Raw genomic sequence first — 115,343 nt, forward strand, 5'->3', positions numbered from 1 at the left:
TGCCTCTGGCTAACACTTCCCCTTGCCGGGTGTGTAGAGGACTTTCACCTCCAAGTCGTTCGGCTCACCACCACAGTGAGCTGAACAGCGCCAGTCACGGCGCTACGCGCCATGCCTGGCGCACCACAAAAAATGCCCCGATCTCTCAACCGGGGCATTCAGCACAACCTATACAACCATCAAGCGATCAGTGCGAAACCGCCCCACTCGCCCCCAACCCCGTCTGCGAACGCACAAACTGCGGGAAGAACAGCGCCCGCTCGTTATCCGCCGCCGCCGACTTGTCGGTGATCGAGAAGAACCAGATACCGACGAAAGCAATGACCATCGAGAACAGCGCCGGGTACTCGTACGGGAAGATCGCCTTCTCGTGATGCAGGATTTGCACCCAAATGGTCGGACCAAGCACCATCAGGCCTACCGCACTCAACAGCCCCAGCCAGCCGCCGATCATCGCGCCGCGAGTGGTCAGCTTCTTCCAGTACATCGAAAGCAGCAGGACCGGAAAGTTGCAGCTCGCCGCGATGGAGAACGCCAAGCCAACCATGAACGCGATGTTCTGGCTTTCGAACAAGATGCCCAGGCCGATGGCCAGAATACCCAGTGCGATGGTGGTGATCTTCGAAACGCGGATCTCGTCCTTGTCGTTAGCCTTGCCCTTCTTGATCACGCTGGCATACAGGTCATGCGACACCGCCGAAGCGCCGGCCAGGGTCAGACCCGCCACAACCGCCAGAATGGTCGCAAACGCTACTGCCGAGATGAAGCCAAGGAAAACACTGCCGCCCACCGCGTTAGCCAGGTGCACCGCCGCCATGTTGTTGCCGCCGAGCAAAGCGCCCGCCGCATCTTTGAAAGCAGGGTTGGTGCTGACCAGCAGAATCGCGCCGAAGCCGATGATGAAGGTCAGGATGTAGAAGTAACCAATGAAACCGGTCGCATACAGCACGCTCTTACGCGCTTCCTTGGCGTCACTCACGGTGAAGAAACGCATCAGAATGTGCGGCAGGCCTGCGGTACCAAACATCAGCGCCAAAGCGAGAGAGAACGCCGAGACCGGATCTTTCACCAGGCCGCCAGGGCTCATGATCGCTTCACCTTTGGGGTGAACCTTGATTGCCTCGGAGAACAGCATGTTGAAGTCGAAGTTGACGTGCTTCATGACCATCAGCGCCATGAAAGTAGCACCGGACAGCAACAGCACAGCCTTGATGATCTGCACCCAAGTGGTCGCCAGCATGCCGCCGAACAGCACATACATGCACATCAGGATACCGACCAGAATCACCGCAACGTAGTAATCGAGACCGAACAGCAGCTGGATCAGCTTGCCGGCACCGACCATTTGCGCGATCAGGTAGAACGCCACCACCACCAGCGAACCACAGGCAGACAGGGTGCGAATCTGGGTTTGCCCGAGGCGATAGGACGCCACATCGGCAAAGGTGTACTTACCCAGGTTACGCAGACGCTCGGCGATCAGGAACAGAATGATCGGCCAGCCCACCAGAAAGCCGATCGAGTAGATCAACCCGTCGTAGCCGGACGAGAACACCAGCGCGGAAATCCCCAGGAAGGACGCGGCCGACATGTAGTCACCGGCAATTGCCAGACCGTTCTGGAAACCAGTGATCTTGCCGCCCGCCGCGTAGTAGTCAGCCGCCGAATTATTGCGCTTGGACGCCCAGTAAGTGATGCACAAAGTCGCGCCGACGAACACCACGAACATGGCGATTGCAGAAACGTTGAGCGGTTGTTTGTGGACTTCGCCGGTCAGGGCTTCAGCGGCCCAGACTGCCGGAGCGAACGCTGCGATGCTCAGAAGAGCCAGTAAACGCCGGATCATTGCTGAGCCTCCTTGAGAATCGCATTGTTCAGGTCGTCAAACTCGCCATTGGCGCGGCGCACGTAGATAGCGGTCAGGATGAAGGCCGAGACAATCAGGCCGACACCAATCGGGATGCCCCAGGTAATCGAAGATTCAGGACTGAGTTTCGCCCCGAGCACTTGCGGCGCATAGGCGATCAGAAGAATGAATCCGGAGTAGAGCCCGAGCATGATCGCCGAGAGTATCCAGGCGAACTTTTCCCTTTTCTGCACCAGCTCCTTGAATCGGGGACTGTTTTGAATCGAGAGGTAAATGCTGTCGTTCATTGTTTTTATCCTCGCAGCACAGATTATTGTTGGAACAATACTCACTGTATGCGGCTGCGAGCCAGGTTCCAGACGACCTTAGTAGTAGAACGCCATGACGTATTTGCCAATTTCCGGTACACACAAAACAACTGTGGGAGCGGGCTTGCTCGCGAAAGCGTCGTGTCAATCAACACATCAGTCGACTGACAGACCGTTTTCGCAAGCAAGCCCGCTCCCACAGGGTTAGACGGTGAAGTATTTATTTAGTCCATTCAGCAACGCGATCCGGGTGTTTGGCCACCCAATCCTTGGCGGCAGCTTCAGGCTTGGCGCCATCCTGAATCGCCAGCATGACCTCGCCGATTTCGTCTTTCGACGCCCACTGGAAGTTCTTCAGGAACTTGACCACTTCCGGCGCCTTGGCATCCAGCTCTTTGCTGCCGATGCTGTTCACGGTTTCAGCTGCGCCATATACGCCTTTCGGGTCATCGAGGAAGCGCAGTTTCCACTTGGCGAACATCCAGTGCGGGACCCAACCGGTGACGGCGATGGATTCTTTTTTCTTCTCGGCACGGGTCAGCTCGGCGATCATGCCGGCGCCGGAACTGGCTTTGAGACTGTATTGGTCCAGGCCGTAATCCTTGATGGCCTGATCGGTCTTGAGCATCACGCCTGAACCGGCGTCGATGCCGACGATACGATTTTTGAAGCTGTCATCGGTTTTCAAATCTTCGATCGACTTGGCTTTCACATACTCCGGCACGATCAGGCCGATTTTCGCATCCTTGAAGTTCGGGCCGTAATCGACGACCAGATCCTTGTTTTTTGCCCAGTATTCGCCGTGGGTCACCGGCAGCCAAGCCGAGAGCATGGCGTCGAGTTTGCCGGTGGCAACGCCCTGCCACATGATCCCGGTGGCGACGGCTTGCAGTTTTACGTCGTAGCCGAGTTTCTGCTTGATCACTTCGGCGGCTACATGAGTGGTCGCGACGCTGTCGGACCAGCCGTCAACGTAACCGATGTTCAGGGTCTGTTTTTCAGCACTGGCAAATGTGGAACTCATCGCAAGCACCAGAGCGGCACCTGCGCCTAAAAGTCGTCGCATCTTCATCGTTACTTCCCCGAAATGCTGCGCCCGACGGATGCCGGGCATCGTCAACGTATTGTTATGGTGCACAGCGCCCCCATCACGCCTGACCGCAAACTCGTTCGAACATCAGCGGAGCACTGACGCTTTTGATCATCAACCCCACGCCTTCGACGACCTGCTCTGTCAGCGACCTCAAGGCAACGAGAAACGACATCAGAAGGCCATCAACCTTCTCTCTATAAATGACACCAGACAATCCGCCCGAACTTTGCTTGTCAAAACCAAGGGCGCCACCACCCCCCTATAAATGCAGGTAACATGCGTCGCTTTGCAGCCACACGGCCCGACCATGTCCGCGACGTCCCGTTTTCCTTTTCTCCCCTATCTTTTCGCCTGCCTGCTGGGGCTGTTTGCACTGTGCGGCTTCTGGTACGGCCTCGGTAAACCGGTGATCCTGCCGGATGCCGCCACCCCGACGCACAAGCTGCAATGCGCGTCCTACACCCCGTTCGACAAAGACCAGTCGCCGTTCGACGTGCCGTTCAAGCTGCGCCCGGAGCGCATGGACGCCGACCTTGCGCTGCTGGCGACGCGGTTTCAATGCATCCGCACCTATTCCATGACAGGGCTCGAGGCACTCCCGGACCTGGCGCGCAAACATGGCCTGAAATTGATGATCGGCGCCTGGGTCAACAGCAATCCGGTGGACACCGAGAAGGAAGTCGACCTGCTGATTGCTTCCGCCAACGCCAACACGGACGTGGTCAGCGCGGTGATCGTCGGCAACGAAGCGTTGCTGCGTAAAGAAGTCACTGGTGCGCAACTGGCCAAGTTGATCAAAAAAGTCAAACGTCAGGTCAAACAACCGGTCACTTATGCCGATGTCTGGGAGTTCTGGCTCAAGCATCCGGAAATCGCGCCAGAGGTGGATTTCCTGACCATTCACCTGCTGCCGTACTGGGAGGACGAACCCTCGAGCATCGACGTTGCACTGCGACATGTGGCGGATGTACGTCAGGTGTTCGGCAATAAATTCGCCCCCAAAGATGTGATGATTGGCGAAACCGGCTGGCCGAGTGAGGGCCGCCAGCGCGAGACCGCCCTGCCCAGCCGTGTTAATGAAGCCAAGTTCATCCGCGGGTTTGTCGCGATGGCCGAGAAGGAAGGCTGGCATTACAACCTGATCGAAGCGTTTGACCAGCCATGGAAACGTGGCAGCGAAGGCGCAGTGGGCGGGTACTGGGGATTGTTCGATGCCGATCGTCAGGACAAGGGTGTACTCGCCGGGCCGGTGACGAATGTGCCGTACTGGTCGCAGTGGCTGGCGGTCGGTGGTTTGATTTTCCTGGGGACGCTGATGCTTGGTGGTCGCGTCCGCACGACACGCTCGGCACTGGTGCTGCCGTTATTGGGCGCCCTCGCCGCTTGCTCGATTGGTGCTTGGGGCGATCTGGCAAGGGTGACCACACGATTTGCCAGTGAATGGCTGTGGGTCGGGTTGCTGACAGCGTTGAATCTGTTGGTGCTGGCGCATGCGGCGCTGACCTTGAGCGCTCGCACGGGTTGGCGTGAACGCGCCTTCAATCTGCTGGAGCGTCGTGCCGGCTGGCTGGTGGCCGCGGCGGGGTTTGCAGCCGCGGTGATGATGCTGGAAATGGTGTTCGATGCGCGCTATCGCAGCTTTGCCAGTGCGGCGTTCATTCTGCCCGCGCTGGTGTACCTGTGCCGACCGGTGAGCGTGCCGCGTCGGGAGATTGCTTTGCTGACCTTTATCATCGGGGCCGGAATCGCACCGCAGTTGTTCGAGGAAGGATTGCAGAACCAACAGGCCTTGGGCTGGGCACTGGTCAGCGGGTTGATGGTGGCGGCATTGTGGCGATGCTTGCGGGTTCGCACCCGCTGATCTTCAGCGTCTGCGCCGCCCCCCTTCGCGAGCAAGCCCGCTCCCACATTTGGACTTGAATGCACACAATTCCCTGTGGAAGCGAGCTTGCCCGCGATGACTGATTGTCAGATTCCGCGAGATTGCCGGACCAGGCGCAACCCGGCAATCACCAGTGCAAACACCGCCAACGTTGTGTTGTACAGCGCCAGCGCCGGCAGCCCGAACACCAACGCCAGCACCGCCAGCCACCAGCCTGCCCGACCCGGCAACACGAACCCGATCAATGCCGCACCCAACGCCGCCCAGCCCAACACCTTGAAGTGAATCATCAGCCCCAGACTGGAGCGCATCTGGCACTCCCAGCGACTGGCCTCATCAACGCAGATGCCCACCCACTTGCCATCCTCCATGAAGCCGTATCGCGCGCCATAGCTGGCGGCGAGCCATAACGGCAGCAGAACGAGCAACAGCATCACGGGCAAGCGGCGGGACATGAATTACTCCAATCGACAGAAATCGGCCGCCAGCTTAATCCGCCGCCCGGCATACGCAAGCGCTAACAACAGTTAACTATTCATCCGGGCGGTGCAAAGTGTATCGTCCGGCTACTATTACTCCGAATTATGCCTGTTTGGTGCCGCGGCATGGCACTTTGGCGCAACCCCGGTGGTCATAGCCTGCGAACCTCATTCGGCACCTTCCTCTAAGGGATCCAGTCATGCTCCGTTCCTTGCGCTTCGCCGCGCTGTTCAGCGGCCTTATCTTGAGTGCGTCCGCACTGGCGGCGGATATCGACGCCGCCAGTTATGGCTACCCCCTGACCAACCCGTTCGAGGCGACCATCGCCACCACGCCGCCGGACTTGCGCCCGGAACTGCCACTGGACGACGACATCAATCAGTCCGACCGCAGCGTCACCTTGCGCCCGGAGCGGGCATTCATCCTGCCGGACAATTTCTGGGCGGTAAAAAAACTTACTTACCGTATCGCCACCCAGGACAAGCCAGCACCGCTGATCTTCCTGATTGCCGGCACCGGTGCGCGTTATGACAGCACGCTCAACGAATACCTGAAAAAACTCTATTACAAGGCCGGCTATCACGTCGTGCAGCTGTCCTCACCGACCAGTTTCGACTTCATCAGCGCCGCGTCGCGCTTCGCCACACCGGGCGTGACCAAGGAAGACGCCGAGGACATGTACCGTGTGATGCAGGCCGTGCGGGCGCAAAACCCGAAACTGCCAGTCACCGATTACTACCTCACCGGCTACAGCCTCGGTGCGCTTGATGCGGCGTTCGTCGCGCATCTGGACGAAACCCGCCGCAGCTTCAATTTCAAGAAAGTCCTGCTGCTCAATCCGCCGGTCAACCTTTACACCTCGATCACCAACCTCGACAGGCTGGTACAGACCGAAGTCAAAGGCATCAACAACAGCACAACGTTCTATGAGTTGGTGCTGAGCAAGTTGACCCGCTACTTCCAGCAAAAAGGCTATATCGACCTCAACGACGCCCTGCTCTACGACTTCCAGCAATCCAAACAGCATCTGTCCAACGAACAGATGGCGATGCTGATCGGTACCTCGTTCCGCTTCTCGGCCGCCGATATTGCCTTCACTTCGGACCTGATCAACCGTCGCGGCCTGATCACCCCGCCGAAATTCCCGATCACCGAAGGCACCAGCCTCACACCGTTCCTCAAGCGTGCGCTGCAATGCGACTTCGACTGTTACCTGACCGAACAGGTGATCCCGATGTGGCGCGCCCGCACCGACGGCGGCAGTCTGCTGCAACTGATTGATCAGGTCAGCCTGTATGCGCTCAAGGATTACCTGCACGACAGCCCGAAAATCGCCGTGATGCACAACGCCGACGATGTGATCCTCGGCCCGGGCGACTTGGGCTTCCTGCGCAAAACCTTTGGTGATCGCCTGACCGTTTATCCACTGGGCGGCCATTGCGGCAACATTAACTACCGCGTCAACAGCGACGCCATGCTGGAGTTCTTCCGTGGCTAAATATCTCCTGCTGATAGCAGCGTTCCTCTGTGCAGGCGTGGCCCAGGCCGATAACAGCAAAGCCAATGCACCGGTGGTGGTCGACAGTGACGGCTTCAAGGAGCCGCTGTCCAAACTCAAATTCAACCCGGGGCTGGACCAGCGCGAATTTGAGCGTTCCACGCTCAACGCGCTGAGCGTGTATGACCCGTTGGAGGAGTGGAACCGCCGCGTTTACCACTTCAACTACCGTTTCGATCAATGGGTATTTTTGCCGGTGGTCGACGGTTATCGCTACGTCACGCCGAGCTTCGTGCGCACCGGTGTGAGCAACTTTTTCAACAACCTCGGCGACGTACCGAACCTGATCAACAGCCTGTTGCAGTTCAAGGGCGAGCGCTCGATGAAAACGACTGCGCGCCTGTTGTTCAACACCACCATCGGCGTCGCCGGTCTATGGGACCCGGCGACCGCCATGGGCCTGCCACGCCAGAGCGAAGACTTCGGTCAGACGCTGGGTTTCTATGGTGTACCGGGAGGCGCCTATTTTGTGTTGCCGATCCTCGGCCCATCGAACCTGCGTGACACCGCAGGTCTCGCCGTGGACTACAGCGCCGAATCGGCGGTCAACTTCTTAAACGTTTCAGAGGTCAGCTCCAACCATCCGGAGATCTGGGCCCTGCGCGCCGTCGACAAGCGCTACCAGACCAGTTTCCGCTACGGCCAACTGAACTCACCGTTCGAGTACGAAAAGGTGCGTTACGTGTACACCGAGTCGCGCAAGCTGCAGATTGCCGAGTAACGTTTTTACTGGAGCCACATCCGGCAAATGTGGCAGCGGGCTTGCTCGCGAAGGCGGCGTCTCAGTCAATGGACAGGTGACTGGCACTCCCTCTTCGCGAGCAAGCCCGCTCCCACAGGGGTAATGTGCTCAGCTTTTAATGGCTTTCCAGAGCTTGCCGACGACGGATACGACGGTCAACACCACCGCCCCGGCAATAATCCCCGCCACGCCGTTGAGCAACATCGGCACCACAAACCCGACACCACTTGCCGCCGCGCCAACGCCTTCAATCCAGTGATGCACCACCGGCACGCCATGAGTCAGGATGCCGCCGCCGACCAGGAACATCGCCGCCGTGCCAACCACCGACAGCGTTTTCATCATGTAAGGCGCTGCGCTCAGAATGCCACTGCCGACTTTCCTGGCAACCTGCCCAGGCTTCTGGGTCAGCCAGAGACCAAGATCATCAAGCTTGACGATCCCCGCCACCAGACCGTAAACGCCCGCGGTCATCACAATCGCAATGCCGGACATCACGATCACTTGCTGAGTCAGCGAGGCGCCAGCCACGGTGCCCAGGGTGATGGCGATGATTTCCGCCGACAAAATGAAGTCGGTGCGGATCGCGCCTTTGATCTTGTCCTTTTCGTAGGCCACCAGATCGGTCGCCGTGTCCGCCACAGCCTCAGTCAGTTGCGCATGCCCTGCTTCGTCTTCCACCTTGCTGTGCACAAACGTGTGCGCGAGTTTCTCGAAACCCTCGAAACACAGATACGCACCACCGACCATCAACAGTGGCGTCACCAGCCACGGCACGAAAGCGCTGATCGCCAGCGCCGACGGCACCAGAATCAGTTTGTTGAGAAACGAGCCCTTGGCCACCGCCCAAACCACGGGAATTTCCCGCTCGGCGCGCACGCCGCAGACTTGCTGGGCATTCAGCGCCAGGTCGTCGCCGAGCACACCGGCGGTCTTCTTGGCGGCCACTTTGCTCATCAACGCCACGTCATCCAGAACGGTGGCGATATCGTCGACCAGCACCAGCAAACTGCTTCCTGCCATGAATCCTGTTTCCTTTTATGTACCAATGGCGCGAAGCATAACGCGACCACAGACCACACGGGGCATTCTTGAGCGCTGCGCGAGGCCGGTGCTACCATGCGCAACCGCCAGAACAGGCAAGGAACCACCGGGTTTATGAGCACAATCCGCGAGCGCAACAAAGAACTGATCCTGCGTGCCGCCAGCGAGGAGTTTGCCGACAAAGGCTTCGCCGCGACCAAAACCAGCGACATCGCCGCCAAGGCGGGATTGCCCAAGCCCAACGTTTACTACTACTTCAAGTCCAAGGAAAACCTCTACCGCGAGGTATTGGAAAGCATCATCGTGCCGATCCTGCAGGCGTCGACGCCGTTCAACGCGGACGGCGTGCCGAGTGAAGTGTTGAGCGGCTACATCCGCTCCAAGATCCGTATCTCCCGCGACCTGCCCTTTGCCTCAAAAGTCTTCGCCAGCGAAATCATGCACGGCGCCCCACATTTGAGCGCCGACCTGGTCGAGCAACTAAACGGCCAGGCCAAGCACAACATCAACTGCATCCAGACCTGGATCGACCGCGGCCAGATCGCCCCGATCGACCCCAACCATCTGATGTTCAGCATCTGGGCTGCCACCCAGACCTACGCCGACTTCGACTGGCAGATTTCTGCGGTCACCGGCAAGGACAAGCTGGACGAGGCGGATTATGAAGCGGCGGCGCAGACGATTATTCGGTTGGTGCTCAAAGGGTGTGAGCCGGACTGAAACACCGCGGCGCGGCGCGGCTATCGCTGGCAAGCCAGCTCCCACAAAGTTCTACGTCGTTCGTCATATCTGTGTTCAACACAGAATCCTGTGGGAGCTGGCTTGCCAGCGATGGCGGCAACTCGGTCTTAGATCAAACCCAGATAGCATCCCACAACGGATAGTCGCCAAGTTTTTCCACCAAGCCCGCTCGCAATGGGTTGGCTACTACATAGCGCGCCATTTTCACCAAATCATCTTCCTTTCGAAGTGCCCGGTCGTGAAGCCCCTGCTGCCAAAGCGGCCCGTTTTTACCACTGGAAAGATTCACTTCGCGCGCAATCAGGGACTTGGTCTCTCGCATCAATTTGCGAAGTGAACAGTTTCCCAGTTCAACGAGCCAATGAAAGTGGTCAGGCATGACAACCCATGCCAATGATTTTGCCAACCCAAGATCCTGTGCCCGGCGAAACTGATGAACAACCAATCTGCCCAATGCGAAATCGGTAAAGATCGGTTCTCGATCAAGTGTATTGGTTGTCAGTAGATAGATTCTATTTGGCTCGGCATAGCGGCCGGCTCGCAGACGATGTGAAGCAGGAAGATCAGGCAATCCGTTGCCCCTTCATGATGAGTTCATCAAAAGGCTAGACCGCAGTGCCCCATCAAGTCAGGCAGTCTTTTATCTTGATGTGTCAGTCCCGCCGCCATCGCTGGCAAGCCAGCTCCCACAGTTTTTAATGTTGAATACAAAACTTGTGAACGACACAAAATCCTGTAGGAGTGAGCCTCCTCGCGATAGCGGTTAATCAGACGCTAAAGATCAAGAAACCACCCCCGCATCCGCCCGCAGATCCAGCGCCTCCACCGCTTTGATCGCCACCTGCTCATCAATATCCGACAGATCGCCGCTGATCCCGATCGCGCCCAGCACGTTACCCGCCTGATCACGAATCAACACACCACCCGGTGCCGGCACCACGCTGCCCTGGCCCATGCTGTTTAGCGCCGCAATGAAAGCCGGGCGTTGTTGCGCGTCCAGCGCCAGCAGGCGTGAGCCTTTACCTAGTGCGATGGCGCCCCAGGCTTTGCCGATGGCGATTTGTGGGCGAAGCAGGCTGGCGCCGTCTTCGCGTTGCACGGCGACCAGATGGCCGCCGGTATCGAGTACCGCGATGGTCAGCGGCGCGGCATTGATGCCTCGCCCTGCGCTGATGGCTTCATTGACCAGGTTGACTGCGACTTTCAAGGTTAAAGCGCTCATGGTGCCGTCCTCATTTTGTTATAGGGAAAGTCGTGGGGCTGCGGTTTTGTGCCGCAGTCCGATACGACAAATAGAACACAATGAGTTATTTTTTTGTATACAATAATTCTCGAAAAGCGCCACATGCGACGAAAAGCCACAGCAGAACCGGCTTCCGACGAATGAAACAGTCGCTTGAGAAAATGGATTGACCTGCGCCGTCCGCCGTGAATACACTCTGCGCAAAGCCACTTGTATACAATTACAAAACGTAAAGAGGCACAAAACCATGAGCAAAATGAGAGCAATCGAAGCCGCCGTTCTGGTGATGCGCCGTGAAGGGGTTGATACCGCTTTTGGCATCCCGGGCGCTGCGATCAACCCGCTGTACTCCGCCCTGCAGAAAGTCGGTGGCATCGATCACGTCCTCGCTCGCCACGTTGAAGGCGCCTCGCACATGGCCGAGGGCTACACCCGCACCAAGGCCGGCAACATCGGCGTGTGCATAGGCACTTCCGGCCCGGCCGGTACCGACATGGTCACCGGGCTCTACAGCGCCTCGGCCGACTCGATTCCCATCCTCTGCATCACAGGCCAGGCACCCCGCGCCCGTATGCACAAGGAAGACTTCCAGGCTGTCGACATCACCAGCATCGTCAAGCCCGTCACCAAGTGGGCGACCACGGTGCTGGAACCTGGCCAGGTGCCTTACGCGTTCCAGAAAGCTTTCTTTGAGATGCGTTCCGGCCGTCCAGGCCCGGTGCTGATCGACCTGCCGTTCGACGTGCAGATGGCTGAAATCGAATTTGACATCGACGCTTACCAGCCACTGCCGCTGGCCAAGCCGACCGCGACCCGCATCCAGGTCGAGAAAGCGCTGGCTTTGCTCGATCAGGCCGAGCGTCCATTGCTGGTGGCCGGTGGTGGCATCATCAACGCCGACGCCAGCGAACTGCTGGTGGAGTTCGCCGAACTGACCGGTATCCCGGTGATCCCGACCCTGATGGGCTGGGGCACCATCCCGGACGATCACCCGTTGATGGTCGGCATGGTTGGTCTGCAGACTTCGCACCGTTACGGCAACGCAACGATGCTGAAATCCGACGTGGTACTGGGCATCGGTAACCGTTGGGCCAACCGTCACACCGGTTCGGTCGATGTCTACACCGAAGGCCGCAAGTTCATTCACGTCGACATCGAAGGCACGCAGATCGGTCGTGTGTTCACGCCGGACCTGGGCATCGTATCCGACGCCGCTGCCGCGCTGACCGTGTTCATTGAAGTGGCGCGTGAATGGCAAGCCGCCGGCAAGCTGAAAAACCGCAGTGCGTGGCTGCAAGACTGCCAGCAGCGCAAGGCCAGCCTGCATCGAAAAACCCACTTCGACAACGTGCCGGTCAAGCCACAGCGCGTTTACGAAGAAATGAACCAGGTGTTCGGCAAGGACACCTGCTATGTCAGCACCATTGGTCTGTCGCAAATTGCCGGCGCGCAGTTCCTGCACGTCTACAAGCCGCGTCACTGGATCAACTGCGGTCAGGCAGGCCCGTTGGGCTGGACCATTCCGGCAGCGCTGGGCGTGGTCAAGGCCGATCCGAACCGTAAAGTCGTGGCCCTGTCGGGGGACTATGACTTCCAGTTCATGATCGAGGAGCTGGCGGTCGGCGCTCAGTTCAAACTGCCTTACATCCACGTCGTGGTGAACAACTCGTACCTGGGTCTGATCCGTCAGGCACAGCGCGGGTTCGAAATGGACTACTGCGTGCAGTTGTCCTTCGATAACCTCAACGCGCCGGAACTCAACGGTTACGGGGTTGACCATGTCGCGGTTGCCGAAGGCCTGGGCTGCAAGGCACTGCGTGTGTTCGAACCATCGGAAATCGCCCCTGCCCTGCGCAAGGCCGAACAGATGATCGAAGAGTTCAAGGTGCCGGTGATCGTCGAGATCATTCTGGAGCGTGTGACCAACATCTCCATGGGTACCGAGATCAACGCCGTCAACGAATTCGAAGACCTGGCGCTGGTCGGCAACGATGCGCCTACGGCGATTTCGCTGCTTGATTAACTGTTGACCGCTCTCCCTGTGGGAGCGGGCTTGCCCGCGAAAGCATTTCCACATCCGACAATGATGTTGGCTGATCCACCGCTTTCGCGAGCAAGCCCGCTCCCACGAGGGGAACTTCACAAGATTTACGGGAGACCACCATGCCGCGTTTCGCAGCCAACCTGTCCATGCTGTTCACCGAACAGGATTTCCTTGCCCGTTTCGACGCCGCCGCCAAGGCCGGTTTCAGTGGTGTGGAATATCTGTTTCCGTACGACTTCAGCTCCGCCGAAATCAAGGCAACACTGGAGGCCAACGGTCTGACCCAAGTGCTGTTCAACCTGCCGGCCGGTGATTGGGCCAAGGGCGAGCGCGGTATCGCGTGCCTGCCGGATCGGATCGAAGAATTCCGCGCCGGTGTCGACCTGGCGATTGCCTACGCGCAAGTGCTGGGCAACACCCAGGTCAACTGCCTGGCCGGTATCCGTCCGCAAGGCGTGGACGATGCCACCGTGGAAAAAACCTTCGTCGCCAACCTCAAGTACGCGGCCGACAAGCTGCAAGCGGCGGGTATCAAACTGGTGATGGAAGCGATCAACACCCGCGACATCCCAGGCTTCTACTTGAACAACACGGCGCAAGCCCTGTCGATTCGCGAGCAGGTCGGCAGCGCCAATCTGTTCCTGCAATACGACATCTATCACATGCAAATCATGGAAGGCGATCTGGCCCGCACCCTGCAATCGCACCTGGGCGAGATCAACCATGTGCAGCTCGCGGACAACCCGGGGCGCAACGAGCCAGGTACCGGTGAGATCAACTACCGCTTCCTGTTCGAGCACCTCGACCGCATCGGTTATCAGGGTTGGGTAGGTTGCGAGTACAAGCCGCTGACCAGCACTGAAGCAGGGCTCGGCTGGCTGAAAACCCACAACGCAATTTAAGAACAACGCAAAACCTGTGGCAGCGGGCTTGCTCGCGAATGCGGTGGTTCAGTCAACACGGATATTGAATGTTCCACCGCATTCGCGAGCAAGCCCGCTCCCACCCAATGCAACACCCCCAATTTGCTTGAGCAAGACAAAAACAAGAGGATTTTCTCATGGCTAAAATCGGATTTATCGGCACCGGCATCATGGGCCACCCAATGGCGGCGAACCTGCAGAAAGCCGGTCACAGCCTGTTCCTGTCGGCGCACCACGACCCCGCGCCTGCCGACCTGGTTGCCGCTGGCGCGGTCGCGCTGGCCAATCCGCGCGAAGTGGCTCAGGAAGCTGAGTTCATCATCGTCATGGTCCCGGATACCCCGCAGGTCGATGACGTGCTGTTCCGTGCTGACGGCGTTGCTGCCGGTATCGGCAAAGGCAAAGTCGTGATCGACATGAGCTCGATCTCGCCAACCGCTACCAAAGCGTTCGCGGCGAAGATCAATGAAAAAGGCGCGCAGTACCTCGACGCGCCTGTTTCCGGTGGTGAAGTCGGCGCCAAAGCCGCGACCCTGAGCATCATGATCGGTGGCGACGCCGATGCTTTCGAACGCGCACTGCCTCTGTTCCAGGCCATGGGCAAGAACATCACGCTGGTCGGCGGCAATGGCGACGGTCAGACCGCGAAAGTGGCGAACCAGATCATCGTGGCCCTGAACATCCAGGCCGTGGCAGAAGCCCTGCTGTTCGCTTCGAAAAACGGTGCCGATCCAGCCAAGGTGCGTGAAGCGCTGATGGGTGGTTTCGCCTCGTCCAAGATTCTCGAAGTACACGGCGAGCGCATGATCAAAGGCACCTTCGATCCAGGCTTCCGCATCAGCCTGCACCAGAAGGACCTGAACCTGGCCCTGCAAGGCGCCAAGGAGCTGAACATCAACCTGCCGAACACCGCCAACGCCCAGCAAGTGTTCAGCACCTGCGCGGCCATCGGTGGCAGCAACTGGGATCACTCGGCGCTGATCAAGGGCCTGGAACACATGGCCAACTTCTCGATCCGCGACAAAAAATAATCTGCGCCTCTGGCTCGCTCCCTGTGGGAGCGGGCTTGCCCGCGATGGCATCGACTCGGTTTTTCTGAAGGACCGCAGCGCCTGAATCGCTGGCAAGCCAGCTCCCACAGGGACCGGGTCGCTGCACCGTTGTCGCTCCACTCCAATAACAAGAATTCCGGGAGCCCGCCATGTCGGTCGATCCGCAACAACTGTTGCGCGAGCTGTTTGCCACAGCCATTGACGCGGCCCATCCGCAGCAAGTCCTCGAAGCCCATCTGCCTGCCGATCGCACCGGTCGGGTCATCGTCATCGGCGCCGGCAAAGCCGCCGCCGCCATGGCGCAAGTGGTCGAACGCTGCTGGCAGGGTGAAGTCTCTGGCCTGGTAGTGACTCGCTACGGTCACGGCGCCCCGTGCGAAAAAATCGAAGTGGTCGAAGCTGCGCATCCGGTGCCGGACGCCGCTGGCCTGGCCGTGGCCAAGCGTGTGCTGGATCTGGTCAGTAACCTGAGCGAAGACGACCGCGTGATCTTCCTGCTATCCGGTGGCGGCTCTGCCCTGCTCGCCTTGCCGGCCGAAGGCATCACCCTCGCTGACAAGCAATCCATCAACAAAGCCCTGCTCAAATCCGGCGCGACCATCGGCGAGATGAACTGTGTGCGCAAACACCTCTCGGCGATCAAGGGCGGCCGCCTGGGCAAGGCCTGTTGGCCCGCCACGGTTTATACCTACGCGATTTCCGATGTACCGGGTGACCTCGCCACGGTCATCGCCTCCGGCCCGACCGTGGCCGACCCCAGCACCTCGGCTGAAGCGCTGGCGATCATCAAGCGCTACGGCATCGAGATCCCGGCGTCGGTACGCACCTGGCTGCAAAGCCCTGAATCGGAGACCGTCAAACCCGGTGATCCGAGCCTGGCCCGCAGTCATTTCCAGTTGATCGCCCGTCCTCAGCAATCGCTGGACGCCGCAGCGGTGAAGTGCCGTCAGGCCGGTTTCAGTACGCTGATCCTCGGCGATCTGGAAGGTGAATCGCGCGAAGTGGCGAAAGTCCACGCCGGCATCGCTCGTCAGATCATCAACCACGGCCAGCCACTGGCGGCGCCGTGCGTGATCCTCTCCGGCGGTGAAACCACCGTGACCGTGCGCGGCAATGGCCGTGGCGGGCGCAACGCAGAATTCCTCCTGAGCCTGACCGATAGCCTCAAAGGCCTGCCCGGCGTCTACGCGCTGGCCGGTGACACCGATGGCATCGACGGCTCGGAAGACAACGCTGGCGCAATCATGACCCCGGACAGCTACGCCCGCTCCATCGCCCTGGGCTTGAGCGCCAGTGACGAGCTGGATAACAACAACGGCTACGGCTATTTCGAGGCGCTCGATGCGCTGATCGTCACCGAGCCGACCCGCACCAACGTCAACGACTTCCGCGCCATTCTGATTCTCGAGAACTCTAAATCATGACGCCTGATAAAAAGGTCAAAATCCTCGCCACCCTCGGGCCTGCTGTCGATGGGATCGAAGACATCCGCGAACTGGTCGAGGCCGGGGTGAATATCTTCCGCCTGAACTTCAGCCACGGCGACCACGCCGACCACGCCAAGCGCTATCAGTGGATCCGCGAAGTCGAGCGCCAGCTCAACTATCCGCTGGGCATTCTGATGGACCTGCAAGGGCCAAAACTGCGTGTCGGCAAATTCGCCGAGGGCAAGGTGCAGTTGCATCGCGGTCAGGCGTTGCGCCTCGACCTGGATGCCGCGCCGGGCGATGAGCGCCGGGTCAACCTGCCACATCCGGAAATCATCGAGGCGCTGGAAGCCGGCATGGATCTGCTGCTCGACGACGGCAAACTGCGTCTGCGCATGGTGACTAAATACGACGATGCGATCGACACCACCGTGCTCAATGGCGGCGAGCTGTCAGACCGCAAAGGCGTGAACGTGCCGCAAGCGGTGCTCGACCTCAGCCCGTTGACGGCCAAGGATCGCCGCGATTTGAGTTTTGGTCTGGAGTTGGGTGTGGATTGGGTGGCGCTGTCGTTCGTACAGCGCCCGCAAGACATCCTCGAAGCCCGCGCGCTGATCGGCGACAAAGCCTTCCTGATGGCGAAAATCGAGAAGCCTTCGGCCGTCGAGCAACTGCGCGAAATCGCCGAGTTGAGCGATGCGATCATGGTGGCTCGTGGCGACTTGGGCGTGGAAGTCCCTGCCGAGAGCGTGCCGCAGATCCAGAAAAACATCATCAGCACCTGCCGTGAACTCGGCAAACCGGTGGTGGTGGCAACGCAGATGCTTGAGTCGATGCGCTTCTCTGCGACGCCGACCCGCGCTGAAGTCACCGACGTCGCCAACGCCGTGGCAGAGGGTGCCGATGCGGTGATGCTGTCGGCGGAAACTGCGTCGGGGGAATACCCGCTGGAAGCCGTGCAGATGATGAGCAAGATCATCCGTCAGGTGGAAAACGGCCCGGATTATCAGACGCAACTCGACGTCAGCCGCCCCAAGGCTGAGGCGACTGTTTCCGATGCCATCAGTTGCGCGATCCGACGCATCAGCAACGTGCTGCCGGTGGCCGTGCTGGTCAATTACAGCGAGTCCGGTGCGTCGACGTTGCGTGCGGCGCGGGAACGGCCCAAAGCACCGATCCTCAATCTGACGCCGAACCTGCAAACCGCTCGCCGTTTGAGCGTGGCGTGGGGCATTCACTCGGTGGTCAACGATCGTCTGCGTCAGGTCGACGAAGTGTGCTCGACCGCGCTGGAAATCGCCCAGGCGCAAGGCATGGCCGAGCGAGGTGACACGCTGTTGATCACTGCCGGCGTGCCATTCGGGCAGCCGGGCTCTACCAACTCGCTGCGCATTGAGACGTTGATTTAGCGTCTCTACCGGCCTCATCGCCAGCAGGCTGGCTCCCACAGTTGATTTGTGTGCACCACAAACTCAATGACTGAACAAAGATTCAATGTGGGAGCCAGCCTGCTGGCGATCAGTTGGGGTCGCGCTCGACCGACTCGCTCCCTTTGACTTTTAGAACTGCCATGCCTGCCAACTCTTTCAACACCCACTGCCCCGACTGGGCCGAGGCTTTGCTCAACGGTTTCAGTCAAATATTCCTCCAGCGTCATCCGCTGTGCGGCCTGCTGTGCCTGCTGGCGATCCTGCTCACCGCCCCGGTGCTGTTTGCCGGCGCGCTGCTGGGTGCCATGGCCGGATTGCTCACCGCGCAACGACGCAACTATGCCAAGGCTGATCGCCAGGCCGGGCTGTTCAGCTACAACGGTGTGTTGCTCGGCCTGCTGCTGAGCCTGTATTTCCCGTGGTCGCCGATACTGCCGCCACTGATTCTCGCCGCCGGCGGGTTGAGTGCGATGGTTACGCAGCAGTGGCTCAAATATGTGTACCGCCGCCGATCCATGCCGGCCTACACCTCGCCGTTCGTGGGCATAAGTTGGGGGCTGCTTCTTTTCGCGGCGCCGTCCATGCCGATGCCTTCTGTTGAACTCAATAACGTGAACCTGCTCGCCGCCGAATTCAGAGGGTTGGGCCAGGTGATGTTTCTCGGTCATCCGCTGGCCGGTGCCTTGATCGCCATCGGATTGCTGATGGCTGATCGCCGGGCCTTTGCCTGGGCGCTGCTGGCGAGTGCGATTGGCCTCGGTTCGAGCCTGCTGCACCACGAAACCAATACCGCCCTGCTCGGCCTGGGCAGCTACAACGCCGTACTCGCCGCACTCGCCTTCAGCGCACAACGTCAACAACCGTGGCTGCCGTTGCTCGGCATCGTCCTCGCGCTGCTGGTGACACCCCTGTTTACCGCCGTCGGTCTGGCCACGCTGACCGCGCCATTCATTCTCGCCTGCTGGCTGATCCGCGCTGGCATCCAGATGCTCGGCAACGCGACTGTCAACAGCACGCCTTGCGCTCATGGGGAGAATCAACCTAGGCTGCGCTGATCTTCGATTCAGGCGTTACACATGGACAGCAGCAAGCGTTGGCGTGATCAGCTTTACGTAGTGATTTTTCAGACCGACACCACGGCTGGGCGGCGTTTCGACGGCATTTTGCTGTTGATCATCCTCGCCAGCCTGGTGATCGTGATGCTCGACAGCATCGACAGCGTTCACCGCAACTATGCCGATGCACTGGCGTACATCGAGTGGGGCTTCACCATTATCTTTCTCGGTGAGTACATCCTGCGCCTGTATTGCTCACCGAAGCCGCTGCGCTATGCCTTCAGTTTTTATGGGCTGGTGGACTTGCTGGCAATCGTGCCCGGCATCCTCGCCCTGTATTACAGCGATGCGCAGTATCTGCTGATCATCCGCATCATCAGGATGCTGCGGATTTTTCGCGTGCTCAAACTCAGCCCGTACCTCAAGCAAGCCAACTATCTGATGTCGGCGCTGCGCGGCAGCAAGCAGAAGATCGTGGTGTTTCTGGTCAGCGTCTGCACGCTGGTGACGGTGTTCGGTACGCTGATGTACGTGATCGAAGGCCCGGAACACGGCTTCACCAGCATTCCCAAAGGCATCTATTGGGCAATCGTGACGCTGACCACCGTGGGCTTCGGCGACATCGTGCCAACAACCCCGCTGGGCCAAGTGATTTCGTCGCTGGTGATGATCACCGGTTACTCGATCATCGCCGTGCCAACCGGGATTTTCACCGCCGAATTGGCCAATGCCATGCGCGGCGAACATCTGCAACACGATTGCCCGGTGTGCAAGAAGAACAGCCACGAACCCGACGCAGCTTTCTGCTCGCGCTGTGGCAATCAGTTGTTCAAGAAACTGGAATAAGCAAAGAGCTTTTTAATCTTTAAGCGACTATGCGTGCACCGTTATAGTCGGTGGCAAGTGGCCTCACCTTTGGCACAACACCCCCCACAGAACAAGGAATGCGCAGTGAAAAAACTCTTTGGCGCCTCACTTCTCGCCGCCGGTCTTGCGTTCGGTAGCGCGGCTCAAGCCGCACCGACCCTGCTGAACGTTTCCTACGACGTGATGCGCGATTTCTACAAGGACTACAACACTGCGTTCCAGAAACACTGGCAAGCCGAGCACAACGAAAACATCACCGTGCAGATGTCCTTCGGCGGTTCGAGCAAGCAAGCGCGCTCGGTGATCGATGGCCTGCCGGCCGACGTCATCACCATGAACATGGCCACCGACATCAACGCCCTGGCCGATCACGGCAAACTGGTGCCGGAGAACTGGGTCACCCGTCTGCCGAACAACAGCGCGCCGTTCACTTCCGCCACCGTGTTCATTGTGCGCAAAGGCAACCCGAAAGCCTTGAAAGACTGGCCGGACCTGCTCAAGGAAGGCGTGCAGGTGATCGTGCCAAACCCGAAAACCTCGGGTAACGGCCGCTACACCTATCTCTCGGCCTGGGGCTACGTGCTGAAGAACGGCGGTGACGAGAGCAAGGCCAAAGACTTCGTCGGCAAACTGTTCAAGCAAGCGCCAGTGCTCGATACCGGCGGCCGCGCCGCAACCACCACGTTCATGACCAACCAGATCGGCGACGTGCTGGTGACCTTCGAAAACGAAGCGGAAATGATCGCCCGCGAGTTTGGTCGTGATCAGTTTGAAGTGATTTACCCAAGCGTCTCCGCCGAAGCCGAGCCACCGGTGTCGGTGGTCGACAAAGTCGTCGACAAGAAAGGTTCGCGCGCAGCGGCTGATGAGTACCTGAAATACCTGTGGTCGCCGCAAGGTCAGGAGATCGCTGCGGCCAACTACCTGCGTCCGCGTGATCCGGCGGTGCTGGCCAAATACACCGACCGTTTCCCGAAAGTCGACTTCTTGTCGGTGGAGAAAACCTTTGGTGACTGGCGCACCGTGCAGAAGACCCACTTCAATGATGGTGGGGTGTTTGATCAGATCTACAGCCAGTAATAATTAAGCGGCTCTATGAAAAGGCGATCTCAACAGATCGCCTTTTTCGTGAGATTTTGAAATCACCACAATTGCCCCTATGACGAACAGTAAAACGCAGTGGTAAACGTAAGCACGCTATCGAAGAAGATGTAAGTGAATGTATCATCGACGCTCAACGGTCGGACGCAAGGTTCACCGAGGTGATGATCACCTGACTGCAGTCATTCATTCCTCCAAGGAATAACTGATATCAACCTAAGGCTTCTTTTGCCAATACGGTTTGTCCCATAGCCTCACCGCATTCCCTTTCGCTGGATCGAGAAATCTTATGACCACCGCCACTCACACAATGACCCGAGGCATGGTGCTGCTGTTCGCCTTCTGCTGCGGCGCCATCGTTGCCAACATCTATTACGCCCAGCCGATCATCGGCCTGATTGCGCCGGACATCGGCCTCTCCGACACCATGGCCAGTTTCATCGTCTCGCTGACGCAGATCGGCTATGCGCTGGGCCTGTTCTTTCTGGTGCCGCTGGGCGATCTGCTGGAAAACCGTCGGTTGATGATCATCACAACGGTGGTGGCGATTGCCAGCCTGCTCGGCGCCGCATTTACCGATCAGCCCAACGTGTTTCTGCTGATCTCGCTGCTCGTGGGTTTCAGTTCGGTGTCGGTGCAGATCCTGATTCCGCTGGCCGCGCATCTGGCGCCGGAAGAGTCCCGTGGCCGAGTGGTCGGCGGGATCATGGGCGGGCTGCTGCTGGGTATCCTGCTGGCGCGGCCGGTGTCGAGCGTGGTTGCAGACCATTTCGGCTGGCGGGCGATGTTCATGATTGCCGCCGCATTGATGGCGGCGATCAGCGTGGTGCTGGCACTGACCGTGCCCAAGCGCCAACCGGATCACAGCGCCACTTACGGGCAACTGCTCGGTTCGCTGTGGACGCTGCTGCGCCAACAACCGGTGCTGCGTCAGCGCGCGTTTTATCAGGGGTGCATGTTTGCCACGTTCAGCCTGTTCTGGACAGCGGTGCCACTTGAGCTGGCGCGCAACCACGGCCTGTCGCAAAGCGAGATCGCGATCTTCGCCCTGGTTGGCGCCATCGGTGCCATCGCCGCCCCCATCAGCGGACGCCTGGCCGACGCCGGCCACACCCGCATCGCCTCGCTGCTGGCCATGTTGTTCGCCAGCCTGAGCTTCCTGCCGGCATTCATCCACCCGGCCTACAGCGTGATCGGTTTGGCCGTGACCGGCGTGGTGCTTGATTTCTGCGTACAGATGAACATGGTGCTTGGCCAACGTGCGGTCTACTCGTTGGACGCGAAAAGCCGTGGTCGCCTGAACGCGCTGTACATGACCAGCATCTTCATCGGCGGCGCCTTCGGCTCGTCGGTCGCCAGCGCGGTGTTCGAGCATGGCGGCTGGTTGTGGATCGTGATTGTTGGCAGTGCGTTTCCATTGTTGGCGTTGTTGCGTTTTTTGGGTGCATCGCAACGGCGATCGCTGGCGACTGCGTAACACGTAAAAAGCATCGCAGACCAACTGGCCCGCGATGCTTTTCAATACCTGACCAGCTTCTCCATCGCCGCATCCGCCAGAAAGGAGGAGCGGCTTTTGACGTTGTGTTCGCGCACATAGCGGTCGATTCGCTGAATCACATAACCGGGCAGGGTCACGTTGACCTTCTCGGTCTTGCCCAGGTATGGCGAGATATCCAGCTCCAGCATGCCCCAGCCCATCCCGGCGAACTCCGGATTGTTGCGATGCGCCGCAGCAGAGGTCGGCATCGGAATCGCCTCTCCGTCCGCCGCAATCTCCTGCAACATGATGTGGGCGATTTCAACGGCTGCATTGTAGGCATCTTCAAAGCTATCCCCTGCCGTCACGGCGCCGGGAATATCGGGGATCTGAATACCGATGGCGGTGTTCTCATCGCCCCACTCGATGCAGATTGGATATTGCATTATGGATCTCCTTCGAAACTGGCTGGCGGGTTGTACAACCCGGCACGCCTCCTGATGCTTTTGACCGTCCCCAACGGCAAATCCTTTTTCGGGTGAGGAACGGGAATCGTGTATGGGTTGTAGCGGTGCCTGAAGAGGTGATGACTGCCGGTAATCCTGTCCAGCGTCCAACCCGCCTCCTCCAGCTCCTTGATCAATAACCTGCTCTGCACCAACCGCCTCCTTGCCCTGGCCCATTAAAAGTAACCCTAGAGTTATCTTTACTCAAGCACAGAAATCCAAAGAGCGACGTCCGGTTGTTTTACAGAGTGTGATTGATTGCAGCCACAGACAGCAAAACGGCGATCCGAGGATCGCCGTTTTCGTTACTGCCCGAACTGCTTGCCCAGCCCCGGTGGCACGCCGTGGATGTCGGTGTCTTCCCATGGACCGTTGGGACTGATCGAGCGACTCCAGCCGTTGTTCCAGCGATAGTAGGTGCGCTGGCGGTAGAACGTGTTGGACTGGTCGTCGAGCACATAAACGCCGAGTTTCTGATCCCAATGGCTGTTGCCGCCCGGTGGCGGGGCGAAGCTGGCCGAGGTGCGCGGGACAGGTTTTGCCGGTTTGGCCGGAATACTTTTGCCCGGTATCGGCGAGGTCGAAGGGGTCGGGCTGGGTTGTGACGGCGGAATCGGCGGCAGGTGGGTGGTCCGTTCCGGTCGTTGCACCGCACATGCACTCAAGCCCAGGGCCAATGTGAGAACCGTGATTCGGGCGATGGTGTGCATGGCGGTGCTTTCCTGTGTTGCCCGGTCACTTGTCCGGGCTGTCGATGGTCAGTTTTTGTAGCGCAGTGGTGCTGCTGGCCAGAGGGCCGCTGCGGCCAACCCACTCACCGGCGGTCGGCTGACCGGCACGGGAGATGCGCGCAACCAGTTGGACTTCTGGAAAGTTCGACAGTTTCAACTGCGGCATCATGGCGTCGACATCGCCCAGTTCGACCGTTACCGGCAGATCGGCCACGGTCAGGCGCTTGGCCGCCAGCGGTGCCGGTGGCCCGGACGTGGCGCGGGCGAAAATGAACACGCTGTCGCCCGGTTGCACCTTGTCTTTGAGTTCATTAGCCACATCGACGCGAACCTTAAGCCGTGCGGCGGGCTTGGCAGCCGGTGCCTGGGCGACCTTGCCGCCGCTGGCTTGCAGGCGCTCGGTGGCACGTTCGATCCCGCCTTGCAGCGCTTCGCGGGATTTGTCGCTCGCTGGCAATTGCGCCAGCAAACGGTTCCAGTAGTCGATGGCCTCCTGATAACGCTCGCCTTCGAACGCGGCGATGCCGAGCAGACCAAGGCTGGTGACTTCCTTTGGATCGGCCTTCAGCGCTTCATCGGTCAGGGCCTGGATCTTGCTCGACCATTTTTTGCCATCGGCGAAATACTGCGCCTGCGCCCACTGGCCGAGCAGCTCCGGTTGGCGACCAGCGAGATTGGCGGCACGTTCAAACATCTTCGCCGCGTCCGCCGGACGCTCCTGAGCCATGTAGGTACGACCCAGGAAATACAGGCCTTCAGCAGAATCCGGTTGTGCCGCAACGGCACGTTCCAGACGCAGGGTCATTTCTTCCATCGACTGCGGTGCCTGGGCGAATTCGCGGGTCAGTTCGACCTTGTCGGCGGCGCCGAAGTGCAGGTACAGGGCCAAACCCAACACCGGCACCAACACGGCAGCCAGCAGCGGCAACGGTTTACCCAATTTCGAGACACGCGGGGCGGTAACGCCTTCGGTGTCGGCGAGCAATTCACGCGCGGCTTCGGCGCGGCCGCTGTCCATTTGCGCGGCATCCAGCACACCTTCGGCCTGCTGCGATTGCAACTCGGCGACACGTTCCTGATACAACGCAACGTTGAGGGCAGTACGATCCTCTTCACGCTGGGCGCGGCGTTCACGCAATACGGGGATCAGCAGAAAACTCAGGGCGACCAGAAGCAACAGCCCTGCGGCAAGCCAGAAATCAATCATTCTTGGTTTTTATCCAACAGTTGGTCGAGGCGCTGACGCTCTTCGGTAGACAGCGATTGCGGGGTGTCGGCGCGTTGTGCGCGACGTCGGCGGACGATCACCGCGATCACCACGAAACCACCGAGCAGCAGGCCAGCCGGGCCGAACCACAGCAGCGCGGTCTTGGCGTTGAGTGCGGGTTTATAGCGGACGAAATCGCCGTAGCGATCCACCATGAAATCGATGATCTGCTGGTTGTCCTTGCCCTCGCCGAGCATGCGGAAAATCTCTTTGCGCAGGTCAGCGGCAATCGGTGCATTGGAATCGGCGATGTCCTGGTTCTGGCATTTGGGGCAGCGCAGTTCCTTGGTAAGCTCGCGGAAACGCTCGCGATCACCTTCCTTGGCGAACTCGTAGGTGTCGATCGCGGCATGGGCCACACCGACCAGGCTCAAGCCCAACACAATAGCCGCTAAAAAACGCTTCATGGCTTGGCCTCATCGACCAGCGCCTGATACTTGGCCGCGAGTTTTTCGCGCCAGACCTGTTCGTCGATCACGCCGACGTACTTGTCGCGAATGATGCCCTTGGCGTCGATGAAGAAGGTTTCCGGCGCGCCGTAGACACCGAGGTTCAGCCCCAGCGAACCTTCGTCATCGCGGATATCGAGCACGTACGGGTTATGGAATTCGGCCAGCCACTTCAAGGCATCGGCGTTGACGTCTTTGTAGTTGATGCCGTAGATCACCACACCGCGCTCGGCCAGTTTGTTCAGCACCGGGTGCTCGACCCGGCAGGAAATGCACCAAGTGCCCCAGACGTTTACAAGGGCGGGTTTGCCGAGAATGTCAGCCTTGGTCAGGGTCTTGTCGCCCTGCACGCTCGGCAGGGAAAACTCCGGGAACGGCTTGTTGATCATCGCCGACGGCAGCTCCGCCGGATCGAGGTACAGACCGCGATACAGAAACACCGCCACCAGCAGGAAAATCGCCAGTGGCACCAGCATCAACCAACGTCTCATGCAGCCGCTCCCGTCATGCCCAGTGCTTCACGCACTTTGGATTTCACCTTGACCCGATAACGTCGATCCAGCGCCGCCAGCAACCCGCCGAAACCGGTCAGCAAGCCACCGAACCAGATCCAACGCACGAACGGTTTGACATGCACACGTACAGCCCAGGCGCCGTTTTCCAGAGGTTCACCGAGGGCGACGTAGAGGTCACGGGTGAAGCCGGCGTCGATCCCGGCTTCAGTCATCACCGAGTTCTGCACGGTGTACAGACGTTTTTCCGGGTGCAGCACACTGATTTCCTTGCCATCACGGATCACCCGAATGGTGCCCTTGTCGGAAGTGAAGTTCGGCCCTTCGAAGTGCTTGGCGCCTTCGAACACAAACTGATAACCGGCCAGGGACATCGACTCGCCCGGCGCCAGACGCAGGTCACGTTCGGCACTGTTCTGGCTCGACAACACCACGCCCAGCGCGCAAACGGCGATGCCGAAGTGGGCGATCTGCATGCCCCAATAACTGCGAGTCAGGGTGGGCAGACCTTTGATCAGACCTTTGTGACGAGTCTTGTCGAAAATGTCACGCACACCGGCAAGCAACACCCACGCGGCGAGCAGGAAGGTCGCGATAACGGCCCAGTTGAAATCGCCGTAAGCGACACCGGCGACCACCGCCAGCGCGACGCTGCCCAGCAACACCGGGATCAGCATGCTTGCCAGCCATTTCACCGGGGTGTCTTTCCAACGGACGATCACGCCAACCGCCATCACCATCATCAACAACGCCATCAACGGAATGAACAACGCGTTGAAGTACGGCGGGCCGACTGACAGTTTGGCGCCGCTGATGGCATCAAGAATCAGCGGGTACAACGTGCCGAGCAGAATCATCGACGCCGCCACCACCAACACCAGGTTGTTGCCCAGCAGCAGGGTTTCCCGCGACCACAGGTTGAAGCCGACCTGGCTTTTCACCACTGGAGCGCGCAAGGCGAACAGCGTCAGCGAGCCGCCGACCACAAACAGCAGGAAGATCAGGATGAACACACCGCGCTCGGGATCAGAGGCAAATGCGTGTACCGAGGTCAACACGCCGGAACGTACAAGGAACGTACCGAGCAGGCTTAGCGAAAATGCGGCAATCGCCAGCAACACGGTCCAGCTCTTGAACACACCACGTTTTTCCGTGACCGCCAGCGAGTGAATCAGCGCCGTACCGACCAGCCAGGGCATGAACGAGGCGTTTTCCACCGGATCCCAGAACCACCAGCCGCCCCAGCCGAGTTCGTAGTAAGCCCACCACGAACCGAGCGTGATGCCGATGCCGAGGAAGGCCCAGGCGACGATGGTCCATGGCCGCGACCAACGCGCCCACGCGGCATCGAGACGCCCCCCCAGCAGTGCGGCGATGGCGAAGGCAAAGGCTACCGAGAAACCGACATACCCCATGTACAGCATCGGCGGATGGACGATCAGGCCAATGTCTTGCAGCAATGGATTGAGGTCGCGACCGTCCGCCGGAATTTGCGGCAGGATGCGCGAGAACGGGTTCGACGTCAGGATCAGAAACAGCAGGAAACCGGTGCTGATCATGCCCATCACCGCCAATACGCGGGCGAGCATGACTTGTGGCAACTGGCGGGAAAATACCGACACGGCGAAGGTCCAGCCGCCTAGGATCAGCGCCCACAACAGCAACGAACCTTCGTGGGCGCCCCACACGGCGCTGAATTTGTAGTACCACGGCAAGGCGCTGTTGGAGTTCATCGCGACGTAGGCCACGGAGAAGTCGTCGGTCATGAAGGCGTAGGTCAGGCAGCCGAAGGCAAACACCAGAAACGCGAACTGACCCCACGCCGCCGGTTGGGCCAGGCCCATCCACAAACGGTCGCCGCGCCAGGCACCGAACAGCGGCACCACGGCCTGCACCAGCGCAAAACACAGCGCCAGAATCATCGCCAGATGACCCAACTCAGGAATAAAAATCGCCGAAGTCATCGATCAACCCTCCTTCGCTTGAGTCGGCGCGGATTGACCGCTGTCTTTCAACGCTTTGGTTACTTCCGGCGGCATGTACTTCTCGTCGTGCTTGGCCAGCACTTCATCGGCGACGACCACGCCATCGGCGTTGATCTTGCCCAGGGCCACGATGCCCTGCCCTTCGCGGAACAGATCCGGGAGGATGCCGCGATAGGTGATGGTCACGGCTTTGTTGAAGTCGGTGACGACGAATTTGACGTCCAGCGAGTCCGGCGAACGTTGCAGCGAGCCCTTCTCGACCATGCCGCCGGCACGGATGCGCGTGTCCTGCGGTGCTTCGCCGTTGGCGATCTGGGTCGGGGTGTAAAACAGATTGATGTTCTGCTGCAGGGCGCTCAAGGCCAGGCCGACGGCAGCGCCGACCCCGACCAGAATGGCCAGAATGATGATCAGACGTTTTTTGCGCAGCGGATTCACTTGCCGTTCTCCCGGCGCAGACGACGCGCCTCTTGTTGCAGATAGTGCTTGCGGGCCGCGATGGGCTTCACCACGTTGTAGATCAGCACCGCCAGACAGATGCCATAGGCCGACCAGACATACAGGCCATGATGGCCCATGGCGAGGAAATCGCCGAATGAAGCAAAACTCATCGCGAGGCCTCCAGACTGTTCTGCACTTCTTCTTTGACCCAACTGGCGCGGGCTTCACGTTTGAGCACTTCAAGGCGCATGCGCAGCAACAGCACGGCGCCGAAGAAGCAGTAGAAACCCAGCACCGTCAGCAGCAGCGGCAGCCACATCTCGGCCGGCATCGCCGGTTTTTCGGTGAGGGTGAAGGTCGCGCCCTGGTGCAAGGTGTTCCACCACTCCACCGAGTATTTGATGATCGGGATGTTGATCACGCCGACGATGGCCAGCACCGCGCAGGCCTTGGCGGCGCTGTCGCGGTTGCTGATCGCATTGCCCAATGCGATCACGCCGAAATACAGGAACAGCAGAATCAGCATTGAAGTCAGCCGCGCATCCCAGACCCACCACGAGCCCCAGGTCGGCTTGCCCCAGATCGCCCCGGTCACCAGCGCCACGGCGGTCATCCACGCGCCGATCGGAGCGGCGCATTGCAGGGCGACGTCGGCCAGTTTCATCTTCCACACCAGCCCGACCACACCGCACACCGCCAGCATCACGTAGATCGACTGAGCGAGCATCGCGGCAGGTACGTGGATATAGATGATGCGAAAGCTGTTGCCTTGCTGATAGTCGGGCGGCGCGAAGGCCAAGCCCCAGACCACGCCGACGCCAATCAGCAGCAACGCTGCGATGCTCAGCCACGGCAGCAACTTGCTGCTGATGCCGTAAAACCACTTGGGCGAGCCGAGCTTGTGAAACCAGGTCCAGTTCATACTGTTTCCATCACGGGTGCTCTTCGCTATGAAGCGCTTGGGTCATGCCTTTCTTCAAAAAGAAGTGGTCAAAATTTGACCAGACCCCATTATTATTCGCCGACGCTGATCTTCAGGCCAGCGGCTATTGCAAAGGGTGTCAGGGTGATCGCCAGGGCGGTCAGGCTACCCAACCACAGTAGATACCCGGTCGCCGGCATGCCTTGCAAGGCCGCCTGCAAGGCGCCACTGCCGAGGATCAACACCGGGATGTACAACGGCAGAATCAGCAGCGCCAGCAACAGGCCGCCACGCTTCAAACCGACCGTCAGTGCCGCGCCCACCGCGCCGAGCAAGCTCAGCACCGGTGTACCCAGCAACAACGAAAGCAACAAAACCGGCAGGCACGCAGCAGGCAAACCCAGCATCAACGCCAGCAAGGGCGAGAGCAGAACCAGTGCCAGACCGGAGAAAAGCCAGTGTGCCAGCACCTTGGCCAAGACCAGAAGTGGTAGCGGGTGCGACGAAAGGACCCACTGTTCCAGGGAGCCGTCTTCGAAGTCACTGCGAAACAGCCCGTCCAGCGAGAGCAGGACCGACAAGAGCGCCGCCACCCAGACTAACCCCGGGGACAGGTTTTGCAACACTTGAGTTTCCGGGCCGACGGCCAGCGGGAACAAAGCGATGACGATGGCGAAGAAAATCAGCGGATTGGCCAGTTCCGCCGGGCGGCGAAACAGCAGTCGGGATTCGCGGGCAACCAGCAGGCCAAACACACTCATACAGCCCAGTTCCCCAGATCGATGTCGCGATAACCGGCCGGCATCCGGCTCAGTGTGTGGTGTGTGGTCAGTACAACGAGGCCTCCGCGCTCGCAGTGGCTAGCCAGATGCTCTTCGAGTTGCGCCACGCCCTGTTTGTCGAGGGCGGTGAAGGGTTCGTCGAGAATCCAAAGTGGAGGGCTGTCGAGATACAAACGCGCCAGCGCCACCCGGCGTTGTTGCCCGGCGGAAAGCGTGTGACAGGGAACATCTTCGAATCCGCGCAATCCTACGGCTGCCAGTGCTTGCCAGATCGACTCGCGTTCGGCGGGTTGATGCAGGGCGCAGAGCCAGGACAGATTTTCTTCCGGGGTCAGCAGATCCTTGATTCCGGCGGCGTGGCCGATCCACAACAGGTTGCGCGCCAGTTCGGCCGGCTGTTCGGTCAAGGGCTGGCCGTTGAGCAACACCTGGCCGCTGGTCGGCTGCATCAAACCGGACAACAACCGCAAAAGACTGGTTTTACCGCTGCCGTTGGGACCGCTGATCTGCACCATATCGCCACTGGCCAGCCTCAATTCGAGATTTTCGAAAAGCAGCCGCAGATCACGTTCACACGCGAGGGCAACAGTTTGCAGGACAGGACTGGTCAAGGGATCACGGGCCTTATACGGTTCAAGTCGGCTCTGGCACGGCCGTTAAAGAGATGCAGCATAGATGCATTGACGGCTCGTTCTAGAGAGCTGCGTCAAACAATTGCTATGTTTTTTGAACGAAGCGCAAGACGGGCGGCATTATACATGCCGTGCCTTACTCTCAAGAGTGCAATTTCCTCAGGTTGTGTCCGCGTATGACAGGCGAAATGAACATCCTCCCGCTCCCGCCAACCACCCCGGCGAATGCTCGCCCGCAAGTGGTCAGTGGCGAGCTGCTCAAGCTGATAACGCCGATTGAAGGGTTGATTGCCGCCGGTCAAAGCGCTAAGGCCGAGGTGTTGTCGCTCAAGCAAGCGGATCAGACCTTCCAGTTGTTGCTCAAGGTGACGCTGGACAGCGGCCGTCAGACCACCGTACAGGCCAGCAGCAACCTGCCATTGCCGCAAGGCACCAGTCTGGCGATCACTCAGCCGTCGGCGGGCAATCTGGCGATTACCGTGCAGCAGGCGATTGCCAGCAGCGTCGCCACCCTCACCCGCATCGATACCGCGCAATTGCCGGTCGGCACGTTGCTACAGGGCAAAGTGGTGACTTCGCAGGCGTTGCCGCAGGCACCGGGGCAAGCGACGGTTTTTCGTTCGATGGTCAGCCTGCTCAATACCGCGCTAAGCGGCAGTACGTTGACCGTCGACAGCCCGCAGCCGCTGCGCATCGGCACCTTGCTTTCGGCACGGGTTCAGGATTCACAAACCCTCAAATTCGTACCGCTGAGCAGTCGTCAGGAGCAATTGGCGGTGAGCCAGCAACTGGTCGCTCAGCAAAGCCGCCAAGGTTCGCTGGATGGATTGCTGAAGGTGCTGCAAAACCTGCCGCCAGCCACCGATCAGACGTCGGCGGATTTGCGCGCCGCCGTCAACAAATTGCTCGCGGGCCTGCCGGATGTGCAACAAATGAGCACGGCCAAAGGCGTTGCCTTGGCGCTGGCCAACAGCGGCGCTTTCCTCGAAGCGAAACTGCTGATTGGACAAACCCCGACGCTGGCTCCGGACATGAAAGCCGATCTGCTCAAGCTGATCGCGCAACTGACGCCGGGGCTGCCGAGCAGTACCAGTTTCAACGCTATCCTCGCCGCCAACACACTGGCGCAAGCGCTGCCGAGCTTCGTGCGCAACGCCCTCGGCACCCTCGGCCAAGTCAGCGCCAAACCGGTGCCCAGCGGCTTTCCGCTGCCCGACCGTTTGCTGCAAAGCCTGGAAGGCGAAGGTGATCTGGAGCAACTGCTGCGCCTGGCGGCCGCTGCGGTTTCGCGCCTGCAAAGCCATCAGTTGTCGAGTCTGGAACAGACCGGCGTCACCGACGACGGCCGCCTGCTCAGCACCTGGCAACTGGAAATCCCCATGCGTAACCTGCAGGACATCGTGCCGCTGCAGGTCAAGTTCCAGCGCGAAGAAGCGCCAGAGAAAGAACCGCAACCCAACGAACGCCGCGATGAGCGCGAACCCAGGCAACAACTGTGGCGCGTCGATCTGGCGTTCGACATGGAACCGCTCGGGCCAATGCAGATTCAGGCGCAGTTGATCAGTGGCAGCCTGTCGAGTCAGCTCTGGGCCGAACGCCCTTACACTGCTGACCTGATCGAAAACAATCTGTTCGCGCTACGCCAGCGCCTGCTGGATCGCGGCTTGAATGTCGGCGATCTCGACTGCCACCACGGCACCCCGCCGCAAGGCAACCAAACCCGTCTCGACCACCGCTGGGTTGATGAAACTGCATGAATGACGCCACAGCTCCACGCCAGGCCATCGCCCTCAAATACGACGGCAACCACGCCCCGACCCTCACCGCCAAGGGTGACGAGGAACTGGCCGAAGAGATCCTGCGCATTGCGCGCGATTGCGAAGTGCCGATTTATGAAAACGCTGAACTGGTGCGCTTGCTGGCGCGCATGGAACTGGGCGACAGCATTCCCGAAGAGCTGTATCGCACCATTGCCGAGATCATCGCGTTTGCGTGGCATCTGAAGGGAAAATTCCCCGAGGGGCAGGATCCGGAGGCGCCGATGGTCGAGAAGGATGTCACCGAACGAGGGGATGATTTTTAAGCCCCAAAAAGCAAAAGATCGCAGCTTCGGCAGCGCCTACATTGGAATGAATTTCCCTGTAGGCGCTGCCGAAGCTGCGATCTCTTGATCTTGCTTGCCGCTCGAAACTCGAAGCTTCTAGCTGCTTTTGTGCAACTTACGCATCAACTGCGCCTCAGCCTGGGTCAACCCACAGGACTGAGTCAGCTCATCAACACTCGCGCCCATACCCACCAGTTTCGCCGCCTGGGCGAACGATAGGCTGGAGGGGTCGCGCTGTTCCAACTGAACAATCTTGTCCGGCAAAGGACCGACTACCGCGCGCAACTCGTGCAGGGCTTCACCCATGCGCACGTTGCCGTTCTGGTAATCATCGACACGCTTGGCAAGCTCTTTGATGCGCTGATCACGCAGCGCATCGCCCTGAGCCTGTTGTGCCGCGATAACCTTTTGCGCCTTGATGTACGCCAGAAACATTGCCAGCGTGCCCGCCCAGAAAAGGAACAGGACAATGACCGCTACCTCAAGAATCAATCAGATGCTCTCCAGTTCCGACCATTCTTCTTCGCTCATCATCTTGTCCAGCTCGACCAGGATCAGCAACTCGTTGTTCTTGTTGCACACGCCCTGGATGAACTTGGCCGATTCTTCGTTACCGACGTTCGGTGCAGTTTCGATTTCCGACTGACGCAGGTAAACCACTTCGGCCACGCTGTCGACCATGATGCCAACCACTTGCTTGTCGGCTTCGATGATGACGATACGGGTGTTGTCGCTGATCTCGCCGGTGCTCAGGCCGAAGCGCTGGCGGGTGTCGATCACGGTGACCACGTTACCGCGCAGGTTGATGATGCCCAGTACGTAGCTTGGCGCACCCGGCACCGGAGCGATCTCGGTGTAGCGCAGCACTTCCTGAACGCGCATCACGTTGATACCGTAGGTTTCGTTGTCCAGTTTGAAGGTCACCCATTGCAGGATCGGATCTTCAGAACCTTTTGCATTCGTCGCCTGACTACTCATACCCTGACCCCTCGAAAAAACCGCACTGGGCGGTGTGTGTTCTGTGTGGTGGCATTCAACAATGCCATCGCCTACTTGTTATGTCGGCTGCTATGTCGGTTTATGTAGCGGCTTGTTGCCGCCCAATTGCTTTGCTCCGCCGCTGGCGATCAATTCGGCCAGCGCGGAAACGTCAAGCAATGCACACATGTGCTCAATCACCGTGCCGGCGAGCCATGGCCGCTGACCCCGGTGACTTCTCCATTTGATTTCATTCGGATCCAAACGCAACGAGCGACTGACCTGATGCACCGCCAGGCCCCACTCGTAACCTTGTACCGAAATCACGTACTGCAAGCCCTGACGGAAATCATCGCGATAGCGATCCGGCATGACCCACCGCGCGGTATCGAGAACTTTCAGGTTTCCAGCCTGACTCGGCAGGATCCCGAGAAACCATTCTGGCTGACCGAACAGCGGCGTCAGCTCGTGACCGGCCAGCGAATAGATCGAACCGAGGCACACCAGCGGCACCGCCAGCGTCAATCCGGCAACGTCGAACAGCAAACATTCGAAAGCTTCCGATGCCCACGCTGGACGGCCGTCGGTTTCCACCGGTGGCGGTGTGTTGCTCGGCGGCAGATGCACTTCAACCAGTGGCGGCACCAGCGTCTGTTCGACGGGTGCGGGGACGACCGGTGCAGGCTCGATCACTGCCGGTTCTGGCGCGGTCTTGAGCAATTGGGTTTGCAGCAGCGGTGCCAACGTCGAAACCGATGCGCGAACCGGTTCGGCCTCTTCGATCAACGCCACTGGCGCCTTGGCGACGGGTGCAACGGCACGCACGGCAACAGGCGCAACAGCTTTTTGCGCATCACGCGCCTGTTCTTCCAGTACCGCCGCCTGAAATTCATCCAGCGCTTCAGCGCTTTCAATCACCTCAGGCTGCGCCGCCACCTGCGCCGGCAATTCGTCGGGAATGTCCTCCAACAAACTGTCCAGATAAGACTGCAAAGCCAACTGCGGCTTGGACGTCAACTTCACCGGCCGATTCATGCTCAGGCCACCTGCGGAACAAGTTGTTGCGCCAGCAGATGCTTGAGCAACGCGCGGTAGGCCAGCACGCCACGGCTCTTGCCGTCGAATTGCGAAGGCGTGACACCGGCACGGCTGGCATCGCGCAGACGAGTATCGACCGGGATGTAACCCTGCCAGATCTCGTCCGGAAATTTGTCGCGCAGCACGCGCAAGGTGCCCAGCGACGCCTGGGTGCGGCGGTCAAACAGGGTCGGCACGATGCTGAACGGCAGCGCCTGTTTGCGCGAGCGGTTGATCATCGCCAGGGTGTTGACCATGCGTTCCAGGCCTTTGACCGCCAGATGCTCGGTCTGCACCGGAATCACCAGTTGCTGGCTCGCCGCGAGGGCGTTGACCATCAGCACGCCGAGCAACGGTGGGCTGTCGATCACGGCGTAATCGAAATCCTGCCACAACTGCGCCAGACTCTTGGCGATCACCAGCCCCAGACCACTCTGCCCCGGCGACTGACGCTCAAGGGTCGCGAGTGCGGTGCTGGATGGCAACAGGGAAATACGTTCGTCGCTGGTCGACAGCAGCAACTGCCCCGGCAGGCCTTGCGGCACGGTGCCCTTGTGCAGAAACAGGTCGTAGTTGCTGTGTTCCAGACTGTCGGGGTCATAGCCGAAATAGCTGGTCATCGAGCCGTGCGGGTCGAGATCGACCACAACCACGCGCTTGCCCGCCTCGGCCAGCAATCCGGCTAAAGCGATGGAAGATGTGGTTTTACCAACACCACCCTTTTGATTGGCGACTGCCCAGACTCTCATTCGGTTCGTTCCTCCCGGCCGATATGCTCGGCCGAGACATAGCTCAGCGTGTTAATGCGGGTGACGGAGAATTGACGGCACTCTCGCGTCCCGGCGTCTTGACCGGGGTCGGTGCAGTTTGTGTGCCAGCACGCTTCAGTGCGGCATCGGGCTTGGCGTTGGCCGTTCCGGTACCTGTAAGACTGCGGCGCACATCGAGATTTCGCGACACCACCAGCACCACACGACGGTTTTTCGCTCGGCCTTCGGCCGTGGCGTTGTTGGCTACCGGCTGGAATTCGCCGTAACCCACCGACGCCAGGCGACCGGGATTCACGCCCTGCATCGCCAACATACGCACGATGCTCGCCGAGCGCGCCGAAGACAGCTCCCAGTTGGTTGGGTACTGCGCAGTGCGAATCGGCTGGTCGTCAGTAAAACCTTCGACGTGGATCGGGTTGTCGAACGGTTTGAGGATCGCCGCGACCTTGTCGATGATGTTGAAGGCGATGTCACTCGGCATGGCGTCGCCGCTGCCGAACAACAGGCTGGAATTGAGTTCGATCTCGACCCACAACTCGTTACCGCGCACGGTCATCTGGTTGGAGGCGATCAAGTCGCCGAAAGCGGCGCTGATGTCATCGGCGATGCTTTTCAGCGGATCACTGGCACCGGCGATACCGGCGTCGACCTGATCGGCATCCTTGACCAACGGCTTGGCCGTGGTCACGGTCTTGGGTCGTTCGTCGCCAATCGGAATCGGCTTGAGCGAGCGGTCGGAGTCAGTGAAGACGCCGATCAGCGCTTCGGAAATGACCTTGTACTTGCCTTCATTGATCGACGAGATCGAGTACATCACCACGAAGAACGCGAACAGCAAGGTGATGAAGTCCGCGTAGGACACGAGCCAGCGCTCGTGGTTGACGTGTTCTTCCTGGTGGCGACGACGAGCCATGAGGTCAGTCCCTTAATCCATGAAGCCTTGCAGCTTCAACTCAATGGAGCGAGGGTTTTCACCTTCGGCGATCGACAGGATCCCTTCCAACAACATTTCGCGATAACGCGACTGCCGCAACGCGATTGACTTCAGTTTGGCCGCCACCGGCAGCAGGATCAGGTTGGCGCTGGCCACACCATAAATGGTGGCGACAAAAGCCACGGCGATGCCGCTACCCAATTGCGTCGGATCGGCAAGGTTGCCCATGACGTGAATCAGGCCCATCACCGCGCCGATGATGCCGATGGTCGGCGCGTAGCCGCCCATGCTTTCAAAGACTTTGGCCGCTTCGATATCGCGCGCTTCCTGGGTGTAGAAATCCACTTCAAGAATGCTGCGGATCGCTTCCGGCTCGGCACCGTCGACCAGCAGTTGCAGACCTTTGCGCGAGTAGCTGTCGGGTTCGGCGTCGGCCACGCCCTCCAGCCCCAGCAAGCCTTCCTTGCGGGCGGTGAGGCTCCAGTTGACCACGCGATCAATGCCGCCCGCCAGGTCGACTCGCGGCGGAAAGAAGATCCAGGCGAGGATCTGCATCGCGCGTTTGAACGCGCTCATCGGTGATTGCAGCAGCGCAGCACCGATGGTGCCGCCCAGTACGATCAGTGCCGCCGGGCCGTTGGCCAGCGCACCGAGGTGACCACCTTCAAGGTAGTTACCGCCGATGATGGCGACGAACGCCATGATGATCCCGATAAGGCTTAGAACATCCATCAGATACACGCCTCGACGATGTGCTTGCCGATATCGTCCAGACCGTACACCGCGTCAGCGAGATCGGCTTTGACGATGGCCATCGGCATGCCGTAGATCACGCAACTGGCTTCGTCTTGCGCCCACACCGAACTGCCGCCCTGCTTGAGCAGACGCGCGCCCTCACGGCCGTCGGCGCCCATGCCGGTCAGCACCACCGCCAGAACTTTGTCACCGTAGGATTTCGCGGCAGAACCGAAGGTAATGTCCACGCACGGCTTGTAGTTCAGGCGCTCGTCGCCCGGGAGGATTTTCACCGCGCCACGGCCGTCGATCATCATTTGCTTGCCACCCGGCGCCAGCAGCGCGAGGCCCGGACGCAGGATGTCGCCATCCTCGGCTTCCTTGACGCTGATGCGGCAAAGCTTGTCGAGTCGCTCGGCGAACGCCTTGGTGAACGCCGCCGGCATGTGCTGGATCAAGACGATCGGTGCCGGGAAGTTGGTCGGCAATTGCGTCAAGACGCGTTGCAGGGCAACCGGGCCGCCAGTCGACGTACCGATGGCAACCAGTTTGTAGGCCTTGCGTTTCGGCGCGGACGACGATGCGCTGGCAGCCGAAGTGCGGGTGGGCGCCGGAGCAGGTGCCGGACGAGCCGGAGCGCTGCTGTGGCTGCTGAAGCTCGACGCCGCTGGCGTGGGTGTCGCCGCAGGCGCAGCCACCGGAGCCGGTGCGCTATAGCCACTGAAACGACGATTACTGCGCGAGATGCTGTGCACCTTCTCGCACAGCAGTTGCTTGACCTTCTCCGGATTGCGGGAGATGTCTTCGAAATTCTTCGGCAGGAAATCCACCGCGCCGGCATCCAGCGCATCCAGGGTGACCCGGGCGCCTTCGTGTGTCAGCGAGGAGAACATCAAGACCGGGGTCGGACAGCGCTGCATGATATGCCGCACAGCCGTGATGCCATCCATCATCGGCATCTCGTAGTCCATGGTGATCACGTCTGGCTTGAGGGCCAGGGCCTGATCGATCGCCTCTTTACCGTTGGTTGCCGTGCCGACAACCTGGATGCTCGGATCCGCAGAAAGAATTTCCGAGACGCGGCGGCGGAAAAAACCCGAATCGTCCACCACCAGGACTTTGACTGCCATAAACACTCCATTAGGTGCAGCGGGACGTTATCGCCCCGCTGCCCCGGATTCAAATACGCCGTGCGGCGTAACGCTTGAGCATGCTTGGAACATCGAGAATCAGTGCAATGCGGCCGTCACCGGTGATGGTGGCGCCGGACATGCCCGGAGTGCCCTGCAGCATTTTGCCCAATGGCTTGATGACCACTTCTTCCTGGCCGACCAGTTGATCGACGACGAAGCCGATCCGCTGAGTGCCCACCGAAAGGATCACCACATGGCCTTCGCGCTGCTCTTCGTGAGCGGCGGAGCTGACCAGCCAGCGCTTGAGGTAGAACAATGGCAGCGCCTTGTCCCGCACGATCACCACTTCCTGGCCGTCCACGACGTTGGTGGTCGACAGGTCGAGGTGGAAGATTTCGTTGACGTTGACCAACGGGAAAGCGAACGCCTGATTGCCGAGCATCACCATCAAGGTCGGCATGATCGCAAGCGTCAGCGGTACCTTGATGACAATCTTCGAGCCCTGGCCCTTGGTCGAGTAGATGTTGATCGAACCGTTGAGCTGGGAAATCTTGGTCTTCACCACGTCCATGCCGACACCGCGGCCGGACACGTCGGAGATCTCGGTCTTGGTCGAGAAGCCCGGGGCGAAGATCAGGTTGTAGCACTCGCTATCGCTCAGGCGATCGGCCGCGTCCTTGTCCATCACACCGCGTTTTACCGCGATGGCGCGCAGAACGTTCGGGTCCATGCCTTTGCCGTCATCGGAGATCGACAGAAGAATGTGATCGCCTTCCTGCTCGGCCGCCAGAACGACTTTGCCGCCCCGCGCCTTGCCTGAATCTTCACGCTCTTCCGGCGATTCGATACCGTGGTCGACAGCGTTGCGCACCAAGTGGACCAGCGGGTCGGCCAGGGCCTCGACAAGGTTTTTGTCGAGGTCGGTTTCTTCGCCGACCAGTTCCAGGTTGATCTCTTTCTTGAGCTGACGCGCCAGGTCTCGAACCAGGCGTGGGAAGCGCCCGAAGACCTTCTTGATCGGCTGCATCCGGGTTTTCATCACCGCAGTCTGCAAGTCAGCCGTCACCACGTCGAGGTTCGACACGGCTTTGGACATGGCTTCGTCACCACTGTTCAGACCCAGGCGCACCAGACGGTTACGCACCAGCACCAGTTCGCCGACCATGTTCATGATTTCGTCGAGACGCGCGGTGTCGACCCGCACGGTAGTCTCGGCTTCGCTCGCCGGTTTTTCCGGTGGCGGTGCCGCTGGAGCGCGTGCAGGCGCCGGCGCAGCAGCAGCAGCCGGTTTTGGCGTTTCGGCTTTCGGCTCGGGCTTGGCGGCAGGCTTCGGCGCAGCAGCGGCAGCCGGCGCTTTAGCGGCTGGTGTCGCAACGGCAGAAGTACTGCCCGCCGCGGCGGTGCCGACTTCAGTGAACTTGCCTTTGCCGTGCAATTCGTCGAGCAGCGATTCGAATTCGTGATCGCTGATCAGATCGCTGCCGGCTGCGGCGGCCGCCGGTGCGGCTGGCGCAGCAGGTGCCGAGGCGATCGCCGATTCCAGCGCATCAACGGCGAAATTGCCTTTGCCGTGCAACTGATCGAGCAACGCTTCGAATTCGTCATCGGTGATGTCCGAACTGTCGCCCGCCGCCGGTGCTGCCGGAGCAGCCGCCGCCGGTGCTACAGCGTCAGCCGCGAACTGACCTTTACCGTGCAACTGATCGAGCAATGACTCGAACTCGGCATCAGTAATTTCATCGCCGGCGGCCGCATCGACAGTTGGCGCAGGCGCCGCAGCCGCCGGGGCTTCGGCTTCAGCCTTGACGGCATTCAGCGAGTCCAGCAACTGTTCAAATTCGTTATCGGTGATGTCGCCCGAATCGCCTTCGACGACCAGTTCTTCGATCATCTCGGCCACGGGAGATGCCGGGGCTTCGTCCGCCGTTTGCGGCTCGGCCAGACGTGCCAGGGCGGCCAGCAGTTGCGGAGTGGCCGCCGTGATCGGCGCACGTTCGCGGACTTCGCTGAACATGCTGTTCACCGCGTCCAGTGCTTCGAGGACAACGTCCATCAGTTCTGCATCAACGCGCCGCTCACCCTTACGCAGGATGTCGAACACGTTTTCGGCGATGTGACAGCACTCCACCAGCTCATTGAGCTGAAGGAAGCCGGCGCCCCCTTTTACAGTGTGGAAACCGCGAAAAATTGCATTGAGCAGATCTGCATCATCCGGGCGGCTTTCCAGCTCGACCAGTTGTTCGGACAGTTGCTCAAGAATCTCGCCGGCCTCAACCAGGAAATCCTGAAGGATCTCTTCATCGGCGCCGAAGCTCATTAATGGGGTGCTCCTACAGGTCTAAAAACCCAAAAAACCTAAAATTCCAAAACTCTAGAATCCAAGGCTGGATAACAAATCGTCCACATCGTCCTGACCGGACACAACGTCTTCTCGTTTATCGGCATGAATCTGCGGACCTTCACCCTGCGAGAGATGTTTTTGTGGATCTTTTTCTGCAAGCATCGCCTCACGGTCGTGTTCGATGCCCGCAAAGCGGTCCACCTGACTGGCCATGAGCACGAGTTTGAGCAAATTGCTTTCGACTTCGGTCACCAGTTGCGTCACACGCTTGATCACCTGACCGGTCAGGTCCTGGTAATCCTGAGCCAGCAGGATGTCGTTCAGATTGCCCGACACCGCACGGTTGTCCGTGCTGCTGCGCGACAGAAAACCGTCGACCCGGCGCGCCAGTTCGCGGAACTCTTCAGCGCCGACCTCGCGACGCATGAAGCGACCCCAATCGGCACTCAAGGCCTGGGCTTCGTCAGCCAGGCCATTGACTAGCGGCGTGGCGCTTTCCACCAGATCCATGGTGCGGTTGGCCGCGGCTTCTGTCAGCTTGACCACATAGCCCAGGCGTTCGGTGGCGTCGGTGATTTGCGACACTTCCTCAGCCTGCGGCATGTGCGGATCGATCTGAAAGTTGACAATCGCACTGTGCAGTTCGCGCGTGAGTTTGCCCACTTCCTGATACAGGCCGCGGTCACGGGTCTGATTGAGCTCATGGATCAGTTGCACAGCGTCGCCGAACCTGCCTTTTTCAAGGCTCTCGACCAGTTCGACCGCGTGTTTTTTCAGGGTCGACTCGAAATCGCCCTGTGAAGATTCGTTATGCTCCATAGCTCCCCCGCGCGTTCATCAGCCGATGCGTTCGAAAATCTTCTCGATTTTTTCTTTCAACGCCTGGGCCGTGAAAGGTTTGACCACGTAGCCGTTAACACCGGCCTGGGCCGCTTCGATGATCTGTTCGCGCTTGGCTTCAGCGGTCACCATCAACACCGGCAGGTGCTTGAGTTTTTCATCGGCACGCACGTGGCGCAGCAGGTCGATACCGGTCATGCCCGGCATGTTCCAGTCCGTTACCAGAAAGTCGATGTTTCCGCTGTTGAGCACCGGAATGGCGGTAATGCCATCGTCGGCCTCGACGGTGTTGGTGAACCCCAGATCACGCAGCAGGTTCTTGATGATCCGCCGCATCGTTGAGAAGTCATCAACGATGAGGATTTTCATGTTTTTGTCCAATTCGACCTCCAAGCAGTCTTAAACGCGCCCAGCACCTGGACGCGCCATTTCAATCATTCCGGCGTAGCACTCGAAGACTGTCTGGAACACAACGGAGCAAGACCGGTGCCGCTCATCACCGCACCGGCCTCGTTCGCAGTGTCCCCACACTGCCTTCAGCGCGCTCGCCACTCCCCCAAACGCCCCCGCAAACGGGCCGCGCACTGGCTGTGTAACTGGCTGACCCGCGATTCACTGACGCCAAGGACTTCACCGATCTCCTTGAGGTTCAGCTCTTCGTCGTAGTACAGCGCCAACACCAGTCGCTCACGCTCCGGCAAATTGGCAATCGCGTCCGCCAACGCCGCCTGGAAGCGTTCATCTTCCAGATCGCGTGACGGCTCAAGATGAGCACTGGCGCCATCCTCGTGCAGCCCTTCGTGTTCGCCGTCCTGCAACAGGTCGTCGAAACTGAACAAGCGACTGCCCAGGGTGTCATTCAAAATCCCGTAGTAATCGTCGAGACTCAATTGGAGTTCGGCCGCAACCTCGTGATCTTTAGCATCACGGCCGGTTTTAGCTTCAATTGCGCGAATCGCGTCGCTGACCATACGGGTGTTGCGGTGAACCGAGCGTGGCGCCCAGTCCCCTTTGCGCACTTCGTCGAGCATCGCGCCGCGGATTCGAATGCCCGCGTACGTTTCGAAACTGGCGCCTTTGCTGGCGTCGTATTTGGTCGAGACTTCAAGCAGACCGATCATTCCGGCCTGGATCAGGTCCTCGACCTGCACACTGGCCGGCAGGCGTGCCAGCAAGTGGTAGGCAATGCGTTTGACCAGTGGTGCGTAACGCTCGATCAATTCGTACTGTGCGTCACGTGCCGATTTCTTGTAGTAGTTCATACCGCTGGCTGTCATATCACGGGCCCTGCTGTTTGCTGCACGAGGCGCTCGACGAAAAACTCAAGGTGCCCACGCGGGTTGGCAGGCAGCGGCCAAGTATCGACCTTCTGCGCGATTGCCTTGAACGCCAGTGCGCACTTGGAACGCGGAAAGGCTTCATAGACTGCACGCTGCTTCTGCACGGCCTTGCGCACGCTTTCGTCGTAGGGCACGGCGCCGACGTATTGTAGGGCCACGTCAAGGAAGCGATCCGTGACTTTGGTCAACTTGGCGAACAGGTTACGGCCCTCTTGCGGGCTCTGGGCCATGTTGGCCAGGACGCGGAAGCGGTTCATGCCGTAATCACGGTTCAACAATTTGATCAGTGCGTAGGCGTCGGTGATCGAAGTCGGCTCGTCGCAAACCACCAGCAACACTTCCTGCGCCGCGCGCACGAAACTGACTACCGAGTCACCAATGCCCGCAGCGGTGTCTATCACCAATACGTCGAGATTGTCGCCGATGTCGCTGAAGGCCTGAATCAGACCGGCATGTTGCGCCGGGCTCAGGTGAACCATGCTCTGAGTGCCGGACGCCGCCGGCACAATGCGAATTCCGCCCGGGCCTTGCAACAGCACGTCGCGCAGTTCGCAGCGGCCTTCGATCACATCGGCCAGCGTGCGTTTGGGGGTCAGCCCCAGCAGAACGTCGACGTTCGCCAGTCCCAGATCGGCGTCCAGCAGCATGACCCGACGGCCAAGCTCTGCCAGCGCCAGCGACAAGTTCACTGACACGTTAGTTTTCCCGACGCCACCTTTGCCGCCGGTCACCGCGATCACCTGTACGGGATGCATGCTGCCCATGTTATTTCTTTACCTTGTCTTGCATAGACGGAGGCCACATTACTGGCTGCGCGTTCACAACCTGAACAATGCATGGCAGACCATCGATGTAGGTACAAAAACTGTTCATGAATACCTCAGCCTACCTGCTTGGTCGGGCTGTGATAGATATCAGCGAACATGTCAGCCATGGCTTCTTCGCTGGGTTCTTCCTGCATTTGCACGCTGACGGCGCGGCTGACCAGTTGATGACGGCGCGGCAGATGCAGATCATCCGGAATCCGTGGGCCATCGGTCAGGTACGCGACCGGCAATTCATGACTGATCGCCAGGCTCAACACTTCGCCAAGGCTGGCCGTTTCATCCAGTTTAGTCAGGATGCACCCGGCAAGCCCGCAACGCTTGTAACTATGATAAGCGGCGGTTAGAACCTGTTTCTGGCTGGTGGTTGCCAAGACCAGATAATTTTTTGAACGGATGCCTCGCCCGGCCAGACTTTCGAGCTGCATGCGCAGTGCCGGATCGCTGGCTTGCAGGCCCGCAGTATCGATCAGCACCACGCGCTTGCGCAGCAATGGATCCAGCGCCTGCACCAGCGACTGACCCGGGTCGACGTGCGTCACCGGCACGTTGAGGATCCGGCCCAAGGTCTTCAATTGTTCCTGAGCGCCGATGCGGAAACTGTCCATGCTCACCAGCGCAACGTTTTGCGCGCCGTACTTAAGCACATAACGGGCAGCGAGCTTCGCCAGCGTGGTGGTCTTGCCCATACCTGCCGGACCGACCATGGCGATCACCCCGCCTTCTTCCAGCGGCTCGACTTCCGGTACGGCAATCATCCGTGCCAGGTGCGCCAGCAGCATGCGCCAGGCCTGACGAGGTTCTTCGATATCGGTGATCATCGCCAGCAGGTCGCGCGACAACGGACCGGAAAGACCGATACGTTGCAGGCGACGATACAGGTTGGCTTGCGCCGGACGATTGCCTTGCAACTGATTCCAGGCCAGCGTGCCAAGCTGAACTTCCATCAGTTCGCGCAGGCTGTTCAATTCAAAACGCATCGAATCCAGTGCACGCGGATCGACACCGCCAGACGATTGCGCAGGTGCGGGTGCCGGACGCGCCGGGGCCGCATATGTCGGCTCGCTCAACGGTTCGGCAGCAGTCAGCGGCAAGCCGGCCGTCAATGGCAGCCCGGCGAACAACTGGCGATTGGTGTTGCCATCGGCTTCGCCGCGCATGCTCAACTCGGCCTGGGCAGTGACGATGCGCGACTGGGTCTTGCGCAGCTCATCTTCGAGTTCAATGTTCGGAACCCGCGGCGCCAGCGCCGACAATTTGTAATCCAGCGCCGCCGTCAGCTCGACGCCACCAGCAATGCGGCGGTTGCCAATGATGGCGGCTTCAGCGCCCAGCTCATCACGAACCAGCTTCATGGCCTGACGCATATCGGCGGCGAAAAAACGCTTAACTTGCATAAACCACTACCTCAGCCGTTGGGCCCTACTGTCGCAACGATCGTCACTTGCTTGTTGTCCGGAATTTCCTGGTAGGCCAGCACATGCAGCCCTGGGACGGCGAGGCGACCAAAACGCGAGAGCATCGCGCGGATCGGACCTGCTACCAACAGAATCACCGGTTGACCTTGCATTTCCTGGCGCTGCGCCGCTTCGATGAGCGAACGCTGCAGCTTCTCGGCCATGCTTGGTTCCAGCAGAACGCCCTCTTCCGAGCCTTGTCCTGCCTTCTGCAGACTATTGAGCAATATTTGTTCCAACCTTGGTTCCAAGGTGATCACAGGCAGCTCGGACTCAGTGCCTACAATGCTTTGGACGATGGCGCGCGATACGCCGACCCGCACAGCGGCCACCAACGCGGCGGTATCTTGACTCTTCGCGGCGTTGTTGGCGATAGCTTCGGCAATGCTGCGGATGTCGCGCACCGGTACGTGTTCGGCCAACAGCGCCTGCAATACTTTGAGCAGTTGCGACAGCGAAACCACACCCGGCACCAACTCTTCAGCCAGTTTCGGCGAACTTTTGGCCAGCAACTGCATGAGTTGCTGCACTTCTTCGTGGCCGATCAGCTCGCTGGAATGCTTGTACAGAATCTGGTTCAGGTGAGTGGCGACCACGGTGCTCGCATCGACCACGGTGTAACCCAGCGATTGCGCCTGCGCCCGCTGGCTGATTTCGATCCACACCGCTTCCAGTCCGAAAGCCGGATCTTTGGCGTTGATACCGTTGAGCGCGCCGTAGACCTGCCCCGGATTGATCGCCAACTCGCGATCCGGATAGATCTCCGCTTCGGCGAGGATCACACCCATCAGCGTGAGGCGATAGGCGCTCGGCGCCAGATCGAGGTTGTCGCGGATATGCACGGTCGGCATCAGGAAGCCCAGATCTTGCGAGAGCTTCTTGCGCACACCCTTGATCCGCGCCAGCAATTGTCCACCCTGATTGCGATCCACCAGCGGGATCAGGCGATAGCCCACTTCCAGGCCGATCATGTCGATCGGTGTCACGTCATCCCAACCCAACTCTTTGGTTTCCATGGCGCGGGCCGGCGATGGCAGCAACTCTTGCTGACGCTTGACCTCTTGCAGCGCTTGAACCTTGGCGACATTTTGTTTTTTCCAGAACAGATAGGCGCCACCGGCGGCCAGCGCAGCCATGCTCAGGAACGAGAAGTGCGGCATGCCCGGCACCAGACCCATGACCGCCATCAGGCCCGCTGCAACCGCCAGCGCTTTGGGCGAGGCGAACATCTGACGGCTGATCTGTTTGCCCATGTCTTCCGAACCGGAAGCACGCGTCACCATGATCGCTGCCGCTGTCGATAACAACAGTGATGGCAATTGCGCCACCAAACCGTCACCGATGGTCAACAAGGCGTAAACCTTGCCCGCTTCGGCGAAACTCATGTGGTGCTGGAAGATACCGACGGCCACGCCGCCAATGAGGTTGATGAACAGAATCAGCAGACCGGCGATGGCGTCACCACGCACGAACTTGCTCGCACCGTCCATCGAACCGTAGAACTCGGCCTCCTGGGCGACTTCCGAACGGCGGGCCTTGGCCTGGTTCTGGTCGATCAGACCGGCGTTGAGGTCGGCGTCGATCGCCATTTGCTTGCCAGGCATCGCATCGAGGGTGAAGCGTGCGCTCACCTCGGAAATCCGCCCGGCGCCTTTAGTGACCACGACGAAGTTGATGATCATCAGGATCGCGAACACCACGATACCCACCACATAGTTACCGCCGATCACCACTTCACCGAAGGCCTGGATCACCTTACCGGCAGCCGCGTGGCCGTCCTGACCGTTGAGCATCACCACCCGCGTCGACGCCACGTTCAGCGCCAGCCGCAGCAAGGTCGCGACCAGCAGAATCGTCGGGAACACCGCGAAATCCAGCGGCCGCAGGGCGTAAACGCAAACCAGCAGGACGACGATTGACAGGGCTATGTTGAAGGTGAAAAACACGTCCAGCAGGAACGGCGGCACCGGCAACATCATCATGGCCAGCATGACCAGCAGCAACAGCGGCACGCCCAGATTGCCTCGACTGAGATCGGCAACGTTCGAGCGAGCACTGTTGAGTAACTGAGAGCGATCCACCGGTTTTCCTCGTTCCTTTAAAGCAAACTTTTGACGCCCAGAGCGGGCTCACGGCGGCTACTGCAAGAAGCCTTCCAACTTTCACCAATGATTGAAACAGACGGGTTTTAACCGTGAGTTCTCTGCTGACCGAAGCAGCCCTTGCGCGAGCAAGCCCACAGTTGTTTTGCGTTGCGTCAGTTTTATCGAGACAGGCCGATCCGGCAGACAGATGAAACCTGGTAAAAACGAAGATCCAAAAGTGGGAGCGGGCTTGCTCGCGAAGGCGGCCTCACAGCCAACACATGTCTTCAGGCATAAAAAACCGCTGCCCCGGTCAATCGTGATGGCGGTTTTTTCGTTTCATCACAGCAAAGTCAGGAGTCGCGGTGTAAATCCGGCGGCATCGTACAATCAACCTTGAGCGGATCCGGGCGCCTGCCCATGCCTGCGCGGTCTTGGCGAGTCTGGTAGACGTAGGCAAGTACCTGACGCCTCAGGGACAGACCAGGTTTTCACCCGAACAATCGCCCGATTAGCAGGTAAATCCAAACGTCGCAGCTTTCGGCAGCGCCTACAGGGATCAATGCACTGCGCGTGAGTGACCGTCCGTCGCCACCTGTCAGATCTGACAGGTGCGTAATTAATCGTTTAGGCTCTGATAGCTCCAGCCCGTTCCCACTGCGCAGGAGCTTCGCTCATGACCACCTCAACGCCACCCGATAACACCGTCCTCGCGCTCGACCCACCCAAGGTAAACGGTGAAACCTACCCGGTCGAGGGTGCACAAATTGGTTTGTCGCTGGCGGCTTATGACCTAGTCAACGACGGTGAAGGTGCTGTGGTTCTTGTGGATCCCCCGCTTGTTGGCACCGTGGATCCCGGTGATGTACTGGAGTTGTGGCTCGAAAATGAGTCCGCCGTTCTGGACAGCGAGACCGTTACCGATCCCAATGCTCGAATGACTGTGCGCATCCCCAAAAACCGGCTGCTTCCACATCGTATTAACAACGTGTATTACACCTTCAGGCGCGGCAGCAACAATTTAGGCACCTCCGAGCCAATGCTCACCGTTCTCTACAACAAGATTCGCCCCGGCCTGAAGGATCGTCTGACCGAGCCCGATGGAGGTCACTCCGAACTCAAATTGCTGCTGCCCGACGCCATCAAAAACGGCGTCAGCCCGGACTTTGTCAGCGCCGAGGTGTGCGTGGCTTACCCTTATTGCCGGGCCTACGACGAGATCACCCTCAAATGCAACGGCGAAATCCTGCGTGTCGTTGTGGGCAAGGACCAGGCGCCCCAACCGCCCGATCACGGCTCTGAAACGCCCATCACCATTTGCTTCACCGTGGATCGCACCTACCTGGATAAAGCGAAACGCGAGGATCAGAAACTGCACTTTTCCTACACCGTCACCGACCAGATCGGCAACGGCCCGGACACCGATGCGCCGTGGTCACCACTACAGACCGTCGATGAGGATCTGGACGGCAAACGTTTGCCGATGCCGATTCTGCTGGAGCGCAAAGAGGACTATCCCGGTGATGACGCGAGCATCATCGATCTGGAAAAACTGGCGGGTAATCCGTTGCTGCTGGTTGTGATGACCAAAGACAACCGCTTTATGGCGGGCGACGAAATTATGGCGACCTATACCACTACAGGGCAAACCGACCCCGTGGTAGTCACCGGAAAAGTCGAAGAGGATCCCTTCCTTGGGAAACTGCCCTGCTTCCTTGAAGTGCCCAATGACAAGGTCTTCGCTGGCAGCAAGGTGACTGCGACTTATGTATTGCACAGGCCCAATGTGGGTCTGGTGGGGAGTTCCAACACAGCTACCGCAACAGTGACGGGGACAACACCGGTAGATCTAGAGCCGCCAACACTGCTGGCACCGGCGACCAACCCAGTTGATGTGTTGGCCTACGAAGAAGGCGTCACTGTGCGCGTCGAACACCTCTCGGCCTTTGCGGGTGACCAGGCTCAACTGCTGGAAGTTAACCCCCTACCCGACGCCAAACCCTTTCCGCTACTGACGTTCAACCAGAACAAACGCGCCAACTTTAAACTTGATCCAGCGTTTCTGGTGGCACGGCGCGGAACAACCATCAAATTGCGTTGGGAACTGATTCGTGGTGAAAAACCCGAAGGCGAGTCCCCGGATCTGGTACTGACTATCCAGCCTATCGCCGAGGATGATCCGCGGTTACCGACACCGAACATTGGGGGGGAAACGGGTGAGATGCTGGAAGTTCACACACTGGACGACAGTGCCCGGATTCTCGCGGAAAAATGGCCACTGCAGAAGGCAGGACAACCCATCTGGATAACCTGTAGAGGCTTTGACAAGAACGGGAATCCGATCAGCAAGGATGTTCGGTTGGGAGAACCGAATGAGTCGGCAGACGGGTTGTCGGTAAAAGCGCCGATTGAATGGCTGAAGGAACTCAAGGATGGAACTGAATTGATCACGGAATGGGCCGTTAATCTTGACGGCTCTCTTGATAAAGTCAAAGCGGTTTCCTTTTCCCCGCGGTTTTATACCGTGAAGAGCTTACATCCTTTCACCATACAAACGGGCCTCATGGAGCTTAAGGGACTTAACATCAATGCGGACTTCCTTGCTCTGACCGGAACCCCTGCACCCGAAACTACGCAAACACGGGTACCAATCTCTGGAGATGGCGACTACTCCTATTTCTCCAGCGCTACTGATGTAGCGACAGTGAATGACAACGGGCTGGTCAGTGGTCTCAAAAATGGCAATGCAACTATTACCGTGCGGGAAAACAACTCCCAGCGTGAAATTTCGTTCCCCGTCAAAGTGCAAAATGTTGTTCGTCTGGTCATGACTCCTACACATACCTACAGCATCAGCGCAGCTATTAACTGGATGAATTCAATTGGTGGATCGCCTGTTTCAAATGCAGCTATCGATGTGCTGAAAGTCAAATACAAGCCGCTTGTATCCAGCGCAGGCGGTTGGCTCTGCCGTAATGATGGATGTGGTGCCGGGCAGTACCTTTCAGTTGTAACCAATAATCCGAACGCATGGACCATTTCCTGTTTCACGGGCAACAACTCCCAAGCACATGGTTGGTGCCTTCTGCCTGGCTGAATTTGACGCATAACAAGCGGCACGCCTGCTCGATGCAAGAAAGGAAAATGGGACGTATTTATTTACCGCTGAACAAGCAACTAAATTAAAGATCACAGCCTGCGGCAACTCCAAATAAACTGGTGAGCTGCCGCAGGCTGCGATTTTTTGCTTTAAACGCAAGCGTTTAAATGACACGCAAAGATACGTAATCAGGCTACACGTTCTTGCGGAATTGCCTACAGCTACGCCAGAATCGGCCGGCTTGTGCGCTTTGGGAGTGGGTTCTACTGTTTGCCGGTCACTGACTAACAGTGATCGGGTTTAGCAGCTCGGCAATTTTCAAGGCACGCGAGTCCCGCTATTACAATATGGCGGCTTTGCGTGGGGCACTTCGGTGCGCCGGGATCCTTGAGCCTGGTCTGCTAACCCGCGTACAGCCGCCACCCTATCCGTTTAGCAGCGATGGATGACGGCTCCATTTTTCAAGGAGCTTTGCCATGATCAAACCAACGCCAAACCCGCCCGAAACCGACCCCACCTCCCCCTACGAATCCCTCGATTCAAAAAAGCTCCACGAAGCGGCCGACCGCGCCCTCGATCACTACCTCTGCCCGCCCGGCTCCACCCCGCCGCCACGTAAAACCCGCAGAATGTACGCTGTGACCGCGGACTTCAAAAACGAGGAACTGCTGGCCGATGCTTGCGAAACCCTCGCTTCGGCCAAGACCATCGCCCATGACTTCGCCCATCTCATACCCGCGTCGCAGCGCAGAACGTTATTAGGCATTGCGCAACTGATCATGCTCGGGGAACTGGCGGTGAATCGGGTGCTGGATAATCTGGAGTTTCCGAACCAGTTCGGGCACTGATCGTTCCCACGCTCTGCGTGGGAACGCCTCAACGGACGCTCCGCGTTCGGCTCTAGATCGGACGCGGAGCGCCCCGGCTGCATTCCTGTGCTGCGCGTGGGAACGATCAAGCAACCTTCCAGTTTTTGCAGCGAAATGGAACAAACGAGGTTAACCCGTGGGTCTTCTACTAACGGCGAGCAAACTTTGCAGATACGGCGGAGTCAGCAGGACCTCATCAAGAGATTGCCAACCCCGCTCTACTTAAACTAAAAACGGAGGTGTGTGACTTCCTTCGTCTCTGCACTCACACGATCATATTCGACCGGCTTACCGACTTTGAAGTTCTGTTCGTGTTTGAGCTCTTCAGGGACCTGGAAGTAAAAACATCTGTCGTCAGGGTCACGCGGAACATTCATAGCAGGCGTTAAACGGTCCTCTTTTATTTTGAGGTATTCATCGTACGGTCCCGGATAAATAGTGCCCCTGCCAGTGTTTTCGTCGTAGCTTACGAATACACCCTTCAGCTCTTCACCTTCCATTTCATCTGCCATTTCCCTTCTCCTTTGCCATCGCAAAATAGGATACGCACCGAATGTGCGACACCACCCAGCAATCAAAACGCAAAAGCACGCTTCCCACACCTGTAAAACCTGACAGGTTAGACGCGCTTTCAGACGAAAGGTAAACCTCAGAAATCGCGCCACAAATCCGACGAACTCGAAAAATCGCTGGGATTTTTCAAGGAGAGTTCAAATATCACTCATAGAATCTTTCAGGGATCGATCACGTTGTCATCCAGACAGTCGCCCACTCTTTTGCCTTTTAAACTCTGGTGTTTAAAAGACATCTTCTGACACGCCTCCAAGGCTACAAATCCTTGCGCCACTGCCTACAGCCAAGCCAGAATCCGCCGGCTTGTGCGCTTTGTGCCGGGACTCTATCGTGGTCCGGTCGCTGACGAATCAGCGATCGGGTTTAGCGACTCGAATTCAAGTCAAAGGTGCATCAGCGTTCCAGGCTTCGTTGCGGATCTGTATTTTCGCGATTTCGTCATGGTGGCTGTATGCGGGAGACCTTCGGGTCTGCCGGGTGCCTTTGACCGGTTCGCTAACCTGCGTACAGCCGCCACCCCTCCTGTTTAGCGACAGGTTGTAGCGGCTCCACTTCAAAGGAGCTTCACCATGATCAAACCAACACCCAACCCACCCGAAACCGATCCCACCTCGCCCTACGAATCCCTCGATTCGAAAAAGCTCCACGAAGCGGCCGACCGCGCCCTCGATCACTACCTCTGCCCGCCCGGCTCCACGCCACCTCCACGTAAAACCCGCAGAATGTACGCTGTGACCGCGGACTTCAAAAACGAGGAACTGCTGGCCGATGCTTGCGAAACCCTCGCTTCGGCCAAGACCATCGCCCATGACTTCGCCCATCTCATACCCGCGTCGCAGCGCAGAACGTTATTAGGTATTGCGCAACTGATCATGCTCGGGGAACTGGCGGTGAATCGGGTGCTGGATAATCTGGAGTTGCCGAATTAGCAGGTTGCTGTGACAAGGTTTGATTGATGTGTGTTGGTTGCTGACGCTTTCGGGAGCAAGCCCCCTCCCACAGGTTCAGCGTTGTGAACCCAGACTTGTGATCGACACCACCCCCTGTGGGAGCGGGCTTGCTCGCGAAGGCTGCTTCACAGCCAACACCTGTATTCAGGCATAAAAAAACCGCCGCCCGGCTCAATCCGGACAGCGGTTTTTTGTTTCATGGCTCAACGGGGACAGGGCACCGTTTTGTATGAATGTGGTTCGTCCTTGCTTCACCCAGTAGTGCCCAAGCCCATCGAGTAGAAAGCAGTCAACTGGGGGAGTGCGTCTGTTCACGACTTAGGTGCGTCAGGCGACAAAACCTATAGGAAGACTTTTTCATACCTGAATAAGCCTGGATTACACATAGATCAAAAGATCGCAGCCTTCGGAAGCTACCACTGAGGTTCATTTCAACGGTAGGAGTTGCCGTGGCTGCGATCTTTTGCTTTGAGCGCTGGTTACTGCGCGGTCAGAATCTGCTTGGGCGAAATATTACCGAAGGCGAGTTGTTTGCTATCAATGTACTGCGTACCCCGGAATATTGGCTGCCCGTCGACCTCAACGAAGTCCTCATCCATGTACATGAGCACGACCTTGGTCTCTGGCGCCTTGATCTGTGGAACCGCCGAATGGCCCTGCAGCAGATTGAGGGCCCAATGAAACTGAATAATTGGCAAATCACCTATTTCAATCTGGCTCGTGCCATCCAGTGACCGAAAGTCTTGCCGTGCCGTCATGCGTAGCTTGCGGCCGATCAACTCGAACACCGGCTTGCCATAACGCGCCTCCAAATCACGCCCCGTCGCCCATTGATCCATGTAATAGCCTGGCGAGGTGAACAGCTCGAACAACGCCTGGTTGTCGTGGATTTTCCCCGCAGCGTCAAACAAATAGTTGTAGGAGTAGTGATAAGCCAGACCGTAGAGCTCGGGCCTGATGGCGTTGATCGGATTATCGAGATAATCCGGGACATAAATATTGGCCATCTGCACAAAGTGGGTGAAGTCCAGATCCAGATCGAAGCTGACCGTGTACCGGATAGACCTTTCCTTCGGATTCGCCTCCAACCTCCCTGAAACATATTCCAGCGTCATGCCTTCGAGTTTTTTGTAGATTCGTTCTGTCATGATCGTGCTCTCTGCGCCGAGGGATTATTCCCGAATGCATGGCAGCGCAGCTGGAGGGTGGCGTCTACTGTCAGATCTGACAGGCAGACAGGGTTTTCAGACAGACGGTAACCGTCCGTCGTAAAGCCGCAGACTACTTCAGCGGGCGATCTGGATTAATTCGTAGATTTGTTGCTTCTCCTCCCGCCGTTTTCGGTTCGTCAAACTCGACCGGATCGCCCACTTTGATTTTTTCACGATGTTCGTTCATCAACGCAATACTGAACTTGTAGCCTTTGTCCGCAAGAAAAAAACCTGTTGCGGCAGCAAAAGAACTTCCCGAGCGCGTCGGGGTAATAATGCCTTTACCGGTTTTGGGGTCATAGCTGCTGAACGTACCTTTCATTGTCGTGCTCCCTTGCGTCTGCTCGAAACACCCGTATCGGGTACTGGGTGTTAACAAGCATCAAACTGCAAAAGCTCGACAAGCGCACCTGTCAGAGTTGACAGGTGACGACTGCATTCAGACAGACGGTAATCGTCAGGAATCACGCCGCAGATCCGGCGGAATCGGCAAATCGTCCTTGAGCGGATCCGGGCGTTTGCCCTTGCCGGCGCGGTGTTGGCGGATCTGGTAGACGTAGGCCAGCACTTGGGCGACGGCCAGGTACAACCCGCCGGGGATTTCCTGATCGAGTTCAGTGGAGTAGTAGATCGAACGCGCCAACCCCGGCGATTCGAGGAGCATGACGTTGTTGGCTACGGCGATTTCGCGGATCTTCAGCGCCAGGAAGTCACTGCCCTTGGCCAGCAGCACCGGCGCCCCGCCCTTTTCCGAATCGTATTTGAGCGCCACGGCATAGTGGGTCGGGTTGGTGATGACCACGTCGGCGTCGGGAATCGCCGCCATCATCCGCCGCTGGGACATTTCGCGCTGGGTCTGGCGGATGCGTTGCTTGACCTCCGGCCGCCCCTCTTGATCCTTGTGCTCGTCGCGCACTTCCTGCTTGGTCATCTTGAGCTTTTTCATGCTCTCGAAGATTTGCACCGGAACGTCAACCGCTGCGATCAGGATCAGCCCGCAGGCCATCCACAACGTACTCCAGCCCACCAGCAAGACACTGTGAATGATTGCCTGGTCCAGCGGCTCATGGGCGATGCGCAGCAAGTCGTCGACATCCGATGACAACACCATCAGCGCCACCGCCAGCACGATGAAAAATTTCGCCAGCGCCTTGAGCAACTCAATGATCGCCTTCATCGAAAACATGCGCTTGAGGCCCGCGCCGGGGTTCATCCGGCTGAATTTGGGCGCCATGGTACTGGCGGAAAACAACCAGCCACCAAGGGCAATCGGCCCGATCAGTGCGGCCAGCAACAGGGTGATCATGATCGGCTGAATCGCGACCAGAGCAAGCTTGCCGGAATGCATCAGAAAGGCACCCATGGAGCGCTGATCCATGATCACTTCCCGCGAGAGCGAGAAGTTCATGCGCATCAACTCCATCAAGTCCTGCGCGAGCATGCCGCCGAAGACCAGCAAGGCACCGGCACCGGCCAACATCACCGCCAGGGTGTTGAGCTCCTTGGAACGCGCAACCTCACCCTTCTCGCGGGAGTCCTTTTTGCGCTTCTCCGTGGGGTCTTCTGTTTTGTCCTGACCGCTTTCGCTCTCAGCCATGACTCAGCGCGCCTGTGCCAGTTCGCGTAAAAACTGCAAAGCCTCGGCGGCCAGCGGTTGATACTGATTGAGAATATCCGCCAGCCCCACCCAGACAATGAACAGGCCGAGCACCAGGGTCAGCGGAAAACCAATGGAGAAGATATTGAGCTGCGGCGCAGCCCGGGTCATCACGCCGAAGGCGATGTTGACCACCAGTAACGCGGTGATCGCCGGCAACACCAGCATCAGCGCCGCCCCCAATACCCAGCCGAGTTTGCCGGCCAGCTCCCAGTAATGCGCCGTCATCAGACCGCTGCCGACCGGCAACGTGGTGAAACTTTCAGTGAGGACTTCGAACACCACCAGATGGCCGTTCATCGACAGGAACAGCAAGGTCACCAGCATGGTGAAGAACTGCCCGATCACCGCCACCGAGACGCCGTTGGTAGGGTCGACCATCGAGGCGAAACCCATGCCCATCTGGATCGCGACAATCTGCCCCGCCACCACGAATGCCTGAAAGAACAGTTGCAAGGAAAAACCGAGGATAGCGCCAATCAGGATTTGCTCGGCGATGAGCAACAAGCCGCTCAGATCCAGCGCATGAACAGGGGGCATCGGCGGCAGGCCGGGCGCGATCACCACCGTGATCGCGAGCGCGAAATACAGACGGATACGCTTGGGCACCAGCGTCGTGCCGAACACCGGCATGACCATCAGCACAGCGCCTATGCGAAAGAGCGGCAACATGAACGCCGCCACCCAGGAACTGATCTGGGTGTCGGTCAGCTGAAGCAGCGATTGCATGGCTTAGCCGATAACCAGCGGGATGTTGTGATACAGCTGAATGATGTATTCCATGAAGGTCTGCACCAGCCATGGCCCGGTGACGATCAGCGTGACCAGCATCACCAGCAGGCGCGGGAGGAAGCTGAGGGTCTGTTCGTTGATCTGGGTCGCGGCCTGAAACATCGCCACCATCAAACCGACCAGCAGACTGGGAATCACCAGCACCGCGACCATCATCGTGGTCAGCCACAAGGCTTCGCGAAAGATGTCGACCGCTACTTCCGGCGTCATGGCGAGACACCTCCAAAACTGCTGGCCAGGGTGCCAATGATCAGCGCCCAGCCATCGACCAGTACGAACAGCATGATCTTGAACGGCAGGGAAATGATCAGCGGCGAGAGCATCATCATACCCATCGCCATCAGCACACTGGCCACGACCAGGTCGATGATCAGGAACGGGATGAAGATCATGAAACCGATCTGGAACGCGGTTTTAAGCTCCGAAGTGACAAACGCCGGTACCAGAATCGTCAGCGGCGCCTGATCAGGCGTGGCGATGTCGGTACGTTTGGACAGACGCATGAACAGCTCAAGGTCGCTGGAACGAGTCTGCGCGAGCATGAAGTCCTTGATGGGCACCTGCGCCTTTTCCACCGCTTGCTGAGCGGTGAGTTTTTCCGCCAGATACGGCTGCAAGGCATCGTTGTTCACCCGGTCGAACACTGGCGCCATGATGAACATCGTCAAAAACAGCGCCATGCCGGTGAGGATCTGGTTCGACGGCGTTTGCTGCAGGCCGAGGGCCTGACGCAGGATCGAGAAGACAATGATGATCCGGGTAAAACTGGTCATCAGCATGACGAACGCCGGAATGAAACTCAGCGCGGTCATGATCAGCAGAATCTGCAGGCTGACCGAATACTCCTGCGCGCCGTCGGCATTGGTGCCCAGGGTGATCGCCGGGATCGACAACGGATCGGCGGCCAATGCCAGCGGCGCAGCCAGCAACAGGGCCAGCGTCAAGACGATGCGTAACGCACCCATTACTTCTTATCCTTCTGATCCTTACCCAGCATCTTCAGCAGATGCTGGGCAAACTCCGGGGTCGCTTTCTCGGCAGTGCTCGGGACGTCCACCGGCTCCTTGAGTACATGCAGCGCAGTGATGGTGCCGGGACTCAAACCGAGCAAAATCTGCTCGTTACCGACCTGAACCAACATCAACCGGTCACGCGGACCGAGCGCACGGGAACCGATCAGCTCGATCACCTGCCCCTTGCCTGCCGGCCCCGCCTGTTGCACGCGGCGCAGCAACCAGGCAAGAACGAAGATCAAGCCCAACACCACCAGCAGCCCCAACACCAACTGCGTCAATTGCCCGGCCACGCCGCTGTTGACCATCGGTGCAGTGGCTGCAGGCACGGTGTTGCTGGCCGCCGGCTCGGCGGCCAGCACGCTCAAGGGCAGCGCCAGCAGAGCCCAGAGATACCTTTTCACTCAGCGCAGCTTCTTGATGCGTTCACTTGGGCTGATCACGTCGGTCAGGCGGATGCCGAACTTCTCGTTGACCACAACCACTTCACCGTGAGCGATCAGGGTGCCGTTGACCAGCACATCCAGCGGCTCACCCGCCAGACGATCGAGCTCGATCACCGACCCCTGGTTCAGTTGCAGCAGGTTGCGAATGTTGATGTCGGTACTGCCCACTTCCATCGAGATGGACACCGGGATATCCAGGATCACGTCCAGGTTCGGACCGTCCAATGTGACCGGGTCGTTATTCTTCGGCACGCTGCCAAACTCTTCCATCGTCAGACGGTCGGAGCTCGATGCGCCGGCATCAGCGGCAAGCAAAGCGTCGATGTCAGCCTGGCCGTCGCCAGTCTCTTCCAGGGCTGCTGCCCATTCATCGGCCAGTGCCTGATCGTCCTGGGCGTTCATATCGTCGTTCATCATTTGTCCTCGGCGGGCAAAAATTCAGCTAAATGTGTGGGGGTGAGAGCGCCGCTTCAGCGACGCTCGATGGGCTCGATTACCTGCAACGCGAGGTTGCCTTTGTGCGAACCCATCTTGACCTTGAAGGCTGGCACGCCGTTGGCGCGCATGATCATGTCTTCCGGCATTTCAACCGGGATCACATCACCCGGCTGCATGTGCAGGATGTCGCGCAGCTTCAACTGACGGCGAGCAACGGTGGCGCCGATCGGTACGTCGACATCGAGCACGTCCTGGCGCAGGGCGTTGACCCAGCGTTCGTCCTGATCGTCGAGATCGGACTGGAAACCGGCGTCGAGCATTTCGCGCACCGGCTCGATCATCGAGTACGGCATGGTCACGTGCAGATCGCCGCCACCGCCATCGAGTTCGATGTGGAACGTTGAGACCACAATCGCTTCGCTCGGGCCGACGATGTTGGCCATGGCCGGGTTCACTTCCGAGTTGATGTACTCGAAATTGACTTCCATGATCGCCTGCCAGGCTTCTTTCAGATCGACGAACGCCTGCTCCAGCACCATGCGCACCACGCGCAGTTCGGTCGGGGTGAACTCACGCCCTTCGATCTTGGCGTGACGGCCGTCGCCACCGAAGAAGTTGTCCACCAGTTTGAACACCAGTTTGGCGTCGAGGATGAACAGCGCGGTGCCGCGCAAAGGTTTGATCTTGACCAGGTTGAGACTGGTCGGTACGTACAGCGAGTGCACGTACTCGCCGAACTTCATCACCTGCACGCCACCGACGGCAACGTCCGCCGAGCGGCGCAGCATGTTGAACATGCTGATGCGGGTGTAGCGGGCAAAACGCTCGTTGATCATTTCCAGGGTCGGCATGCGTCCACGGACGATGCGATCCTGACTGGTCAGGTCGTAGCTTTTGACACTGCCGGGTTCGGCAGCGTTATCGGTCTGTACCAGACCATCGTCGACGCCATGCAACAACGCGTCGATTTCATCCTGGGACAGCAGATCCTGCACGGCCATGTCGTGTTCCTACTGCAGTACGAAATTAGTGAAAAGCAACTGTTCGATCACCACTTTGCCCAGCTCTTTCTGCGCCACTTCCTGGACGCTGGCTGTGGCCTTCTGGCGCAACATCTCTTGCCCGACCGGCGTTGCCAGAGTGGCAAAGTCTTGACCGGAGAAGAGCATCACCAGGTTATTGCGGATCACCGGCATGTGCACTTTGAGCGCTTCCAGATCGGCCTGATTACGCGCCAGCATGGTGATACTCACTTGCATGTAGCGCTGACGGCCGTTCTGGTTGTAGTTGGCGACGAATGCCGGCGCCATCGGCTCGAAAATCGCCGGTTGCTTACCGACCGGAACAGTCTCGGCCGCCTCGGCAGATTTGCTCTGGGCACTGTGCATGAAGAACCAGGTCGCCCCCACAGACGCGCCAATGGCCAGCAGCAATGCCAGCACGATCACAATGATCAGCTTGAGTTTGCCTTTGGTTGCAGGGTCTTTTACTGCTGCTGTTTCGCTCTTCGCCATGCCAATAATCCGTCACTATTCGGGTTTTCACAGTCGCACGGCAAGGCAAGAGCAAGTGTTATGCCAGAAGTGTCGGAGCAAATTGGGAGAACACACAAAACCAATGTGGGAGCGGGCTTGCTCGCGAATGCAGTGTGTCAGCCAACATTAATGTTGAATGTCATTGCGCATTCGCGAGCAAGCCCGCTCCCACAGGGGGTACAGGGTTGTGTCAGGCGTAGTAGTCGACGGCGCTGGAGCCAATCACGCTGGTGGTCTGCGCGGCAGCTTCGGCCACGCTGACAGGCGCCAATTCTTCATCCGCCGAGTCCAGTCGACCACCAGCAGCGCTGGCGCGGCCGCTTTGGCCCTGCTGCGCCTGATCCTGACCTTGCTGCCCCTGCCAGCCACGGTTCTGGTCAGACACATTGACGTCGACCTGCCCCATACCCTGCTGGGCGAACATCTCGCGCAGACGATGCATCTGCCCGTCCAGCGCTTCACGCACACTCGGGTGCGCACTCATGAACGTCACCTGAGTCTGCTGGTCCGGGACCATATTGACCCGGATATCCAGACGCCCCAGTTCAGCCGGCTGCAACTGAATATCCGCCGCCTTCAGATTGGCGCTCGACAGATACATGACGCGGTTGACCACTTCTTCAGTCCAGCCGCTCTGATGCATGGCGATTGGCTGGCTTACCGGCACGACGTTGGCGGTCTTAGGCGTGGCTGCCTGGGTCAGTGCCGCCAGACGGTTGGCGAAGTCGTCGACGCGAGTGTCACTGGTGGCGGATTTGAGGTCTTTGAGCCCGTCATCGATCAGGCCGCTGAAAGCCTTCTCCCCACCCTGACTGGTACTGTCCTTGTCGGCCTGCACGTCGAGCATGCTGGCCATGCCCGCAGCGAAGTTCTGCGCCGAGGTCAATTCACCGTCGGCCTGAGCCTGTGCGGGCGCAGCTTTGGGTTGCGCCTGGCTGGCAGAGGAAATGTGTCCGCCCTGCTCCATCGCCATGCGCACCACCGGGAGCGAGTCGAGGGGATCGGCTGCCGGGTCGAAATCACTGTCGGCAGTGGCCGACGGGTCCTTGACCGCACTGGGCTGCAAGGCTACTGCCGGGGTATCTGTTTTGGAAGGTGTCGCTTCGACAACCGGGGCCGGCCCCACAGGAGCCGTGACGACCGGTTGCACGCTTTCTGCCAGTGCCGGATCGAGCGTCGGGTCGACCGGTGTGGCATCCGCCACTGGGGCCTGAGAGGTGTCCGGGCTGTCGTCACTGCTGCCTGTCTTGTCGTCGGCCGCCGGTGTTTTGTCGGCAGGCAAGTCATTGCCGCTATCGGCAACCGTCGGTTGCGTGGCGGCAGCCGGATCCTTGCCAACGTCCGTTTTACCGCTGTTGTCAGCGACCTTGTCACGCGCCGGTTTAATCGCCATGTCGGGGGTTGCGGCAGATTTTCTCGGGCCTTGATCGGCAAACACTTCAGCGAAGCTTGAGGCCTTGCCCCCGGCGTCCAGGGCCATTGCCGACGACTTGGCAGAGGCAGCTTGAGCCTTCGCCTGAGCGGCGCTCTGAAGAAGAATGTTGGGGGTCGCAGGCATAAAACGGTCTCCGCTGCACTGGGATCGTAGGTACAGTTGACCGAGATAACTGCAAGTGCCGGGCCAGTTTTGTCCGGCGCCGAAGAAAAGCGCCGGACGGTGGAAATTAGTGAGTCAGCGCTTGCTGTCGCTCTTTTTCATAGACAGCGCTTACAAACTCAAACTCGCCAATGATATCGGCGATCAGTTGGGCAATTTGCGTCGCACTTTTGTCCTTGGCTTCGGCTTCCAGTTCACGACACAGTTCAGCCAATCGAATGGCTCCCATGTTACTGGCACTGCCCTTGAAACTATGGGCAACGTCCGACAGCGCTTTGGCGTCGATGGTTACTTGAAGGTCGTCCAGACGCAGCCTGGAGTCCGCCAGAAAGGTATCCAGCAGTTCCGGATAACCTTCCTCCATGACTTCGCGCAAGACGCTCAGCGTTTCGCGATCCACATGTTCGTCAGTCACTTGCTCACTCCTTGATCAAGAATTGCGCGGATTATGCACCAACCCCCCAGGAAAATTCCACGCGCGCACTACGCCCCTGGTCCGACCAGCTCGCGTTGCGCCCCAATTGGCGGATCAGGCTGACACCACGCCCCGACAGACGGACATCTTCGATTGGCCGCTCCATCACCCGGGCAACATCAAAGCCCTTACCACTGTCTTCAACCCGAATGACCAGACAGCCACCTGAACCTTGCGGCTGCACCTGTAGATGCACGCGGACATAACCGTCCTGCAATGCTTCCAGACGCGCATTGCGCTGTTCATAGTAGCGGGCGAATCCGGAGGCATCGCGTTTGAGACTGGAATCCAGCCCCAACACTCCGTGCTCCAGTGCATTGGAATACAACTCGGCGAGCACGCTGTACAACGCGCCGCTTTGCGCTCGCAACCCATGTACTTCAAGCAGCAACTGCAACAGGTATGGCAATGGATTGAAACGCTTGAGCGTAGCGCCACGAAACTCGAAGTTAACCGACCAGTCCAGCGGACAGGACTGGCCGCTGTCCGAATACATCGCCTGCGAAGGATTGGCCTGCGCAGGCTCCAGCAGGCTGATCTCGACCATGCTCACATCGTCACGCGCTTCACCACGAAAATCGCACAGCGCCCGCTCGATATCCTCGAACAACCGATCAGGCTCGCGATTGGCAGCAAACACCTGCTGTAAACGCTCGACACCGAACAGTTGATCATTGGCATTGCTGGTGTCGATCACCCCGTCGGACAACAGGAAAACCCGATCACCGACAGCCATCGGATAGACTTGCGTACTGTCATCGAACGCCTGCGGACTCAGGACGCCCAGCGGCAGATGCCGCGCGGTCAACGGCATGCGCTCGCCGCTGGCAATCCGGTGCAGATAGCCGTCAGGCATGCCGCCGTTCCAGACCTCCACCGAACGCCTCTGGAAACTCAGGCACAGCAGCGTTGCGCAGCAAAACATGTCCACCGGCAAAATACGCTTGAGCTTGGCATTCATCTCTCGCAGGGTTTCGGCCAGGCCGTAGCCCTTGGCCGTCATGCCGTAAAACACTTCGGCCAACGGCATGGCACCCACCGCGGCCGGCAAGCCATGGCCGGTAAAGTCGCCTAACAGCAAATACATATCGCCCGAGGGGGTATGCGCCGCCAGCAGCAGGTCACCATTGAACAGCGCATAGGGCGATTGCAAATAGCGGATATTCGGCGCACTCAGACAACCGGAATGCGCGACCTTATCAAACACCGCTTTGGCGACACGTTGCTCGTTGAGCAAATAATGATGATGTTTGGCAATCAGGTCGCGCTGTTGCAGCACAGTGGCCTGCAAACGGCGCAACCGATCCATCGCCTTGATTTTGGCGGCGAGGATGACCTGGTTATAGGGCTTCGCCAGAAAGTCGTCACCTCCTGCCTCAAGGCAACGCGCCAGCGCTTCGCTCTCGGTCAGCGACGTGAGGAAGATGATCGGCACCAGGGTTTCCCCCGCCAGCGCCTTGATCTGTCGCGCGGCCTCGAAACCGTCCATCACCGGCATCATCGCGTCCATCAGGACAAGATCGGGCTGCTCGCGACGGAAGATATCAACGGCTTCTGTACCGTTGGCCGCTGTCACGACTTCATGGCCCTGACGACGAACGATGGTCGACAGCAGCAACCGGTCAGCGGCGCTGTCTTCGGCGATCAGGATCGTCAACGGCTCTTGCTCCTGTATGGCCATCAACTGATATCGAAGAGCTTGTCAAAATTGGAGATGGCGAAGATCTTGCGCACATCGCAACTACTGTTAACCACCCGCACATCCGAGTGATCGCCGCCCGCGTGATCACGCAGCAGGAGCAGCATGCCTAGTGCAGAGCTGTCGAGATAGGTGGCGTCTTTGAGGTCGACCACAATGGACTCAGGCTTAGGGCTGAGCGTCTCATAAGAATCGCGAAAATCCTTATGACGATCGAAATCGAACCGCCCCTTAATCCAGATCGTCAGTTTTTGACCATCAGGAGATACTTCTCTAACGACTGACATTGACTGGCTTCCTTGTCATTGCGAACGTGTACAAGGTTTAGCATCTGGTGAGGGTTGGAGCAAGGAGTGAAGCACGATCAATAAGGGTCATGTCGCGGCAAACGCTGGGACAACTCGTCGAGCAGCTTCTGCTCGCGCTTGTCTTCGGCACGTTGAGCTTCGTCGCGGTAGCGTTGCACCAGTTTGCGCAACCCCTCGACCCGGGCGAACGCCTGCTGCCAAGCCTCCCGCGCCTTATCCAGATTGTTCTGATGCCAGACCAGGCTCTGGCGCTGCTGATCAACAGCGGTGTCGAGTTGCGCCAGAAAGCCCTGAAACCCGAGCAGCCACTGCCCGCTCACGCCGGTGCTGCCGCGCACGATCCATTGCTGTGAGTAATCGAGACGAAAGGCATGCAGGTCGGCGAGTTTGCTTTCGGCCACTTTTACTTGACCCTGAAAGTAACCCAAACGCTGCACGGCGGCTTTCTCGGCCTTCTCGGCCATGTCCACCACTGGCACCAGACGCGCCGCTCGACTCAGGGCCATGATCGATTAGCCGCCGGGCGCCGGGGCGAAGATCGAGGCCAGATGGTTTTCACTGGCACCCATGTTGATGTTGTCGTTCAAGCCCTGACGCAGGTACATCGACATCGCCGGTTGCAGATTGATCGCCGTGTCGGTCTCACGATCCCCCCCCGCCACATAAGCGCCGACGCTGATCAGGTCGCGACTCTGCTGATAGCGCGACCAGTACTGCTTGAACATCTGCGCATGGTTCATGTGCTTGATGCCCACTACCGCCGGCATTACCCGACTGATCGACGCTTCGATATCGATGGCCGGGTAGTGCCCTTCCTCGGCCAGGCGCCGGGACAGCACGATGTGGCCGTCAAGTACGCCTCGGGCCGAGTCGGCAATCGGGTCCTGTTGGTCATCGCCTTCGGACAACACGGTATAGAACGCGGTAATCGACCCCCCGCCCTTCTCCGCATTACCGGCGCGCTCCACCAACTTGGGCAACTTGGCGAACACCGACGGCGGATAACCCTTGGTCGCGGGCGGCTCGCCGATGGCCAAGGCGATTTCCCGCTGGGCCTGGGCGAAACGGGTCAACGAATCCATCAGCAACAGAACGTTCTTGCCCTTGTCGCGAAAATACTCGGCGATCCGCGTGCAGTACATGGCCGCGCGCAGACGCATCAACGGCGCATCGTCTGCTGGCGAGGCGACCACCACCGAACGCTTGAGGCCTTCTTCACCGAGGATGTGCTCGATGAACTCCTTAACTTCACGACCCCGCTCACCGATCAGACCCACGACGATAATGTCGGCCTCAGTGAAGCGAGTCATCATGCCCAGCAATACGGATTTACCGACACCGGTACCGGCGAACAGGCCCAGTCGCTGCCCCCGACCGACCGTCAACAAACCGTTGATGCAACGAATGCCCACATCCAGTGGAACACTGATCGGGTCACGGTTGAGCGGGTTGATCGTCGGGCCGTCCATCGGCACCCAGTCTTCGGCTTTCATGCCGCCCTTGCCGTCCAGCGCGCGACCTGCGCCATCGAGCACACGACCGAGCATGCTCATGCCCATCGGCAAGCGACCGGTATCGGCCAGCGGCACCACACGAGCGCCCGGGGCGATACCGGCGACGCTGCCGACCGGCATCAAAAAGACTTTGCTACCCGAGAAACCCATGACTTCCGCTTCAACCTGCGAGGGGTGATAGCTGTCGTCGTTGATCACCAGGCAGCGCGTGCCCATGGCTGCGCGCAGGCCTTCGGCTTCCAGCGTGAGGCCGACCATCCGCAGCAGGCGACCTTCAAGGATGGGCGCGCCGGCCATTTCGATGGCCTCGGCATAAGTGCTCAGGCGCTTGGCGAAACTGGTGCGTTCAAGGCGCATCGGTGGCGTCCGCGAGCGGCTCGTCTGGGGCCGCCGCCGGTTTGGCGTCCTCAGGGATATCCAGACTCAAGTCCGGCGCGGCCGGGTGCAGGGCCTGTTCGTGCAACTGATCGAACAACTTGTCCATGACCTGAGTGACGCGGGTTTCAATGCTCGCGTCGATTCGGCTTTGCGCGGTTTCAACGCGGCATCCACCCGGCATCAAGGATTCGTCCTCGACGATGCGCCAGGTTTCCTCATGACGCTCGCGCAGGGCTTTGGCCTGCTCGAAGTCCTGAGGGTTGATGTACAAACGCACGTTGTCGACGCCCAGCGGCAATAGCTTGAGGGCGTCGCGCATGACGTGTTCGATCTGGCTCGAGTCGATGGCCAACTCGCGCTTGATCACCTGTTTGGTGATGTGCTGCACGAGGTCGACCAAAGACTTTTCGATCTGTGTGTCTTGCTCGGCGATGGGCTCGAACAGGTGCCCCATCAATTGCTCAAGGCTGACAAGCTTCGCCTCCAAGGCCACTTCGGCCTCTTGACGCACCTTGAGCGTGGCACTGTGAAAACCTTCTTTTTCGCCGATGGCGAAGCCCTCGTTGTAGGCCTCCTGACGGATGCTTTCGAGTTCTTCCAAGGTCAGTGGCTGGACTTCTTCCAGCGGCACTTCTTCCATTTCCGGCGGTTCGGGCTCCGGTTCCGGCTCGGGTTCCGGTTTCGGCGGATCGAAACTGGGCAGTGCCCAGGACTCGAAACTGCGAACATCCCGGGCACGGATCAGATCCGTCACATCGTCATGCTTGTCCATGGGCTTAGATCATTTCCTCGCCGCCCTTGCCACCGAGCACAATCTCGCCGGCTTCGGCCATACGACGGGCAATGGTGAGGATTTCTTTCTGTGCCGTTTCCACGTCGCTGACACGCACCGGGCCTTTGGCCTCGAGGTCGTCGCGCAACAGTTCGGCCGCACGTTTGGACATGTTCTTGAAGATTTTCTCTTTGACGCCTTCGTCCGAACCCTTGAGGGCCAGCACCAGCACGTCGGAAGACACTTCGCGCAACAGCGCCTGAATTCCGCGGTCGTCGACATCGGCCAGGTTGTTGAACACGAACATGAGGTCTTCGATCTGACCGGACAGGTCTTCGTCGACTTCGCGGATCGAATCCATGAGCTGCCCTTCGATCGAACTGTCGAGGAAGTTCATGATGTCCGCCGCACGCTTGATGCCACCCAGGGTGGTGCGCGAGGCGTTCGAGTTGCCGGAGAACTGCTTCTCGAGAATCTGGTTCAGTTCTTTCAGTGCCGCTGGCTGCACGGTGTTCAACGACGAGACGCGCAGGATGATGTCCAGACGCACTTTGTGGTCGAAGTTGCCGAGCACCTCACCGGCCTGATCCGGATCGAGGTACGCGACCACGATGGCCTGGATCTGCGGGTGCTCGTAACGAATCACGTCGGCAACGGCACGCGGCTCCATCCATTTCAGGCTGTCCAGGCCGCTGGTGTTGCCACCGAGCAGGATGCGGTCGATCAGGCCGTTGGCCTTGTCTTCACCCAGGGCCTGGGTGAGCATTTTGCGCACATAGTCGTCGGAACCAACGCCCAGGCTGGTCTGGTCGCCGACGATGTCGACAAACTCGCTCATGACCTGCTCGACCTGCTCGCGATGGACGTTGCCCATCTGCGCCATGGCCACACCCACACGCTGAACCTCTTTGGGCCCCATGTGGCGCAGCACTTGCGCAGCATCGGTCGAGCCAAGGGACAGCAGCAGAATCGCGGCTTTGTCGACCTTGTTCAGTTTGACGGTAGCGGCTCGGTTATCACTCATCTGCGTTAATCCACTCTTTCACGACCTGAGCCACGCGACCCGGGTCTTCAGCCACCAGACTCTTGATTGCATTCAGTTGCGCGTCATAACCCTCGCTCGGGCTCGGCAACAGAATGCTCTGCGGACCACCGAGGCTCACGCGGTCGTTGGAAAGTTCGCCGTCCAGGCCGCCCATGCCACCGAGTTCCACGTCGCTGCCCAAACCGGCCAGCTCCTTGCCTTTGCCACCGCCGGTGATGTTGTTGAGCACCGGACGCAGCACACCAAACACCAGCACCAGGATGAACAACACACCCAGCACTTGTTTGACGATGTCCCAGAACCATGGCTGGGAGTAGAACGGAATATCGGCAATCACTTCGCCGCGCTCGGCGGAGAACGGCATGTTGATCACGCTGACGCTGTCGCCACGGCTGGCGTCGAAACCGACGGCGTCCTGCACCAGACGGGTGAAGCGCGACAATTCATCGGCGCTCCACGGCGCGCGGGTGATTTCCCCGTTGGCCGCATTGACCTTGACCTGATCGTCGACCACCACCGACACCGACAGGCGATTCAGGCGACCCTGCTGCTGTTTGGTGTGGCTGATGGAGCGATCGAGTTCGAAGTTCTTGGTGGATTGTTGACGTTTGTCAGCCGGGTACGGTGCGAGCATCGGCTGGCCGGTGGCCGGGTCCATGATCTGCTGACCGTTGGCGTCAACCAATGGTTGACCTGGCTGGATCATGCCTGCCGCAGTGGCAGCACCACCGGTGGTTTGCGGCGCCGAAGCCGGCGACGGTGGCTGGTTGCTCAGCGCCCCCGGCACACCTTGCGGGCCGTTGCTGGCGGTACGCTGCTCGTTGACCGACTGCTCGCTGCGCAACGCCGGTTGATCCGGGTTGAACTGTTCGGCAGTGGATTCGACGGCGTTGAAATCGATATCGGCCGAGACTTCGGCCTTGTAGCGGTCGTTGCCCAGTACCGGTTGCAGAATGTTGTGCACGCGCTGGGTGAGCATGCTTTCCATGCGGCGGCTGTAATCGAACTGCTTGCCGGCCATGGTCATTTCAGAGTTTTCAGCCTGATCAGAGAGCAGATTGCCCTTCTGGTCAACGACAGTGATCTGCGATTTGCTCAGCTCGGGAACGGAAGTCGCCACCAGGTTGATGATCGCCACCACCTGACCTGGCTCCAGCGAACGACCGGAGTACAGTTCAACCAGAACCGATGCACTTGGCTTGCGCTCATCACGCACGAACACCGAACTCTTCGGAATCGCCAGGTGCACGCGAGCACCCTTGACGTTGTTCAGACTGGAAATGGTGCGCGCCAGCTCACCTTCCAGACCGCGACGATAACGGGTCGCTTCCATGAACTGGCTGGTGCCCAGCCCCTGTTCCTTGTCGAGGATCTCGAAACCGATATTGCCGTCGCTGGGAGTGACACCAGCGGCAGCGAGTTTCATCCGCGCACGGGACAGGTCATCGGCCTTGACCAGCAAGGCGCCGGAATTCGGTTCGACGGTATAAGGGATGTCGGCGGAGGCCAGAGTGTCCATGACCTGTTTGGCGTCCATGCCGGCAAGGCTGCCGTACAACGGACGGTAATCCGGCTGCTGCGACCACAACACCACGGCAAAGCCAATCGCCACACTCGCAGCCAGGCCGACCAACAGGCCTACCTGACGCAGCATGGTCATCTCGGAGAGGTTTTCCAGGAAGGACAGACCGAACAGCGGCGGTTTGCCGTCTATCGGGGTGGCCTTGGCCGGAACGTTATCGGCGACTGCTTCTGCCATGACTCAATCTCGTCCTTAAACCGGCATCTGCATGATGTCTTGATAAGCCTGAACCAGTTTGTTGCGTACCTGGGTCAGAGCCTGGAACGACACGCTGGCTTTTTGCGAAGCGATCATCACGTCCGTCAGATCTACGCCGCTTTTACCGATTTCAAAAGCGTTAGCCAACTGATTCGACGCCTGCTGGGTATCGCTGACTTTGTTGATCGCCTGACCGAGCATGTCGGAAAAGCTGCTGCCAGCCAGTTCAGGGACAGCGGCTGTCGATTTCGGCGCAGACATGGCATCCATTTTCATGGCCTTCATGTCCATCATCAACCGATTAAATTCAATACCTTGGCTCATGGTCTACTCTCTTTGGCGGCCCGCAATTTTTTGACACTCACTCGGCGGGTACACAGGTGTTAGCAACAAGGGTGCCAGCTCAGGGGCAGCCTTTTGAGAAAAGCGTTTTCAAAGCGTTGCGGTTCAGATCAAGTGGCAAACAGATAGCCTTCGACATCCATCCCCGCATCGCGCATTTGCGCCAGTTTGTAACGCAAGGTGCGCGGACTGATGCCGAGTTTTTCCGCCGCTTCCTTGCGTCGCCCACGCTCCGTGCGCAGGGTATCGATGATCATCTGAAACTCCCGGCGGCGCAGGTCATCGCCCAAGGCGCCGGCCGAATCCGCGTCGATTTCAACTTCACGAATCACTTGTGGCCCTGGTGCTGCCACGGGCAAAGCGGCGAACGTCACGGCACCGGCCAGACAGAAATCCTGCGGCTGAATCAAACCGCCCTGCTGCAAAATAAGTGCACGCTGAATCGCGTTATCCAGTTCACGTACGTTGCCCGGCCATGGATATCCGGTCAGGCACGCTTGCGCCTCGGGCGAGAGTTTCGCCGCGGCATGCTTCATTTTATTGACGTGCTTGGCCAGTAACCGCTCAGCCAGCGGCAAGATATCGGCAGTGCGCTCGCGAAGTGGACGCCAAGCCAGGGGGAAAACCGACAGGCGGTAGAAAAGATCCTCACGGAATCGCCCCGCCGCCACCTCACCTGCCAGATCGCGGTTAGTGGTGGCCACCACCCGGATATCCAGGCTGATCGGCTTGCGCGCACCGACCCGCTCGACTTCGCGCTCTTGCAGCACACGCAACAGCTTGGCCTGCAGACCGAGGGGCATCTCGGAGATTTCGTCGAGCAGGATCGTGCCGCCGTCGGCCTGTTCGAACTTGCCGGCCTGCGCCGCAATTGCCCCCGTGAACGAGCCCTTCTCGTGACCGAACAGCGTTGCTTCAAGCATGTTGTCGGGAATCGCGGCGCAATTGATCGCAATAAACGGTTGATTGGCGCGGTGGGATTGCTGGTGAATGTAGCGCGCCAGCACCTCTTTGCCCGTGCCAGACTCGCCGGAGATCAACACAGTTGAATCGCTGCGCGCGACCCGCGCGGCCAGTTCGAGCAACTGAGCACTCGCCGGTTCGACAGCAATTGGACCGTCGATGTCGCTGGTACCGAGGTTGCCCAGCGCATGTCGCGCCACCAGATCGAGTAACGCCTTAGGCTCAAACGGCTTGACCAGATAATCCGCGGCGCCCTGGCGCATCGCATCGACGGCACGCTCCACGGCGCCATGCGCCGTCATCAGCAACACCGGCAATTGCGGCTGGCGGGCGCGCAGCAGCGAAAGCAATTGATGACCGTCCATGCCTGGCATGTTGACGTCACTGACCACCAGACTGAACGCTTCGCGCGCCACCGCCGTCAACGCCTCTTCAGCGCTGCCGACCGCGTGGTAATCATGACCGGCCAACAGCAGTGTATCGGCCAGCGCCTCACGCAATGAACGGTCATCCTCGACCAGCAGAACCTTGATACCCATGATGCTCACTCAGCTCCCTGTACAGCGGAAAACAGCGGCAGGATCACCTGCGCGCACGTGCCGCGCCCGACACGCGAACGCAGCTGCAATTCTCCCTGATGCGCCCGGGCCACAGCCTTGACCACGGTCAGACCGAGGCCTGTGCCGGTAACTTTGGTGGTAAAAAACGGTTCGCCGAGGCGCTCCAGCACCGACGGCTCGATCCCGCTGCCGCTGTCGCTGATGCACAACCGCAGCGTGTTATCGCGGGTGTAGCAATGCACTTTCAAGCGCACAACAGCGGCGCTGGCCTGGATCGCGTTTTCGATCAGATTCAAAAGGGCCCCGACCAGCGTGTCGCGATTGCACAGCAACTCGCCAACATGACTGTCGCACTGCCAGCGAATGGGCAAATCCTGCACATGGGTCAACGCGGCCGCTTGCAACGATTGCATCAAGGCATTGGGCGTGAGGCGGTCAGTCAGCGGCAATTCACCGCGAGCGAACACCAGCATGTCGCGCACCTGATGCTCCAGCTCATGCAGACGCTCTTTCAGACGCCCGGCAAAACGCTGCTGGGTGGCGACCGGCAGCTCCTGCTCGGTCAAATGGCTGGCATAGAGCAATGCAGCCGACAGCGGCGTGCGGATCTGGTGAGCCAGCGAGGCCACCATGCGCCCCAGCGATGACAAGCGCTCGTGGCGCGCCAGTTGATCCTGCAGGTGACGGGTTTCGGTCAGGTCGTTGAGCAGCACCAATTGCCCCGGCTCGGCATCCAGCGAGCGCGTGGCAATCGACAGGCGACGACCGTTTTTCAGAGAGATTTCGTGACCGTCGTCTTCACGCGGGGCGAAGCAACGCGCGATGACATGGCGCCACAGCTCGCCTTCCAGTGGCAAACCGAGCAACTCGATGGCCGCCGGGTTGGCTTCGACCACAATGCCGTGACCATCGATCACGATGACGCCGCCGGGCAATAGATCCAGAAGGTTTTGCAGACGATTGGCCAGACGCTCTTTTTCCGCCAACTCCTGCATGCGCTGAGCGCTGACCACGGCCAGCTCACCCTTGAGCTCGGTGACCCGTGCTTCAAGCATGCTGTAGGAGTCAGTCAACTGACTGGACATCTGACTGAACAGCGCGAAGGCCTGCTCAAGACCCTGCCGGCTTGCCTGCTCTACGGAGGGCGGTTGCCCCTCGGGACTGGAGGCAGAAGACATCTGGGCGGCTTGGGGCATTGTGATCTCTCGCTTTGCTGACCGTCAGTGAAACGGAACGTTGCGAGGGATGTAGCAATACCCGTGCCTAAAAAAAACTGCTTATAAATGAATAGGTTGAAAAACAGGCGTCAATCATCCGCCTGTTCGTCTCCATCGCGCCGGCTCATACCGTATTTGCGCATCTTTTCCACCAGCGTGGTACGCCGAATGCGCAGGCGCTCGGCAGCCCGCGCCACGATGCCATTGGCGTCGTCGAGCGCCTGCTGGATCAGGCCCTGCTCGAGACCACCGAGGTAGTCCTTCAGGTCCAGGCCTTCTGGGGGCAGCATGGCGTTTGCGGTGAAGTCTGGCGTATGGCCGTTGATTGCCACGCGCTCTTCGAGATCGCTGCGCAAGCTGTCGACCATTTGCTCGTCTTCATCATCGACGTAGCGGAATTTTTTCGGCAATTCGACCACACCAATCACCCCGTACGGATGCATGATCGCCATGCGCTCCACCAGGTTGGCCAGCTCACGGACGTTGCCCGGCCAGGCGTGACGGCACAGCGACATGATCGCCGCCGAGTTGAAACGGATCGAACCGCGCTTTTCGTGCTCCATGCGCGATATCAGTTCGTTCATCAGCAGCGGAATGTCTTCGACACGCTCGCGCAACGGCGCCATCTCGATCGGGAATACGTTCAGGCGATAGTAGAGGTCTTCGCGGAAGGTACCGATCTCGATCATGCTTTCGAGGTTCTTGTGGGTCGCGGCGATGATGCGCACGTCAACGCTCTGGGTCTTGTTGCTGCCCACGCGCTCAAACGTACGCTCTTGCAACACGCGCAGCAGCTTGACCTGCATCGGCAGCGGCATGTCGCCGATTTCGTCGAGGAACAACGTACCGCCATTGGCCAGCTCGAAACGGCCGGCACGGCTGGTGATGGCACCTGTGAAGGCGCCCTTCTCGTGACCGAACAGTTCGCTTTCCAGCAACTCTGCCGGGATCGCCCCGCAGTTGACCGGTACGAACGGCGCGTCGCGACGCTTGGAATGGTAATGCAGGTTACGCGCTACCACCTCCTTGCCGGTGCCGGACTCGCCGAGGATCAGCACGCTGGCGTCGGTGTCGGCCACTTGCTGCATCATCTGACGCACGTGCTGGATCGCACGGCTGGTGCCGACGAGACTGCGGAACAGATTGGGTTCTCGATGACGACCGCGCTCGCGGGCCTGGTCATACATTTCGCGATAGACCTGGGCGCGGTGCAGCGAGTCAAGCAACTTGCTGTAGCTCGGCGGCATTTCGAGGGTCGAAAGCACGCGGCGACGCTGGTCTTCAGGCAAGTCGACGGAAGAATTATCGCCCATCAGCAAAACCGGAAGGAACTCATCCCAAGTTGCGAGTGTCTTTAGCAAGCCAAAAAGCGCACCAGGAGCATTGACCGTCCCGATCAGTACGCAAATGACCTCACGACTAGACGACAAAGAGCCGACCGCCTGCTGCCAGTCATGGCTGCCGCAGGGTAAATTTTCTTCGCCGAGAAAATTCAAGATCACCGCCAGGTCGCGGCGGCGAACGCTATCGTCATCAATCAGCAGAATTTTGGTTTCACGCCACATGCAATAGCAACTTCCCTAGTCAACTCAATGCCCAAAATAAGGGGCAAGCGAGACGCTTGCAGGACACCATGTGCCTGTAGACGCCTGAAATCTGAAAACAGCCACTAGTTAAGTCAAAAAACCGTGCACAGTCAAATTTATGGCGCACATGTTTGGATTAACCGGGGATTAATTAACCAAACAGATGGTAAACCTTTGCTGCGTTTTGCGCTTGGGTGATCTGCGACATCTCTTCGACAATCGCCTTACGCTCTCCCGTCGCCGCTTCCAGTAACTGCTTGTAAACCCCTAGCAACTCTTCAAGGTTGTCGCGCAACGCCACCTCGTCCACCGAAGCTTCACTCAAGACGTCTTCCATGCAGGAACGGCAGGCCAGATCCAGCTCGCCAATAGCTTCCCAGTTACGCTCGGCCAGAGCACCGGACAGAGCCTCGCGGGTTTCTTCGATTCGCTGCAATACAAGACTCATGGTGATCTCCTTAAAACTGTGGAGCCGGCGTGCCGATGGCATCCCAGCCGTCCTTGACCGTGCGCAACAGGTCAGCGACTTCGTCGAGGATCTTTGCGTCGGTCTTGGCGTTGGCTTCAGTCAGACGCTTCATCATGTATTCGTAAAGATTGGCCAACTCGCCAACCTGCTCCGACTGATTGTCCAGATCAAGCCCCTCGAGCAGACCACCAATGATGCCGATGGCCTTGCCAATCAGAACACCTTTGTTCGGGATGTCCTTGCGCTCCATAGCGCCTTTGGCTTGGGCAATACGATCAAGACCACCTTCCATCAGCATCTGGACCAGACGGTGCGGACTGGCTTCGGAAGTCTGCGCCTGGGCGCCAATCTTCTGGTATTGGCGAAGGGCTAACATCGGATTCATGTTCTACCTCATCAAATTTCTATGGTACGCATATCAAGGGTATCGACGATGCGTCAAAAAACTTTAGATTCAAATGCAAAAAGCCCGGAGCGTGAAAAAACGCTGCCGGGCTTTTGGCGTTTCAGACGTTAGCCTTTCTGCTGAGCGGTCAACGCCTCGAACATCGAAGTGATGTTGCTGGCGGTGGCCTTCAGTTTGCCGACCAAGGTGTCCATGTCGTTGTACTTTTTGGTCAGTACATCGGTCAGGGTTGCGATGCGACGATCGAGTGCTTCCTGATCATTGCTCAGACGTCTCTTGGTTGCATCCAGCGCCTTGCTGCGCGCATCGAGAATAGAGTCCTGAATCTTGCCATTGACTGTCTTGGATTCAGTGAACGGCTTGATCGCATTATTCATGCGCTCCAGCAGCCCGCCGGTGCCGGTGAACAGGGTCTGCACTTCGCCACCGAGCTTCTTGTCGTTCATCGCGGCAGTGAACTTGGTGCTATCGAAGTTCAACGCACCGGTCTTCTGATCGGTGGTAATCCCCAATTGCGAAAGCACAGTCAACTTATCGCCGGAGCCCGTCTGGGACAAAGGTTCACGCAGGGCATTAAGAATCGACCGCGGCAGCGGGTCACCAGTCAGAGCCGCTGCAACGGTGAGCTTGCCGTCATCATCCAGCGACGGTTTGGTCAGCGAAGTCACTGCGTTGGCAACAGCGTTGTAGGCATCGACAAATTTCTGGATCGACGCCTTCAGCCCATCGTTGTTGGAGGCAACAGTGACCGTCGACTTACCGATTGCCGCCAGGTTCAGGGTCAGCCCGGAAATCGCGGTATCGTTGGTATTGGAACTGCTGGTGATTTTCAGACCATCGACGGTGAATTCCGCGTCCTGGGCCAGATCACCGATGGCACCCGACGATGAAGCGGTCGGGGTGGCATCCATTTTCGTTGTACCGTCGATCTCGAGACCGGCAATACCACTGGCAGAAATGTCGGAACCTACGCCCGTCGTGGTAGAGCCAAGCACCAGTCGAGACCCGAAGCTGTCGGTCACGATGTTGGCACTCAAACCCTTGGATTGATATTGGGTGTTGATCGAGTCACGTACCGATTGCAGGGTTGCTCCCGCCGCGACGGTCACAGGATAGCTTTTGCCATTCTGGGTGATGGTCAGAGTGCCGGTAGGTATCGAACTGGTATTACCACCAGGAAACGCCGCAGAAGCGACCTTCGAAGACGTAGCGAGCTTTGTGACATCCAAAACATAATTGCCGGAAACGGCATAGTTGCTCGAGGTGGCAGACAGCACTTTTGTGTCGGAGGACGTTGCCGCAAAACCGGTGAACTGCGGGCTGGTGGTGCTGCCCAGATCAGTCAGGGTTTTCTGGAACGTCGCCAGCAGCGACTTCAAAGTACCAATACCGGAAATGCTCGCCGTGTTGGTGGCGGTTCCACGGTCGATCTGACCTTGCTTGGCCGCTTTGTCAGCGTTCACCAAGGCTTTGACGATAGCACCGGTATCAAGGCCTGAGCCTAAACCCGTGCCCGGTAGAATTGGACTTGCCATGTGGAACTCCCTTCAGTGTGTCGCCGGTCTTTTGACCACTACAACGCCCAAAAGAACATAGCAACAAAATTCGTGCCAGCTGTCAGACTTTAGCGCTGAACAACAGGCTGCTTGCATCATTCAAACTGTTTGCCAGTTTCAGCACTTCTTCGTTGGGGATCTGGCGGATCACCTCACCGGATTCGCTGGCAATCACTTTGACCACTACTTTGCCTGAAGGCTCATCAATCGAAAACTCCAGGTTGCGCTTGACCGACTGCACAAACTTCTCGATCTCCTGAACAGCCATCTTCAGTTTTTCCGGATCGGTCTTATCGTTTTTACTTTCTTCCTTGACAGCAGCTACCGGAGCAACCACAGGGCGAGGCTTTTCTGCAGGCTTTTCGGCAACCGTCGTCGCCTGCTTGGCCGCAGGATAAGACAAGTTCAGCTTGGCGCTCATATCCATGTCCATCACCTCTTAAAAAATTAAAAAGCGAGAGAGCGCGACAAGCGCACTCCCCCGCCAAAACTCATCAGCTATTACTGAAGCAGTTTCAGTACAGCGGATGGCAGTTGGTTGGCCTGGGCCAGAACTGCGGTGGAAGCTTGTTGCAGAGTCTGTTGCTTGGTCAGCTGTGCAGTTTCAGCAGCGAAGTCGGTATCTTGTACGCGACCCAGTGCAGCACTGGCGTTTTCGTTGATGTTCTGCAGGTTGGAGATGGTGCTGGTCAGACGGTTCTGGGCAGCACCCAGGTCTGCACGGCTGGAGTTGATCTTGGCCAGAGCGGCGTCGATTTTGGTCAGCGCGTTGTTCATCGAAGCTTCAGCGGTAGCGGAGTCGTTACCGGTGATTTGTACGGTAGCCGAGTCAACCGACAGGGTAGCTGCGTCGAAGCCGCTGTCCAGGGTCAGGGTGATCTGGTTGGTAGCGCCAGTGTTGGAACCCACCTGGAAGGTCATGGTGCCAGCGGTGCCGTCGATCAGGTTCTTACCGTTCAAGTTGGTCGACTTGGCGATACGGGTCAGTTCGTCGGACATCGAAGCGAACTCTTTGTTCAGAGCAGCGCGGTCAGCGGTGCCGTTCGAGTCGTTTCGGGATTGAACAGCCAGTTCACGCATACGCTGCAGAATGTTGGTCGATTCTTGCATCGCGCCTTCAGCGGTCTGAGCGATCGAGATACCGTCGTTGGCGTTTTTGATCGCCATGGTCTGACCACGGATCTGCGAAGTCATACGGGTAGCGATTTGCAGGCCGGCGGCGTCGTCTTTAGCGCTGTTGATTTTCAGGCCGGAGGACAGACGGGTCATCGAAGTCGACAGAGCGTCGGAAGCACGGTTCAGGTTTTTCTGAACGTTCAACGATGTGACGTTAGTGTTTACTGTTAAAGCCATGACGAATTCCTCGTTGGTTGGGTACTGCGGCTTCCGGCCCTGGCAACCGCCGGGTATGGCCTAGAGAACCTTCGTAATAGTTATCGTCGGGATTGCAACTTGCTTTAGGGGATTTTCGAAAAAATTTGCCATCAGTCGGCCATCCCTCGTAAATCAAGGGGTTGGCGAGCGCCTGCAAACGAAAAAATGGCGTCAGGAATACGCCGACCACTGAAGAACGAGAACTCGTCACGACCGGCACACAGGGGAGTTGTTTAAAAGGACAGACTATCGGCGATCAACTGAACGAGTTCGTATTCAAGATAATCGGCCAGCGCCAACCAGTTTTGCGCTTCCTGACACTCAAGCATCAGGCCAAGGATTTGCAGCCACTGCTGCTGACTTTGCCCTGATGCCATATCGAAGCAAGGCTGCAATGTGCCAGCCAGATCAATCATCGCCAACCCTGCCTCCACATCACGACCAAGACGAAACATCGCCGCGCACTGCTGCGCCTGAGTGATAAACGCTTGCGTCATACCGCCCACTCCGAATGAAACGCCGTCCCGGCGATCATCGCCCCTGCCCGACTGGTGTTGTAGAAACGCACTTGCGGATGCCCGGCGATGAAGCGCTCCAGCTCGCACAGATAGCTGCGAAAGTTGAGCTGCGTTTTGATTCGCTGCCCGTGACCATCGAGCACCCAGTGTTTGGCTGCGACCCGTTGCGGCCCCAGATCACCGTCGCTCCAGCCGGCATGAGTCTTGTCGCCAGGAAAGGCAAAGTCGGCGCCGAACAATGTGATCTGTGCAGCGCCCATCTTCACCGCCAGATCCACAGCAGGATGGATCACACTGCCACCGACATACAGTTCGCCGCGTGGCATTTGCTGACGAATCACTTGATAGATCGGACTGGCCGAATAAGCGGCGTAGCGCGGCCCTTGCCAGTCCTTGAGCACCTGTGGTTCGACCATAGGCATGTAAACCAGCGTTATTGATGCACTGTCCATCGGCGGCAGATGCCGAGCCGAAATGCGCTGATCGATGGTGACCACAATGTCAGGACGAATGCCGTGCTGCAGCAATGGGCGATACGCCGTATCGACACAAATGAACAACGGCCGCTCGGCTTGCGCGCGAATGGCTCGCAGGCGCTCGAAGTGCAGTTCAAGACTCGGCCCGGTGGCGATCACGAACACATCGCGCCCAACGTGCGATCCAAACAACTCAGCCACATCACCATCGCCTTCCAGCAACGCCTTGCTGGCTTGTAGGCGCTCGACGATTTCCGGCGACTGCGGATCGAACTCACGATTATTGAAAGCCAGATGGGTTTCGCTGATCAGCCGATCACGGATTTTGGCGCTGTAGTCATCGGCCAATACCAACTCCGATGGCAACGCGAAAAACGGCAGACATATCTCGGCAAGATCACCGGCGTAATGCAATTCAACGCGCGAATCATTGAGCCACGGTTGTTGGTCGAGCAACTGTAGAACCAGCGCAAATACGGCGCCGTTGAGAATGTGTACGTGCAATTGCTTGAGTTGCGCACGCTTCAACAACTCCAATTGCAGATCACCCAAACCGGCGCCATAAACGTGCAGCACCCGACTCTCACTCGCCAGGCTCGCGGCCTGGACTTGCGCCTCACGCGCACGGTCATGGCGACTGGTCAGTTGAATGCCGTTGATACTCAACGTCGAACCCAACCCCTCCACCAGATCAGCTTGCAGCGATGACGGATCTTGCGCCCTCAGACGGGCTGCCACCAAAGGCCAGCGGCGCTGGATGACGTCGGCATTCGACTGAAAGAACTCGCTCATGGCGCCTCGTGAACATTCGGGCAAAAAAATAGCGCTCAAGGTTACACCTTGAGCGCTATTTTTGGCTGCGCTTTATTGATCAGGGACGATAGAGGATCGCCGAACCCCAAGACAAACCAACGCCAAAACCACTGATCGCAACGCGACTCCAGTCAGAATCGAGTACGTGTTTTTCCAGCAACAGCGGAACACTCGACGACACGGTATTGCCGGTCTCGACCATGTCCTTGATGAACTTCTCCGGCTCGCCTTCGAAGCGCCGCGCCACGGCATCAACAATCGCCGCGCTGCCCTGGTGAATGCAGAACGCGTCAATGTCATCAGCCTTGAGGCCCGAATCGTCAAGCAACTCATGCAAGTGCGCCGGGACTTTTAGCAGCGCGAAGTTGAACACCTGACGACCGTTCATGAAAAACACACCATTGCTGACCTTCAGGTGCGGAGCGCCAGAACCGTCGGTGCCGAACTTGGCTTTACCCAGCGCCCAGGTCGGATCGTCGCCCATCCAGGTCGCGGTGGCGGCATCGCCGAAGAGCATGGTGGTGTTGCGATCTTCCGGATCAACGATCTTCGAGTACGGGTCAGCGGTGATCAACAGACCGTTTTTCAAACCCGCGGCTTCCATGAAGCCCTTGATCGCGTAAATGCCATAGACGTAACCGGAGCAGCCCAACGAGATATCGAACGCCGCAACATGGGTTGGCAGACCGAGTTTGTCCTGCACGATCGCAGCAGTGTGCGGCAGGCCTTCTTCGTCACCGTTCTGGGTAACAACGATCAGCGCATCAATAGATTCACGCTTGAGTTCAGGGTTGTTGGCAAACAGCGCATTGGCCGCTTCCACGCACAGATCGGAGGTTTCTTGTTCAGCGTCTTTACGCGGCAGAAACGCCGAGCCGATCTTGCCGAGAATGAATTCTTCATCCTTCTCGAATTTTGCACCTTGTGCGTAATTGTCCACGCCGGCTACAGGAACGTAGCTCGCAATGCTTTTTATGCCAATCATTACGGCTTCCCAATATAAAACAACCCAAAACCACCGCTCGCAAGGATTCGAGGGGCGCCGACAAACAGAAAATGGCTGCCACAACGGGCAACCATGGGGGAGCGCAAAGGGCTATCACTGGAACCGAAAACGGGCCAGGCGCCATCTCCCCGATCAATACAATACAGTGAAGATGCGCGTTATGACTCGCAGGTCACGCTATTTTGCCGAATCGGATGCAGATCGGGTTATTCGACCAACGACCAATCCAGCGGCGTACCACGCTTGATCGGTGCGCGAGCGCGGCGCCCGAGGACAGCATCGACGTGCTTGGGCGGCAGACCGAGGCCGGGGCGAATGGCACGCAGATTGTCCCCTGTGAAGGGTTCACCAGCAGCCATGTCGGCCGTCACATACAGCGAACGGCGGTAGACCAGCGACTTGCGCTCGGCTTCGGTCGCGCCGTACTGCACCTGCCCCAAGGCCTGCCAGGCACGCTCGGTCTCGAGCACCAGACTGGCCATTTCCGCAGGCTCCAGCGAGAAACTGGCATCCACCCCACCCGCCGAACGGTCGAGGGTGAAGTGTTTTTCCACCACCGTCGCACCGAGCGCTACAGCCGCCACTGACACACCGACACCCATCGAATGGTCGGACAGCCCCACTTCACAACCAAACAGTTCACGCAGATGCGCGATGGTGCGCACGTTGCTGTTGAGCGGTGTCGCCGGGTAAGTGCTGGTGCACTTGAGCAATACCAGATCCTTGCAACCGGCCTCGCGGGCGGCGCGCACGGTGTCATCCAGCTCAGCGATGCTGGCCATGCCGGTGGAGATGATCAATGGCTTGCCGGTCGCGGCGACACGGCGAATCAGCGGCAAATCGGTGTTTTCGAAACTGGCGATCTTGTAGGCCGGCACATCAAGGCTTTCGAGAAAATCCACTGCCGTGTCATCGAACGGTGTCGAGAACGCGAGCATCCCCAATTCTTTGGCCCGTGCAAAAATCGGCGCATGCCATTCCCAAGGTGTGTGGGCCTTTTCATACAAGTCGTAAAGCGAGGTACCCGCCCACAGACTGCCGGGATCCTTGATGAAGAACTCGCCCTCGGCCAAATCCAGGGTCATGGTTTCAGCGGTGTAGGTTTGCAGCTTCAAGGCGTGCGCGCCGGCCTTGGCGGCGGCCTCAACGATTTGCAGCGCTACGTCCAGCGACTGGTTATGGTTGCCGCTCATCTCGGCAATGATGAACGGTGGCGCGTCGGCGCCGATCAGGCGGTCGCCAATCTTGAAACTAGGCATGCGGGTGATCCTTCAAAACACGGGTGAAGGCGCAGGCACTTTGCGTGAACCCGGCCTCACGAAATACATTCAACGAGGGGCGATTATCCGACAGCACCTGGGCAGTGATCGCCGTCATTGACGGCCAGTAATCGCTGACGAACGATTCGCCGCGAGCCAGCAGCGCCCTGCCCCATCCGAGACCGAGACGGCCCTCGAACAGATAAATCGACACTTCAGCTTCGAGCCCGCGCAAGTCATAGCGCAAGACACCCACCGGGCCATCATCGGCCTCGGCAATCAGCAGCAGACGCTGCGTGTTGCGCAAGCTTGCACTCAACCAGTTCAAGTGCTGCGCCCAGTCGATCACACCCTGTTCTTTCGACCAGCGCCGCACGGCCTCAGCATTGCGCCCCTCGAACAACAACTGCGCATCATCCGCCCTTGCCAGGCGCACATTGAGCACCGCGCCAGCCAGCACCGCAGCGACGCGAAGCGCACCGCGACCATCGACCAGTTGCCGCGAACGCTCGGCGAGGCTTTGGCGCAAATAAACATTCTCGGTGACAAAACCTATGGCCTGACGCAGTTGCTCGACAGTGACCTGCTCGCGAGCGCCCATGAATACATGCGCACCCGCCGCCGCCATCACTTCGCCGTTGGCCTGCTGGTTATTCGACACGGCGATACAGATCGTCGGCAGCCCCATCGCCGCGCGCTCCCAACTGGTCCCCCCTCCCGCGCCGATAAACAGATCAGCCTCAGTCATGCGCTGATAAAAATCGCTGACAAAACTGTGCAAGTGCCAGTTCGGGCGTGTTTCGACCATGGCTTGCATGTGTGCCAGGGCCGGGTTGTCAGCGCCGGCGACAAAGTCCACTTGCAGCTCAGCAAAGTCCGCTAGCGCCTGCATGGCGTGATGGGTCTGCCTCGCTGCGTCGAACCCACCGAAATTGACCAACACCCGCCGGGCCTTGGGTTTGATCTCGATGGCCGCGCAGTTGAACTCCTCACGCAACATGGCATAGCGCGGCCCGAGTAACGTACGGCAACCGGCAGGCAACAACGGCGCGTAGTTTTCGCTGAGACCGGACAGATTCTGATTGAGCAGCAGATCAACGCTGTAACGCCGAGTGGCCAGATCGTCCACGGCTGCAATCCGCGGAGCCCAGCGCCGGGCAGCGGTTTGCCAGTGATGATCGAGGCCGTAATGGTCGGCGATGACCCAGTCGAAGCCGGCGTGCCCCTCAAGCAATCCGGCGAGTGCATCGATGTCAGCCTGCCAAGGCAGCATCGACTCGATGGCCTGCTGCGGATCTTCATCGGGATAGCGTTCAGGCAGCGCGAACGTCTCGAAACCCTCGGCCAGCAAAGCGTCGAGCCGATGCCCCGGCAAACGCCGACAGGCAAATGCGACATGACTGCCCTGCCCACGCAGCACACGAGCCAGCGTCAGGCAGCGGGCAATGTGACCGCTGCCGATGGTGGGCGAAGCGTCAGCACGAATCAGCACTCTCATTGCAGCTCCCCACCGACCTTGAGCGCGGCGTACAAATACTCGGCACGTTTCCAGTCCTCTGGCGTGTCGATGTCCTGCACCAGATGACGCGGCAAAATCACCGGCAGACTGGCCGGCGAGAACAGCACCTCGCCGCGCAACCACGACTCGCTGCGCCCCCAATAAAACTGGCCGGCATCCTGAAAGGCTTCGGGTAGATCCTGAGAGCGGGTATGGCGAAACTCCGGGTACAACGCCACAAGCGCGCCCTGCTCGTCGACGGTCAGTGCGCGTTGTATCGGGAAACCAAAACCGGTGACGGAAAAGGCGAAGGACTTGTCCGGATGTTGCTCCAGCAAATCAAACCCCTGTCGCAGATACCGCGCCTGCAACAACGGCGCCGTCGCATAGACGCAACAGGCGTAATCGAAACCCGGTAACTGTTGCAAGGCATGCACGATCACCGCCGCCGTGCCGGTAAAATCGTCGGCAAGATCGGCCGGACGCAGAAACGGCACGTCGGCGCCGTGCGCCCGCGCTACCTCGGCAATTTCCTGGTCATCGGTGCTGACAACCACTCGGTCGAACAACCCCGAACCCAGCGCCGTGCGAATCGAGCGGACGATCATCGGTACGCCATCGAACGGTTTCAGGTTCTTGCGCGGGATGCGCTTGCTGCCGCCACGGGCAGGGATGATCGCCACGCAACTCACGTTGTCTTACTCCTCAAGAACCAGCCGTCGCAGTTGCTCGACCACGTAGTCCTGTTGTTCATCCGTCAGCAGTGGAAACAGCGGCAGGCTGATCGCTTCTGCGTAGTAACGTTCGGCTTCGGGAAAATCTCCCTCGGCAAAACCCAGGTCGCGATAGTACGGCTGCAAGTGCACGGGAATATAGTGCAGATTCACCCCGACCCCGGCCGCGCGCAAACCTTCGAACACCTGACGGTGGCTGAGACTGATGCGATCCGTCTGCAAACGCACGACGTACAGATGCCACGCCGATTGAGCCTCCACCTGAGCGCTGGGCAAGGTCAGCGGCAAATAAGCCAGCAAACGCTCGTAACGTGCCGCCAGTTCACGACGGCGGGCGACAAACTCATCCAGTTTGCCGAGTTGCGACAAGCCCAGCGCCGCTTGCAGATCCGTGATCCGATAATTGAAGCCGAGCTCGATCTGCTGGTAATACCACGGGCCGTGGGCAGGCTCGGTCATTTGCTGCGGATCACGGGTCATGCCGTGGCTGCGCAGGCGCTGCAAGCGCTCTGCCAGTTCCGGGCGATTGGTCAGCACCATGCCGCCCTCGGCACTGGTGATGATCTTCACCGGATGAAAACTGAACACCGTCATCGCCGCGAATTCGCCGCAACCCACCGGGCGCCCGGCATACGAGGCACCGACCGCGTGGGAGGCATCTTCGATCACGGTAAAGTTGTAGCGCTGCGCCAGGTCGGCGATCCGGCGCATGTCGCAGCTTTGCCCGGAGAACGCCACCGCCACCAGCACTTTGGGCAGTTTGCCGTCACGCTCGGCTTGCTCCAGCTTCGCTTCCAGCACAAAAGCATCGAGGTTCCAGGTGAGCGGATCGATGTCCACGAAATCGACATCGGCGCCACAGTAACGACCGCAGTTGGCCGACGCCAGAAAGGTATTCGGCGTAGTCCACAAGCGATCGCCGGGGCCAAGCCCCGCCGCCAGACAGGCAATGTGCAGCGCCGCCGTGGCGTTGCACACCGCCACGGCGTAATTGGCCTCGCAACGTTCGGCCATCGCCTGCTCGAAACGCTCGATGGTCGGCCCTTGCGTGAGCCAGTCGGATTTCAGCACCTCGACCACTGCGTCGATATCGGCCTGATCAAGGCTCTGCCGACCGTAGGGGATCATTTCGCAAGCTTCGCGTGCAGGTCAGCGATCTGCCCCACCGAGAGGAAATGCGGGTTGGTGTCGGAGCGGTATTCGAAATCTTCGCTCACCGGCTGACCGCGTTCGCCCAGCTTGTCGACGGCGAAATCGACATCGACGCTGGTGAAGCGGATCGACGGCTCAATGGTGTAGTGATCAGCAAATTCCAGGGTCATCCGCGCATCGTCCAGCGGCACCATCAGTTCGTGCAGCTTCTCGCCCGGACGAATACCGACATTCTTGTGCGGCAGGTGCTCGGCCATGCCCCGCGCCAGATCGACGATGCGGATCGACGGAATCTTCGGCACGAAGACTTCACCGCCGTGCATCCGCGCAAAGCTGTCGAGGACAAACTGCACGCCGTGATCCAGCGTGATCCAGAAACGCGTCATGCGCTCATCGGTGATCGGTAGCTCCTGCGCGCCATCGGCAATCAACTGGCTGAAAAACGGCACCACCGAACCCCGCGAGCCGGCCACGTTGCCGTATCGCACCACGGCAAAACGGGTCTGCTGTTCGCCGGCAATGTTGTTGGCGGCAACGAACAGTTTGTCCGACAGCAGCTTGGTCGCGCCGTACAGGTTGATCGGGCTGGCAGCCTTGTCGGTGGACAGCGCGACAACTTTCTTCACGCCATTGTCGATGGCGGCGGCAATGATGTTTTCCGCACCGTTGACGTTGGTACGAATGCACTCGGTCGGGTTGTATTCCGCTGCCGGCACTTGCTTCAGCGCAGCGGCATGCACGACGTAGTCGATGCCGCGCATGGCCTGACGCAAACGGTCGGCATCGCGCACATCACCGAGAAAGTAACGCATGCACGGCGCGTTGAACGTCTGCTGCATTTCGTATTGCTTGAGTTCATCGCGCGAGAAAACCACCACCCGCTTGGGCTGGTATTGCTCCAGCAAGCGGCGGATGAAGTTGCGACCGAACGAACCGGTGCCGCCGGAGATGAAAATCGATTTACCGTTGAACATGTCTTGAGTCCTGTTTCCCTGAGCGTCTGGCTTAAGCGAGCAACTGCGCCCAGTCGACACTGGAGGCTGCGCCGAGGGTGAAGCCTTTGCCGGTCAGGGAAAGGTTCTGGTTATAGGCGGTGTCATGGGCGAAGCGCGCTTGCCATTTGTCACGCAGTGCAGCGCGCGCCTGGACGTCCTCAGGCAACAACCCCGGATGCAGCAGTTGAGCTTGCGGCGTCCAGACAACCAGATAACCGGCATCAGAGACCTTCAAACACAGATCGACATCGGCAAAAACGTCTGCAAAATGCTCCTCATCCAGACCGCCGACAGCTTCAAATACGGCTTTGCGAATCATCAGGCAGGCGCCCGATACCGCAGAATAGTTCTGTTCGACTTGATGACCGAAGAGGTAGCCCTTGGCTTCTTTTCGCTCATCGACAAATACGGAGCCCAAATCACCGTTCAGCCCCAGTATCAGGCCTGCCTGGGTGGTGACACCGCGACCATCCATAAGCTTGGCACCGACGATGCCGACCTCCGGACGCTGCACCTGGTTGACCAGCGCTTCGAGCCAGTTGGCATTGACCACTTCGGCCTCGGCAGAGAGCAGCACCAGATATTCGCCTTTTGCCTGAGCGCTGGCGAAATTGGTCAAAGCCGAGGCACTCAAACGCTGATCGCTGCGCAATACCCGGAGGCGCTCGCCTTTGCCTTCCAGGCTGGCCAGCCAAGCCACCAACGCTTCGGATTGGCTATGGTTGTCAGCAATCAGGATCTCGTGGCGCTGATAGCGGGTACGCTGCAATACGCTGACCAGCGCTCGCTGCAGTGGTTCGAGGTTATCCTGGCTGTGCAGGATGATTGACACCAGCGGACGAGCCGAATGTTGATAGTCGATCTGCCAGGTTTGCGGCAGTGCCGAACTGACTTGAGCACGATACCCGCGTGCTGCCAGATGACGGGTCAGCACCTGGCGCTCCTGCACGTTCTCTTCCTCGGCAGGCGCGTTGCAAATCAGTAGCGGTTCGGCCAGATGCGCCAGCCCTCCGAGGCCACCGTCCTCGATCAGGCGCAACAACAGATCGAACTCCAGAGCCTGAGTGTATTCGGGCGTGAAACCCTGCGCCTGAACCAACGCCTGACGGTTGATCAACCAGTGACGCGCCATCAACGACGGCACGCTTTGCAGCAAGTCCAGGTTGACCCCTGGGCGGAACACATCACTCAGAGCCCCCTCGACGTTACGATGCAACTCGTCCATGGCGACAGCGCGCAAGCCTTCAACGCCTTGCAGCTCGAGGCTGGCGCGCAGCAGCCCGCTGGCAGTGAACTGATCGCCAGCCTCGGCCATCAGCATCCAGTCGGCGCCAGACTGCTCAATGATCTGATTGATCTTCGTGACGTAGTTGCTGGTGCTGACTTTGACGAAGTGCACGGTGTCATGCACGGTGGTGGTGGCCGGCAAATCACCAGTGGTGAACACCACCAGATTGAATGCCTTGCAGTGCCCACCGACCAGACTGTCGAACGTGGCTTGAAGCTTGACCATGTCGGCGTCCAGATCCAGCAACAGAATGCCGAAACGTGGACCTGCGCCCTGCTGACCAAGGGACTGGGTGATCGCGGCGAGCTCTTGCGGCTGCGGATTACGCGCTTCGAGCCATTGCAGCAGTTGGCCGGATGGCATCTTTTCGAACAGTTGACGATCGTCCTGCCCCGGCACGCTATCCAGACGTTGCATCCAGGCTTGCAGCTTCGCAAGCTCCTCGGGTTCGTCCGCGTCCTTGAGCGACTCGACGAGGCGCCTGACGACAGTACGGTTGAACGCATTGAGGCTCAGCGCTTCCCACAGACGGGCGCGCAAGGTGCGCTCGTTATCGTTGGGATGGACCCGCAGCAGCTCATGCTGCTTGAGCAAAATCCCTTCGAGCAATTGCAGTTGCAGCTTGCCGGCCGGCATCGCGTGCAGGAGAAATTCGAACTCGGTCAACAAGTCGAACACCGGTTTGTTGTAGAACGGCATTTCGACGAACTGCTCCGGGCCGAACATACGCACGGGCACCTCTGCGGCTTCACGCCAGAACGAGCGAATAATCAGCGTTCCCTTGAGCGTACGCCCTGCGACCAGGCACTCCGCCATCGTTGCGAAACTGTCCAGAGCAATCTGCTTGATTTCGGCGGCAGGCTTGTCGCTGAGCGGTGTCGGGATGGAGGCAAGGAACTGGGCAAACTGTTCGCGCTCTGCGACGGTTTTTGCATCTTTGTACGTCAGTACAGTCAACACGTTGGTGCTGTGCTCAGAGGCGCCGTAATTCAACTCGCGCACGGCATACGGAATTGGCAGGATACGTGCCTTGGCACAGGACAGAAGATAGAAGGTATGGCCGATTTCCTGCCATTCGAAACCCGTGCCCGGCGGCAGCAGGCCATACCATTTTTGCAGCAGATCGGTACGCGTGACGGCGTAGAACGGCGGCAGAAAATTATCCATGAACTGCAACACACGATCTTCGGCGTTCTCGCTGTTGTAGTCTTCGTGGACCTTGCTTTCACGCCGGAAGTAATTCACTTCCGTGTCGCGGGTCAGGTACATGATCCCGTAACCGTGGCACAAGCCGTAATCGGGATTGGCATGCAGGAAGTTCACCGACTCGGTCAGCGCTGCGTGCAGCAGGAAATCATCATCGGCGGCGAACACCATGTATGGCGTGGTCACCTGCTGCACGCCCCAGGTCAGCTTGTCCTGCAAGCCTTTGTAGGTGTACTGAGGCAAATGGCGATAGTCGGCAAATGGAAAATCGTTCTCGATGTTTTCATCACGCTGGGTGGACGAATCGAGAACCAGCACCTTGGCCGGGTAAGTGCTGTAGTAGTGCAAGGTGCGTCGCAGGAACGCACTGCGGTTGTGGGTGATGATCACCACCGTGAACAGCTCGTTCAGCGGTGTCACGTTGGCTTGAGTACTGCTTTGAACCTGCATTTTCCTATCCCCACAACCGGCCAGTCGCCTGACGCCTGAAACTGTTATTGATTAACGAACGCGACGCAGATAGCCGTCCGGCGCCACAGTGATCAGCAGCTTGTTTTGCATCTGCTGGTCAATCTCGAAATCCTTGTTCTCTTCCAGGTATTTCCATACCGCGGTTTTCGGGTTGTCGCCCGGCCCCCATGGACGATCCGGGAAGAAATCGGCCGGCATGTCTTCAACCACGGTGTCCATCACCACGCAGTAGCTGTCCACAGAAACCAGTGGTGCGTAAAGGCGCAGCTCCTCGAGGACGTGGTCGTGGGTGTGGTTGGAGTCGAGCACCAGAATGACTTTCTTGCCCTGAGCGATGGCACGGACTTTTTCCGCCGTCGCCAGATCAATGCTCGAACCTTCGATCATTTTGATGCGCTTGGCCATCGGGTGGCTTTCGATGGCCTCACGGTTGTGCGGACGGATGTCGAGGTCGATGCCCAGGACTTCGCCGTGGCCTTGCAGCTCCAGCAACGAGGCGTAGTAGATGATCGAACCACCATGGGCGATACCACACTCGATGACCAGATCCGGCTTGACCTGCCAGATGATCTCCTGCATTGCCATCATGTCCTGAGGCAACTGGATGATCGGACGGCCCATCCACGAGAAGTGGTAGCTGTACTTGTGACGAGCCGATTCGTTGAAAAAGTCGCGGGCCAGTGCTACGACTTTCTGGTCATCACCCTGGCGGGCGATCTCTTCCTGACATTCGGCTTCGAAGGCTTTATGGATGCTGTTGTCGGTCATTTGAAAATTCTCAAGGTTCACTGAAACGAAGCGCTGTCGACGGCGTGATAGACATAACGTCCACCGGTCATCCGCTTGATCTCTTCGAGGTAATTGGAGTTCATCACAAACAGGTTGGCGCCTTCGGGCAAGGCGTCCATGGCTTCCTGCGGAGAGGACACCCGCGCACCACTGAGCGGCAGATAACGCCCTTGTTTGGCTGGATTGATGTCGACGACGCGATCGACCGCCACGCCGGCGCGCTGCAAGGCCAGCGAATAGATTACGCCCTTGGACGACGCGCCCCAGATCGCCGAACCCTGTGCGGGCGCGGCCTGAATGATTTGCACGGCGCGCTTGAGGCTGGCGGTGAAGGTGTTCGACAGCGTCAGTAACTGCGGCGCCTCGGCCGGCGCGCGGCGCAACGTCGAAAGGTCGGCGACGATGTACAGGTATTGGCCGCCAAACAGATGACCAGCCTCGTGTACGATCCCGAACATCGCGCTCAAGTCTGCAAGACGGAAGTAATTGACGTGCTCATAGAACACGTCGAACCAGGCATTGTGCTCGACGATCCAATCGAAGCACGGCACTTCGATGTAGATCTGCCCGCCCTGATTGGCCGCCGCCATTTCCGCCAGAAACGCTACCGGGTCCTGGATGTGTTCCAGCACGTGGCGCAACACGATCGCATCAGCCGACAGGCCAAGATCGCGGGTGAACGGTGCTTTGATCACATCGGCGTTGTCACCCTCGTAGGAAGGATCGATGCCGGTAATCGCATAACCCTGGCCGCGGAGCATTTCAAGGAAGTAGCCTTTGCCGCAGCCTACTTCAATCAGGTTCTGGCCCTTGAAGTGACGTGCCAGGATCGCTTCGACAGCGTTCAAGTGCTGCCGGAACTGCACTGAATGCGCCTGTTCGTTTTGATAATCGACGTCGTAACTGAGTTTGCTGGCGTCGAAGACCTGATTGAAGATAAGACCGCTCTGGTCATCTTGCACCAGCACAATATCCGCGCTGTACGAAGCCTGTGCCTGCTGCGCAGTGGCAAACGTGCGGTTTTGCAGCACTGGCAGACCGCTAGCCCGATAGAGCTCATGCTGCATAGACTTCACCCTTCAGTTTTGAAATCCGCTGGTCATCACCCCAAAACGCCATGGGCTCGTGTGCGGAATAACCGTAATGCCCCAGATTCAGGGCAATGGAAGATTGGCGCTGATGTACGCGTTGTTCCACCAGGGCGCGCACGGACACCGGCAGACCGCTGCAGCAGTTGATCACGCCGTCAACATCGCGACGGGTGATCAGCGTCGCCAATTGAGAAGCCGCCTCAGTGATTTCAAGGTAATCGCGCAACTGGTCTCCCGCCGACATGTTGAACTGCGCATCACCCGCATCAATGGCCCGATCAAGACTGGCCAACAGGCTATTGGGGTTTTGTCCCTCGCCATGCAGATAAAACAGGCGCGCCCACTGCAAGGTGAATGTGTGCTCGCGCTGCAAGGCTTCAAGGAACAGCCGCAATGTATGTTTGGCCAATCCGTAAGGCGTACAAGGCATTGCAACGACCGTTTCACTCAACGGGCCACTTTGCAGCCCGTATTCAAAACAGGTTCCTGTCACCAGCACCTGACTGACGCCAGCCCCGATCACACGCTTGAGAAAGGTGTAATCGAGCGCAAGATTGCGCTCGAAATGAAACAGCGCCTGATAATTCGGCAGACCACTCCAGGCCAGATGCGCGATGGCGTCCATTCCGTCAGCCAAGCTGAGTACGTCCAGATCCGCTGCATGGATATCGGCAGCGATAAACTCGACATCATCGAACCAGGGCAGCGCACGCGCCGCTTCGAGGTTGCGCGATACCGCACGGACCCCGAAACCTTTAGCGAGCAAGGCGCTGACCAGGTGCCGGCCAACAAATCCGGTGGCGCCGGTCACAAGCACATTCGTGGCGCGGTCTGTCACAGTTCGACTCCGCGAAAATTGTTGTCAAGCAAAGGATGGCTTGCATCTTTGGGCGACAAGTTCTTGACGGGCAGAGGCCAATTGATCGAGAGCGCGGGATCGTTTACTGAAAGCCCTGCCTCATGATCCGGCGCATAATCGGCATCTGTCAGATAGAGCACTTCAGAGTCATCGGTGAGGGATTGAAAACCATGGGCGAACCCTGCCGGGATTAGCAGACTGCACCCGTCATCGGCACGCAACTCCTCGGCGTGCCACTGCAAATACGTCGGTGACTGTGGCCGCAGATCGACCACCACATCCCACACAGCACCGCGCACACAGGTGATCAGTTTGGACTCTGCGTACCCGGCGTTCTGGTAATGCAGACCGCGTACACTGCCTTTTTCCACGGTGCGCGAATGGTTGATCTGACGGATTGCAAACGGACGATCCTGCGCGGTCAGACGCGCCTGACAAAACAGTCGTGCAAACCGTCCGCGATCATCGCAAAAGACTTTTTGCTGGATCAGGTACAAGCCTTCCAGCTTCGTGGACTGTAGTGTGAAATCAGTCATGACCGCCCCCTATACAGGTTCAGTTGGCAGAGGGTCACTGCGCGCATGTCATCACCGCTCTGCCATGCCAGGTGCCAGTCGAGGGTCTGAGCCAAACATTGCTGCAAGTTCCAACGCGGTTGCCAGCCGAGCAGTTGGCGCGCGCGGCTGCTGTCCAGGCGCAGCAGGCCGGCCTCGTGCAGTTCACTTGGTTCAATGCGCAGACCACGGGCCTGCGGCCAGCGGCTGGCGAGCAGTTCGACCACTTCGCCAACGCTGCACATGTCCGCTTCGCTCGGGCCGAAGTTCCACGCACCGGCATACTCCGGGCCTTGTTCGTAAAGGCCGGCGGCCAGTTGCAGGTAACCGGCCAGCGGCTCCAGCGCGTGCTGCCATGGGCGTACGGCTTGCGGGTAACGCAGGGTTACTGGCTCGTCTGCCGTCCAGGCTTTGAGCACATCGGGAATCAGTCGCTCTGGGGCGAAATCACCGCCGCCCAACACATTGCCGGCACGCGCCGTGGCCAGGGCCAGACCGTGCTCGGCGTACTTGTCTGCCGCAAAGAACGAGGCGGCGTAAGACTGCGCCAACAATTCACAGCAAGCCTTGCTGCTGCTGTAAGGATCATGTCCACCAAGGGCTTCGTCTTCGCGGTACGGCCACAGCCATTCCTTGTTGGCGTAGACCTTGTCCGTGGTCACCAGTACGCAGGCACGCACGCAACCGACCTGACGAATCGCTTCAAGCAGATTGAGCGTGCCCATCACGTTGCTGGAATAAGTGCCGAGCGGATCGCGATAGCCTTCGCGCACCAGCGGTTGAGCCGCCAGATGCAAGACGATTTCCGGCTCGGTGTCGGCGATGATTTCGAGCAAGGCGCCGAGATCACGCAGATCGCCGCGCTGATCGTTGATGCCTTCGTGGACTCGCGCCAGTTCGAACAGGCTCGGTTCAGTCGAAGGATCGAGGGAAAAACCGCTGACTTGCGCGCCGAGGCTTTGCAGCCACAGGGTCAGCCAACTGCCCTTGAAACCGGTATGCCCGGTAACCAGTACACGCTTGCCACGCCAGAAATCCGCACTCAGGCCCATTGCTTCCATGGGGCCTCCCCGCTCTGCCACAGCGCTTCGAGGTGATTCTTGTCGCGCAGGGTGTCCATCGGATGCCAGAAGCCTTCGTGTTCAAAGGCTTTCAACTGTTCGTCCTCGGCCAGACGAGCCAAGGGTTCGGCTTCCCAGGTGGATTCGTCACCCGTGATGTACGGCAGGACTTTTGGCGAGAGCACGAAGAAGCCGCCGTTGATCCAGCCACCGTCGCCACGAGGTTTTTCGGTGAAACCGAGCACCTGATCGCCTTGACGCTCAAGGGCACCATAGCGGCCGGGTGGCTGCACGGCGGTGACGGTCGCCAGACGACCGTGGGCTTTGTGGTAATCGACGAGCTGAGCGATGTTGATGTCGGAAACGCCGTCGCCGTAAGTGAAGCAGAACGCCTCTTCATCTTGCAGATAACGCGCGGCACGCAGCAGACGACCACCGGTCATGGTTTCCTCGCCGGTGTCTATCAGCGTGACGCTCCACGGCTCGCTGTAGTTCTGGTGCACGTCCATGCGGTTCTCGCGCATGTTGAAGGTGACGTCAGAGGTGTGCAGGAAGTAGTTGGCGAAGAAATCCTTGATCGCATAGCCCTTGTAGCCCAGGCAGATCACGAAGTCGTGAATTCCGTGGGCGGAATACTGCTTCATGATGTGCCAGAGAATTGGCTTGCCGCCGATCTCGATCATCGGCTTGGGCTTGAGATGCGACTCTTCACTGATGCGCGTGCCGAGGCCACCCGCCAAAATAACTGCCTTCATCGTCTCCCCTCTTGTTCTTCACCGGGCTGCGCGCAGCTTTCTTGAGCTTTGCGGGCCTACTGGCTAAACCTTTTGCCGATACGGGCGCCGCTGCAATGACCGCGAGCGCTCGTTTTATGGCGATTTGAGGGGGACTTGCAGGAAACGCGCCAGCTACACAGACGTTGCGACGGCGAGCTTGTCGGGCCGAAAAAAAGGGATGAATCCGACAGCGGATTCATCCCTTTGACCGATCCGTTCAACAGATCGAAGACATCAGGCAATCAGCCGAACATGGCAAATGCATCGCCGATGGCCGGCAAATCGTAGACCTGCCCGTCAGCCGTCTGAATATGCTCGATGGTGTTGCCATTCGCGTACCAGTTCTGCAGCTTCACGCCACTGACAGGCACACCGTTACTGCCATCGTTGGCGCTGTGCAAATAGGCATCATTGCCAATCCGGGAAACATTCAACTGGCTGGCATTGGCAATGGTGTTCAGCACCAGCGTATCGTTGAGGCTGCTGCCAAGTTCCTCAATGGTCACTAGCCCGGTAGCGTTCACCACGTAGGTATCATCACCTTCGCCACCGCGAGCCAGTCCGCCCGATCCCTGACGCCCCGCCAAGTTGAGGATCAACAGGTCATCGCCATTACCTCCAGACAGAAAGTAATCGGATCCGGTGCCGGTCAGCACATCATTACCGTCACCACCAAAAGCCCTTCCTCTACTGACCGTGACGATGTCGTTTCCTTCATCGCCACTGGCCATCGTGCCCAGATCGTTGCCGGTACTGACGATGACATCGTCTCCCTCGCCACCGGACAACCAGTCGGCCTGCAACTCCTGCGAATCAAGCCCAGAGGCCAGACCACCATAAATGTGATCCGCGCCCTCGTTTCCTCGAATCACATCGTTGCCCGCACCACCCTCCAGATAATTGTCAGCGCCGTCACCGTCGAGCATGTCATCGAACCGGCTCCCACGAAGCCCCTCGATGTCATAGAAGTAGTCACCCACAGCAATGCCGGTGAGAGAGCTGCCATAGAACGTGACGTGCACCCCAGCGTCGCTGTCCTCATAGCTGACGATATCCAGTCCGGCACCACCGTAGAATGTGTCGGCGCCATCTCCCCCATACAGGAGATCATTGCCCGCACCACCGGTTATCACATTGTTGTCGGCATTGCCGTAGCCAATGAAATCATGGCTACCGGTGTAGGTCAGGTTTTCGATCGAGGCGGCCAGGACCATCACGGACTGATTGGTGTACAACTCGTCGATACCGCCGTTTTCTTGTTCAATGATGGTCACGCCCGCCGCGTTGACGGTGTAGACATCATTGCCCTGACTACCGTCAACCGTTACGCCGCCGGTGTCGATCGTGAAATGGTCGTCCTGCAAAGAGCCGACGACTTTTTCCACATTGCTGACCAGGCCACCGATGCGCAGCTCAACACTGACGGCCTCCCATGAATCGGAATAGTTCAGAACGTCGTAGCCATCGCCACCATCGAACGCTTGTCCGGCTTCCTTGCCGAACAGTACATCGTCAAAGTCTGAACCCTGAATGGCTTCGATTGCGGTGAACGTGTCACCGTTGGCGAAACCGGTAGACATCCAGCCTTGCGCTATATCAATGAATACGCCTTCACTACTGTCGGCGTAGCTGACCGTGTCAAAACCCTCACCACCAACAAAGTGATCCGCGCCGTCTCCCCCGAACAGCAGGTCATTGCCGGCACCACCAATGATCAGATTGTCACCGGCATTTCCATAACCGGTGAAATCGCCGGTGCCGGTGAAGGTCATTTTTTCAACGCACGCGTCCATCTGCATGTTGTTGAGCGTCGTGCGCAGCTCGTCATATCCACCACCTACTCCTTCAACGATTTTCACGTTATCGCTGCCAATGATGTAGATGTCATCGCCGTCCTGACCATCCAGAGTCAGTCCAGCGATATTGCCAATGAAGGTATCGTCGAATTGAGTGCCCATGACACCTTCAATTTCGATCAACGTATCGCCTTCAGCTTCACCACCATGAGCGATCACCGAACCATCCTGAAACTCGATACTGATCGCTGCGGCAGAACCACGGTAATCGACCCAGTCAAAGCCCTCACCGCCATTCAGCAGATCAGCCCCCTCCCCCCCATAGAGCAAATCCCCGGACTCCAGCCCGTAGAGTTCGTCATTGTCAGGAGTACCGATGAGGTGGTCTGCTTCAGTCGTTCCATTGATCACTGCCATGTGTTCCTTCCTTGCGTTGTTGTTGAATCCTGTCCCTGGAGCGAGGCACTCCTCACTTAAGTGGGCACGTATTTGAAATCTATCGACCGACAGCACCAAAGACTGAGATCAAGACCTCCAAAAAAAACGCCGGCAACCGTGAGGTCATCTGCGTTTTTTATGCCCGTCGAAATCAGATCAATCCGGCAACCAGCCCCACAACCAATGATTGAGGTTGTCACCGCGCAACATGAAATCGCGGTGCACCGCCTCTTTCAATTCATCGCCCATGCGGTAGCTGGCGTCCGGGTCGGCGAGATGCATGCGGATCGCTTGCAGCCATTCTGCCGTGCTGTTGCTGTAGACCTTGGTGCACGGCAGGTGGCCGCGATAGGCCTCGGTGTCGGTGCAGATCACCGGGTAGCCGCAGGCGCCATACTCGAGCAGCCGCAGGTTGCTCTTGCAGTCGTTGAAGATGTGAAACTCAAGCGGTGCCAAGGCCAGATCGAGATTCAGGCTCGCCAGTTTGAACGGATAGCTTTGCAGACTGATGGTCGAGTGGAATTCGTGCACGTATGGACGCAAGCCTTCCGGGCACATACCGAAAAATACCCATTCGACCTCATCGGCCAGTTCGCGCACGACGTCGGCAATGACGTCCAGATCCCCGGTATGACTGGTGCCGCCGCCCCAGCCTACCCGTGGCTTTCTTGAGGTACGACGCTGACTGGTCAGGTTTGCCCAAGGCTCTGGCGGCAGCATGTTCGGCACGATACGAATCTCGCTGTGCATGCTCGAAAGTGCATCAGCCAGAGGTTGCGTGGTCACGACTACCCGATCACACAAACCAATGCCCTCACGCAGCATTTGCTCGGTATTGACCGGCTTGTTGCGGGCGTGCGTGTTCTTCTTCGGGGCGCTGACGATGTAGTCGTCCAGCTCGAAAATGCGCAAGGCACCGGAGTATTTCTTCATGCGCAAGATGTCGCCGGCAGCGCCTTCGCTGTAGCGCCCCTGCAAAACGATAGTGTCCGGGGACAGGCGTTCGATCTCGACAGTTGACGGTGACTCATAAGCTACCCGGGCGATTACGCGCCCGGCCGCCTCGAGTCCGGCCAGCGGCGCGGTAACCCGGTAAAAGCCAACCGCCGAACTGTTGACCGGCAGACCGAGTACCAACGGCAAATCGCGGGCGCAGAAAGGATTCCAGTTGTTGCGCAGTGAAGGTTCCAGGCTGAAGCTCGACACCCCCAGACTCAGCGACGGACTGTAGGCCGGATCCTTAGCGACCTCCGGCAGCCAGCGACGATAGAACGTCTCTTGCTCTTGCTCACGCAACGCGACGGTCGCGGAGGTAGACGCCGCCGCTTCGCAGGGCATCAGCAACACGCTGGCGTATGGCGTCCACACCACCAGATAACCTTCCTTACCGGCGCGCAGACAAAGATCGACATCACTCAACCCCAGACTGAAGGACTCTCCGTCGAACTGTTGCAACTCCTCGAATACCTGCTTGCGCACCATCAGACAATGGCTGCTGACCGCACTCCAGTTCTGCGCGACATGCAGACGCTGCATATAGCCGCGCGAGGCTGCGGCCTCACCATAAAACGGCGAACCCACCGGCCCGGCCAGCCCGAGAATCAGCCCCGCACTGACAATCGAACCTTCAGGACTGAGAATGCGCGCACCGACCACTGCCACTTCCGGACGTCGCGCATGATTGAGCAACTCATCAAGCCAGTCGCCTTCAGTGATCACGCTGTGGGCATTAAGCAGCAACAGGTACTCGCCTGAAGCATGCTCAGAGGCAAAGTTGCGAATGGCCGCATCATTGGCGTCACCCGCATAACGCAGCACGCGCAGCATCGCGGCGCCGAGCTCGGCCATGGCGTCCAGCCACTGGGCCATGGCGGCATCACCGGCCCCGGTGTCGACCATCAGGACTTCATATTGGCCGTAGGTCGTGCGCTCGATCACACTCTCGACGCAACGCTGCAACGCATGCAACGAGTCGCCTGCCTGAACGATGATCGACACCTTGGGATGAGCATCCAACAAGTAGTCGACACGATTGATCAGCGGCAACGTGTCGTGACGAATAGCATGGGGCACACCGATCCGCTGCAGGTGCGCCGCCACCAGGGCGGCGTTGTGTTCAATCACCGCAGGCAACGACAACCAGTCAGCATAGGTAAGGAGCGACTCGACCTGGATTTCAGCGATGTGTTCGATGGACTGTGGACCGGCCTCTTCCACCAGACGCCACAACAGATCATGAGGCGCCAATTGCTCGAGAGCCGGATCGAAACCACCCAATTCCATGAAGCGCTGGCACTGGAATGCCAACGTGCGCCCGACATAAGGATAGGCACGCATCAAATCGAGATTGAAATCGGGTTTGAATACGGGATCGATGGATTCACCGTCGACCAGCGCACCCTCGTCACTGTAGGCACACAGCATGCCCCGCGTACCGGCAATGCGCTCGGCCAGAATCAGCAAGCAAGATTCGGCCAGCCTGTCACCGGCGCGCAACAGGTAGAACCATTGCGCACCTTCCAGCTGTGGCACTACAGCGTTGAGTTGCTGCACCCAGTCAGCCTGAAACGGTAGCTGCAGCACGCGTTCACCGGCCGAACAAACCGCGTCCGACAACACCAGAACAGCTTGCGGCGGATACAGCTGAGCCTCCAGGCTTTGCAGGGTCAATTTCAGCCCGTGTGCATCGGCTTCACTGTCGATGATGATCGGTACAATTTTCGCGCGCGAAGGCCAGCGGTCAATACGCTGCGGCATCAGTTGCTGCTCGACCTGCGAGAATCGCCGAATCGCCAGCCATTCGCGATAGAAGTCGGCGTAGCTTTCGCTTTCACCTCCCACCCGACCATTCACCACCGTGTTGCGGTTGCCCAGAATTCGCACCACACACAGCTCTCCCCAGGCATGGGGCTGATCAGCGATTTTCGATAGCTCGATGTAGCGCACCCAACCTGAAGCTGGCGCGGCCTCACCTGCGCGAGCGGCGAGCATTTGCGTCAGCCAGCTCCATTCAACTGTCGCTGCGCGGAGCATTTCAGGGGTCTTGCTCAAGCGATCCGGATACAAGCGCTCTGTACTCAACACCGTACTCAGCGCAGCCAGATTTCCTCGACGCATCAGGCACACGAACAACGCGAAGTCGAGCATGGCGACAAAACCTGCGCCTTCCTGAATCAGCGCCGGCAACAGTTCCAGCACGTCGGCACGACGCATCAAGGCCGAACTGAAGTTACCGAGAAAATTTTTCGGCGTGCCTTCGAAGATCGCCAGCATGTCATCGCCCTTGAGCACGGCGTCCTGCGGAGAAAAGCGGCAGTTGTCCACTCGCGGCGGCAAGATGAAATTGCCGGCATCACTGAACATGCGTAACCCGAACACGACAGTGACATCGGCATGTTCGATCAACACCTGCGCCTGCAAGGCAATACTCGGCGCAAACAGTCGATCGTCATCGCACAGCACCTTGATGAATTCACCGCGCGCCTGCTCGACGCACCGCATTATGTTTTTCTGCAGGCCCAGGTGCTGAGCATTACGCAGATAACGGATCGGATGCATCGGCTCGGCAAATGACTCGACGATCTCGCGAATCTGTTCGTCGGCCGAATCATCGCAAATGACGATTTCGAGGTGCTCGTAAGTCTGCGCGAGCGCACTGACCAGAGCCTGATCAAAGAAGCGTGGGTTGTAGGCGGGAATGACAATGCTGACGAGGGGATGTTGATTCACGGCGGGAAACTCTCGAGCGGCGGACCCCTGCCCTTTTCAGGCAGGAGCCCAGTAACCGCTTAGGAAAAGACGGTTGAAAGCTCGACAGGCACAGGCTCAGATCTTGTTGAACAAGCCCAGTTGCGCAATCTTGCTGAAGGCCAGTTGTGAAGCCTGCAACATGGTTTGTTGCAAGGTCAAACGGGTCATCACTTCAGCGGGATCGGAGTCACGGATCGACGACTGCGTCTGAGCGTTGGCCAGCACCAGTGACTGGTTAGTGTCGCTCTGGGTTGCCAGAGCAGAGCCACGGCCGCCCACAGAACTCAGTGCGCTGGACAACTGATCAGTGCCACTGGCCAGGTTGGCAATACCGGAAGCCAGCCCCGCCTGCAGCTTCTGCGTGGCGATCGGATCACCATTGGTCGGGGTGTTGAGCACGCTCTTCAACTGGCTCACGGTGTCCAGAATGTTCTGGGTTTCGTGAGTGTTGACGGCAACGTTGTATTGATCGTTGGCGCCAGGCGTGCCGGCCAGGGTGAAGCTCACGCCAGAAGCCGTCGCCACATTGCCAGCCATGGTGCCGCTGGATACCGGTTTGCTGTCAGCGGTCAGCGGCGCAGCATACAAATCGAACGAAGTGGCGCTGGTGAACTTGATCACCGCCGAGCCGGTCGGGAAACTCGCGTGGTAAGCCGCCGGGTCGGTAATGCTGCTATCGGTGATCTGCGCCGAAGACGGATTGCCCGGGCTGCGCGTGGCCGTGAAGGAATCCGGCTTGGCCGCCAGAGTAAACGTGTGACCTGGCAACACTGTGCCCGGAACGTCACCGGTATTCAGGTTGATGTTCAGGTTCAGGTCGACGCCGCGGAAACTGACCGTCTGCCCGGCCTTGTTGGTCGGATCGAACGTACCACCCTGGCTGGCCTCAGCAGTGACATCGTTACCGGCCGAATCGGTAATTTTCAGCTGGGTACCGCTGACGAAATCCACACTGTACGGCTCGCCGCTACGGAATTTGCTGTTGTAGGTGACGCTCGACGAGACCTGACCATTGGACAACGTCACGCGACCGTCATCCACGGCTGGCGCAGTCATGGTGACTTGGCTGCGGCTGGTATTGATCGCTTGCTGGAAAGCTTCCCAACCCGTGGTATTGGTGGCCATTTTCATGGTGTCACCGATCGCCAGATCGAGGGTCACCTGGTCGCCATTGTAGCTATAAGTACCGTCATCATTACGAGTGAACGGAACGGTATCACCCTTGGAACCAGCGAAGATGTACTTGCCGTTCTCATCCTGGCTGTTCATCAGACTGAGCAGTTGCTCTTCGATCTGACCCAACTCGGAAGCGTTGGCCTGACGGTCGGCATCGGTGTAACCGGCGTTGCCGGCACCGACGGCCAATTCACGGGCACGCTGCAACACGTTGGTGATACTGGTCATGACCGATTCGGTCGTACCAAGCGTTCCCTTGATCGTAGTGGCGTTGGCCTCGTACTGATCCAGCATCGAAGCCTGCTGACCCAACTGCAGCAAACGCGAGGCGCCGACCGGATCATCTGCCGCGGTGTTGACACGAATCAGGCTGCTGGCCTCTTCGCTGCTCTTGACCACATTGGCGAAGTTTTTCTGATAATTGGCTGCCGAGGACTCGTAAAACTGGCTGGTAGAAATGCGCATGGTTTACGACCCCTTAAAGACTGTTGATCAGTGTGCTGAAGATTTCCTGCGCAGCCTTGATGATCTGCGAGGACGCGGTGTAGTACTGCTGAAACTTGACCAGGTTGCCGGTCTCTTCGTCGAGGTCGACGCCGGACAGCGAATCACGCGCACCCTTGGCGTTGGCCAGAATGGCGTCGGTGGCCGCGCTGTCGAGTTTGCCCTGTGCCGCTTTCGCACCCACGCCCTCGACCAGCTTGCCGTAGGCGTCGGTGAGGGAGATACCTTTGCTCGCCGAACCGGTATCGACGGTCTGCCTGGTTTGCAAGCCTGCCAACGTGGTGCCGTTGCGGTTGTCCAGAGTACCCGGCTGGCTGAGCGATACGTTGATCGCCGAACCGGAGCTGGGCGAACCGGCAATGGTCATGTCAAAACCGATGGTGTACTGAGTAGCGGGCGCCGGCGGTATAGCCGCACCAGTGGAATCCTTGAGCGGAACGGTCAGGCTCAGCGTGTTGTTCTGACCCGGCTTGATGGTGCCGCTGCTCAGTACGCCACCCTGGGCATCCAGGAGCTGGTAACCCTGACTGGTACCGTCCGCCGAAGGATTACCAAACACCACTTTGACCGGCGTCGAGTACTTCATGCCGTTCTGCATCGCGGTGGTGGTGGTCGCGTCGTAGATATCAAAACTGGTGGTCAGGGTCGGTTGACCGCTGGCCGGGATGGTCAGCGTACCGCTACCGCCTGGAGCAATGGCGGCGCCCAAGGGAGCCGCGATGGCCAGACGCTTGGAGTCGGTCATCTCGGTCTTGATGTTGGCTGCGGCGTTGCGGGTCGGGGTGATCTTGAACGTGTCGCCCGCCGCTGCCGTGCCGTTGGTGAGGTTCAGGGAGAAACCGTCGATCACCGGAGCCGGGTTGGTGGTGGTGCTGAACACGCCCATGGCGGTGCCTTCGGGCAGACGCTGCACGGTGTAGTCCGTGGCGCTGGTGAAGGTCACGTTGTAATCGTTGATGGTCAGCTTGCCGGTGTCCTCGATGCTGACATCGAAGTTGCCAGAACCGGCGCTGTTGCCGATGGTGGCGGTGCTGCGCGAAGCCATGTTGGCAGCGGTATTGATGCTGGTGAACAGGTTGCCGCCGAAGTCACCGTTCTTGTCGATGCCTTGCGCCTGAATCGTGTTCATCTGATCGGCGACGACCAGGGCGACACGGCCCAGTTCGTTCATCGCCGGATCCAGCACGGTGCTGCGATAACGCAGCAGGCCGCCGATCTCGCCACCGGTAATGCCCGACGTGATGTCGATGGTGCTGGAGCCGTTATTGAGCTGCAGGCCCATACGCGATGGGTCGGTTTTGCTTGGCGTGACTTCCAGCTTGCTTGCCGTGCTGCCCATCACCAGCGGCTGACCGTTGCCCAGGTAGATGTCCATGTTGCTGCCACGTTCGACGACCTGCGCACCGGTAAAGGTCGACAGTTGGCGAATGGTCTCGTTACGCGCGTCGAGCAGCTCGTTGGGCTGGCCACCGGCGCCGGAAATTTCGGAGATCTTCTGGTTCAACTGAGCGACGGTGTTCGCCAGTTTGTTGACCTGATCAGCCATGCTCGCCAGGTTGCCGTTGATGTCCTGGTTCTGCGCGTTCAACTGGCTGGAAACCGAGTTGAAACGTGCGCTCAAGGCTTGCGCATCACTGAGCAGCAGTTGGCGCGACGCATCGTCACCCGGTTTGGCGTTGACGTTCTGCACCGAGGCGAAGAACTTGGTCAGCGCGCCATTGAGGCCGGTGCCGCTGTCGGACAGCAACTTGTCGAGCGGAGTGACCTGACCCAGGTAAGCCGCCGCATCGCTGTTGAGCGAAGTGGTGGTCTGCAACTGGGCGTCGATGTAGCTGTTGTACACCCGGCGCACGTCGGCCAGGGTGGTACCGGTGCCGATCCAGACGTTGCCGTTCTGAATCGAGCTTTTTGAGTTCTGCACGGTTTGCTGGCGCGAGTAGCCGGCCGTATCGACGTTGGCAATGTTGTTGCCCGTCACCATCAAAGAAGATTGGCTAGCGGATAAACCCGACATCCCGATGTTGAGCAAACTCATGGTTCAAACCTTACTTTATGTTTTATAGAGGCGTTGTCGAAACGCCCGCCGCAGCGTAGTTCTGGTTAACGTTCATCTGCTTGGCAATCTGCGAAATCTTGTTTGCGTAGTTCGGGTCGGTGGCGTAACCGGCCTTTTGCAACTCGCGTACAAACTGTTCTGGGTTATCGGCCGACTTCAGCACATCTTGATAGCGATTATTGCTCTGCAGCAAAGTCACCAGATCATGGAAGCTGTCCTTGTACGAGGCATAGGAACGGAACTCGGCCGTCTCCTTGACCATCGCGCCATTACGGAACTCGCTGGTGATTGCCCGGGCCGAATCACCCTTCCAGTTACTGCTGGCCTTGATGCCGAACAGGTTGTGGCTGCTACTGCCATCCTGTGCGCGCATGACCGATTTGCCCCAACCGGTTTCCAGTGCCGCTTGCGCCACCAGATAACGTGGATCGACACCGATACGGTCAGCCGCTTCCTTGGCCATCGGCAGCATGGTGTTGACGAATTCGTCGGCGGAGCTGAAGGCTTTCTTCGCCGGGGCCAGCGGAATCTGTGCCACCGCACGGCCGTAAACCTGCATCTGCCCGCCGGAAGCCTTATCGGCCTCGGCGCGCGCCAGCCAGTCGCCGTTGTAGAGCGGGCCTGCGCCGGAAGTGGCAGCCGTCGTGGCGCGCGGTGGCAATTGTGTCGCGGCGCTCGTCGCAGTGGCCGAAGGCACCAGACCCGCGAGCAAGCGATCAGCCAGTTTCGGTGGCAAAGCCAAACGCCGCTGATTGATCAATGCCATGTCGTTGCGATGGTCCAGTTGCGTGTTCGGCGCATTGACTGAACGCGAAGCCCACAATGGACGTTCGCCATTGAGTCGCGACAACGGGCCATGGGTGGCGACCGTGCCAGCAGCAATCGGCGTTGCCACGGCAGCAGCCTTGGCTTTGGCTTCTTCCTGCTTGGCGGCGGACGCGGCCGCTGCCTCGCCGGACGCCAGGGGCTTGTTCTTCGACATCTGCCGCATCAGCACGTCGGCCAGACCGATACCACCGCCCTCGCGGGACAGCGACACGGCCAGTTGCTGGTCGTACATTTCCTGATACTGCTTGGCCGCCGGCGTGTTGAGCGGATTGTCCTGCCCCAGCGCCTCGGTGGCCGAACGCATCGACTTGAGCATCTCGCCGAGGAACAGCGATTCGAATTCCTGCGCCACTTTGCGCATGTTCGCATCGCTGTCCTTGTCACCGACCTTGAGCTGGTTCAGGCGATTGAGGTCAGAGTAAGAACCCGAATCGCTGCTACTGACCAGCCCGCTCTTGCGCATGTCCATGGTCGTCGTCCTCAGATCACGATCAGGTCGGCTTGCAACGCACCGGCCTGCTTGAGCGCTTCGAGGATCGCCATCAAGTCACCCGGCGCCGCGCCGACCTGGTTCACCGCCCGGACGATCTCGTCGAGGGTGGTGCCCGGGCCGAACTTGAACATTGGCTTGGCTTCTTGCTGGGCATTGACCCGCGAGCGCGGCACAACGGCGGTCTGGCCGTTGGACAATGGGCCCGGCTGGCTGACGATCGGGTCTTCGGTGATGGTCACGGTCAGGCTGCCGTGTGTCACGGCGGCTGGCGAGACTTTCACGTTCTGACCGATGACGATGGTGCCGGTACGCGAGTTGATGATGACTTTGGCCACCGCCTGACCGGGGTCGACTTCAAGGTTTTCCAGAATCGACAGATAGTCGACACGCTGGCTCGGGTCGAGCGGCGCGGTGACGCGAACCGATCCACCATCAACGGCCTGCGCCACACCAGGGCCGAGCATGTCGTTGATCTTGTCGACGATGCGCTTGGCAGTGGTGAAGTCAGAACGATTGAGGTTCAGCGTCAGGCTGTTGCCCTGGTTGAAACCACTCGGCACCGAACGTTCCACCGACGCACCGCCAGGAATACGACCGGCCGACGGAACGTTGACAGTGATCTTCGAACCGTCGCGACCTTCGGCATCAAAACCGCCCACCACCAGGTTGCCCTGAGCGATGGCGTAGACGTTACCGTCGATACCCTTGAGCGGCGTCAGCAGCAACGTGCCGCCGCGCAGGCTCTTGGAGTTACCGATGGACGAAACGGTGATGTCGACTTGTTGACCCGGTTTGGCAAACGCAGGCAGATCGGCACTCACCGACACCGCCGCGACGTTTTTCAACTGTACGTTGCCCGACCCTGCCGGCACCTTGATGCCGAACTGCGAGAGCATGTTGTTGAAGGTCTGCAGGGTGAACGGCGTTTGCGTCGTCTGGTCACCGGTGCCATTCAGCCCGACCACCAGGCCATAGCCGATCAACTGGTTGGAACGCACGCCGGAAATGCTGGCGATGTCCTTCAACCGTTCGGCTTGTGCATTGAAGGCCGCCGACAACAAAAACGCGGCCACCATAAGGCTTCTGAAATTCAACGTAGCCACCTAGAAAGGGAACAGCGGGCTGAGGAAGAAACGGTCGAACCAGCCTGGCTGACTCGCATCGGCAAACGAGCCGGTGCCCGAGTAGGTGATGCGCGCATCGGCGACACGGGTCGACGACACGGTGTTGTCAGTGGCGATGTCATCGGCACGTACCAGACCGGCGATCCGCACCAGCTCATCGCCGGTATTGAGGGTCATCCACTTCTCGCCGCGCACAGCGATGATGCCATTGGGTAGCACGTCAGCCACGGTCACGGTAATCGAACCGGTCAGGCTGTTGCTCTGGCCGGACTTGCTGTCGCCCTTGGTTGCGCGGTCGCCGCTGTAGCCGACGTCCAGGCTCAGATCAGTACTGCCCAACGGGTTGTTGAGGGTACCGCTGCCGCCAAACAACGAAGTCAGGCCGATGCCGGTCTTGCTGTTCTTGGCCACTTGCGAGTTGGCGTTTTTGCTCGCCTGGGTTTTCTCGTTCAGGGTGATGGTGATGATGTCACCGACCCGGAACGCCTTGCGGTCGCTGTACAGGTTCTGCTCGAAGCCGGCCTGATAGATCGAGCCGTTGTTGGCTGCCGCCGGCAACGGCGTGCGCGGCAACACCGGAGCGTAGTAAGGGTCATTGGGCTTGGGCGTCGGAGCGACGCAGCCCGCGAGCGAGACGACTCCACTCAATGCCAGAACAGATACGAAGCGATTCATGACCCTACCTCACGGTGTTGCAGGCGACCTCATGGCCGCCTCATAGACTTGATTACAGATTCTGCGTTACGAACGAGAGCATCTGGTCGGCGGTGGAGATCACCTTGGAGTTCATCTCGTAAGCGCGCTGAGTGGTGATCATGTTGACCATCTCTTCAACGGTGCTGACGTTGGAGGTTTCCAGGGTGTTCTGCAGCGTGGTGCCGAAACCGTTCAGGCCGGGCGTACCGACTTGCGGTGCACCCGAAGCAGCGGTTTCCAGGAACAGGTTGTTACCCACCGCTTGCAGACCGGCCGGGTTGATGAAGTCGGCGGTTTGCAGGTTGCCGATCACCTGGGATGCCGGGTTACCGGCAACGGTGATCGAGACGGTGCCATCACGGCCGACAGTGAAGGTCTGCGCATCGTTCGGGATGACGATGGCGGGTTCCAGGGCGAAACCGCTGGCATTGACAACCTGGCCATTGGAATCGAGGTGGAAAGTACCGTCACGGGTGTAGGACGTGGTGCCGTCCGGCTGCAGAATCTGGAAGAAACCGCGACCATCAACGGCCAGATCCAGCGGTTGCTCGGTGGTTTGCAGGCTACCGGCGGTGAAATTTTTCTGCGTACCGACGATGCGCACACCGGTACCCACTTGCAGGCCCGACGGCAGCTCGCTGTCCTGAGTCGACTGGGCGCCTGGCTGACGCTTGATCTGATACAGCAAGTCCTGGAATTCGGCGCGATCACGTTTGAAACCCGTAGTCGAGACGTTCGCCAGGTTGTTGGAAATGGTCGTCAGGTTGGTGTCCTGGGCGGACAGACCTGTTTTGGCAACCCATAGAGCCGGAAGCATTCGATTCTCCTCGTGCGCCTGTTTTACGGCGCGACGTTCTGATAATTAGCTGATCTGCAAGACCCGAGCCATGGCCTGGTCGTCGTCTTTGGCGGTGTTCATCATCTTGACGTGCAACTCGAACTGCTTGGCCAGGGCCAGCACCGATGTCATCTCTTCCACGGCATTGACGTTGCTCGATTCCAGGAAACCCGACACCAGTTTGACATTGGCATCGGCCGGTGCAGGCTTGCCGTCCTTGGTGTAAATCGAGCCATCGAGGCCCTTGTTCATGTTCTTGATGTCCGGGTTGACCAGTTTGATCCGGTCCACCTCTGCCATGACGCGCGGGCCTTCGCCCATCGCACGAATACTGATGGTGCCGTCTTCACCGACTTCGATCTTCTGCTCGGGCGGCACGGCGATCGGACCGCCATTGCCCATCACCGGCATGCCGTTGCCGGCGCGCAGTACGCCGAGGGCGTCGACATTCAGGCTGCCGGTACGCACGTAGCTTTCGCCACCGTTCGGGTTCTGCACGGCGATCCAGCCATTGCCGGCCACGGCGACGTCGAGGTCACGGCCGGTCTGCACCAGCGAGCCTGGGGTGAAATCAGTGGCGGGACGTTCGCTCATGGCATACGCACGCGCCGGAAAGCTGTCACCGAACACCGGCATCGAACGCGCCTGCTCCAGGTCGCGCTGAAAACCGTTGGTGGAGATGTTCGCCAGGTTGTTGGCATGCGCCTTTTGCGCCAGTGCGTTCTGGCTGGCGCCGGTCATTGCCACATAAAGGTACTTGTCCACACTCTTTCCTCTGCATGCCGGACGTTTGCCGCCCACCGCTGTACTGCTGAGCCATAAGCAATTTGCAGACCAACTTTTTTCTGGCGGCTTCAGGCCCGGCAAACAAAGGACTTGAGGGATTTTGAGCGAATGGGTGAAATGTATCGAAGTCGAAAAACCGGCGGTGTTATGCCGGTAGGTGGCAAAGCCTGGCACTGAGGTTGTCGGTACCGACGCCTTCGCGAGCAAGCTCGCGCCCACAGGGATCGCATTTCAAATGTGGGAGCGAGCTTGCTCGCGAAGAGGCCATCATTACCAACACATGTTTGGGCTATGAATCGGTTTTACCGACTTCATACTCACGCAACTTATTGGCAATGGTCGTATGCGAAACCCCCAACCGCTTGCCTAATTGCCGACTGCTCGGATGCTCGGAATACAACCGTTCCAGCACTGCTTTCTCAAAACGCCCGACAATCTCGTCCAAACCACCCTCCAGCGAAAAATCGCCAAGCGGCTGACGCACGCCGTAATCCGGCAGACGAATATGCTCAGCCTTGACCGTGCCGCCATCACACAGCGAAACAGCCTGGAACAACACGTTTTCCAACTGCCGCACATTACCCGGCCAATGGTAATGGCTGAGCCGGTCCATCGCTGCCGGTGCCAGTTTGGGCAGCGAACACCCGATCTGACGACTGGCTTGATCGAGGAAGTGCTCCACCAGCGGCGTCAAGCCATCGAGGCATTCACGCAACGGTGGAATGTGCAGCGAAAGCACGTTCAAGCGGTGATACAAATCCTGGCGAAACTCACCGCGAGCGCACAACTCCGACAAGTCGACCTGCGTGGCACAGATCACCCGCACATCCAGATAAACCTCTTCGTCGCTGCCGACCCGACGGAAACAGCCATCCTGCAGAAAACGCAGCAACTTCACCTGCAAACGCGGACTCATCTCACCGACGCCGTCGAGAAACAAGGTGCCGCCCGCCGTCAGCTCCAGCAGCCCGAGCTTGCCTTCGGCGCGCGCACCTTCGAAAGCACCCGGCCCGTAGCCAAACAGCTCGGTCTCAGCCATCGACTCCGGCAGCCCCGCGCAATTGAGCGCCATCAACGGCGACTGCCCACGCGGACTGGCGAGGTGGCAGGCGCGCGCCAGCAACTCCTTGCCCGTGCCGGTTTCACCCTCTATCAATAAAGGTGCGTCCAATGGCGCCATGCGTCGCGCTTCGCGCACCACCGCAGCCATGACTTTCGAGCTTTGGAAGATACTGTCGAACCCGCGCAATTCTTGTTTGCGCACGTTATAGATGCGCTCGCCGACCCGGTCGGCGCGGTGCAATGTCAGTACCGCACCGGCCATGGCTTCGCTGTCGTCGTGCTCCGATTGCAGCGGTGCGATGTCGGCCAGAAATACGTCACCCTTAACCTTGACCCGCATGCCGTTGATTCGCGATTTGTTGGCACGCACCAGTTCCGGCAAATCGAAATCCTCGGCGTAGCGCGAGAGCGGAATCCCCGGCACCTCATCAACCCGCACGCCCAGTAACTGCGCCGCCGCCCGGTTGGCCGCGACAATCGAGCCGCCCATGTCGATCGACAGCACCGGGAATTCCAAGGCGCCGAGCAAGGCATTCAACTCCATGTGCCGACGTTCGCTGGGCATCAGCCCTACTCGCTTGACCCCAAACACCCCGGCAATCGCCTCGAACTTCGGCCGCAGCGCCTGGAACTGGATGTTGATCAGGTTGGGACAATGCAGATAGATCGCGTTGCCGTGCTCACCACCGACCTCGCCGCGCGCGACGTTAATTCCGTAAGCCACCAGCAGGTTGAGGATGTCGCGCAGGATACCAATGCGGTTCTGGCAGTGAACTTTGATGCGCATAGAAAATGCCTGACAAGGATTGGGTTGAACACAATCCCTGTGCAAGCAAGCGGCTCCCACAGGGTTTTTCGGCGCACCTTGGTCTCACTTTTCTGTCGAGGCGCGCAGATAGTCGTCAAGATTATGTGACACCCAACAGCCTTTTCAAACCCGAAAATCACCGCAAACGCGAAGCAGACTACAATCTGTAACGAATACTTTACGAAAATCGAAGATCTTTCCTACAAGGACGCCATTCAACCCGCTGCAAATCAACACGCTCTCGAGTCATTCTGAGTCCATCGCTGGACATAACAAGAACGAATTCCCCTAGCAGGAGAGCAGCATGAAACAGACGCAATACGTGGCCCGCGAGCCCGATGCGCAAGGTTTTATCGACTACCCCGCCGAAGAACACGCGGTGTGGAACACGCTGATCACTCGCCAACTGAAAGTGATCGAAGGGCGTGCGTGCCAGGAATATCTGGACGGTATCGAAAAACTCGGCCTGCCCCACGACCGCATTCCGCAACTGGGCGAAATCAACAAGGTGCTCGGTGAAACCACTGGCTGGCAGGTCGCACGCGTCCCGGCACTGATTCCCTTCCAAACGTTCTTTGAACTGCTCGCCAGTAAGCAATTTCCGGTGGCCACGTTTATTCGTACCCGCGAAGAGCTCGACTACCTGCAAGAGCCGGACATTTTCCACGAGATTTTTGGTCACTGCCCGCTGCTGACCAACCCGTGGTTCGCAGAATTCACTCACACCTACGGCAAACTCGGTCTGCAAGCGACCAAGGAAGAGCGTGTGTATCTGGCGCGCCTGTACTGGATGACCATCGAGTTCGGCCTGGTCGACACCCCGCAAGGCAAGCGCATCTACGGCGGCGGCATCCTGTCCTCACCGAAAGAAACCGTTTACTCGCTGTCGGACGAACCGGAGCATCAGGTGTTCGACCCGCTGGAAGCCATGCGCACGCCGTATCGCATCGACATTCTGCAACCCCTGTATTTTGTCCTGCCGAACCTCAAGCGCCTGTTCGACGTGGCCCATGAAGACATCATGGCCATGGTCAGACAAGGCATGCAGATGGGTCTGCATGCACCAAAATTTCCGCCGAAACCAAAAGCGGCGTGAACCGTGGCTTTTGCTTACAAGTGAGTCTGTCCGTTAGCGCCACTTTGGTTTAGCGTGGCGGTATTGACGTCCGTTATAAAAAAACATTCGATTCAGGAATCCAACCATGTCCACTTTGAACCAAGCCCACTGCGAAGCCTGCCGCGCCGATGCGCCACAAGTCAGCGACGAAGAACTGCCGATCCTGATCAAGCAGATCCCTGACTGGAACATCGAAGTACGCGACAGCATCATGCAGTTGGAGAAAGTCTTCCTGTTCAAGAACTTCAAACATGCATTGGCCTTCACCAACGCCGTCGGCGAAATCTCCGAGGCCGAAGGTCACCACCCGGGCCTGTTGACCGAGTGGGGCAAAGTCACCGTGACCTGGTGGAGTCATTCGATCAAAGGCCTGCACCGCAACGACTTCATCATGGCCGCACGCACCGACGAAGTGGCCAAGACCGCAGAAGGACGCAAGTAATGCACTTCGACGCCATTGGCCGGGTACCCGGCGACCCGATCCTCGGTTTGATGGAGGCGTATGCGCAGGACAGCAACCCGCGCAAATTCGACCTGGGTGTTGGCGTCTACAAGGATGCCCAAGGCCTCACGCCAATCCCCGAGGCAGTGAAGATCGCCGAGGCACGGCTGGTCGAAAGCCAGGACACCAAAACCTACATCGGTGGTCACGGTAATCCGTTGTTTGGCAAAGTCATCAACGAGCTGGTGCTGGGTGCAGACTCGAAGTTGATCGCCGAACAACGTGCTGGCGCTACCCAGACGCCGGGCGGCACCGGTGCCCTGCGTCTGGCCGCCGACTTCATCGCGCAGTGTTTGCCGGGCAAAGGCGTATGGCTGAGCAACCCGACCTGGCCGATCCACGAAACCATTTTCGCGGCGGCCGGCGTCAAGATCAGTCACTACCCGTATGTGGGCAGCGATAACTGTCTCGACGTCGAAGCCATGCTCGCGGTGCTCAACGAAGCGCCGAAAGGCGATGTGGTGCTGTTGCATGCGTGCTGCCACAACCCGACCGGTTTCGACCTGAGCCACGACGACTGGCAGCGCGTGCTGGACGTAGTGCGCCGTCGCGATTTGCTGCCGCTGATCGACTTTGCCTACCAGGGCTTTGGCGATGGTCTGGAGCAGGATGCGTGGTCGACCCGCTTGTTCGCTGCGCAACTGCCGGAGTTGCTGATCACCAGTTCCTGCTCGAAGAACTTCGGCCTGTATCGCGACCGCACCGGTGCGCTGATCGTCTGCGCGAACACCGCCGACAAGCTCCTCGACATTCGCAGCCAACTGGCCAACATCGCCCGCAACCTGTGGTCGACCCCACCGGATCACGGCGCAGCCGTTGTAGCGACCATCCTTGCCGATCCTGAGCTGAAAAGCCGCTGGGCCGACGAAGTAGAGGCCATGCGTTTGCGTATCGCGCAATTACGCAGCGGCTTGGTCGAGGCGCTCGAGCCCCATGGTCTGCGTGAGCGTTTTGCGCACATTGGCGTGCAGCGCGGGATGTTCTCTTACACCGGCCTGTCGCCGGAGCAAGTGAAACAGCTGCGCGAGCATCACAGCGTTTACATGGTCAGCTCGGGCCGGGCGAACGTTGCCGGTATCGACGCCACACGCCTCGCATTGCTGGCACAAGCCATCGCTGACGTCAGCAAATAGATCCAGCCACACAAAACCCTGTGGGAGCGGGCTTGCTCGCGAAGGCGCAGTGTCAGTCGACAATTAAGTTGCCTGATACACCGCCTTCGCGAGCAAGCCGGCTCCCACATTTACGTTGCGGTGATCTTTTGTTTTTGCTCCCCCTGCGGCCATTTGTCGCAATAATTCGAATTAAAAGTCTGATTGTCATTTTTCCTGCTGTATCCTGCGCAGGCTTTCAAAAAGCGCGGATCTACCAGATCTATCAACAGACTTAGCGAGGAGCGCAACCATGCACGAGATTCCTAATCTCCCCTTCCCAAGCCTGCACGTACCTGAGCAGACGACCACGCAACAAGCTGGCGCGGGGCAGCCCGAACCGAAAGAAGCCGTTGAGAGCCGCCCGGCCGACAGCGAAGAGTAAACCCGCCGTACAGACCGTGTGGAAAGCGCTAACATGCGCTTTCCACACTGCCTGAAACCCCGAGCCCGCCATGACCGACGAATTCTCCGAAAGCCAAGCCGCCGTTCTGATCGGTGCCACCGAGAAAATGATCGAGATCTGGAGTCGGCTCTCCCCCGAGAAGCAAGCCGCCCTGCTCGCCCGTTTCGGCAGCGAGGAGAACGCACTCGCCGCACTGGTCACCACGCAACTGGTCGCCCCCGCCAACCCCTGAAACCGTCGACCGGCAAATAGTTTTACTTTTCCCCGCCTCTGAAACGTTCGCGCCGGTATCATAAGCAGCCTATCTAATCTGCTGCTCCCGTGGACCTTTACCCATGTCGTTCTCTATGTCAGAGCCCCAGCGCCCCCTGGCGGTCACGCTGCAAGTCGTTTCCATCGTCCTCTTCACCTTTATCGGCTATCTGAACATCGGCATTCCGCTCGCTGTACTGCCGGGTTATGTCCACAGTGACCTGGGCTTCGGCGCGGTAATCGCCGGCCTGGTGATCAGCGTGCAATACCTCGCCACCCTGCTCAGCCGCCCGTATGCCGGCAAAATCATCGACAACAAAGGCAGCAAACTCGCGGTCATGTATGGCTTGGCCGGGTGCGGTTTGAGCGGTGTGTTCATGCTGATTTCGGCGTGGACTGCGAATCTGCCGATGCTCAGTTTGATCAGTCTGTTGATAGGACGACTGGTGCTGGGCAGCGCGGAAAGCCTCGTCGGCTCTGGCTCGATCGGCTGGGGCATTGGTCGGGTTGGCGCGGCGAATACCGCCAAAGTGATCTCATGGAACGGCATCGCCAGCTATGGCGCGCTGGCAATTGGCGCACCGTTCGGCGTGTGGCTGGTCAGCCGTCTGGGCTTATGGAGCATGGGGGCCAGCATCATCCTGCTGGCTGCTTTGGGCCTATTGCTCGCCTGGCCGAAAACCGCCGCACCGATTGTCGTCGGTGAACGTCTACCGTTCATGCATGTGCTGGGCCGCGTCCTCCCTCACGGCTGCGGCCTGGCGCTGGGCTCAATCGGCTTCGGTACCATCGCCACCTTCATCACCCTCTATTACGCTACTCAGCACTGGGACAACGCGGTGCTCTGCCTGAGTCTGTTCGGCGCCAGTTTCATCGGTGCGCGGCTGCTGTTCGGCAACCTGATCAATCGTCTTGGAGGCTTTCGCGTGGCGATTGCCTGCCTGTCGGTGGAAACCCTTGGCCTATTGCTGTTGTGGCTGGCACCGGATGCCCATTGGGCATTGGCCGGCGCAGCGTTGAGCGGTTTTGGTTTCTCGCTGGTATTCCCGGCGCTGGGTGTGGAAGCGGTGAATCTGGTGCCCGCGTCCAGTCGCGGCGCGGCAGTCGGCGCTTACTCGCTGTTCATCGATTTGTCGCTGGGGATCACCGGGCCATTGGCCGGTGCGATTGCGGCAGGTTTCGGTTTTGCCTCGATTTTCCTGTTTGCCGCC

Annotated in this window: 111 protein-coding genes (1 of these 111 running past the window's edge); 24 read left to right on the forward strand and 87 right to left on the reverse strand. The window is 58.9% G+C overall.

The features are described 5' to 3' along the window. Nucleotides 1–187 precede the first annotated feature (187 nt). From K5E40_RS17555 to K5E40_RS17565, 3 genes are all read right to left on the reverse strand, one after another. The gene (locus K5E40_RS17555) at nt 188–1,846 is read right to left on the reverse strand and encodes a cation acetate symporter (protein ID WP_221731921.1); all 1,659 of its coding nucleotides are present in this window, start codon (nt 1,844–1,846) and stop codon (nt 188–190) included. Then, a complete protein-coding gene (locus K5E40_RS17560) occupies nt 1,843–2,154 on the reverse strand; it encodes a DUF485 domain-containing protein (protein WP_221731922.1) in 312 nt (103 codons plus the stop codon). The genes K5E40_RS17555 and K5E40_RS17560 overlap by 4 nt, the downstream gene beginning before the upstream one ends. A 241-nt stretch (nt 2,155–2,395) precedes the next feature. Next, complete coding sequence (locus tag K5E40_RS17565) at nt 2,396–3,247, reverse strand: glycine betaine ABC transporter substrate-binding protein (RefSeq protein WP_221731923.1); 852 nt, start codon at nt 3,245–3,247, stop codon at nt 2,396–2,398. A 286-nt stretch (nt 3,248–3,533) separates the two neighbouring features. Here K5E40_RS17565 and K5E40_RS17575 point away from each other — a divergent pair, with 286 nt between their 5' ends. Further along, complete coding sequence (locus K5E40_RS17575) at nt 3,534–5,129, forward strand: beta (1-6) glucans synthase (protein WP_221731924.1); 1,596 nt, start codon at nt 3,534–3,536, stop codon at nt 5,127–5,129. A gap of 107 nt (nt 5,130–5,236) precedes the next feature. On the opposite strand, the gene K5E40_RS17580 is transcribed toward K5E40_RS17575, so the two are convergent. Then, the gene (locus K5E40_RS17580) at nt 5,237–5,605 is read right to left on the reverse strand and encodes a hypothetical protein (protein WP_221731925.1); all 369 of its coding nucleotides are present in this window, start codon (nt 5,603–5,605) and stop codon (nt 5,237–5,239) included. Nucleotides 5,606–5,829: 224 nt separating this feature from the next. Between K5E40_RS17580 and K5E40_RS17585 the strand changes: the two genes are divergently transcribed. Both K5E40_RS17585 and K5E40_RS17590 read left to right on the forward strand, forming a co-directional pair. Continuing rightward, nucleotides 5,830–7,128 (forward strand): serine/threonine protein kinase, encoded by a 1,299-nt coding sequence (locus tag K5E40_RS17585; RefSeq protein ID WP_221731926.1) that lies wholly within the window; start codon nt 5,830–5,832, stop codon nt 7,126–7,128. Beyond that, nucleotides 7,121–7,909, forward strand: a complete 789-nt coding sequence (locus K5E40_RS17590) for a VacJ family lipoprotein (protein ID WP_221731927.1) — start codon at nt 7,121–7,123, stop codon at nt 7,907–7,909. The genes K5E40_RS17585 and K5E40_RS17590 overlap by 8 nt, the downstream gene beginning before the upstream one ends. Before the next feature lie 129 nt (nt 7,910–8,038). Here K5E40_RS17590 and K5E40_RS17595 read toward each other — a convergent pair whose 3' ends face one another. Next, entirely contained in the window at nt 8,039–8,953 is a 915-nt protein-coding gene (locus tag K5E40_RS17595) for a DUF808 domain-containing protein (RefSeq protein WP_221731928.1), read from the reverse strand. Nucleotides 8,954–9,088: 135 nt separating this feature from the next. Between K5E40_RS17595 and K5E40_RS17600 the strand changes: the two genes are divergently transcribed. Further along, on the forward strand, nt 9,089–9,694 hold the full coding sequence (locus tag K5E40_RS17600) for a TetR/AcrR family transcriptional regulator (RefSeq protein ID WP_221731929.1): 606 nt from the start codon (nt 9,089–9,091) through the stop codon (nt 9,692–9,694). Between the two features lie 133 nt (nt 9,695–9,827). Here the strand turns inward: K5E40_RS17600 and K5E40_RS17605 are convergent, their stop codons facing one another. Continuing rightward, nucleotides 9,828–10,286 carry an REP-associated tyrosine transposase gene (locus tag K5E40_RS17605; protein WP_221731930.1) on the reverse strand — a complete coding sequence of 153 codons (459 nt, stop codon included), beginning with the start codon at nt 10,284–10,286 and terminating at the stop codon, nt 9,828–9,830. Between the two features lie 210 nt (nt 10,287–10,496). Further along, nucleotides 10,497–10,937, reverse strand: coding sequence for a heme-binding protein (locus K5E40_RS17610; protein ID WP_221731931.1), 441 nt, complete (start codon nt 10,935–10,937; stop codon nt 10,497–10,499). A 268-nt stretch (nt 10,938–11,205) separates the two neighbouring features. Between K5E40_RS17610 and gcl the strand changes: the two genes are divergently transcribed. The 9 genes from gcl to K5E40_RS17655 all read left to right on the forward strand — a co-directional run bounded on the left by gcl (nt 11,206) and on the right by K5E40_RS17655 (nt 22,334). Continuing rightward, nucleotides 11,206–12,981, forward strand: a complete 1,776-nt coding sequence (gene gcl, locus K5E40_RS17615) for a glyoxylate carboligase (protein WP_221731932.1) — start codon at nt 11,206–11,208, stop codon at nt 12,979–12,981. Between the two features lie 140 nt (nt 12,982–13,121). Next, nucleotides 13,122–13,904 carry a hydroxypyruvate isomerase gene (gene hyi / locus K5E40_RS17620; protein WP_221731933.1) on the forward strand — a complete coding sequence of 261 codons (783 nt, stop codon included), beginning with the start codon at nt 13,122–13,124 and terminating at the stop codon, nt 13,902–13,904. A gap of 158 nt (nt 13,905–14,062) precedes the next feature. Continuing rightward, nucleotides 14,063–14,956: a 2-hydroxy-3-oxopropionate reductase gene (locus K5E40_RS17625; RefSeq protein WP_221731934.1), complete on the forward strand. Its 894-nt coding sequence runs from the start codon at nt 14,063–14,065 to the stop codon at nt 14,954–14,956. Nucleotides 14,957–15,126: 170 nt separating this feature from the next. Then, nucleotides 15,127–16,401 carry a glycerate kinase gene (locus K5E40_RS17630; protein ID WP_221731935.1) on the forward strand — a complete coding sequence of 425 codons (1,275 nt, stop codon included), beginning with the start codon at nt 15,127–15,129 and terminating at the stop codon, nt 16,399–16,401. Then, nucleotides 16,398–17,813, forward strand: coding sequence for a pyruvate kinase (gene pyk / locus K5E40_RS17635; protein ID WP_221731936.1), 1,416 nt, complete (start codon nt 16,398–16,400; stop codon nt 17,811–17,813). The genes K5E40_RS17630 and pyk overlap by 4 nt, the downstream gene beginning before the upstream one ends. A 161-nt stretch (nt 17,814–17,974) precedes the next feature. Further along, complete coding sequence (locus K5E40_RS17640; protein ID WP_221731937.1) at nt 17,975–18,889, forward strand: urea transporter; 915 nt, start codon at nt 17,975–17,977, stop codon at nt 18,887–18,889. Nucleotides 18,890–18,910: 21 nt separating this feature from the next. Then, a complete protein-coding gene (locus tag K5E40_RS17645; protein WP_221731938.1) occupies nt 18,911–19,735 on the forward strand; it encodes an ion transporter in 825 nt (274 codons plus the stop codon). Between the two features lie 105 nt (nt 19,736–19,840). Next, nucleotides 19,841–20,836: a sulfate ABC transporter substrate-binding protein gene (locus K5E40_RS17650; protein ID WP_221731939.1), complete on the forward strand. Its 996-nt coding sequence runs from the start codon at nt 19,841–19,843 to the stop codon at nt 20,834–20,836. Nucleotides 20,837–21,146: 310 nt separating this feature from the next. Then, nucleotides 21,147–22,334, forward strand: a complete 1,188-nt coding sequence (locus K5E40_RS17655) for an MFS transporter (protein WP_221731940.1) — start codon at nt 21,147–21,149, stop codon at nt 22,332–22,334. Nucleotides 22,335–22,375: 41 nt separating this feature from the next. Here the strand turns inward: K5E40_RS17655 and K5E40_RS17660 are convergent, their stop codons facing one another. The 12 genes from K5E40_RS17660 to ccmA all read right to left on the reverse strand — a co-directional run bounded on the left by K5E40_RS17660 (nt 22,376) and on the right by ccmA (nt 30,540). Beyond that, nucleotides 22,376–22,780, reverse strand: coding sequence for a type II toxin-antitoxin system HicB family antitoxin (locus K5E40_RS17660; protein ID WP_221731941.1), 405 nt, complete (start codon nt 22,778–22,780; stop codon nt 22,376–22,378). Beyond that, a complete protein-coding gene (locus K5E40_RS17665; protein WP_221731942.1) occupies nt 22,780–22,992 on the reverse strand; it encodes a type II toxin-antitoxin system HicA family toxin in 213 nt (70 codons plus the stop codon). Before K5E40_RS17665 ends, K5E40_RS17660 begins: the two co-directional genes overlap by 1 nt. A 153-nt stretch (nt 22,993–23,145) precedes the next feature. Next, nucleotides 23,146–23,550, reverse strand: coding sequence for a hypothetical protein (locus K5E40_RS17670; RefSeq protein WP_221731943.1), 405 nt, complete (start codon nt 23,548–23,550; stop codon nt 23,146–23,148). Between the two features lie 25 nt (nt 23,551–23,575). After that, the gene (gene ccmI / locus K5E40_RS17675; RefSeq protein ID WP_221731944.1) at nt 23,576–24,778 is read right to left on the reverse strand and encodes a c-type cytochrome biogenesis protein CcmI; all 1,203 of its coding nucleotides are present in this window, start codon (nt 24,776–24,778) and stop codon (nt 23,576–23,578) included. Further along, complete coding sequence (locus tag K5E40_RS17680; protein ID WP_221731945.1) at nt 24,775–25,245, reverse strand: cytochrome c-type biogenesis protein; 471 nt, start codon at nt 25,243–25,245, stop codon at nt 24,775–24,777. Before K5E40_RS17680 ends, ccmI begins: the two co-directional genes overlap by 4 nt. Then, nucleotides 25,242–25,778, reverse strand: a complete 537-nt coding sequence (locus K5E40_RS17685; protein ID WP_221731946.1) for a DsbE family thiol:disulfide interchange protein — start codon at nt 25,776–25,778, stop codon at nt 25,242–25,244. The genes K5E40_RS17680 and K5E40_RS17685 overlap by 4 nt, the downstream gene beginning before the upstream one ends. Further along, complete coding sequence (locus tag K5E40_RS17690) at nt 25,775–27,763, reverse strand: heme lyase CcmF/NrfE family subunit (protein WP_221731947.1); 1,989 nt, start codon at nt 27,761–27,763, stop codon at nt 25,775–25,777. Before K5E40_RS17690 ends, K5E40_RS17685 begins: the two co-directional genes overlap by 4 nt. Before the next feature lie 3 nt (nt 27,764–27,766). Beyond that, a complete protein-coding gene (gene ccmE / locus K5E40_RS17695) occupies nt 27,767–28,222 on the reverse strand; it encodes a cytochrome c maturation protein CcmE (RefSeq protein ID WP_187677404.1) in 456 nt (151 codons plus the stop codon). Further along, nucleotides 28,219–28,395, reverse strand: a complete 177-nt coding sequence (ccmD, locus tag K5E40_RS17700) for a heme exporter protein CcmD (protein ID WP_221731948.1) — start codon at nt 28,393–28,395, stop codon at nt 28,219–28,221. Before ccmD ends, ccmE begins: the two co-directional genes overlap by 4 nt. Continuing rightward, nucleotides 28,392–29,147: a heme ABC transporter permease gene (locus K5E40_RS17705; protein ID WP_221731949.1), complete on the reverse strand. Its 756-nt coding sequence runs from the start codon at nt 29,145–29,147 to the stop codon at nt 28,392–28,394. The genes ccmD and K5E40_RS17705 overlap by 4 nt, the downstream gene beginning before the upstream one ends. Nucleotides 29,148–29,239: 92 nt before the next feature. Then, on the reverse strand, nt 29,240–29,908 hold the full coding sequence (gene ccmB / locus K5E40_RS17710; protein ID WP_007919970.1) for a heme exporter protein CcmB: 669 nt from the start codon (nt 29,906–29,908) through the stop codon (nt 29,240–29,242). Further along, nucleotides 29,905–30,540, reverse strand: a complete 636-nt coding sequence (ccmA, locus tag K5E40_RS17715; protein ID WP_221731950.1) for a cytochrome c biogenesis heme-transporting ATPase CcmA — start codon at nt 30,538–30,540, stop codon at nt 29,905–29,907. Before ccmA ends, ccmB begins: the two co-directional genes overlap by 4 nt. Before the next feature lie 197 nt (nt 30,541–30,737). Here ccmA and K5E40_RS17720 point away from each other — a divergent pair, with 197 nt between their 5' ends. Both K5E40_RS17720 and K5E40_RS17725 read left to right on the forward strand, forming a co-directional pair. After that, entirely contained in the window at nt 30,738–32,318 is a 1,581-nt protein-coding gene (locus K5E40_RS17720) for a flagellar hook-length control protein FliK (RefSeq protein WP_221731951.1), read from the forward strand. Further along, nucleotides 32,315–32,644, forward strand: coding sequence for an EscU/YscU/HrcU family type III secretion system export apparatus switch protein (locus K5E40_RS17725; protein WP_221731952.1), 330 nt, complete (start codon nt 32,315–32,317; stop codon nt 32,642–32,644). The genes K5E40_RS17720 and K5E40_RS17725 overlap by 4 nt, the downstream gene beginning before the upstream one ends. Nucleotides 32,645–32,761: 117 nt before the next feature. Here K5E40_RS17725 and K5E40_RS17730 read toward each other — a convergent pair whose 3' ends face one another. From K5E40_RS17730 to flhA, 14 genes are all read right to left on the reverse strand, one after another. Next, complete coding sequence (locus K5E40_RS17730; protein ID WP_221731953.1) at nt 32,762–33,157, reverse strand: DUF2802 domain-containing protein; 396 nt, start codon at nt 33,155–33,157, stop codon at nt 32,762–32,764. Next, nucleotides 33,158–33,643, reverse strand: coding sequence for a chemotaxis protein CheW (locus K5E40_RS17735; protein ID WP_095050193.1), 486 nt, complete (start codon nt 33,641–33,643; stop codon nt 33,158–33,160). It lies immediately after the preceding gene. A gap of 90 nt (nt 33,644–33,733) precedes the next feature. Further along, entirely contained in the window at nt 33,734–34,678 is a 945-nt protein-coding gene (locus tag K5E40_RS17740; protein ID WP_221731954.1) for a CheW domain-containing protein, read from the reverse strand. Between the two features lie 2 nt (nt 34,679–34,680). Then, complete coding sequence (locus K5E40_RS17745; protein WP_187677397.1) at nt 34,681–35,469, reverse strand: ParA family protein; 789 nt, start codon at nt 35,467–35,469, stop codon at nt 34,681–34,683. 43 nt (nt 35,470–35,512) lie between these two features. Continuing rightward, entirely contained in the window at nt 35,513–36,403 is an 891-nt protein-coding gene (gene motD, locus K5E40_RS17750) for a flagellar motor protein MotD (protein ID WP_221731955.1), read from the reverse strand. Between the two features lie 12 nt (nt 36,404–36,415). Beyond that, entirely contained in the window at nt 36,416–37,156 is a 741-nt protein-coding gene (locus K5E40_RS17755; RefSeq protein ID WP_095190692.1) for a flagellar motor protein, read from the reverse strand. After that, on the reverse strand, nt 37,156–38,289 hold the full coding sequence (locus K5E40_RS17760) for a chemotaxis response regulator protein-glutamate methylesterase (protein ID WP_221731956.1): 1,134 nt from the start codon (nt 38,287–38,289) through the stop codon (nt 37,156–37,158). The genes K5E40_RS17755 and K5E40_RS17760 overlap by 1 nt, the downstream gene beginning before the upstream one ends. Nucleotides 38,290–38,338: 49 nt before the next feature. Then, a complete protein-coding gene (locus tag K5E40_RS17765) occupies nt 38,339–40,609 on the reverse strand; it encodes a chemotaxis protein CheA (RefSeq protein WP_221731957.1) in 2,271 nt (756 codons plus the stop codon). Nucleotides 40,610–40,663: 54 nt separating this feature from the next. Then, nucleotides 40,664–41,452 carry a protein phosphatase CheZ gene (locus tag K5E40_RS17770; RefSeq protein ID WP_221731958.1) on the reverse strand — a complete coding sequence of 263 codons (789 nt, stop codon included), beginning with the start codon at nt 41,450–41,452 and terminating at the stop codon, nt 40,664–40,666. An 18-nt stretch (nt 41,453–41,470) separates the two neighbouring features. Beyond that, nucleotides 41,471–41,842, reverse strand: coding sequence for a chemotaxis response regulator CheY (locus tag K5E40_RS17775; protein WP_221731959.1), 372 nt, complete (start codon nt 41,840–41,842; stop codon nt 41,471–41,473). Between the two features lie 167 nt (nt 41,843–42,009). Further along, nucleotides 42,010–42,750, reverse strand: a complete 741-nt coding sequence (fliA, locus tag K5E40_RS17780; protein WP_003222919.1) for an RNA polymerase sigma factor FliA — start codon at nt 42,748–42,750, stop codon at nt 42,010–42,012. Then, nucleotides 42,747–43,577 (reverse strand): flagellar synthesis regulator FleN, encoded by an 831-nt coding sequence (gene fleN / locus K5E40_RS17785; RefSeq protein WP_016771060.1) that lies wholly within the window; start codon nt 43,575–43,577, stop codon nt 42,747–42,749. The genes fliA and fleN overlap by 4 nt, the downstream gene beginning before the upstream one ends. 116 nt (nt 43,578–43,693) lie before the next feature. Then, nucleotides 43,694–45,034, reverse strand: coding sequence for a flagellar biosynthesis protein FlhF (gene flhF / locus K5E40_RS17790; protein WP_221731960.1), 1,341 nt, complete (start codon nt 45,032–45,034; stop codon nt 43,694–43,696). An 11-nt stretch (nt 45,035–45,045) separates the two neighbouring features. Beyond that, nucleotides 45,046–47,175: a flagellar biosynthesis protein FlhA gene (gene flhA, locus K5E40_RS17795; protein ID WP_221731961.1), complete on the reverse strand. Its 2,130-nt coding sequence runs from the start codon at nt 47,173–47,175 to the stop codon at nt 45,046–45,048. 679 nt (nt 47,176–47,854) lie between these two features. On the opposite strand from flhA, the gene K5E40_RS17800 reads away from it, so the two are divergent. Further along, entirely contained in the window at nt 47,855–50,275 is a 2,421-nt protein-coding gene (locus K5E40_RS17800; protein WP_221731962.1) for an Ig-like domain-containing protein, read from the forward strand. A 479-nt stretch (nt 50,276–50,754) separates the two neighbouring features. After that, the gene (locus K5E40_RS17805) at nt 50,755–51,126 is read left to right on the forward strand and encodes a DUF6124 family protein (RefSeq protein ID WP_221731963.1); all 372 of its coding nucleotides are present in this window, start codon (nt 50,755–50,757) and stop codon (nt 51,124–51,126) included. 248 nt (nt 51,127–51,374) lie between these two features. Here K5E40_RS17805 and K5E40_RS17810 read toward each other — a convergent pair whose 3' ends face one another. After that, complete coding sequence (locus K5E40_RS17810; RefSeq protein WP_221731964.1) at nt 51,375–51,659, reverse strand: hypothetical protein; 285 nt, start codon at nt 51,657–51,659, stop codon at nt 51,375–51,377. Nucleotides 51,660–52,289: 630 nt separating this feature from the next. Between K5E40_RS17810 and K5E40_RS17815 the strand changes: the two genes are divergently transcribed. Continuing rightward, nucleotides 52,290–52,649: a DUF6124 family protein gene (locus K5E40_RS17815; RefSeq protein WP_221731965.1), complete on the forward strand. Its 360-nt coding sequence runs from the start codon at nt 52,290–52,292 to the stop codon at nt 52,647–52,649. Between the two features lie 500 nt (nt 52,650–53,149). On the opposite strand, the gene K5E40_RS17820 is transcribed toward K5E40_RS17815, so the two are convergent. The 53 genes from K5E40_RS17820 to K5E40_RS18080 all read right to left on the reverse strand — a co-directional run bounded on the left by K5E40_RS17820 (nt 53,150) and on the right by K5E40_RS18080 (nt 110,683). Further along, entirely contained in the window at nt 53,150–53,818 is a 669-nt protein-coding gene (locus K5E40_RS17820; RefSeq protein WP_221731966.1) for a hypothetical protein, read from the reverse strand. A gap of 133 nt (nt 53,819–53,951) precedes the next feature. Continuing rightward, complete coding sequence (locus K5E40_RS17825; protein WP_221731967.1) at nt 53,952–54,203, reverse strand: hypothetical protein; 252 nt, start codon at nt 54,201–54,203, stop codon at nt 53,952–53,954. A 135-nt stretch (nt 54,204–54,338) separates the two neighbouring features. Continuing rightward, nucleotides 54,339–55,478, reverse strand: coding sequence for a flagellar biosynthesis protein FlhB (flhB, locus tag K5E40_RS17830; RefSeq protein WP_221731968.1), 1,140 nt, complete (start codon nt 55,476–55,478; stop codon nt 54,339–54,341). Nucleotides 55,479–55,481: 3 nt separating this feature from the next. Continuing rightward, nucleotides 55,482–56,267 carry a flagellar biosynthetic protein FliR gene (gene fliR / locus K5E40_RS17835; protein ID WP_221731969.1) on the reverse strand — a complete coding sequence of 262 codons (786 nt, stop codon included), beginning with the start codon at nt 56,265–56,267 and terminating at the stop codon, nt 55,482–55,484. Nucleotides 56,268–56,270: 3 nt separating this feature from the next. Further along, the gene (gene fliQ, locus K5E40_RS17840) at nt 56,271–56,540 is read right to left on the reverse strand and encodes a flagellar biosynthesis protein FliQ (protein ID WP_221731970.1); all 270 of its coding nucleotides are present in this window, start codon (nt 56,538–56,540) and stop codon (nt 56,271–56,273) included. Further along, nucleotides 56,537–57,295, reverse strand: coding sequence for a flagellar type III secretion system pore protein FliP (fliP, locus tag K5E40_RS17845; RefSeq protein ID WP_221731971.1), 759 nt, complete (start codon nt 57,293–57,295; stop codon nt 56,537–56,539). Before fliP ends, fliQ begins: the two co-directional genes overlap by 4 nt. Continuing rightward, a complete protein-coding gene (fliO, locus tag K5E40_RS17850) occupies nt 57,295–57,747 on the reverse strand; it encodes a flagellar biosynthetic protein FliO (protein ID WP_221731972.1) in 453 nt (150 codons plus the stop codon). The genes fliP and fliO overlap by 1 nt, the downstream gene beginning before the upstream one ends. Next, complete coding sequence (gene fliN, locus K5E40_RS17855; RefSeq protein ID WP_401138226.1) at nt 57,748–58,203, reverse strand: flagellar motor switch protein FliN; 456 nt, start codon at nt 58,201–58,203, stop codon at nt 57,748–57,750. It abuts the gene before it with no gap. A 56-nt stretch (nt 58,204–58,259) separates the two neighbouring features. Further along, on the reverse strand, nt 58,260–59,228 hold the full coding sequence (gene fliM / locus K5E40_RS17860; RefSeq protein ID WP_003222890.1) for a flagellar motor switch protein FliM: 969 nt from the start codon (nt 59,226–59,228) through the stop codon (nt 58,260–58,262). Between the two features lie 9 nt (nt 59,229–59,237). After that, nucleotides 59,238–59,741, reverse strand: coding sequence for a flagellar basal body-associated protein FliL (gene fliL / locus K5E40_RS17865; protein WP_221731974.1), 504 nt, complete (start codon nt 59,739–59,741; stop codon nt 59,238–59,240). Between the two features lie 211 nt (nt 59,742–59,952). Then, nucleotides 59,953–61,320 (reverse strand): flagellar hook-length control protein FliK, encoded by a 1,368-nt coding sequence (locus tag K5E40_RS17870; protein WP_221731975.1) that lies wholly within the window; start codon nt 61,318–61,320, stop codon nt 59,953–59,955. Nucleotides 61,321–61,426: 106 nt separating this feature from the next. Next, complete coding sequence (locus K5E40_RS17875; RefSeq protein WP_221731976.1) at nt 61,427–61,774, reverse strand: Hpt domain-containing protein; 348 nt, start codon at nt 61,772–61,774, stop codon at nt 61,427–61,429. Between the two features lie 31 nt (nt 61,775–61,805). Further along, nucleotides 61,806–63,509, reverse strand: a complete 1,704-nt coding sequence (locus K5E40_RS17880; RefSeq protein ID WP_221732042.1) for a fused response regulator/phosphatase — start codon at nt 63,507–63,509, stop codon at nt 61,806–61,808. 5 nt (nt 63,510–63,514) lie between these two features. Continuing rightward, nucleotides 63,515–63,820, reverse strand: coding sequence for an STAS domain-containing protein (locus K5E40_RS17885; RefSeq protein WP_221731977.1), 306 nt, complete (start codon nt 63,818–63,820; stop codon nt 63,515–63,517). A 77-nt stretch (nt 63,821–63,897) separates the two neighbouring features. Next, entirely contained in the window at nt 63,898–64,347 is a 450-nt protein-coding gene (gene fliJ, locus K5E40_RS17890; protein ID WP_221731978.1) for a flagellar export protein FliJ, read from the reverse strand. Nucleotides 64,348–64,353: 6 nt separating this feature from the next. Continuing rightward, entirely contained in the window at nt 64,354–65,712 is a 1,359-nt protein-coding gene (gene fliI, locus K5E40_RS17895; RefSeq protein ID WP_221731979.1) for a flagellar protein export ATPase FliI, read from the reverse strand. Then, a complete protein-coding gene (gene fliH, locus K5E40_RS17900; protein WP_221731980.1) occupies nt 65,702–66,505 on the reverse strand; it encodes a flagellar assembly protein FliH in 804 nt (267 codons plus the stop codon). Before fliH ends, fliI begins: the two co-directional genes overlap by 11 nt. Nucleotides 66,506–66,509: 4 nt before the next feature. Beyond that, entirely contained in the window at nt 66,510–67,529 is a 1,020-nt protein-coding gene (gene fliG / locus K5E40_RS17905; protein WP_007920042.1) for a flagellar motor switch protein FliG, read from the reverse strand. Then, nucleotides 67,522–69,309, reverse strand: a complete 1,788-nt coding sequence (gene fliF / locus K5E40_RS17910) for a flagellar basal-body MS-ring/collar protein FliF (RefSeq protein ID WP_221731981.1) — start codon at nt 69,307–69,309, stop codon at nt 67,522–67,524. Before fliF ends, fliG begins: the two co-directional genes overlap by 8 nt. A 15-nt stretch (nt 69,310–69,324) precedes the next feature. Beyond that, complete coding sequence (fliE, locus tag K5E40_RS17915; protein WP_221731982.1) at nt 69,325–69,654, reverse strand: flagellar hook-basal body complex protein FliE; 330 nt, start codon at nt 69,652–69,654, stop codon at nt 69,325–69,327. A 128-nt stretch (nt 69,655–69,782) separates the two neighbouring features. Then, nucleotides 69,783–71,174, reverse strand: coding sequence for a sigma-54 dependent transcriptional regulator (locus tag K5E40_RS17920; RefSeq protein WP_221732043.1), 1,392 nt, complete (start codon nt 71,172–71,174; stop codon nt 69,783–69,785). A gap of 5 nt (nt 71,175–71,179) precedes the next feature. Then, nucleotides 71,180–72,391: a sensor histidine kinase gene (locus K5E40_RS17925; RefSeq protein WP_401136345.1), complete on the reverse strand. Its 1,212-nt coding sequence runs from the start codon at nt 72,389–72,391 to the stop codon at nt 71,180–71,182. 110 nt (nt 72,392–72,501) lie between these two features. Beyond that, complete coding sequence (locus tag K5E40_RS17930) at nt 72,502–73,977, reverse strand: sigma-54 dependent transcriptional regulator (RefSeq protein WP_221731983.1); 1,476 nt, start codon at nt 73,975–73,977, stop codon at nt 72,502–72,504. A gap of 172 nt (nt 73,978–74,149) precedes the next feature. Further along, nucleotides 74,150–74,446 (reverse strand): flagellar protein FliT, encoded by a 297-nt coding sequence (locus K5E40_RS17935; RefSeq protein WP_221731984.1) that lies wholly within the window; start codon nt 74,444–74,446, stop codon nt 74,150–74,152. 10 nt (nt 74,447–74,456) lie between these two features. Next, entirely contained in the window at nt 74,457–74,852 is a 396-nt protein-coding gene (gene fliS, locus K5E40_RS17940) for a flagellar export chaperone FliS (protein WP_221731985.1), read from the reverse strand. A gap of 128 nt (nt 74,853–74,980) precedes the next feature. Beyond that, nucleotides 74,981–76,408, reverse strand: a complete 1,428-nt coding sequence (gene fliD / locus K5E40_RS17945; RefSeq protein WP_221731986.1) for a flagellar filament capping protein FliD — start codon at nt 76,406–76,408, stop codon at nt 74,981–74,983. A gap of 82 nt (nt 76,409–76,490) precedes the next feature. Then, nucleotides 76,491–76,856 carry a flagellar protein FlaG gene (locus K5E40_RS17950; protein WP_221731987.1) on the reverse strand — a complete coding sequence of 122 codons (366 nt, stop codon included), beginning with the start codon at nt 76,854–76,856 and terminating at the stop codon, nt 76,491–76,493. A 74-nt stretch (nt 76,857–76,930) separates the two neighbouring features. After that, nucleotides 76,931–77,782 carry a flagellin domain-containing protein gene (locus K5E40_RS17955; protein WP_008077063.1) on the reverse strand — a complete coding sequence of 284 codons (852 nt, stop codon included), beginning with the start codon at nt 77,780–77,782 and terminating at the stop codon, nt 76,931–76,933. A 254-nt stretch (nt 77,783–78,036) separates the two neighbouring features. Continuing rightward, entirely contained in the window at nt 78,037–78,300 is a 264-nt protein-coding gene (locus K5E40_RS17960; RefSeq protein WP_221731988.1) for a hypothetical protein, read from the reverse strand. After that, complete coding sequence (locus K5E40_RS17965) at nt 78,297–79,589, reverse strand: motility associated factor glycosyltransferase family protein (protein ID WP_221731989.1); 1,293 nt, start codon at nt 79,587–79,589, stop codon at nt 78,297–78,299. Before K5E40_RS17965 ends, K5E40_RS17960 begins: the two co-directional genes overlap by 4 nt. Before the next feature lie 79 nt (nt 79,590–79,668). Then, nucleotides 79,669–80,595, reverse strand: a complete 927-nt coding sequence (locus K5E40_RS17970; protein ID WP_221731990.1) for a ketoacyl-ACP synthase III — start codon at nt 80,593–80,595, stop codon at nt 79,669–79,671. A 227-nt stretch (nt 80,596–80,822) separates the two neighbouring features. Next, the gene (pseI, locus tag K5E40_RS17975; protein WP_221731991.1) at nt 80,823–81,875 is read right to left on the reverse strand and encodes a pseudaminic acid synthase; all 1,053 of its coding nucleotides are present in this window, start codon (nt 81,873–81,875) and stop codon (nt 80,823–80,825) included. Further along, on the reverse strand, nt 81,868–83,373 hold the full coding sequence (gene pseG, locus K5E40_RS17980; protein WP_221731992.1) for a UDP-2,4-diacetamido-2,4,6-trideoxy-beta-L-altropyranose hydrolase: 1,506 nt from the start codon (nt 83,371–83,373) through the stop codon (nt 81,868–81,870). The genes pseI and pseG overlap by 8 nt, the downstream gene beginning before the upstream one ends. Continuing rightward, nucleotides 83,370–84,065, reverse strand: a complete 696-nt coding sequence (gene pseF, locus K5E40_RS17985) for a pseudaminic acid cytidylyltransferase (protein ID WP_221731993.1) — start codon at nt 84,063–84,065, stop codon at nt 83,370–83,372. Before pseF ends, pseG begins: the two co-directional genes overlap by 4 nt. Before the next feature lie 6 nt (nt 84,066–84,071). Beyond that, nucleotides 84,072–85,235: a UDP-4-amino-4,6-dideoxy-N-acetyl-beta-L-altrosamine transaminase gene (gene pseC, locus K5E40_RS17990; protein ID WP_221731994.1), complete on the reverse strand. Its 1,164-nt coding sequence runs from the start codon at nt 85,233–85,235 to the stop codon at nt 84,072–84,074. After that, nucleotides 85,232–86,233 carry a UDP-N-acetylglucosamine 4,6-dehydratase (inverting) gene (pseB, locus tag K5E40_RS17995; RefSeq protein ID WP_221731995.1) on the reverse strand — a complete coding sequence of 334 codons (1,002 nt, stop codon included), beginning with the start codon at nt 86,231–86,233 and terminating at the stop codon, nt 85,232–85,234. Before pseB ends, pseC begins: the two co-directional genes overlap by 4 nt. A 31-nt stretch (nt 86,234–86,264) precedes the next feature. Beyond that, nucleotides 86,265–89,198, reverse strand: a complete 2,934-nt coding sequence (locus tag K5E40_RS18000; RefSeq protein WP_221731996.1) for a TIGR00180 family glycosyltransferase — start codon at nt 89,196–89,198, stop codon at nt 86,265–86,267. A 51-nt stretch (nt 89,199–89,249) separates the two neighbouring features. Continuing rightward, the gene (locus tag K5E40_RS18005; protein ID WP_221731997.1) at nt 89,250–89,987 is read right to left on the reverse strand and encodes a cephalosporin hydroxylase family protein; all 738 of its coding nucleotides are present in this window, start codon (nt 89,985–89,987) and stop codon (nt 89,250–89,252) included. Nucleotides 89,988–90,004: 17 nt separating this feature from the next. Then, complete coding sequence (locus tag K5E40_RS18010; RefSeq protein ID WP_221731998.1) at nt 90,005–91,075, reverse strand: class I SAM-dependent methyltransferase; 1,071 nt, start codon at nt 91,073–91,075, stop codon at nt 90,005–90,007. Continuing rightward, nucleotides 91,065–91,937 (reverse strand): NAD(P)-dependent oxidoreductase, encoded by an 873-nt coding sequence (locus K5E40_RS18015; RefSeq protein ID WP_221731999.1) that lies wholly within the window; start codon nt 91,935–91,937, stop codon nt 91,065–91,067. Before K5E40_RS18015 ends, K5E40_RS18010 begins: the two co-directional genes overlap by 11 nt. Then, a complete protein-coding gene (gene rfbC / locus K5E40_RS18020) occupies nt 91,934–92,494 on the reverse strand; it encodes a dTDP-4-dehydrorhamnose 3,5-epimerase (RefSeq protein ID WP_221732000.1) in 561 nt (186 codons plus the stop codon). Before rfbC ends, K5E40_RS18015 begins: the two co-directional genes overlap by 4 nt. Beyond that, nucleotides 92,491–93,573: a CDP-glucose 4,6-dehydratase gene (rfbG, locus tag K5E40_RS18025; RefSeq protein WP_221732001.1), complete on the reverse strand. Its 1,083-nt coding sequence runs from the start codon at nt 93,571–93,573 to the stop codon at nt 92,491–92,493. Before rfbG ends, rfbC begins: the two co-directional genes overlap by 4 nt. After that, on the reverse strand, nt 93,555–94,328 hold the full coding sequence (gene rfbF, locus K5E40_RS18030; protein WP_221732002.1) for a glucose-1-phosphate cytidylyltransferase: 774 nt from the start codon (nt 94,326–94,328) through the stop codon (nt 93,555–93,557). The genes rfbG and rfbF overlap by 19 nt, the downstream gene beginning before the upstream one ends. Before the next feature lie 263 nt (nt 94,329–94,591). Further along, nucleotides 94,592–96,562: a calcium-binding protein gene (locus K5E40_RS18035; RefSeq protein WP_221732003.1), complete on the reverse strand. Its 1,971-nt coding sequence runs from the start codon at nt 96,560–96,562 to the stop codon at nt 94,592–94,594. Nucleotides 96,563–96,739: 177 nt separating this feature from the next. Further along, complete coding sequence (locus K5E40_RS18040) at nt 96,740–100,312, reverse strand: glycosyltransferase (protein WP_221732004.1); 3,573 nt, start codon at nt 100,310–100,312, stop codon at nt 96,740–96,742. 96 nt (nt 100,313–100,408) lie between these two features. Next, nucleotides 100,409–101,974 carry a flagellar hook-associated protein 3 gene (locus tag K5E40_RS18045; RefSeq protein ID WP_221732005.1) on the reverse strand — a complete coding sequence of 522 codons (1,566 nt, stop codon included), beginning with the start codon at nt 101,972–101,974 and terminating at the stop codon, nt 100,409–100,411. 13 nt (nt 101,975–101,987) lie between these two features. Next, on the reverse strand, nt 101,988–104,048 hold the full coding sequence (gene flgK, locus K5E40_RS18050; protein ID WP_221732006.1) for a flagellar hook-associated protein FlgK: 2,061 nt from the start codon (nt 104,046–104,048) through the stop codon (nt 101,988–101,990). Between the two features lie 22 nt (nt 104,049–104,070). Further along, nucleotides 104,071–105,366, reverse strand: coding sequence for a flagellar assembly peptidoglycan hydrolase FlgJ (gene flgJ, locus K5E40_RS18055; RefSeq protein ID WP_221732007.1), 1,296 nt, complete (start codon nt 105,364–105,366; stop codon nt 104,071–104,073). An 11-nt stretch (nt 105,367–105,377) separates the two neighbouring features. Continuing rightward, on the reverse strand, nt 105,378–106,466 hold the full coding sequence (locus K5E40_RS18060) for a flagellar basal body P-ring protein FlgI (protein WP_221732045.1): 1,089 nt from the start codon (nt 106,464–106,466) through the stop codon (nt 105,378–105,380). A gap of 27 nt (nt 106,467–106,493) precedes the next feature. Next, a complete protein-coding gene (flgH, locus tag K5E40_RS18065) occupies nt 106,494–107,189 on the reverse strand; it encodes a flagellar basal body L-ring protein FlgH (RefSeq protein ID WP_221732008.1) in 696 nt (231 codons plus the stop codon). A gap of 52 nt (nt 107,190–107,241) precedes the next feature. After that, nucleotides 107,242–108,027, reverse strand: coding sequence for a flagellar basal-body rod protein FlgG (gene flgG / locus K5E40_RS18070; protein ID WP_187677348.1), 786 nt, complete (start codon nt 108,025–108,027; stop codon nt 107,242–107,244). A 45-nt stretch (nt 108,028–108,072) separates the two neighbouring features. Then, entirely contained in the window at nt 108,073–108,813 is a 741-nt protein-coding gene (locus K5E40_RS18075; RefSeq protein WP_221732009.1) for a flagellar basal body rod protein FlgF, read from the reverse strand. Nucleotides 108,814–109,123: 310 nt separating this feature from the next. Further along, the gene (locus tag K5E40_RS18080; protein WP_221732010.1) at nt 109,124–110,683 is read right to left on the reverse strand and encodes a sigma-54-dependent transcriptional regulator; all 1,560 of its coding nucleotides are present in this window, start codon (nt 110,681–110,683) and stop codon (nt 109,124–109,126) included. A gap of 325 nt (nt 110,684–111,008) precedes the next feature. Here K5E40_RS18080 and phhA point away from each other — a divergent pair, with 325 nt between their 5' ends. The 6 genes from phhA to K5E40_RS18105 all read left to right on the forward strand — a co-directional run. After that, nucleotides 111,009–111,800, forward strand: a complete 792-nt coding sequence (gene phhA, locus K5E40_RS18085) for a phenylalanine 4-monooxygenase (protein WP_221732011.1) — start codon at nt 111,009–111,011, stop codon at nt 111,798–111,800. 106 nt (nt 111,801–111,906) lie between these two features. Beyond that, nucleotides 111,907–112,263: a 4a-hydroxytetrahydrobiopterin dehydratase gene (locus K5E40_RS18090; protein ID WP_003222798.1), complete on the forward strand. Its 357-nt coding sequence runs from the start codon at nt 111,907–111,909 to the stop codon at nt 112,261–112,263. Continuing rightward, complete coding sequence (locus tag K5E40_RS18095; protein WP_221732012.1) at nt 112,263–113,456, forward strand: amino acid aminotransferase; 1,194 nt, start codon at nt 112,263–112,265, stop codon at nt 113,454–113,456. Before K5E40_RS18090 ends, K5E40_RS18095 begins: the two co-directional genes overlap by 1 nt. Before the next feature lie 271 nt (nt 113,457–113,727). Beyond that, a complete protein-coding gene (locus K5E40_RS35060; protein WP_260455831.1) occupies nt 113,728–113,859 on the forward strand; it encodes a hypothetical protein in 132 nt (43 codons plus the stop codon). Nucleotides 113,860–113,929: 70 nt separating this feature from the next. After that, the gene (locus K5E40_RS18100) at nt 113,930–114,112 is read left to right on the forward strand and encodes a hypothetical protein (protein ID WP_221732013.1); all 183 of its coding nucleotides are present in this window, start codon (nt 113,930–113,932) and stop codon (nt 114,110–114,112) included. 103 nt (nt 114,113–114,215) lie between these two features. Next, nucleotides 114,216–115,343 carry the 5' portion of an MFS transporter gene (locus K5E40_RS18105; protein ID WP_221732014.1) on the forward strand. It continues 72 nt past the right edge of the window, so the window shows 1,128 of its 1,200 coding nt (coding positions 1–1,128); its start codon is at nt 114,216–114,218; its stop codon lies off the right edge, out of view.

Source organism: Pseudomonas baetica (assembly GCF_019733355.1).
Taxonomy (GTDB): domain Bacteria; phylum Pseudomonadota; class Gammaproteobacteria; order Pseudomonadales; family Pseudomonadaceae; genus Aquipseudomonas; species Aquipseudomonas baetica_A.

Excerpts from the sequence above, each read along its gene's own strand:
- K5E40_RS17690 (WP_221731947.1), bottom strand. The coding sequence starts at position 27,763 with ATGACTTCGGCGATTTTTATTCCTGAGTTGGGTCATCTGGCGATGATT.
- K5E40_RS17685 (WP_221731946.1), bottom strand. The coding sequence starts at position 25,778 with ATGAGACGTTGGTTGATGCTGGTGCCACTGGCGATTTTCCTGCTGGTG.
- K5E40_RS17575 (WP_221731924.1), top strand. The coding sequence starts at position 3,534 with ATGCAGGTAACATGCGTCGCTTTGCAGCCACACGGCCCGACCATGTCC.
- K5E40_RS17870 (WP_221731975.1), bottom strand. The coding sequence starts at position 61,320 with ATGCCTGCGACCCCCAACATTCTTCTTCAGAGCGCCGCTCAGGCGAAG.
- K5E40_RS17585 (WP_221731926.1), top strand. The coding sequence starts at position 5,830 with ATGCTCCGTTCCTTGCGCTTCGCCGCGCTGTTCAGCGGCCTTATCTTG.
- K5E40_RS18090 (WP_003222798.1), top strand. The coding sequence starts at position 111,907 with ATGTCCACTTTGAACCAAGCCCACTGCGAAGCCTGCCGCGCCGATGCG.
- K5E40_RS18060 (WP_221732045.1), bottom strand. The coding sequence starts at position 106,466 with ATGGTGGCCGCGTTTTTGTTGTCGGCGGCCTTCAATGCACAAGCCGAA.
- ccmD (WP_221731948.1), bottom strand. The coding sequence starts at position 28,395 with ATGAGTTTTGCTTCATTCGGCGATTTCCTCGCCATGGGCCATCATGGC.
- K5E40_RS17745 (WP_187677397.1), bottom strand. The coding sequence starts at position 35,469 with ATGAGAGTCTGGGCAGTCGCCAATCAAAAGGGTGGTGTTGGTAAAACC.
- K5E40_RS17580 (WP_221731925.1), bottom strand. The coding sequence starts at position 5,605 with ATGTCCCGCCGCTTGCCCGTGATGCTGTTGCTCGTTCTGCTGCCGTTA.
- K5E40_RS17565 (WP_221731923.1), bottom strand. The coding sequence starts at position 3,247 with ATGAAGATGCGACGACTTTTAGGCGCAGGTGCCGCTCTGGTGCTTGCG.
- K5E40_RS18000 (WP_221731996.1), bottom strand. The coding sequence starts at position 89,198 with ATGCAGGTTCAAAGCAGTACTCAAGCCAACGTGACACCGCTGAACGAG.
- K5E40_RS17555 (WP_221731921.1), bottom strand. The coding sequence starts at position 1,846 with ATGATCCGGCGTTTACTGGCTCTTCTGAGCATCGCAGCGTTCGCTCCG.
- K5E40_RS17825 (WP_221731967.1), bottom strand. The coding sequence starts at position 54,203 with ATGAAAGGTACGTTCAGCAGCTATGACCCCAAAACCGGTAAAGGCATT.
- flgK (WP_221732006.1), bottom strand. The coding sequence starts at position 104,048 with ATGAGTTTGCTCAACATCGGGATGTCGGGTTTATCCGCTAGCCAATCT.
- K5E40_RS17680 (WP_221731945.1), bottom strand. The coding sequence starts at position 25,245 with ATGAAGCGTTTTTTAGCGGCTATTGTGTTGGGCTTGAGCCTGGTCGGT.
- K5E40_RS17720 (WP_221731951.1), top strand. The coding sequence starts at position 30,738 with ATGACAGGCGAAATGAACATCCTCCCGCTCCCGCCAACCACCCCGGCG.
- fliJ (WP_221731978.1), bottom strand. The coding sequence starts at position 64,347 with ATGGCCCTGAGTCGAGCGGCGCGTCTGGTGCCAGTGGTGGACATGGCC.
- K5E40_RS17950 (WP_221731987.1), bottom strand. The coding sequence starts at position 76,856 with ATGGATATGAGCGCCAAGCTGAACTTGTCTTATCCTGCGGCCAAGCAG.
- K5E40_RS17885 (WP_221731977.1), bottom strand. The coding sequence starts at position 63,820 with ATGTCAGTCGTTAGAGAAGTATCTCCTGATGGTCAAAAACTGACGATC.
- pseB (WP_221731995.1), bottom strand. The coding sequence starts at position 86,233 with ATGTTCAACGGTAAATCGATTTTCATCTCCGGCGGCACCGGTTCGTTC.
- K5E40_RS17645 (WP_221731938.1), top strand. The coding sequence starts at position 18,911 with ATGGACAGCAGCAAGCGTTGGCGTGATCAGCTTTACGTAGTGATTTTT.
- K5E40_RS17610 (WP_221731931.1), bottom strand. The coding sequence starts at position 10,937 with ATGAGCGCTTTAACCTTGAAAGTCGCAGTCAACCTGGTCAATGAAGCC.
- K5E40_RS17930 (WP_221731983.1), bottom strand. The coding sequence starts at position 73,977 with ATGTGGCGTGAAACCAAAATTCTGCTGATTGATGACGATAGCGTTCGC.
- K5E40_RS17640 (WP_221731937.1), top strand. The coding sequence starts at position 17,975 with ATGCCTGCCAACTCTTTCAACACCCACTGCCCCGACTGGGCCGAGGCT.
- fliP (WP_221731971.1), bottom strand. The coding sequence starts at position 57,295 with ATGGGTGCGTTACGCATCGTCTTGACGCTGGCCCTGTTGCTGGCTGCG.
- gcl (WP_221731932.1), top strand. The coding sequence starts at position 11,206 with ATGAGCAAAATGAGAGCAATCGAAGCCGCCGTTCTGGTGATGCGCCGT.
- K5E40_RS17810 (WP_221731964.1), bottom strand. The coding sequence starts at position 51,659 with ATGGCAGATGAAATGGAAGGTGAAGAGCTGAAGGGTGTATTCGTAAGC.
- fleN (WP_016771060.1), bottom strand. The coding sequence starts at position 43,577 with ATGGGCAGCATGCATCCCGTACAGGTGATCGCGGTGACCGGCGGCAAA.
- K5E40_RS17760 (WP_221731956.1), bottom strand. The coding sequence starts at position 38,289 with ATGGCAGTCAAAGTCCTGGTGGTGGACGATTCGGGTTTTTTCCGCCGC.
- fliD (WP_221731986.1), bottom strand. The coding sequence starts at position 76,408 with ATGGCAAGTCCAATTCTACCGGGCACGGGTTTAGGCTCAGGCCTTGAT.
- K5E40_RS17955 (WP_008077063.1), bottom strand. The coding sequence starts at position 77,782 with ATGGCTTTAACAGTAAACACTAACGTCACATCGTTGAACGTTCAGAAA.
- flgG (WP_187677348.1), bottom strand. The coding sequence starts at position 108,027 with ATGCTTCCGGCTCTATGGGTTGCCAAAACAGGTCTGTCCGCCCAGGAC.
- flhF (WP_221731960.1), bottom strand. The coding sequence starts at position 45,034 with ATGCAAGTTAAGCGTTTTTTCGCCGCCGATATGCGTCAGGCCATGAAG.
- K5E40_RS17770 (WP_221731958.1), bottom strand. The coding sequence starts at position 41,452 with ATGGAGCATAACGAATCTTCACAGGGCGATTTCGAGTCGACCCTGAAA.
- rfbC (WP_221732000.1), bottom strand. The coding sequence starts at position 92,494 with ATGACTGATTTCACACTACAGTCCACGAAGCTGGAAGGCTTGTACCTG.
- fliM (WP_003222890.1), bottom strand. The coding sequence starts at position 59,228 with ATGGCCGTGCAGGATCTGCTGTCCCAGGATGAAATCGACGCGTTGTTG.
- K5E40_RS17670 (WP_221731943.1), bottom strand. The coding sequence starts at position 23,550 with ATGCACACCATCGCCCGAATCACGGTTCTCACATTGGCCCTGGGCTTG.
- K5E40_RS18045 (WP_221732005.1), bottom strand. The coding sequence starts at position 101,974 with ATGCGCATTTCTACCAGCCAGTTTTACGAGTCCTCGGCAGCCAATTAT.
- K5E40_RS17705 (WP_221731949.1), bottom strand. The coding sequence starts at position 29,147 with ATGAACTGGACCTGGTTTCACAAGCTCGGCTCGCCCAAGTGGTTTTAC.
- K5E40_RS18100 (WP_221732013.1), top strand. The coding sequence starts at position 113,930 with ATGACCGACGAATTCTCCGAAAGCCAAGCCGCCGTTCTGATCGGTGCC.
- K5E40_RS18035 (WP_221732003.1), bottom strand. The coding sequence starts at position 96,562 with ATGGCAGTGATCAATGGAACGACTGAAGCAGACCACCTCATCGGTACT.
- K5E40_RS17935 (WP_221731984.1), bottom strand. The coding sequence starts at position 74,446 with ATGAGTCTTGTATTGCAGCGAATCGAAGAAACCCGCGAGGCTCTGTCC.
- flgH (WP_221732008.1), bottom strand. The coding sequence starts at position 107,189 with ATGAATCGCTTCGTATCTGTTCTGGCATTGAGTGGAGTCGTCTCGCTC.
- fliR (WP_221731969.1), bottom strand. The coding sequence starts at position 56,267 with ATGCAATCGCTGCTTCAGCTGACCGACACCCAGATCAGTTCCTGGGTG.
- K5E40_RS18010 (WP_221731998.1), bottom strand. The coding sequence starts at position 91,075 with ATGCAGCATGAGCTCTATCGGGCTAGCGGTCTGCCAGTGCTGCAAAAC.
- K5E40_RS17630 (WP_221731935.1), top strand. The coding sequence starts at position 15,127 with ATGTCGGTCGATCCGCAACAACTGTTGCGCGAGCTGTTTGCCACAGCC.
- K5E40_RS17625 (WP_221731934.1), top strand. The coding sequence starts at position 14,063 with ATGGCTAAAATCGGATTTATCGGCACCGGCATCATGGGCCACCCAATG.
- pseG (WP_221731992.1), bottom strand. The coding sequence starts at position 83,373 with ATGAGAGTGCTGATTCGTGCTGACGCTTCGCCCACCATCGGCAGCGGT.
- rfbF (WP_221732002.1), bottom strand. The coding sequence starts at position 94,328 with ATGAAGGCAGTTATTTTGGCGGGTGGCCTCGGCACGCGCATCAGTGAA.
- ccmI (WP_221731944.1), bottom strand. The coding sequence starts at position 24,778 with ATGATTGATTTCTGGCTTGCCGCAGGGCTGTTGCTTCTGGTCGCCCTG.
- fliH (WP_221731980.1), bottom strand. The coding sequence starts at position 66,505 with ATGGACAAGCATGACGATGTGACGGATCTGATCCGTGCCCGGGATGTT.
- motD (WP_221731955.1), bottom strand. The coding sequence starts at position 36,403 with ATGGCTCGTCGTCGCCACCAGGAAGAACACGTCAACCACGAGCGCTGG.
- K5E40_RS17655 (WP_221731940.1), top strand. The coding sequence starts at position 21,147 with ATGACCACCGCCACTCACACAATGACCCGAGGCATGGTGCTGCTGTTC.
- fliL (WP_221731974.1), bottom strand. The coding sequence starts at position 59,741 with ATGGCGAAGAGCGAAACAGCAGCAGTAAAAGACCCTGCAACCAAAGGC.
- K5E40_RS18005 (WP_221731997.1), bottom strand. The coding sequence starts at position 89,987 with ATGACCGACAACAGCATCCATAAAGCCTTCGAAGCCGAATGTCAGGAA.
- K5E40_RS17560 (WP_221731922.1), bottom strand. The coding sequence starts at position 2,154 with ATGAACGACAGCATTTACCTCTCGATTCAAAACAGTCCCCGATTCAAG.
- K5E40_RS17925 (WP_401136345.1), bottom strand. The coding sequence starts at position 72,391 with ATGCCCCAAGCCGCCCAGATGTCTTCTGCCTCCAGTCCCGAGGGGCAA.
- K5E40_RS17815 (WP_221731965.1), top strand. The coding sequence starts at position 52,290 with ATGATCAAACCAACACCCAACCCACCCGAAACCGATCCCACCTCGCCC.
- K5E40_RS17820 (WP_221731966.1), bottom strand. The coding sequence starts at position 53,818 with ATGACAGAACGAATCTACAAAAAACTCGAAGGCATGACGCTGGAATAT.
- rfbG (WP_221732001.1), bottom strand. The coding sequence starts at position 93,573 with ATGGAAGCAATGGGCCTGAGTGCGGATTTCTGGCGTGGCAAGCGTGTA.
- K5E40_RS17735 (WP_095050193.1), bottom strand. The coding sequence starts at position 33,643 with ATGAGTAGTCAGGCGACGAATGCAAAAGGTTCTGAAGATCCGATCCTG.
- K5E40_RS17725 (WP_221731952.1), top strand. The coding sequence starts at position 32,315 with ATGAATGACGCCACAGCTCCACGCCAGGCCATCGCCCTCAAATACGAC.
- K5E40_RS17755 (WP_095190692.1), bottom strand. The coding sequence starts at position 37,156 with ATGGATGTTCTAAGCCTTATCGGGATCATCATGGCGTTCGTCGCCATC.
- K5E40_RS18080 (WP_221732010.1), bottom strand. The coding sequence starts at position 110,683 with ATGCGCATCAAAGTTCACTGCCAGAACCGCATTGGTATCCTGCGCGAC.
- K5E40_RS17595 (WP_221731928.1), bottom strand. The coding sequence starts at position 8,953 with ATGGCAGGAAGCAGTTTGCTGGTGCTGGTCGACGATATCGCCACCGTT.
- K5E40_RS17765 (WP_221731957.1), bottom strand. The coding sequence starts at position 40,609 with ATGAGCTTCGGCGCCGATGAAGAGATCCTTCAGGATTTCCTGGTTGAG.
- flhB (WP_221731968.1), bottom strand. The coding sequence starts at position 55,478 with ATGGCTGAGAGCGAAAGCGGTCAGGACAAAACAGAAGACCCCACGGAG.
- pseC (WP_221731994.1), bottom strand. The coding sequence starts at position 85,235 with ATGATCCCCTACGGTCGGCAGAGCCTTGATCAGGCCGATATCGACGCA.
- K5E40_RS17965 (WP_221731989.1), bottom strand. The coding sequence starts at position 79,589 with ATGAGCGAGTTCTTTCAGTCGAATGCCGACGTCATCCAGCGCCGCTGG.
- K5E40_RS17600 (WP_221731929.1), top strand. The coding sequence starts at position 9,089 with ATGAGCACAATCCGCGAGCGCAACAAAGAACTGATCCTGCGTGCCGCC.
- fliS (WP_221731985.1), bottom strand. The coding sequence starts at position 74,852 with ATGAATCCGATGTTAGCCCTTCGCCAATACCAGAAGATTGGCGCCCAG.
- K5E40_RS17970 (WP_221731990.1), bottom strand. The coding sequence starts at position 80,595 with ATGATTGGCATAAAAAGCATTGCGAGCTACGTTCCTGTAGCCGGCGTG.
- K5E40_RS17660 (WP_221731941.1), bottom strand. The coding sequence starts at position 22,780 with ATGCAATATCCAATCTGCATCGAGTGGGGCGATGAGAACACCGCCATC.
- fliG (WP_007920042.1), bottom strand. The coding sequence starts at position 67,529 with ATGAGTGATAACCGAGCCGCTACCGTCAAACTGAACAAGGTCGACAAA.
- fliF (WP_221731981.1), bottom strand. The coding sequence starts at position 69,309 with ATGGCAGAAGCAGTCGCCGATAACGTTCCGGCCAAGGCCACCCCGATA.
- K5E40_RS17800 (WP_221731962.1), top strand. The coding sequence starts at position 47,855 with ATGACCACCTCAACGCCACCCGATAACACCGTCCTCGCGCTCGACCCA.
- K5E40_RS18095 (WP_221732012.1), top strand. The coding sequence starts at position 112,263 with ATGCACTTCGACGCCATTGGCCGGGTACCCGGCGACCCGATCCTCGGT.
- K5E40_RS17920 (WP_221732043.1), bottom strand. The coding sequence starts at position 71,174 with ATGGGTATCAAGGTTCTGCTGGTCGAGGATGACCGTTCATTGCGTGAG.
- fliA (WP_003222919.1), bottom strand. The coding sequence starts at position 42,750 with ATGACAGCCAGCGGTATGAACTACTACAAGAAATCGGCACGTGACGCA.
- fliI (WP_221731979.1), bottom strand. The coding sequence starts at position 65,712 with ATGCGCCTTGAACGCACCAGTTTCGCCAAGCGCCTGAGCACTTATGCC.
- hyi (WP_221731933.1), top strand. The coding sequence starts at position 13,122 with ATGCCGCGTTTCGCAGCCAACCTGTCCATGCTGTTCACCGAACAGGAT.
- pyk (WP_221731936.1), top strand. The coding sequence starts at position 16,398 with ATGACGCCTGATAAAAAGGTCAAAATCCTCGCCACCCTCGGGCCTGCT.
- flgJ (WP_221732007.1), bottom strand. The coding sequence starts at position 105,366 with ATGGACATGCGCAAGAGCGGGCTGGTCAGTAGCAGCGATTCGGGTTCT.
- fliQ (WP_221731970.1), bottom strand. The coding sequence starts at position 56,540 with ATGACGCCGGAAGTAGCGGTCGACATCTTTCGCGAAGCCTTGTGGCTG.
- ccmB (WP_007919970.1), bottom strand. The coding sequence starts at position 29,908 with ATGAGTGTGTTTGGCCTGCTGGTTGCCCGCGAATCCCGACTGCTGTTT.
- fliN (WP_401138226.1), bottom strand. The coding sequence starts at position 58,203 with ATGAACGACGATATGAACGCCCAGGACGATCAGGCACTGGCCGATGAA.
- pseI (WP_221731991.1), bottom strand. The coding sequence starts at position 81,875 with ATGCCTAGTTTCAAGATTGGCGACCGCCTGATCGGCGCCGACGCGCCA.
- K5E40_RS17805 (WP_221731963.1), top strand. The coding sequence starts at position 50,755 with ATGATCAAACCAACGCCAAACCCGCCCGAAACCGACCCCACCTCCCCC.
- K5E40_RS17775 (WP_221731959.1), bottom strand. The coding sequence starts at position 41,842 with ATGAAAATCCTCATCGTTGATGACTTCTCAACGATGCGGCGGATCATC.
- K5E40_RS17960 (WP_221731988.1), bottom strand. The coding sequence starts at position 78,300 with ATGACGCAAGCGTTTATCACTCAGGCGCAGCAGTGCGCGGCGATGTTT.
- fliE (WP_221731982.1), bottom strand. The coding sequence starts at position 69,654 with ATGAGCCAAGGTATTGAATTTAATCGGTTGATGATGGACATGAAGGCC.
- K5E40_RS17740 (WP_221731954.1), bottom strand. The coding sequence starts at position 34,678 with ATGAATCGGCCGGTGAAGTTGACGTCCAAGCCGCAGTTGGCTTTGCAG.
- phhA (WP_221732011.1), top strand. The coding sequence starts at position 111,009 with ATGAAACAGACGCAATACGTGGCCCGCGAGCCCGATGCGCAAGGTTTT.
- K5E40_RS35060 (WP_260455831.1), top strand. The coding sequence starts at position 113,728 with ATGCACGAGATTCCTAATCTCCCCTTCCCAAGCCTGCACGTACCTGAG.